The 86,149-nt window shown below is 44.3% G+C and carries 73 protein-coding genes, 2 pseudogenes and 1 riboswitch (1 of these 76 only partly in view); of the genes and pseudogenes, 17 read left to right on the top strand and 58 right to left on the bottom strand.

Going from position 1 to position 86,149, the window contains the following annotated elements:
• Positions 1 to 149 precede the first annotated feature (149 nt).
• Positions 150 to 761 carry a LysE family translocator gene (locus ADU24_RS01720; protein ID WP_053365016.1) on the top strand — a complete coding sequence of 204 codons (612 nt, stop codon included), beginning with the start codon at positions 150 to 152 and terminating at the stop codon, positions 759 to 761.
• 43 nt (positions 762 to 804) lie between these two features.
• Here ADU24_RS01720 and buk (ADU24_RS01715) read toward each other — a convergent pair whose 3' ends face one another.
• The 4 genes from buk (ADU24_RS01715) to ADU24_RS01700 form a co-directional block, all read right to left on the bottom strand.
• Complete coding sequence (gene buk, locus ADU24_RS01715) at positions 805 to 1,887, bottom strand: butyrate kinase (RefSeq protein ID WP_053365015.1); 1,083 nt, start codon at positions 1,885 to 1,887, stop codon at positions 805 to 807.
• 12 nt (positions 1,888 to 1,899) lie between these two features.
• The gene (locus ADU24_RS01710) at positions 1,900 to 2,820 is read right to left on the bottom strand and encodes a phosphate acyltransferase (RefSeq protein WP_053365014.1); all 921 of its coding nucleotides are present in this window, start codon (positions 2,818 to 2,820) and stop codon (positions 1,900 to 1,902) included.
• Between the two features lie 195 nt (positions 2,821 to 3,015).
• A complete protein-coding gene (locus ADU24_RS01705; RefSeq protein WP_053365013.1) occupies positions 3,016 to 4,377 on the bottom strand; it encodes an amino acid permease in 1,362 nt (453 codons plus the stop codon).
• A 241-nt stretch (positions 4,378 to 4,618) separates the two neighbouring features.
• Positions 4,619 to 5,953, bottom strand: a complete 1,335-nt coding sequence (locus ADU24_RS01700) for a hemolysin family protein (protein WP_082307012.1) — start codon at positions 5,951 to 5,953, stop codon at positions 4,619 to 4,621.
• A 449-nt stretch (positions 5,954 to 6,402) separates the two neighbouring features.
• On the opposite strand from ADU24_RS01700, the gene ADU24_RS01695 reads away from it, so the two are divergent.
• The 7 genes from ADU24_RS01695 (at position 6,403) to wecB (ending at position 12,386) form a co-directional block, all read left to right on the top strand.
• The gene (locus tag ADU24_RS01695; RefSeq protein ID WP_053365012.1) at positions 6,403 to 7,344 is read left to right on the top strand and encodes a CgeB family protein; all 942 of its coding nucleotides are present in this window, start codon (positions 6,403 to 6,405) and stop codon (positions 7,342 to 7,344) included.
• Between the two features lie 27 nt (positions 7,345 to 7,371).
• The gene (locus ADU24_RS01690) at positions 7,372 to 8,376 is read left to right on the top strand and encodes a glycosyltransferase (protein ID WP_053365011.1); all 1,005 of its coding nucleotides are present in this window, start codon (positions 7,372 to 7,374) and stop codon (positions 8,374 to 8,376) included.
• Positions 8,377 to 8,418: 42 nt separating this feature from the next.
• Positions 8,419 to 9,111 (top strand): serine/threonine protein kinase, encoded by a 693-nt coding sequence (locus ADU24_RS01685; protein WP_053365010.1) that lies wholly within the window; start codon positions 8,419 to 8,421, stop codon positions 9,109 to 9,111.
• 20 nt (positions 9,112 to 9,131) lie between these two features.
• A complete protein-coding gene (locus tag ADU24_RS01680) occupies positions 9,132 to 9,641 on the top strand; it encodes a PIG-L family deacetylase (RefSeq protein ID WP_053365009.1) in 510 nt (169 codons plus the stop codon).
• Between the two features lie 62 nt (positions 9,642 to 9,703).
• Positions 9,704 to 10,726, top strand: coding sequence for a glycosyltransferase family 4 protein (locus ADU24_RS01675; RefSeq protein WP_197277457.1), 1,023 nt, complete (start codon positions 9,704 to 9,706; stop codon positions 10,724 to 10,726).
• A 118-nt stretch (positions 10,727 to 10,844) separates the two neighbouring features.
• Positions 10,845 to 11,210: a hypothetical protein gene (locus ADU24_RS01670; protein WP_053365007.1), complete on the top strand. Its 366-nt coding sequence runs from the start codon at positions 10,845 to 10,847 to the stop codon at positions 11,208 to 11,210.
• A gap of 45 nt (positions 11,211 to 11,255) precedes the next feature.
• On the top strand, positions 11,256 to 12,386 hold the full coding sequence (gene wecB / locus ADU24_RS01665; RefSeq protein ID WP_156324488.1) for a non-hydrolyzing UDP-N-acetylglucosamine 2-epimerase: 1,131 nt from the start codon (positions 11,256 to 11,258) through the stop codon (positions 12,384 to 12,386).
• Between the two features lie 55 nt (positions 12,387 to 12,441).
• Here the strand turns inward: wecB and ADU24_RS01660 are convergent, their stop codons facing one another.
• Complete coding sequence (locus ADU24_RS01660; protein ID WP_053365006.1) at positions 12,442 to 13,677, bottom strand: glycosyltransferase; 1,236 nt, start codon at positions 13,675 to 13,677, stop codon at positions 12,442 to 12,444.
• A gap of 60 nt (positions 13,678 to 13,737) precedes the next feature.
• The gene (locus ADU24_RS01655) at positions 13,738 to 14,418 is read right to left on the bottom strand and encodes a glycosyltransferase (protein ID WP_053365005.1); all 681 of its coding nucleotides are present in this window, start codon (positions 14,416 to 14,418) and stop codon (positions 13,738 to 13,740) included.
• Positions 14,419 to 14,591: 173 nt separating this feature from the next.
• A riboswitch (PreQ1 riboswitch) is annotated at positions 14,592 to 14,636 on the top strand.
• Positions 14,637 to 14,642: 6 nt separating this feature from the next.
• Between ADU24_RS01655 and ADU24_RS01650 the strand changes: the two genes are divergently transcribed.
• Positions 14,643 to 15,131: a QueT transporter family protein gene (locus ADU24_RS01650; RefSeq protein ID WP_053365004.1), complete on the top strand. Its 489-nt coding sequence runs from the start codon at positions 14,643 to 14,645 to the stop codon at positions 15,129 to 15,131.
• Positions 15,132 to 15,222: 91 nt separating this feature from the next.
• On the opposite strand, the gene ADU24_RS01645 is transcribed toward ADU24_RS01650, so the two are convergent.
• The 25 genes and pseudogenes from ADU24_RS01645 to ADU24_RS01535 form a co-directional block, all read right to left on the bottom strand.
• The gene (locus ADU24_RS01645; protein ID WP_269432246.1) at positions 15,223 to 15,564 is read right to left on the bottom strand and encodes a YbaN family protein; all 342 of its coding nucleotides are present in this window, start codon (positions 15,562 to 15,564) and stop codon (positions 15,223 to 15,225) included.
• A 62-nt stretch (positions 15,565 to 15,626) separates the two neighbouring features.
• Positions 15,627 to 16,124 carry an NUDIX hydrolase gene (locus ADU24_RS01640; protein WP_053365002.1) on the bottom strand — a complete coding sequence of 166 codons (498 nt, stop codon included), beginning with the start codon at positions 16,122 to 16,124 and terminating at the stop codon, positions 15,627 to 15,629.
• 49 nt (positions 16,125 to 16,173) lie between these two features.
• Entirely contained in the window at positions 16,174 to 17,166 is a 993-nt protein-coding gene (locus tag ADU24_RS01635) for a LacI family DNA-binding transcriptional regulator (protein WP_053365001.1), read from the bottom strand.
• Between the two features lie 14 nt (positions 17,167 to 17,180).
• Entirely contained in the window at positions 17,181 to 18,230 is a 1,050-nt protein-coding gene (locus ADU24_RS01630) for an aldose epimerase family protein (protein ID WP_053365000.1), read from the bottom strand.
• A 298-nt stretch (positions 18,231 to 18,528) separates the two neighbouring features.
• The gene (locus ADU24_RS01625) at positions 18,529 to 20,742 is read right to left on the bottom strand and encodes a putative bifunctional diguanylate cyclase/phosphodiesterase (RefSeq protein WP_053364999.1); all 2,214 of its coding nucleotides are present in this window, start codon (positions 20,740 to 20,742) and stop codon (positions 18,529 to 18,531) included.
• Between the two features lie 155 nt (positions 20,743 to 20,897).
• Positions 20,898 to 21,215 (bottom strand): annotated as a pseudogene (locus ADU24_RS01620) (redoxin domain-containing protein); the annotation flags it as partial.
• Positions 21,216 to 21,230: 15 nt separating this feature from the next.
• A complete protein-coding gene (locus tag ADU24_RS22865; RefSeq protein ID WP_156324487.1) occupies positions 21,231 to 21,398 on the bottom strand; it encodes a hypothetical protein in 168 nt (55 codons plus the stop codon).
• A gap of 61 nt (positions 21,399 to 21,459) precedes the next feature.
• Entirely contained in the window at positions 21,460 to 21,945 is a 486-nt protein-coding gene (locus ADU24_RS01615) for a hypothetical protein (RefSeq protein WP_156324486.1), read from the bottom strand.
• Between the two features lie 51 nt (positions 21,946 to 21,996).
• The gene (locus tag ADU24_RS01610; RefSeq protein ID WP_053368723.1) at positions 21,997 to 22,602 is read right to left on the bottom strand and encodes an SAM-dependent methyltransferase; all 606 of its coding nucleotides are present in this window, start codon (positions 22,600 to 22,602) and stop codon (positions 21,997 to 21,999) included.
• A gap of 63 nt (positions 22,603 to 22,665) precedes the next feature.
• Complete coding sequence (locus ADU24_RS01605) at positions 22,666 to 23,412, bottom strand: amino acid ABC transporter ATP-binding protein (RefSeq protein ID WP_053364996.1); 747 nt, start codon at positions 23,410 to 23,412, stop codon at positions 22,666 to 22,668.
• Positions 23,413 to 23,427: 15 nt separating this feature from the next.
• Positions 23,428 to 24,087, bottom strand: coding sequence for an amino acid ABC transporter permease (locus tag ADU24_RS01600; protein ID WP_053364995.1), 660 nt, complete (start codon positions 24,085 to 24,087; stop codon positions 23,428 to 23,430).
• 78 nt (positions 24,088 to 24,165) lie between these two features.
• Positions 24,166 to 24,948 (bottom strand): amino acid ABC transporter substrate-binding protein, encoded by a 783-nt coding sequence (locus ADU24_RS01595; RefSeq protein ID WP_053364994.1) that lies wholly within the window; start codon positions 24,946 to 24,948, stop codon positions 24,166 to 24,168.
• A 365-nt stretch (positions 24,949 to 25,313) separates the two neighbouring features.
• Positions 25,314 to 27,190 (bottom strand): annotated as a pseudogene (locus ADU24_RS01590) (ABC transporter ATP-binding protein).
• Entirely contained in the window at positions 27,190 to 28,917 is a 1,728-nt protein-coding gene (locus ADU24_RS01585; protein ID WP_053364993.1) for an ABC transporter ATP-binding protein, read from the bottom strand. Before ADU24_RS01585 ends, ADU24_RS01590 begins: the two are co-directional and overlap by 1 nt.
• A gap of 18 nt (positions 28,918 to 28,935) precedes the next feature.
• Complete coding sequence (locus tag ADU24_RS01580) at positions 28,936 to 29,379, bottom strand: MarR family winged helix-turn-helix transcriptional regulator (protein ID WP_053368722.1); 444 nt, start codon at positions 29,377 to 29,379, stop codon at positions 28,936 to 28,938.
• 198 nt (positions 29,380 to 29,577) lie between these two features.
• Complete coding sequence (locus ADU24_RS01575; protein WP_053364992.1) at positions 29,578 to 30,651, bottom strand: ABC transporter substrate-binding protein; 1,074 nt, start codon at positions 30,649 to 30,651, stop codon at positions 29,578 to 29,580.
• On the bottom strand, positions 30,648 to 31,451 hold the full coding sequence (locus tag ADU24_RS01570) for an ABC transporter permease (RefSeq protein WP_053364991.1): 804 nt from the start codon (positions 31,449 to 31,451) through the stop codon (positions 30,648 to 30,650). Before ADU24_RS01570 ends, ADU24_RS01575 begins: the two co-directional genes overlap by 4 nt.
• Positions 31,444 to 32,256, bottom strand: coding sequence for an ABC transporter permease (locus ADU24_RS01565; protein WP_053364990.1), 813 nt, complete (start codon positions 32,254 to 32,256; stop codon positions 31,444 to 31,446). Before ADU24_RS01565 ends, ADU24_RS01570 begins: the two co-directional genes overlap by 8 nt.
• The gene (locus ADU24_RS01560) at positions 32,253 to 33,356 is read right to left on the bottom strand and encodes an ABC transporter ATP-binding protein (RefSeq protein WP_053364989.1); all 1,104 of its coding nucleotides are present in this window, start codon (positions 33,354 to 33,356) and stop codon (positions 32,253 to 32,255) included. The genes ADU24_RS01565 and ADU24_RS01560 overlap by 4 nt, the downstream gene beginning before the upstream one ends.
• Before the next feature lie 259 nt (positions 33,357 to 33,615).
• Complete coding sequence (locus ADU24_RS01555) at positions 33,616 to 34,233, bottom strand: LysE/ArgO family amino acid transporter (RefSeq protein ID WP_053364988.1); 618 nt, start codon at positions 34,231 to 34,233, stop codon at positions 33,616 to 33,618.
• Between the two features lie 483 nt (positions 34,234 to 34,716).
• Complete coding sequence (locus ADU24_RS01550; RefSeq protein WP_231689543.1) at positions 34,717 to 36,177, bottom strand: protein adenylyltransferase SelO; 1,461 nt, start codon at positions 36,175 to 36,177, stop codon at positions 34,717 to 34,719.
• 115 nt (positions 36,178 to 36,292) lie between these two features.
• Positions 36,293 to 36,445, bottom strand: a complete 153-nt coding sequence (locus ADU24_RS22860; protein WP_156324485.1) for a hypothetical protein — start codon at positions 36,443 to 36,445, stop codon at positions 36,293 to 36,295.
• A gap of 173 nt (positions 36,446 to 36,618) precedes the next feature.
• On the bottom strand, positions 36,619 to 37,884 hold the full coding sequence (locus tag ADU24_RS01545; RefSeq protein ID WP_053364986.1) for an exo-beta-N-acetylmuramidase NamZ family protein: 1,266 nt from the start codon (positions 37,882 to 37,884) through the stop codon (positions 36,619 to 36,621).
• Between the two features lie 41 nt (positions 37,885 to 37,925).
• Entirely contained in the window at positions 37,926 to 39,617 is a 1,692-nt protein-coding gene (locus tag ADU24_RS01540) for a serine hydrolase domain-containing protein (RefSeq protein ID WP_053364985.1), read from the bottom strand.
• A 389-nt stretch (positions 39,618 to 40,006) separates the two neighbouring features.
• The gene (locus tag ADU24_RS01535; protein ID WP_053364984.1) at positions 40,007 to 40,984 is read right to left on the bottom strand and encodes an aromatic ring-hydroxylating oxygenase subunit alpha; all 978 of its coding nucleotides are present in this window, start codon (positions 40,982 to 40,984) and stop codon (positions 40,007 to 40,009) included.
• Between the two features lie 326 nt (positions 40,985 to 41,310).
• Here ADU24_RS01535 and ADU24_RS01530 point away from each other — a divergent pair, with 326 nt between their 5' ends.
• Positions 41,311 to 42,654, top strand: coding sequence for a uracil-xanthine permease family protein (locus ADU24_RS01530; protein WP_053364983.1), 1,344 nt, complete (start codon positions 41,311 to 41,313; stop codon positions 42,652 to 42,654).
• A 357-nt stretch (positions 42,655 to 43,011) separates the two neighbouring features.
• On the opposite strand, the gene ADU24_RS01525 is transcribed toward ADU24_RS01530, so the two are convergent.
• Both ADU24_RS01525 and ADU24_RS01520 read right to left on the bottom strand, forming a co-directional pair.
• Positions 43,012 to 44,061: an LLM class flavin-dependent oxidoreductase gene (locus tag ADU24_RS01525; protein ID WP_053364982.1), complete on the bottom strand. Its 1,050-nt coding sequence runs from the start codon at positions 44,059 to 44,061 to the stop codon at positions 43,012 to 43,014.
• A gap of 89 nt (positions 44,062 to 44,150) precedes the next feature.
• Complete coding sequence (locus tag ADU24_RS01520) at positions 44,151 to 44,747, bottom strand: DedA family protein (RefSeq protein ID WP_053364981.1); 597 nt, start codon at positions 44,745 to 44,747, stop codon at positions 44,151 to 44,153.
• A gap of 207 nt (positions 44,748 to 44,954) precedes the next feature.
• On the opposite strand from ADU24_RS01520, the gene ADU24_RS01515 reads away from it, so the two are divergent.
• Both ADU24_RS01515 and ADU24_RS01510 read left to right on the top strand, forming a co-directional pair.
• Positions 44,955 to 45,533: a uracil-DNA glycosylase gene (locus tag ADU24_RS01515; RefSeq protein WP_053364980.1), complete on the top strand. Its 579-nt coding sequence runs from the start codon at positions 44,955 to 44,957 to the stop codon at positions 45,531 to 45,533.
• Positions 45,534 to 45,783: 250 nt separating this feature from the next.
• Positions 45,784 to 47,598: a dihydroorotate dehydrogenase gene (locus tag ADU24_RS01510; RefSeq protein ID WP_053364979.1), complete on the top strand. Its 1,815-nt coding sequence runs from the start codon at positions 45,784 to 45,786 to the stop codon at positions 47,596 to 47,598.
• Positions 47,599 to 47,646: 48 nt separating this feature from the next.
• Here ADU24_RS01510 and pruA read toward each other — a convergent pair whose 3' ends face one another.
• Both pruA and ADU24_RS01500 read right to left on the bottom strand, forming a co-directional pair.
• A complete protein-coding gene (gene pruA, locus ADU24_RS01505; RefSeq protein WP_053364978.1) occupies positions 47,647 to 49,278 on the bottom strand; it encodes an L-glutamate gamma-semialdehyde dehydrogenase in 1,632 nt (543 codons plus the stop codon).
• A gap of 382 nt (positions 49,279 to 49,660) precedes the next feature.
• A complete protein-coding gene (locus ADU24_RS01500; protein WP_053364977.1) occupies positions 49,661 to 50,659 on the bottom strand; it encodes a DMT family transporter in 999 nt (332 codons plus the stop codon).
• A 966-nt stretch (positions 50,660 to 51,625) separates the two neighbouring features.
• Here ADU24_RS01500 and ADU24_RS01495 point away from each other — a divergent pair.
• Positions 51,626 to 52,129: a hypothetical protein gene (locus ADU24_RS01495; RefSeq protein WP_053364976.1), complete on the top strand. Its 504-nt coding sequence runs from the start codon at positions 51,626 to 51,628 to the stop codon at positions 52,127 to 52,129.
• A 26-nt stretch (positions 52,130 to 52,155) separates the two neighbouring features.
• Positions 52,156 to 52,665: a hypothetical protein gene (locus ADU24_RS01490; protein ID WP_053364975.1), complete on the top strand. Its 510-nt coding sequence runs from the start codon at positions 52,156 to 52,158 to the stop codon at positions 52,663 to 52,665.
• A 165-nt stretch (positions 52,666 to 52,830) separates the two neighbouring features.
• On the opposite strand, the gene ADU24_RS01485 is transcribed toward ADU24_RS01490, so the two are convergent.
• The 18 genes from ADU24_RS01485 to ADU24_RS01400 all read right to left on the bottom strand — a co-directional run bounded on the left by ADU24_RS01485 (position 52,831) and on the right by ADU24_RS01400 (position 74,107).
• Positions 52,831 to 54,897: a DUF4179 domain-containing protein gene (locus ADU24_RS01485; RefSeq protein ID WP_231689542.1), complete on the bottom strand. Its 2,067-nt coding sequence runs from the start codon at positions 54,895 to 54,897 to the stop codon at positions 52,831 to 52,833.
• Positions 54,898 to 55,193: 296 nt separating this feature from the next.
• Entirely contained in the window at positions 55,194 to 56,528 is a 1,335-nt protein-coding gene (locus ADU24_RS01480; RefSeq protein ID WP_053364974.1) for an APC family permease, read from the bottom strand.
• Positions 56,529 to 56,645: 117 nt separating this feature from the next.
• Positions 56,646 to 56,933, bottom strand: a complete 288-nt coding sequence (locus ADU24_RS01475) for an SAV0927 family protein (RefSeq protein WP_053364973.1) — start codon at positions 56,931 to 56,933, stop codon at positions 56,646 to 56,648.
• Positions 56,934 to 56,947: 14 nt separating this feature from the next.
• Entirely contained in the window at positions 56,948 to 58,246 is a 1,299-nt protein-coding gene (locus ADU24_RS01470; protein ID WP_053364972.1) for a Glu/Leu/Phe/Val family dehydrogenase, read from the bottom strand.
• Positions 58,247 to 58,316: 70 nt separating this feature from the next.
• The gene (locus ADU24_RS01465; RefSeq protein WP_053364971.1) at positions 58,317 to 59,537 is read right to left on the bottom strand and encodes an aminotransferase-like domain-containing protein; all 1,221 of its coding nucleotides are present in this window, start codon (positions 59,535 to 59,537) and stop codon (positions 58,317 to 58,319) included.
• Between the two features lie 92 nt (positions 59,538 to 59,629).
• Complete coding sequence (locus ADU24_RS01460; RefSeq protein WP_053364970.1) at positions 59,630 to 60,193, bottom strand: 2-oxoacid:acceptor oxidoreductase family protein; 564 nt, start codon at positions 60,191 to 60,193, stop codon at positions 59,630 to 59,632.
• Positions 60,194 to 60,934 carry a thiamine pyrophosphate-dependent enzyme gene (locus ADU24_RS01455; RefSeq protein WP_053364969.1) on the bottom strand — a complete coding sequence of 247 codons (741 nt, stop codon included), beginning with the start codon at positions 60,932 to 60,934 and terminating at the stop codon, positions 60,194 to 60,196. It abuts the gene before it with no gap.
• Positions 60,935 to 61,984 (bottom strand): 3-methyl-2-oxobutanoate dehydrogenase subunit beta, encoded by a 1,050-nt coding sequence (locus ADU24_RS01450; RefSeq protein WP_231689664.1) that lies wholly within the window; start codon positions 61,982 to 61,984, stop codon positions 60,935 to 60,937.
• Between the two features lie 30 nt (positions 61,985 to 62,014).
• Complete coding sequence (locus ADU24_RS01445) at positions 62,015 to 62,239, bottom strand: DUF362 domain-containing protein (protein WP_053364967.1); 225 nt, start codon at positions 62,237 to 62,239, stop codon at positions 62,015 to 62,017.
• A 119-nt stretch (positions 62,240 to 62,358) separates the two neighbouring features.
• Entirely contained in the window at positions 62,359 to 63,618 is a 1,260-nt protein-coding gene (locus ADU24_RS01440; protein ID WP_053364966.1) for an MFS transporter, read from the bottom strand.
• A 34-nt stretch (positions 63,619 to 63,652) separates the two neighbouring features.
• Positions 63,653 to 64,549, bottom strand: coding sequence for a phosphate acyltransferase (locus ADU24_RS01435; RefSeq protein WP_053364965.1), 897 nt, complete (start codon positions 64,547 to 64,549; stop codon positions 63,653 to 63,655).
• A gap of 11 nt (positions 64,550 to 64,560) precedes the next feature.
• Positions 64,561 to 65,622, bottom strand: coding sequence for a butyrate kinase (buk, locus tag ADU24_RS01430; protein WP_053364964.1), 1,062 nt, complete (start codon positions 65,620 to 65,622; stop codon positions 64,561 to 64,563).
• A 401-nt stretch (positions 65,623 to 66,023) separates the two neighbouring features.
• Positions 66,024 to 66,791, bottom strand: a complete 768-nt coding sequence (locus tag ADU24_RS01425; RefSeq protein WP_053364963.1) for an IclR family transcriptional regulator — start codon at positions 66,789 to 66,791, stop codon at positions 66,024 to 66,026.
• 259 nt (positions 66,792 to 67,050) lie between these two features.
• The gene (locus ADU24_RS01420; protein ID WP_053364962.1) at positions 67,051 to 68,463 is read right to left on the bottom strand and encodes a DUF4179 domain-containing protein; all 1,413 of its coding nucleotides are present in this window, start codon (positions 68,461 to 68,463) and stop codon (positions 67,051 to 67,053) included.
• Positions 68,456 to 68,995, bottom strand: coding sequence for a sigma-70 family RNA polymerase sigma factor (locus ADU24_RS01415; RefSeq protein ID WP_053364961.1), 540 nt, complete (start codon positions 68,993 to 68,995; stop codon positions 68,456 to 68,458). Before ADU24_RS01415 ends, ADU24_RS01420 begins: the two co-directional genes overlap by 8 nt.
• 184 nt (positions 68,996 to 69,179) lie before the next feature.
• Positions 69,180 to 70,163: a tRNA dihydrouridine synthase gene (locus ADU24_RS01410; RefSeq protein ID WP_053364960.1), complete on the bottom strand. Its 984-nt coding sequence runs from the start codon at positions 70,161 to 70,163 to the stop codon at positions 69,180 to 69,182.
• Between the two features lie 220 nt (positions 70,164 to 70,383).
• Positions 70,384 to 72,663 (bottom strand): ATP-binding cassette domain-containing protein, encoded by a 2,280-nt coding sequence (locus ADU24_RS01405; RefSeq protein ID WP_053364959.1) that lies wholly within the window; start codon positions 72,661 to 72,663, stop codon positions 70,384 to 70,386.
• 241 nt (positions 72,664 to 72,904) lie between these two features.
• Positions 72,905 to 74,107 (bottom strand): macrolide family glycosyltransferase, encoded by a 1,203-nt coding sequence (locus tag ADU24_RS01400; RefSeq protein ID WP_053368720.1) that lies wholly within the window; start codon positions 74,105 to 74,107, stop codon positions 72,905 to 72,907.
• A gap of 309 nt (positions 74,108 to 74,416) precedes the next feature.
• Here ADU24_RS01400 and ADU24_RS01395 point away from each other — a divergent pair, with 309 nt between their 5' ends.
• Positions 74,417 to 75,085, top strand: a complete 669-nt coding sequence (locus ADU24_RS01395) for a Type 1 glutamine amidotransferase-like domain-containing protein (RefSeq protein ID WP_053364958.1) — start codon at positions 74,417 to 74,419, stop codon at positions 75,083 to 75,085.
• A gap of 278 nt (positions 75,086 to 75,363) precedes the next feature.
• Positions 75,364 to 77,061, top strand: coding sequence for a M3 family oligoendopeptidase (locus tag ADU24_RS01390; protein WP_053364957.1), 1,698 nt, complete (start codon positions 75,364 to 75,366; stop codon positions 77,059 to 77,061).
• Positions 77,062 to 77,202: 141 nt separating this feature from the next.
• Here the strand turns inward: ADU24_RS01390 and ADU24_RS01385 are convergent, their stop codons facing one another.
• The 3 genes from ADU24_RS01385 to ADU24_RS01375 form a co-directional block, all read right to left on the bottom strand.
• The gene (locus ADU24_RS01385) at positions 77,203 to 79,563 is read right to left on the bottom strand and encodes an FdhF/YdeP family oxidoreductase (RefSeq protein WP_053364956.1); all 2,361 of its coding nucleotides are present in this window, start codon (positions 79,561 to 79,563) and stop codon (positions 77,203 to 77,205) included.
• Positions 79,564 to 79,702: 139 nt separating this feature from the next.
• Entirely contained in the window at positions 79,703 to 80,062 is a 360-nt protein-coding gene (locus ADU24_RS01380; protein ID WP_053364955.1) for a DUF2294 domain-containing protein, read from the bottom strand.
• 69 nt (positions 80,063 to 80,131) lie between these two features.
• Positions 80,132 to 81,388, bottom strand: coding sequence for an L-lactate MFS transporter (locus tag ADU24_RS01375; protein WP_053364954.1), 1,257 nt, complete (start codon positions 81,386 to 81,388; stop codon positions 80,132 to 80,134).
• A 386-nt stretch (positions 81,389 to 81,774) separates the two neighbouring features.
• Between ADU24_RS01375 and fdhD the strand changes: the two genes are divergently transcribed.
• Positions 81,775 to 82,563 carry a formate dehydrogenase accessory sulfurtransferase FdhD gene (fdhD, locus tag ADU24_RS01370; RefSeq protein WP_053364953.1) on the top strand — a complete coding sequence of 263 codons (789 nt, stop codon included), beginning with the start codon at positions 81,775 to 81,777 and terminating at the stop codon, positions 82,561 to 82,563.
• Between the two features lie 306 nt (positions 82,564 to 82,869).
• On the opposite strand, the gene ADU24_RS01365 is transcribed toward fdhD, so the two are convergent.
• Positions 82,870 to 83,856, bottom strand: a complete 987-nt coding sequence (locus ADU24_RS01365) for a diaminopimelate dehydrogenase (RefSeq protein WP_053364952.1) — start codon at positions 83,854 to 83,856, stop codon at positions 82,870 to 82,872.
• Positions 83,857 to 84,001: 145 nt separating this feature from the next.
• Positions 84,002 to 86,149, bottom strand: partial view of an AAA family ATPase gene (locus tag ADU24_RS01360; RefSeq protein WP_053364951.1) — the 3' portion only. Its footprint extends 168 nt past the window's final position; 2,148 of the gene's 2,316 nt are visible here — the last part of the coding sequence; its start codon lies beyond the right edge, outside the window — the gene reads right to left on this strand; the stop codon is at positions 84,002 to 84,004.

Genomic DNA, 86,149 nt, shown 5'->3' with positions numbered 1-86,149 from the left:
GCTTCCCGTGATAGGGAAACCAAGACTCAAAACTTTTTTGCCTAATGATACATAAAACAGCGTGAGGCTCAGGCCCGCGCTGTTTTTCTTTTTACACCTTCTGCCTGTCGTGTTAAACTAAGGAAAAATTACCGGGAGGCGCTGAGACAATGAGTGACTTTTTAACGTTTTTGCTGCTATCGCTTTTTGTGGTCATGAGCCCGGGAATCGACACTGCGCTAATTACAAAAGGGACTATTTCCGGAGGGCGGAAGGATGGATATAGGATTGCACTGGGGATTACAACCGGTTCATTGGTCCATACCGTGGCCGCGGCGTTCGGGCTATCCGCTATCCTAATGCAGTCCGCAGTGGCATTTGAAATCGTAAAATATGCCGGCGCACTCTATTTAATTTATCTCGGCGTCTCCTCGCTTTTCMCCCGCCGAAAGTCGGCTGAAGGCAAAACTGCCAGTGAAAAACCAGGCTCCGCCTATAAACAGGGGCTTCTCTCGAATGTCCTCAACCCAAAGGTCGCAATGTTTTTCCTGACTTTTTTGCCGCAATTTGTACAACCTGGCGGTGAAACAACCAGGCAGCTCGTCCTAATGGGCGTTATGTATACCCTCCTCTCCATCAGCTGGTTTTTCCTCTATGTCTATTTTATTAATTTCCTGCGCGATTGGCTGATGTCGCCAAACGTACAGAAAGTGATGGACAGGGCCACAGGCATTGTCTTGATTGGATTTGGCTTGAAACTTGCACTGGATAGGCATCAATAATACATTTAATAAGGAAAGCGGCTTCTGCACCGAAGCCGCTTTTTTAAACGAATAGTCCTGTATAGGCGCGTTTCGCTTCCTCCCCACTCAACACCCTCAGCGCACCCTCCGCCAAAGCCTCCAATTCTTCTTCGCCGGGAATGACAAATACTTCGCCCAAAAACCCGATTTTTTCATGGATTTTTCCCACCATATAATCCGAATGCGCAAGGCCGCCTGTTAAAATAATGCCGTCCAATTGGCCATCGAGAACCGCGGCCATTCCGCCAATTTCCTTTGCAATTTGATGTACCATTGCCCTCAGGACAAGCTCCGCCTGGGCATCCCCATCCAATGCCCGTTCCTCTGCTTCCAACGTGCTTTTTGTCCCAAGATAGGAGAAAAGGCCACCCTTCCTCGAAACGAGTTCAACCATTTCTTCCTCCGAATATTTTCCCGAATAGCAAAGCCCGATTAGCTGCTTTACCGGAAGTGTTCCGGATCGTTCAGGAGAAAATGGGCCCTCATTGTCCGCATTGTTGACATCAATGAGTTGGCCCCGCCGCGCGGCCGCCACCGAAATGCCGGCGCCCAAATGGGCAACGACAAAATTCAGTTCTTCAAGTGGCCGGCCCATCTTATTGGCTATTTTCCGCGAAACAGCCTTGATGTTCAGCGCATGGAGCTGGCTAATCCGCTCGATTCCCGCAAACCCGGACAGCCTCGATTCAGGGATAAACTCATCCACGGTAACCGGATCGACGATAAAGGCTCGTATCCCAAGTTTCGAAGCAATTTCAAAAGCAAGGATCGGCCCGAGGTTTGAAGCGTGTTCCCCGAATGCACAGGACCTTGCGTCGGCGAGCATGTCTTCGCAAACCTCGTACGTCCCACCTTTTACTGGCTTAAGCAATCCTCCCCGGCCGGCAACCGCAGTGAGCCGATTGGCATCAAGGCCATGCTTCTTAAGAAATTCCAAAACAGCTTGCAAGCGGAACGGAAGTTGGTCCGCAATTTTCAAAAAAACGGAAAGAGTTTCGTCCCGGTGGCGCACTGTTTCCGAAAAGAGAAGCTTTCGGCCTTCATAGATTGCCAGCTTTGTGGACGTTGAACCAGGATTGATTGCAAGTATATAATTATCCATCATGCCTATCTCCCTTTAGACCGGAATCGCCGCATTCGACGCCGCCACAACGGCGAGCGCGATGGACGCGAGCTTTGCCTTCGCGGAATCCGACCGGGAATTTAGGACAAGCGGCACCCTTGCCCCGAGCACGATACCGGCCATCGTTCCATGGGCGTAGTACGTAATTGCTTTTCCAAAAATATTCCCGGCTTCAATCGTTGGAACGATCAGCAAATCGGCTTTCCCATCCAGCTCGCTCTTGATGCCCTTATGAAGGAGCGATTCCTTGCTGATGGCAAGGTCAAGCGGCAGCGGGCCTTCTATTAAGAGAGGTTTCTTGTAATCCGCTTTTAGTTCCGCTACAAGCCTGCCCGCTTCGCACGTTACGGGCATTGTTTCCATCACAAGCTCATTGGCGGCAAGGATGGCTGTGCGCGGGCCTTCAATCCCGATTTGTTCGAGGAACGCAAGGGCGTTCAGCACAATTTGCTTTTTTTGCACATAGTCGGGGGCAATATTAATTCCCCCATCCGTCATAAAAAGGAGCTGGTTTGTGCCAGGAATTTCGAATGCCGATAAATGGCTGAAAATGCGCCCTGTCCGCAATGAAAGCTCCCTGTTCAGGACTCCTTTCAGGAAAGGGGTTGTGTTCACGAGCCCCTTCATAATTGCCTGGGCTGTTCCTTCGCTCGCAATCTTTGCGGCGGTATAGGAGGCTTCTTCATCCGTATCTGCTTGAATGATTTCATAATCTTCCGTTCTGAAATCCATTAGGCTGGCCAACTGGTTAATCTGCCTTGCATCCCCGACGAGGATAGGTTCTATCATGCCTAAGCTGACTGCGTCTTTTACCGCCTCGAGCACAGCCAGATCATGAGCAGCAGCAACACCCATCCGAATCGGCTTTCTTTTTCGGGCTTCCTCCACTACATCCGAAAAGCTTCTATATCTCATCCTATTCACCCCGTTAAAGGCCTACTTTTTAAAAAAATCGTCTTACTATAATTGTAAACGCTCCCATTTAGGCAGGGCCGCACGTTTCATGCCAACTTTGTTACAACTTTATGAAAATGCCGATAGTGGAAGGCATGCAAATTTGGATGAGTGAAAAAAAGCGCCAATCCCCAAAGGACTGGCGCTCATATAAACTTAAGCTTTTTTCTTCATCCGGTACCCGATATACAGGATGGCATACCAAATCGGGCCAACGAACAAGGCAACCCGCATACCTTCGATGAACGCCATCAAGACGATGACCAAAGCAAGGAATGCGAGCGCGAACCAGGAAGAATACGGATAGAAAGGGAGTTTGAATTTAAGCTCCGCTACTTCCGCCGCTGACCGCGCCTTCCTGAATTTTAGCTGGGTCAACAGGATAATTGTCCAGCTCGTGATGACCGCAACGGTCGCGACCGCGGAAATGTACATGAATACTTTTTCCGGGACGATATAATTAAGGAAAACGGCAATCAACAAAAATAATGACGAGAACAGAATACCCCTGCTCGGAGAACTTGAACTGTTCAGTTTCCCAAAATAAGCCGGTCCGTTCTTTTGCAGCGAAAGGTTGTACAGCATCCGGCCAGTGCTGAACAATCCGCTATTGAATGAGGACAGGGCGGCTGTCAGGACGACAAAGTTGATGATATGGGCCGCACCCGGGATGCCGATGCTGTCAAATATCTGGACAAACGGGCTTCCCTCTGAACCAACCTTGTTCCACGGGAAAAGAATCATCATAATCCCAAGGGCGCCAATATAGAAAATAAGGATTCGCCATATTACACTGTTGATTGCTTTCGGTATTGATTTCTTCGGATTCTCAGCCTCCCCGGCCGTAATCCCGACGAGTTCCACGCCGCCAAACGAAAACATGACCATTACAAGGGAAAGCAGGATGCCATTGATTCCGTTTGGCATAAATCCTCCGTGTGCCCAAAGGTTGTCAAAGCCAAGCGGCTGTCCGCCATTGCCAATGCCGAACAGGATAATGGCCAGTCCGGCGAGCAGCATTCCAATGATGGCGACAATTTTAATCATCGCAAACCAGAATTCGAATTCGCCAAACGCCTTTACGTTAATCAGGTTGATCGCGGTAATGACGACGAGGGCGGCAAGTGCGCTTGCCCACTGCGGAATATCCGGGAACCAGTAGTTCACATACACTCCGACAACAGTGATTTCCGCCATGCCGACAACGACCCACATAAACCAGTAGGTCCAACCGGTCAAATAGCCGGCGAATGGCCCCAGATACCGGTTTGCGTACGAACTGAATGAACCTGAAACAGGTTCCGCCACAGCCATCTCGCCAAGCGCGCGCATAATGGCGAAAATAACAATGCCGCCGACCAGATATGACAGGACGACAGCCGGCCCGGCCAGCTTGATCGTGGCGCTCGAACCATAAAACAGGCCGACCCCAATCGCGCCGCCAAGGGCGATCAATTGAATATGCCTGCTGCTTAATCCTCTCTTCAAGTCCTCTTTTTCATGAGTTGGACTCCCCATTGATGTAACACCCCACTGCTGTTTATTACGATACGATTTATACATAATACCATAGAAGCAGTTATTATTTTAAGAAAATTTTTGCTTTTATCCTGGCAAGTTATGGCTCCCTCCAGAAAGCATCCATTCAACAAGGAGCTGCATCACTTCCCGGACAATATAAACAAGTGGGATATGGGTTTTTCGTTATAACAAAAAAAACAGCCGGCAATACGTTGGACCGCAATACCGGCTGCCGGGATTATTCAGTGACGTCCTCCACTTTTTCACCATCAAGGATGTCGGCGCGCACCTTTGTAATCCTCCGGTCATTCATTTCTTCCACGGTAAACAAAACGTTGCCGTGCTGGACGGTATGCTGCTCAAGCTCGCTCGGGATATAGCCAAGCTGGCCGATGACAAACCCGCTGAGTGTATCGTATTCATGGATTGGCAGGTCTACCTTCAACAGCCTTTCGACTTCGTAAAGATTCGTGGTTCCCGGGATGAGATACGTTTTCTCATCCATCACAATAATTTCTTCCTCATCAATTCCGGGGTCATCGTATTCATCGAAAATATTGCCGACGATTTCCTCAATGACATCCTCGATTGTCACAATCCCGTCCGTCCCGCCATACTCATCGATGGCAATCGCCATATGGACATTATTCGCCTGCATGTCCCTGAATAAATGGTCAATGCGCTGGGACTCAAGTACATAATGGGGCTCCCTGATAAGATTTTTAAGGCTGAACGCATCCTCGGAACAGTTTTCAATGAACTGGAGCAAATCCTTCGCATGGAGGATCCCAACGATATTATCAATATTTTCCTCATATACGGGAAAGCGTGTATATTTCTCTACATTCACTACCCGGACCGTTTCCAAAAGGGAGTAATCAATTGGCAGGGCGACGATATTCGTACGGTGTGTCATGATATCCGAGACGGTCTTGTTATCAAACTCAAAAATATTGTTGATCATGACCTTTTCGGCTTCCTGGATGGTCCCTTTTTCTTTTCCGACATCAACCATCATCCGGATTTCCTCTTCGGTGACGTTTTCCTCTTCCGCATTCGGGTCAACCCCGAAAAGCCGGACAATCGCATTCATGGATAAAGTGAGGAGTTTTCCGAATGGCGAAGTGATCCTGGACAAAACCGCAAGCGGCTTGACCGCGAAAAACGCAATCGGTTCCGCTTTTTGCAGGGCGAGCCGTTTCGGTACCAGTTCCCCGAGAACAAGCGTGAAGTAGGAAAGGACCAGGGTGATAATAATAAGCGAGACCGACTCAAGCAAATTCTTGCTTAAAGGAACCCCAACCTCCACAAGCCAATCCGCAAGCCTTCCCGCAAAGCTTTTTCCCGCGAAGGCACTCGCCAGGAAACCTGCAAGCGTAATCCCGATCTGGATAGTCGCAAGGAAACGGCTCGGCTCGGACAGGAAATTTTCCAGCGCGATCGCCTTCTTATTCCCATTTTCCGCCATAATCCTAATCTTGTTATCGTTCAATGAGATAAAGGCAATTTCCGACGCCGCAAAAAAAGCATTGATAAGGATAAGGATAAGTAGAACCACTATTTCAATAAACAAAAGAACCAGCTCCCAATATGGATAGTGAAAAGCCGCCGCTATCAGCAGGGGATTTCGAACCCCCGCCTTCAATGAAGATTATCCTCCACCGCCCTCTGCTTGCCTTGTGAAAAAGACGTGCGCGAAAACGTCCGGCTTCAAGCAATCCAGTTAGTTTTATGTTTCCGATTTATTCAATTCACATACTGCCGATTTCTTTTGGCAGAGCCCTTTCCTTACTTTTATACAAACCTCCGTTTTTTTAAACAAATCCGGCTTTTAAACTCGCCTTTTTTTTCGGACTTCCAAACAACATGAGTCCTTCAGGCAATACAGACGTGCTGTTGGGGATTTTTTTGTAATCTATGCCAATACCCTTACCTTTTTCCAAAACATTCATACAATGCCAAGAAAGGAAGTAAGGCCATTGATGAGTTTCATACAAGAGTAAGGTTAGGGAGTGCTAATTTATGAAAATTCTTTTTACAAATCCCCCACCAATCATTAAATACGGAATGCAGCCCGGCTTTGAAAAAATGGGCTGGGAAACAGACAGATTGGAGGTTCCCGAACAGTCAGAGAAGGGCCTGATAGAAAAAATCAACCGTTTTAAGCCCGACTATATTTTCACGGAAGGCGGGGTAGACACTAAAAGATTCGTTTTCCCGGTCCTTGAAAAGTTCTCAATCCCCCATATTTATTGGGCTATCGAGGATCCCGTCGCCAATGATTCACTAGCAATGGAATGGGCTGAGAAATCGGTCCTGACGCTTACCCCCTGTGTAGAAATGCTGAAAAATTACAAAAAAAAGAACCATAAGGCGATTTGCATTCCCTTTGCCATGGACCCCGATTACTATAATCGGAAAAAGCCGAAAAAGCCGTATATTGGCCTCGATGCCGTCCACATAGGGAATAATTATGACGTTTTTGATGAGCGGTACGAAGCGTACACGTATATCTTTCAGCCTTTTATAGATAAAGGAAAAGAGATTGCCATCTATGGGATGGACTGGCAAAATCGGAATCACCGTTTTTATGTCCCCGATCCGTATGCAAAGGGTTATCTTTCGCATGAAGAATCCGTTTACGCCTATTCTTCAGCAAAGATTACTCTTGGGGTCCATTCAATAACCGACTCGGCTACGATGCAATCCATGAGGACATTTGAGGTTCTGGGATGCGCGGGCTTCTTTTTAACCCAGCGGACAAAAGCAATTGAATCGATGTTTGAAAATCACAAGCATCTTGTATATTCCAGCAGCTACGATGAAACAGTCGATTTAATGAATTTCTATCTTGCCAACGATTCCGCAAGGGAAAAGATCGCCCAAAACGGGCAAAAACATGTGTATAAGTACCACACCTACAAGCAAAGGGCGGCAGAAATAATAAATGAGCTTACTAGTTGAATCCAAATGTGAAACCGGGGTGTTTTTATGAAAGAAATTACCGTTATTTATCCTCCTGCCATTGACTATAAGTTCATGCACCAAAGGCCCCAGCAAATGATGAAAGTCCTGGCTGTCCTGGGTGCCAATGTCCTGTTCATTAATCCGGAAACGTTTTTCGAACAAGAAAAACCGATTGAACAGCCTTTTCCATTCCTTCCGAATTTTAAGGTTGTTAAAAAGGATGTCAATTTAACTCCTTTAATAACCGGAAGGGTCGTTCTTTGGTGCGCGGTGAACCAGGGAAGAGAAATAGACCGGTTCAAACCCGACCTGGCAATATTCGACTCCTGCGATCTTCCTTCCGATGAATTCGCGGTGTGGAAAGACCTCATTCCGGAAATGGAGCGTAAATGTGACATTATTTTTGCTACGTCGATGCCCATTTATAAAGAACATAAACAAAACGGAAGAAATGTCTTTCTCCTCCCAAATGGAGCCGATTTTGAACATTTTAAACAAGCTTCAACCCCTATCGGTGAGCGGCCAAAGGACTTGCCTGAAACAAAGGGCAGTCCCCTGGTGGGGTATTACGGGGCAATCTATTCCTGGCTCGATGTAAAAATGATTGAAAAGATTGCAACGCACTATCCTGTCGTTTTAATAGGCTCAAAAACACTGGAAATAAAGCATCCAAATATCACCGTGCTTGACATGAAATTTTATGAGGACTTGCCACAATACCTTAGCTGGTTTGATGTTGCGATTATCCCATTTAAAATGACGGATATGATTAAAGCAACCAATCCAATTAAATTTTTTGAATACCTCTCTGCCGGGAAACCGGTTGTAAGCGCGCCGTTGCCTGAATTGTCGGTTTACGGAAATGTATGTTACTTTGCGGACGAAGAAAATGTACTAGGCCAAATTGAATCAGCACTAACGTCAAATACAAAAGAAAAAATACTGAAGAGACAAAAAACCGCAAAAGATAACTCCTGGCTCCGCCGGGGAGAAGACGCAATGAGAATTATACAAAACCATCTCTCATAACTAAAAAACGCTCAATAATGGAACAAAAAGGCGGGGTGAAGTGTGGAAACTGAAATGTGGGGCAGATATGAAGTGAACTTACTACAGGAGGGATATGGAGGAACAGGCTCTGTCTACTTTGGATTCGACCCCTTAACAAAAAGGAAAATAGCAGTAAAAAAGATGAAGGATATCGCTGCGGGTTTAAAAGAAGCATGGGTTATGAAGCTATATGGAAAAAACAAATGGCTTGTTGAATTTTATGATTTCTTCATCCATGAAAATCACGCATGTATCGTTATGGAACAGCTTAATGGCAGCATCCTTACTTCGCTTGGCACAAAAAAAGCCATCCAGGTTACAATAAACATCCTAAAAGGGTTAAAGCATTTGCACTCAAAAGGCATCCTTCATACAGATATTAGCCCCAGGAATATTATTCTGGACAATGAAAGTACGCTAGACCTAAAGATTATTGACTTTGAATCCGCAAAATTAAAAGATTCAGCAGGCGTTTACAGAGGAAAAGTCGATGGATGGATTTTTTCCCCTCCTCCCTCCAAAGAAATCGATAACAGCTATGATCTTTACGGTGCCGCTGCTGTGTGCACGTATTTAGTAACCGGACAAGTCAATCCAAAGTATGTAAAGGAGGAAAAACTTAGAAAAATCCTTTTGAGGGGAATGGATGACCATCCGGGGAAGCGGTATAGGGATGCGGCCGAGATGATAAAGGATTTAACATCGTTACTTTAATTAGGGCAGGTGAAACTAACATGATCGATAAGCTGATGATTGTGGCTCATCCTGATGACGAACTACTTTTTGGCGGAGGGGAATTGCTAAAGGAAACAGGCTGGAAAGTAATCTGTGTCACGAATAAAAGCAACCCTGAAAGGGCGGCAGAATTTACAAAAGTTATGAACCTGGTAAATGCCGAGCATGAAATGTGGGATTACCCTGATGTGTGGAACGGAGATTTTGATAGGAAGAAGCTAAGCAATGATTTAAAAAAAATGCTTGGCGAGCGAAAATACAAAAAAATTGTTACCCATAACCGGCAGGGGGAGTATGGCCATACACAGCATATTGCCCTGTCAGAGGCTGTTCACGATTTAGTAAGCAAAAATCTATATGTTTTTGGTTACCATGACAAAAAGTTGCCGGAAGACATTCTCCGAAAAAAACTGGAGCTCTTGCATGAGTACTCTTTATTCATTTTTCAAAAAGACTATTTCCTTACATTAAGAGAAGTGGAATACGAAAAATTGCACAAAGTGTTTTGACTTTTAAAGGGGGAATTTTTATCAAAATAGCAATGCTGGCTGATCACTTGGTCCAGGGAGGATTGGAAACGCATATCGCCACAATAATAAATGATTTAACAAGACTTGGCCACGAAGTCCTTCTTTATACCGCATCCATCTCCCCTTCAGTCCTTTCGCAAATTAACCCTAAACGGTTTAAATCATTAAAATGGTCAGATACAGCTGTAGATGCCATCAAGAACTTTCATCCTGACATCATTCACGCTCATCCGTTTACGGCAATTATTAAAGGAAAAGAAATTGCTGTGGAACTTGATAAACCGCTAATCGTTACAATGCACGGGATTTATGATTTTGGATTTGATGATTCACCCCTTGGCAATGAAATTAGCGAACATGTAAAAAGGATTATCGCGGTGGACTTTAGAGTCGCACTCTATCTTCTGAATAATGTAGTCGAACCTGAAAAGATTTCCATCATTAGAAATGGGATTAATTTCGACCTGTTCCATCCAAGGAAGAAGAACAGGCAAAAGGCCGTATCACTTGGCCTCGATCCCGACTTGTTCACCATTTCAGTTGTAAGCCGTTTTGATGACGATAAAGAAAAACCAATTATCCAATTATTAAATTGCCTTCCCGACCTGGCAAGCAGCACAGGCGGGCTTAATGTCCTAATTATCGGTGATGGCGGGAAAATGAAGGACGTAAAATCAGCCATTCCCCGATCAATCCCGAATGGAGGGAAAGTCAAATTATTGGGCTGGCAGGAAGATGTCTCGGAATACTACAATTTGTCTGATCTCGTTCTTGGGAGCGGAAGGGTTGCATTGGAAGCTCTAGCTTGTAAAGTGCCTGTATATGCGATGTGGGATGGGTTTGGAGAGCTTCTTACAAAGGATAACCATGATGCAGTGATGTCGGGGGTTACCTTTAAACAACTTTCGAATTCTGCTCTCGTCCACAATTTATCTGCCATTCTAAAAAATAGAAACTTACTCAGCCAAAGTGCCCACGAAAGTTATGAATTGGTTAAAAGAAACTATGATAGCAGGAAGATAGTAAACCAGTTAATACGTATTTACGAACAATACCGAAAGTGAAAAAAGGGCGGTTTTCGGATTCGCCCTGAACTGATTAAACCGCCCAACACTGTTTTCCTTCCCATCGAATAACATGGTGGTATAATAACCCACCTACGCACAAGGAAGGAGTATTTAAATGGATAATGGTCATAAGAAAGGCACGATGGGACACGGGGATTTCCTGGAGGAGGTATTCAATACCATTTCCTGCAACCATACCGACCATCATGAAGAGCATGAATGCAAGGATGACTGCCATTGCAAAGGAAACAAACATTGCATTTGCTTCGTAATATGTGAGCTGGAAAACAAGAAGAAACCATTTCGGTTCAGGACAAAGACGGGCGACGAAATCATTGGCACCATAAAATGTTTTGATAAGTGCACAGGATGCGTCGTCATTGTCCAGCCAGGGATGAAATCACCAAAGCTTCCCCCGGTTGCAGTCATCATTTCATGCCGCGACATTGAAAGCATTTCCTTTGAGGTCGATCACTGGTAATCATCTCTTCCTCGATACTCATTAAAAGGGAAAGGATCAATAGATGTGAAAAGAAAACTAAAAGTCATGGTCATCTTTGGCACAAGGCCTGAAGCAATCAAAATGGCTCCATTGGTAAACGAACTTGCCAAGTACCCTGACTTGATTGAAACATCCGTAACTGTTACAGCCCAGCACAGGGAGATGCTTGACCAGGTTTTAACAACCTTTTCCATCCATCCGGATTTTGACCTTAACTTAATGCAGTCGGGGCAAAGCCTAGGAGAATTTGCTTCCAGATCATTGAGCGGCCTGGACACGATCATTAAACAGAGTAAGCCTGATCTGGTTCTTGTTCACGGGGATACGACAACTACCTTCGCAGCCGCCCTGGCTGCTTTTTATAACAATGTAAAGGTTGGCCATGTTGAAGCCGGGCTTCGGACCTTTAATAAGCACTCCCCTTTTCCGGAGGAATTGAACCGACAATTAACAGGGACCATCGCAGATCTTCATTTTGCCCCTACAATGACGGCACTTAGCAACTTGCACAAAGAAAACAAAGATCCCCGGACACTTTTTTTAACAGGAAATACTGTAATCGATGCTTTAAAAACGACCGTAACCAACAGCTATAAACATGGCTTACTCCAATCAACCGATGGAAAAAGGCTTATTCTTCTAACTGCGCACAGAAGGGAAAACCTCGGGAAGCCAATGGCCAATATATTTCATGCTGTCAGAAGGATTGCAAGGGAATTCGACGATATTGCAGTCGTTTATCCAGTCCACTTGAACCCCGCAATTCAAAAATTGGCTTCAGAAATGCTCGGAGGCGAGCCAAACATTCACTTATCAGAACCGCTTGATGTAATTGATTTCCATAATATTTGCGCGCGGTCGTATTTGATTCTAACCGATTCAGGGGGAATTCAGGAGGAAGCCCCGTTCCTTGGCGTGCCTGTCCTTGTTTTAAGGGATACGACCGAACGCCCCGAGGGGATTGAAGCTGGTTCACTAAAGCTTGCTGGTATTGAAGAGGAAGGCATTTATCATTTAACAAAAGAATTATTGACAAATGATTCTTTGCATAAACAAATGTCGGTCCCTTCCAATGTATATGGGGATGGCTTTGCATCGAAACGAATCGTGGACGCCATCCTCCATTATTTTGGCCTTCAAGCGGAGGCAAACTGACTATCGGAAAACGAATGAATCATTCCTTACTCCGTCCTCGGCAGGAAAGGAATGATTATTCGGTGTTAAGCAGGTGTAAAATGGATCTGGCTTTTTCTCTCCATGTATGTTTCCGGGCCTCATCCTTTAGCCGGCGCGCAAGTTCCTCATCTTTTCCTATCTCAAGTGCCGCTTCCACTTTTTCCAGGAACTGCTTATGGCCTTCAGCAACCATAACGCAGTCATATTTCCTGCATTCCGGAAGGTTTGTTGAAACAATTGGCTTGCCTGCAGCCATATATTCAAAGAGCTTAATAGGGGATGTTGATATTGTTACTTCATTAACAAGGAACGGGATGATGGAAACGTTAAATTGATGGGCATAGGCGGGCAGTTCCTCATAACGGACCGGACCAAGATAATGGACATTCGGCATGGAGAGCAGCCTGCTTTCCTTTATACTGCCGTCATAGTCCAAGCCTATGAGAACAATTTGCCAGGCACTCCTTGAGAGGGCGAGCCTTTCAAGAAGGGCATAATCAACCCAATTCGCCAGCGCCCCGAAATACCCAATAACCGGCTGTTCGCCCAATTGGAGGCCATCCAGCATTGGGAGTGCAGGACTTCCCGAGACTGCATGGAAGTGTTCATAGTCCACCCCATTGGAAACAAGCGCGCAGCGAACAGGAGGCCTTTTTTCCAAAATATCATTGTACAGTTTATCCGCTGTCGCAACCACATAGCACGATTGGTTTTCCAGTATCGCCGAGTGCCTTTCAATGACTCGCCTCGGAATGGGAATACCGGATATACTCGGGGATAATTCATCGATGTATTCGTATAAGATGTCAAATCCCATCCTAAGACACCTTTGGACAAACCCGGAATCCCTCACCATGTCCCCTGAGTACAGATGCACAATTACCCTGTTTTCCTGTTTGGCCAAAAATGAAAGGATTTCCGCTTCAATCTCCGGTTCTCTCATATTTACTAAAAAACAGCCTGGCACGGCTTCCTCTATCGTGTCGACCCTATCATATTGATTCGCCGTTCCAAATAGATAAACTACGCCTTCGCGGGCAAAATTGAGCGCGATATGCTGAGGGCGCTGGAATAGAGGGATGTTCCAGTCAAGCAAAGCCGGAAATAGTACAATCGGCTTGCCCGGATTATTTTCTGCGATAGACTCAAGCTTCTTAAGGATCAACTGCTGAAAAGGGGAATTCAGGCTGATCCTCCTCTCGTTAAAATGCTTCTTTCTTATCGAAAGATTTCTCCTTATTCGCTCTGCTTTAAAGTAATCGTTATCCATCCATCTAACGCCCCTTTTTTCCGATTCAGTGCATTTAACTCACACAAACAAGGCTTGCTTTTAGGGGATAAATTTCGTGAAATCGTTTGTTATCACAAGCGGCAAACAATGTTTTTTTAACCGCCTATTGCCGGAATCCGATGTGTGGTGGGAATCAGAATACCGGATATATACATAATTAAGTGGCGATGATGCATATATACAGAGCCCAAGGTTCTTGCACTCCTCCAAAAAAACCGCATCCTCCCCCACCGATATGGGAGGAAACTGGACTCTTTCAGCGACAGTTTTTTTAAAAACAAGAGTGGAGCCGGCCAGTGTATCACCTGCATCCCTTATAAATGCGTTTCCTTTGCCTTTAAAAAGCAAGCCGAGAAGGCCTTCGCCTTTAAAATAAATTAATATGGATTGCTTACCGACAACATCGGATTTGCGTCTGGCCATTTCCTCCAATGCTTCGGCAAGATAATGGGCACCATAATAATCATCGTCATCAAACCGCGCAATGATATTGTATTTAGCCTGGCGGATACCTGCGTTTAAACAAGAGCCGAGCGATTCTTCGGCGGGATATTCAAGGACCTGGATAAGCGGGTGATCGGACAAGCCCTCAATCTGGCTTTTTCTTGCGCCATGAAGAATGAGCACGAGTTCCTTTTCTTCAATTGTTTGATTCGCAAAATTGCGGATGATCGTTTGAAAGAAATCAGGCCTTTTCGTACACGTTATAACAGAGACCACGATACTCCTCCCTTCCCAAGCTTGTAGTATTACTTTTATGACTCTTGGAGGAATATAATGCTTTAGCCACTGCAGAACGTCACCACGGTTAGTCTTCAATTTCACTTTGGTAGATAACCCCATCCCATTGACGAGGAATAAAGCCAACATTATAATGGTACTTTCGGGTAAAAAACGACGTGGTTCGAGAACCTCCCACGCTAAAAAACTAAGGAGAGAGAAAGATGAAAATTAAATCATTGGCAGTGAACGGTATTATTGCCGCGCTGTATATTGTGGTCACGTTTCTGATCCAGCCGCTAAGCTTCTCAAATATACAATTTCGTTTATCAGAGATGTTCAACCATCTCGTCGTTTTTAACAAGAAGTATTTTTTCGGCATTATCCTTGGCGTTTTCCTGGCGAATCTTTTCTTTTCGCCTAACCCCGGCCTGGACCTTATTTTTGGCTTTGGGCAATCGGTGCTGGCCCTTTTGATCACGATTTTTTCGTCTCGGTATGTGAAAGGGATTTGGGCGCGGATGGCGATTAATACTGTCGTCTTTACGGTAACGATGTTCCTGATTGCATGGGAATTGAACATTGCCTTGGGATTCCCATTCCTTGCAACCTGGCTGGCTGTCGCTTTCGGCGAATTCGCCGTGCTCGCAATTGGCGCGCCATTGATGTATGCCATTCATAAACGCATCAATTTTGAAAAGCTTATTGATTAATAGATAAAGGCCAAACCTGTTTTGTGGTTTGGCCTTTTTTATCTTTTATCCATTGGCGCCCTCCCCTATTCCCAGGGGCGGAGCGCTTCTTTTAAACCGTCTTGATCTTGGTAAAGAAATAATAGTATTTATACAGAACAATGGCTGCCAGCCCGGCCCTAAGCGCCCAGCTGTCGCTCATGATGAACGGGATGGCGATCATGCAGTCGGCAAATAGGAGAATAGACAGCTTTTGTTTTAATGTCATTTCCCGTTTCCGGACAAACCCTTCGAGATGTTTTTTATACAGCCGGCTATCCTTAAACCATACTTCGAACCTCTTTGAGCCTCGCATAAAACAGTACGATGCCAACAGGAGAAGCGGGGTGGTCGGAATAATCGGAAGGACAATGCCAATTATGCCAAGCCCGAGAGACAGGAAGCCCGCCAGGATAAAAAGCAGGCGGAACGGCTTTTTGACGATATCGACCGCCTCCTTTCGGGAAAAAATAGCTACTACGCCGACAATACAGCAGCGAATAATTCATGTAAGTACCGGTAAGGGACGAATTCGCCGCGGTTGGCCATGGAGAGGATTTCTTCTGCTGTAGCCCATTTCACATCGCTTACTTCTTCTGTCTGGAGCACACATTCCGCAATACCGACATTTTGCCTAATGAGCCAAACGTCCGAAATGCTCACTTCCCTCAAAACTGTAAAAACAACTTCCGCTTTTTCCATATTAGGAATAATACCGAGCTCTTCCTTCGTTTCCCGGACACATGCTGCTGCGCTGTCATCACCCATGACCGCGGCTCCTCCCGTGGTCGCCCACATATTAGGAAAGCCTTTCACATGGGGAGCGCGTTTCTGGATCAAGTATTCCCCTCTGCTGTTCAAAATCCAAACATGGACGACAAGATGAAATTCTCCCGTTGCAAGCTTTTCCCCGCGGATTGCTGTTCTTCCGGTTTTATTCCTGTTCCGGTCATATACATCCCAATACTCCGGCATAGGTTTCCCTCCAAATTGGCAGAATGAACCTATATAATACCATTTTTTACTACCCGTTGCTGCTTTTTCTAACAACAAGTTTTGTGGCGATATACACCTTTTTGGCTACCGTTCGGCCGTCCAGCCTCTCAACAAGCGTATCAACCGCGGTTTCCCCCATCAATTCGGTGTAGATTCTGACCGTTGACAGAGGGGGATGGATGTATTTCGATATGCTTATATCATTTMCCCCTATGACGGAAACCTGCCCGGGGACATCGATTCCCGCCTCATGCAGGGCTCTCAGCGCACCGATGGCAATCGAGTCGTTCCCTGTAAAAAATGCGGTTGGCAGCCCGTTCCCATGCTCCTTTATTGCCTTTGCCATCAACTCATGGCCGGATTCCACGTTAAATGTTCCGATATAAAAGGCGTCCTCCTTGAACAGGCCAAGCTCCTTCATGTAACTTCGAAAGGTGGTCTCCCTTTCATCGGCAATTTCCGCCGTTTGGTCTTTAAAGGTTTCCCTGCCGCCGATATACCCGATTTCCGTATGTCCTTTTCCGACTATGTAATCGAGGACACGCTTCGTAGCGGCTTTAAAGTCAATGACGATGGAATCAAATTTTTCATCGGAAGGGGAGGAATCCACGAACACGATATTGCTGGTGATTGACTCGAGTTCTACCACCTGTTTTTCGCTGAATTTTCCAATAGCAATAATACCCAAAACTTCCTGCTTCTTCAGTTCATCCATGTCATCCAGGAAGTATTTCTCAATTAAAATTCCGTGCTGCTTGCAGCGTTTCTCAATGCCAAGGCGGATTGACATATAATACAAGTCATTCAGTTCCTCTATTTCCGTATACCAGTGAATGATGGCTATTTTTGTTGCAGAAAACTTTTTCGCTCCCCGCTTTTTATAGGAGAGCTCTTCCGCGGCCTCGAATATCCGCTTTTTTGTATCATCACTTACGGATAATGTGGGATCATAATTCAATACCCGGGAAACAGTGGCTATGGAAACCCCGGCTTTTTTGGCAATATCCTTAATCGTGGCCATATTTCCTTCCCCTTCTAAACCGTTTTGAATGTAAACTTTGTATACGAATAATACTCCTCACCTTTATCAAGGACGGTGGAAGGGAAGCCAGGATTATTAATGGCATCCGGATAATTCTGGGTCTCTAGGCAGATTGCCAAATACGGTTCCGGCTTTATATCCCCGCTAATCAGAAAGTTTCCTTCCAGCTGATTGGACGTATAAACAACGACCGCAGGCTGGTTCGTTTCGACTTCCAGTTTCCTTCCGTTATCATCACAGCGCAACTCAATGACTGCGCCCTTCTTTTTATCAAGTACAAATGGATGGTCATAACCCTTTCCGGCTAGAAGGTTTTGTTCATGGCTTGAAGCAGGCCCGTCCGAAAGTTTTCTCCCTTTCCGGAAATCGAATGCTGTCCCTTCCACATCCAGCAAATTTCCCGTTGGAATGAGGTTGTCATCCAATTCAAGGAACTTTTCGCTCTCCATCCTGAGCGTGTGGTTAAGAATTGTAGACTGGGCGTTTCCACTCAAGTTAAAGTAAGTATGGTTCGTCAGGTTAAGAATCGTCTTTTTATCCGTTGTTCCAAAAAACTCGACAATTAATTCGTTATCATCTGTAAGAGTATAGACTGTTCTTAAGGAAACATTCCCCGGATAACCTTCCTCGCCATCCGCGCTCTCATATGTAAACTCAATTTTGGCAACCGGGCCCTCAGCATCGATTTTGGCATCCCATAGGGCCTTGTCGAGCCCCTTCAGCCCACCATGAAGATGGTTGCCGTTATTATTTTTCGCGAGCTCGTATTCTTTGCCATCAAGGCTGAAGCGGCCTTCCTTTATTCTCCCCGCCACCCGGCCGACGACAGCTCCGAAATAAGGGGAATGCTGTAGATAATCTTCAAGATTGTCGAAGCCGAGCACTACGTTTTCGATTTCACACTTTGAATCCGGTACGCGGATTTCGGTAATAATGCATCCATAGTCAAGGCAAGTGAGCCCCATGCCGTTATGGTTCGTTACGGATATCTTGTTGACAGGTTTGCCATCCAGCTCCCCAAATCTCTTCTTTGTTACTTCCATTTTCCGATTCCTCCCGCAGCTTTTTCTTCATTCTATAACTGGCACCGCCTAAGGATGCCGACTAAACACATTCCGGAAGCCTCATTATGGTTTCCATAGTAGAGGATGAACCAGAGAAGTATCTATCAAAATAATGAATGTCCAAGACAGCACCTCTCAATGCCATATTCATACAAACCCTCTTCTTTTGCAACCTCTAACACTTTGAGAAAACATTTTTGTCTTGGTTGATTTCCTTGCTTTGCAAAAAGGCAAATCCTCGCCATTCGGAAGGATTTGCCTCTGTTTGTCCCTTAACTCAAACGGGAATTGGTTTGTTCAATAGTTTTTCAACTTGCGAAGCTGGAAGCGGACGGCTGAAGTGATAACCCTGGCCGACGGTGCATCCGTTTGAAACGAGGTAGCCGACTTGTTCCTGTTTTTCAATTCCTTCCGCGATAACATGGAATCTCATATTCAGCCCCATATCGAGGATTGTCTTGACCATCGCCCCTTCCAGCGCCTCGGCTTCAATATCATCAAGGAACGATTTATCAATTTTTATTGTATCGATTGGCAGGTGTTTGAGATAGCTTAAGGATGAATAGCCTGTCCCAAAATCGTCAAGGGCGATTTTCACCCCTAACTCGTTTAATTGCCCAAGGATGGTGATGGACCGCTCGATATTTTGCATAATGCTTTCCGTTATCTCGAGTTCAAGTGAACTTGGGTCCATATCCGTTTCCAACAGAATTCTTTTGACTGTTTCGACAAAGTTATCGTCCTGGAATTGCCTGACTGAAATATTTACGGAAACCGTCAATGGGGGATACCCTTTTTCCTGCCAAATTCGATGCTGTTCGCATGCCTTTTTCAGCACCCATTTCCCGATTGGGACGATGAGGCCGGTTTCCTCGGCAAGCGGGATGAATTCGGCTGGCGGGATAAGCCCCTTTTCGGGATGCATCCAGCGAATCAGTGACTCCACACCAATTATGTTACCGGTTTCAAGCTCAACCTGCGGCTGGTAATAAAGCGTGAGCTGCTCCTGTTTGATTGCCTTTCTCAATCCAGTTTCAAGCTCCATCTTCCTGGAAGATAGCCCGTGCAGGTGCGATGAAAAGAACTGATAGTTATTTTTTCCGAGGTCCTTTGCAAGGTACATTGCCGTATCGGCATTTTTGATAAGGGTTTCCCCATCAAGTCCGTCGGCTGGCGATACGCTGATTCCTATGCTTGGCGTCACATAGAATTCCTCGCCATTGATTCCAAATGGCCTTGAAAAATCATTCAAGATTCTTTTTGCGACCCTAACAATCTTTTCGCGATCGGCATCGTGCAATAGAATAATGAACTCATCGCCGCCCTGGCGCGAAACGATTCCATCCTTTTTGACAGCCTGGGCGAGCCTGGATGCGACCGATTGTAATAGCAGATCGCCAACAGTGTGCCCTTTCGTATCATTGATGATTTTAAAACGGTCGAGGTCAAGGAACAGGACCGCGAGCTTTTGCTTTTTATTATTCTGAAGCGCTTCGTTCAGTTTTTCCCTAAACCGGTTCCGGTTCGGCAATCCGGTCAGTGCGTCATAATAAGCCATATGCTGAATCGTCTGTTCTGCCTTTTTCCGTTCGGTGATATCCCGGCCAACGATTTGCCGCGCCGCCCTTCCTTCAAAAAAAATCGGCATCGAAACCATTTCCAGGTCAATCTTTATCCCATCAAGCCTTGCTGTCTGGAACTCCAGATTGATTTTGTCCCCACCTTCATCCCCAATGGCCAGCTCCCGGTATCGCATCTCGCTAATAACCTGCTTCGGAACAAGGCTTGAAAGCGGTATACCGATCATTTCCTGTGGGGAATTCGCCCCGAAAACCCTGGCACCGGTTTCATTTATATAATCAATTTTCCCCCTGCTGTAAACAGCGATAATGTCAGGTGACATCTCAACGAGGCTTTTATAACGGTTTTCACTCTCTTTTCGGTCCGTTACGTCAAAAAGCACCGAGCTGAAATCAATCAATTCCCCATTCTTGACAGTCGGAATCCCCCGGTCCTGGATCCAGCGGATTTCCCCATCTGGACGGATAATCCGATAGACACTCGTTATTGCTTCCCCTTTTGCAAAAGCCTTCTCCCTAATCGGCAAAACAGCTAGGTCATCAGGGTGGATTACCTTTCTCCAAAGCTCATGGTCCTTGTAAAATTCCTGGAGTGTGTGGCCATAGAGCTTTTCTATTCCGGGAGTAATCATCAGGTAATCTGACTTCATATCATGGGACCAGATGGCAACATCCAGCGTATCAAAAATGTCTCTCAGCCGCTGCCTGTTTTTCTGGAGTTCCTCCGCTGTCAAATCGACCCCTTTTAGGACAGCGAAAATTAAAAGGGCCGAAACAATCAGGGCGGTGAAATGAAATAACTGTTTATTAACAGGAAGAAACATGGAACCGATTTCAGAAATCAGAACCAAACCGATGAAGAATAGCAAAATTAGTTTTCCTTTATTCTTGCTGAAAGGCCTTGTTTTCATATTTTCCCCTTAATGCCCGCAAATGTTGTACTGGCTTTTTTCCTAATACTTTAAAAATAGCAAATTTTCATAAATAGCTCAATGTGGTTTTTATGCCCCATTTTTTWAAAAAGAACMCCCGCCTGCTCCAAAAGGAACAGGCGGGTGTGAATGTGCTATTGTCCGGCAACCTTTTGGGCCGCATACGGAATGATTTCCCCAACCTGCTCCCCAAACGGATCGAGCTGTTGGGATTCAAGGACCTTTCCATCCTTGTCAAGAACCGCAAAGCCCCTCACTGATTTGGGGCCGCTTGGATCCTTCATTTTTGCCTTTTCAATCAGCGTCAAATATTTATCTGATAAAAGTGTATAGTCTAGGCCAAGTTCTTTCTTCATTTCCTTATGGTCTTCCGGAGAAGCGGCGCTTAACGCATAAATATCCCCTGGAAAATCGGCAAATAAATCTTTATGGTTCTGCAGCTCGACCAGCTGCGATTTACAATAGTCTCAGGTATTGCCGGTGAAGAAAAAGACCAGGGTCGGCTTGTCCTTGTTTTCAAGTGATACTTCCTTGCCCTGCTCATCGAGGAGGACCTTTTTCCCTGAACAGCCTGCCAAAACGAGCGCAAAAGCCGCCAGGAATAAAATGGTCCGCAAAAACCTCCGCTTGTGCATGTGTGATCCCCTTTCAACCTATTTGTTTTAAGTATACCCTACCGTTTTTAGAAGGAAAGAATCAAGTTTGTGAACAATTTAACAAATCAGCTTGAAAAAAAGGTCCATCCGTGGATCGGTCAATATTCCGCTCGGTGATCTGCGTGAACATGCGGACATGCTGCCAAAGGATAAAACCGTCTGTGTTTCCTGCCAGGTTGGCCTGCGCGGGTACTTGGGGGGCGAATCCTTTTAAAGTGATGGCGGCTATAAAACGTATTCCAGCGTGTTCAAAGCTTCTTGAGGCAAGTCCATCTAAAATTATGAAGCGAAGCCTCCTCTTATGGGGGCTTGTTTTTTTAGGAAAATTTACCCCTTCGTTCCGGTTATCTGAATATTTAGATAGGTGCGAATGGAGTAAATTACGGGGTGAATAATTGAAAAAATGGGGTGAATGGATAAAAAGTTGGGGCGAATAATTTACTTCAGCCAAAGTCATGCGGATATAAATGTGTTGGGTTTCATAAAAAGCATATTTTTTCATCAGGATAGCTGTTAAAAAGAACAATCCCCCGCAAAGTCAGCAAAAAGCATCCCGTTTTTTGCCCGGGATGCTCCTTTAAACGTTCTTCCGGTATACGAGGAACCGCTCATTCGCATTTTTTTCGTACAATACCGGCAAAAGGACCTCTTTTGCCAGTTCGAAGCCTGTGTGGTATTCGAGGAACTGGACATAGTCGCCGGACGGATAATAAAGAATCAAGTCAATGTCCCGAGGATTGGCCTCGGCGGATTGGAGAATCCGGTTGATAACTTTTATAAAAATCGACAGAGTGAAAGGATTGAAGAAGTAGAACTTATTATCCCCCGGCTGTACCTGATAGTCTTCGGCGAGACAGTAATGGAAATGCACCTTGTCGGCGCGCTTTTTCATTTTCGACAAATAGCCGTTCCTATTCTCGATTGCCTCGTGGTAAAAAACTTCACTCATCTCCACGCCGGCAACCTCCGCGTTAAATAGGTAATTGGCATAGAACGCCATCCTGCCCTTGCCGCAGCCGAAGTCGACAAGGCTGTCCCGTCTTTCAAGCTCGTATTCGGCAAACAGGGCATCGAGCGCCTCATACGGGGTCGGTTCATAAGGATGGTAATGAATCGACTTTAAAAACCCTTTTTGGCCGCCTGCGGTCTTGATATTCAATAAGGCATCCTTGTAGCGTTCCATGTCCACTTGCATCTCTTCCTTTTAATGCTGTTTTGCCTGTTCAGATAGAATGAATCCTGCCTTTTATTTAAAACTCCTCGTTAAAAACGCCTTCGTTCGTTCGTTGCGGGGGTTGGTAAAAATCTCGGAAGGCGGGCCCGATTCAATGATTTCCCCGTTGTCCATGAAAATAACACGGTCCGCCACCTCGCGGGCAAATCCCATTTCGTGCGTGACGACAATCATGGTCATATGCTCTTCGGCAAGCTTCTTCATAACCTGGAGGACCTCGCCGGTCAATTCAGGGTCAAGGGCAGAAGTCGGCTCATCAAAGAGAAGGATGTCAGGATCCATCATGAGGGCCCGGGCAATCGCAACCCTTTGTTTCTGTCCGCCCGACAGCTTGGCCGGGTAGGCGTTCACATGGCCCGATAGGCCGATTTTTCCCAAAAGCTCTTCAGTCCGATTCTTTAACCCTGCAAGTGCTTCTTTCTTGACGACTTTTGGGGCAAGCTCGAGGTTCTCTTTCACGGTCAGGTGAGGAAACAGGTTGAAATGCTGAAAAACCATTCCCATCTTCGCGGTGATCCTCTTTATTTCCTGCTGGCTTGGATAGACGCCGTCCTTTACAAGGTATTCTCCGTCAACGGCTATGCTGCCCCCGTCAATTTTTTCGAGCTGGACAAGGCTGCGCAGCATCGTGCTTTTTCCCGAACCGGAAGGCCCAATAATGGCGATTACTTCATTCTTCTCTACGTTAAAAGAAATATCCTTCAGTACTTCGACTGGACCGAAGGACTTTTTAAGATTGCTTACTTCAATGATAGCCATTTTCCCCACCCCTTTCTATTCAAATTTAAAGTTTCGTTCAATCCATTTAAAAAATACAGTCAAGACGAGTGTCATGGCTAGGTAAATCACCCCGGCTACGAAGAATGGGACAATGGTAAAGTCCCTGTTAACCGCGGTCTGGGCAAAATGGAGCAGCTCCGGTACCGCTACCGCGTAAAGCAGTGCCGTATCTTTCACGAGTGTGACAGATTCGTTCGCAACAGCCGGAAGGGCAATCCTGAACATCTGCGGGAGGATAACCCGGATAGTCGTCTGCCATTTGCTCAAGCCAAGCACTTGTGACGCTTCATACTGGCCTTTATCAATAGCAAGCAGGCCGCCGCGGAAGATTTCGGCAAAATAAGCCGCATAGTTCAGCACAAATCCGAGCGAAGCGGCAACGAACCGGTCGAGCACAAGATACTCCCCGATTACGGGAATCATCGGCAAACCGAAGCAAATGAAAAGGAGCTGAAGCAACAGCGGTGTGCCGCGCATGATATAAATATATCCCTGGGCAAACCAGGATAGCGGCTTGAAGCTGCTTTTCACTGCAAGTGTAAGCAAAAATCCGAGCGGGATGGATGCGATGATGGCGATGAAAAACAGCAGGATTGTCATTTTCGCGCCTTCTAGCATCGGCCCGCTGATGGAAATAATATAATCAAGAGACATAGGAATTCCTCCGTAATTAAAAGCGAAAACAAAACAGGGTTCCACTTGGAAATCCTGTTCTGTCCTTTATTCAGCTAATTATTTTAACACCTTATCTTCCCCAAACCATTTTTTCGAAACTTCAGCGGCGGTGCCGTCTTCATTCATCTTATCAAGGGCTTTCTGAAGCTTGTCGCGAAGCTCTTCATTCCCTTTTTTCACGCCAATTCCGTATTGTTCCGGCGCAAGGCTTTCATCAAGAATCTTGAATGTACCTTCCTGTTTCGTCATGTAGTAATTGATGACGACTTCATCAATAACGACTGCATCGAGCCGGCCGCTCTTCAGGTCGTTAAGCGCCATGACATTATCGGCGAACTCGGTCACTTTTTTAATCTTTGATTTCACGGGATTGGCATCAAGTGCATCGGATGCAGAAGACAGGGATTGCAGTCCGACGACTTTTCCTTCCAGGTCAGCAAGTGTTTTGATGTTTGAATTGGCAAGAGTAACGACTACCTGGGCATTTTCAAGATATGGCTTTGTGAAAAGAACCTTTTTCTTTCGATCATCCGTAATAGTGTAACCGTTCCAAATCAAGTCAATCCGTCCGCTGCTTAGCTCGGACTCCTTTGTTTTCCAGTCGATTGGCTGGAATTTCGCCTTCATGCCCATTTCCTTTGCAGCTGCTTTCGCATAATCAATATCAAAACCGACAAGTTTGTTGTTTTCATCACGGAAGCCCATCGGCGCAAATTTATCATCAATTCCGATTACGAGCGTATCGCCGTTCCCTTTTCCTGAAGTGGAGCTGCCGGAACATGCTGTAAGAACCATAAACAACGCTGAGACAAGAAATGCAATCATCGCTAGACGTTTCATAAGTTGACCATCCTTTTTGTTAAATTTATTTTAGTTAAAAACGCTTTAGTACGTTACCATGTTATCACACTATCAGATTATAACACTAAAAATCCGCTTGGACAATAGCACAAATCAAGTTCACAAAATTACCAATTAGAGGGACATAAAAAAGGGGGAGAGCGTTCATTCGGTTTAAAATAACCCTCTGTGGAACACTGTGGAACAAGATTTTTAGGGTGGTGCCTGTTCGTATTCTGCCATTCCGTTTAATAGTAAAAGGCAGCTGCCTGGGATTGGTCAGCTGCCATTTAGTGTGGGACTGCTACTATAATTAAAGTATTGAAAGTATTTTCGTTATGAAAAAACAAATGTCGCCTTTAATACTAGCCGGCATTTTTCGCTTTTCCCGTAAACTGGCTGTTGTACAGGTCCGCATAAAACCCGCCTTTTTCAAGCAGGTCCTCATGGGACCCCTGCTCTATGACTTTCCCGTGGTTCATGACGAGGATCCTATCCGCATCACGGATTGTTGAAAGCCTGTGGGCAATGACAAAGCTGGTGCGTCCCTCCATCAGCCGGTCCATCGCATTCTGGATTTGCACCTCAGTCCGGGTATCGACACTGCTTGTCGCTTCATCAAGAATGAGGATGGCCGGATCAGCGAGAACTGCCCGGGCAATAGTCAGAAGCTGCTTTTGCCCTTGTGAAATATTCGATGCTTCTTCGTTCAGGATTGTGTCATATCCATCAGGAAGGGTCCTGATAAAATGGTCGGCATTGGCCGCCTTCGCAGCCGCGACGATTTCCGTTTCCGAAGCACCTTCTTTGCCGTAAGCAATATTTTCACGGATTGTGCTATTGAACAGCCATGTATCCTGAAGGACCATTCCGAACAAACTACGAAGATCGCTTCGTTTCATGCTGGCAATGTTAACCCCATCGATAAGGATTTCTCCGGAATTCACCTCATAGAAGCGCATCAGCAAATTAATTAGTGTCGTTTTACCTGCACCAGTCGGACCGACAATGGCCACCTTTTGGCCCGGCCTGACATGGATATTCATATCACTATTAAAATTTCGTTCTCTTTATAGCCGAATGAAACATGATTGAAGGAGACATCCCCCTTCACTTCGGATATTTTCCTTGCCATCTCTGCTTCAGGAACTTCCTCGGTTTCATCGAGAATCTCGAAGACCCGCTCCGCACTGGCAATTGTGGATTGAATGATATTCGCGATTTGCGCTGTTTGGGCGACTGGTTGGGAAAACTGCCGCGCATACTGGATGAACGCCTGGATATCGCCGATTTCAATCGCCTTTTTCATGACCAGGATGCCTCCGACCGCGGAGACCAGGACATAACCAATATTGTTGATGAACATCATGATTGGCATGATCATCCCGGAAATGAACTGCGCTTTCCAGGCGGATTGGTAAAGTTCTTCATTCATTTCCTCGAACTTCTCCAGTGATTTTTGTTCATGGCCAAATACCTTGCTGATTTTGTGGCCAGTATACATTTCTTCAACGTGGCCATTCAGTGTCCCCAAAGATTTCTGCTGGCCCATGAAATGCTTTTGCGACTTCTTCGCGATTTTTGCTATCGCAACAACGCTTAACGGTAGCGTCACAATAACAATCAGCGTCATAAGCGGGCTGATTGACAGCATCATGATAATAACTCCAATGATTGTCACGACCGAAGTAATCAGCTGGGTCAAGCTTTGCTGAAGCGTGTTGCTGATATTATCGACATCGTTGACAGCCCTGCTGAGGATTTCACCGTGCGCCCTTGAGTCGAAATATTTTAACGGCAGCCGGTTAAGCTTTTCCTCGACTTCCTTCCTCAAGTTATAAACCGTTTTCTGCGCTACACCCGCCATCATATACTGCATTAAATAAGAGAAGGCAGCGCTTAAGACGTAAAGGCCGATAAGGATTAGGATAATTTGCCCGATATAATCAAAATCGATTTCCGCTCCAGGGACACGATTCATCTTCATCATCAGGCCCTCGAATAGCTTTGTCGTTGCCTTCCCCATGATTTTCGGGCTGACGATTGCGAAAATTGTACTGATAATCGCTGTGGCCAACACAGCGAGAAGCTTCAATTTATAAGGCTTTAAATAGCCGATAAGCCTTTTCAACGTACCTTTAAAGTCTTTTGCTTTCTGGACGGGCATGCCCATTCCAGGCGGACCAAATCCGCCTCCGCGGGGACCCTGCCTGCGGCTGTTGTTTTCAGTATCCTTACTCATCAGGCAATCTCCTCCTCGGAAAGCTGGGACATGACGATTTCCCGGTAAACTTTATTATTTTCCAACAATTCTTTATGTGTGCCTATTCCTGATATTGTCCCTTCATCAAGGACAATAATCTGATCGGCATCCATAATCGTGCTGACACGCTGGGCGACAATCAGTATCGTTGCATCGGCAGTTTCATCTTTCAGTGCTTCACGGAGCTTCGCATCTGTTTTAAAATCAAGGGCGGAAAAGCTGTCGTCAAAAATATATATATCCGGCTTCCTGACAAGCGCCCTGGCAATCGACAACCGCTGCTTCTGGCCTCCGGAAACATTTGTCCCTCCCTGGGAGATGACAGATTCATACCCCTCAGGCATAGCTTCAATGAATTCCTTCGCCTGGGCAACTTCTGCGGCATGGCGAATCTCCCCTGGTGTGGCGCCTTCTTTTCCAAAACGGATATTGTCCGCAATCGTTCCGGAAAATAATACTGCCTGCTGCGGCACGAAACCAATTTTTCCACGCAAATCTTCCTGCTTCATTTCCCTTATATCAACCCCATCGACAAGGATGCTGCCGCTCTCTATGTCGTAGAATCTTGGGATCAAATTAACGAGTGTCGATTTCCCGGACCCTGTACCGCCGATAACCGCGGTAGTTTCCCCAGGCTTCATCGTAAAACTGATATCGGACAGGGCTGGGATTTCCGCGCCCGGATAACGGAAGCTCACTTCCCTGAACTCAACAATCCCTTTCTCCACCGCCGGCTTCCTTGCGTTGACCGGGTCGCTGATATCCGCTGTCAGCTCGAGTACCTCGTTAATCCTACCCGCAGAAACAGAAGCACGCGGAATCATCACAAACATCATCGATACCATAATCAGGGAAAACATAATTTGCATCGCGTACTGGATGAACGCCATCAAATCACCTACCTGCATGTGCCCGTTGCTGATCCGGATGCTTCCGAACCAAATGATCGCCACGGTCGTCAGGTTTAGGAAAATCATCATTAACGGCATAAGCAAGGCCATAATCTTATTTACCTTTATGGCTGTTTCCGTCAAGTCCAGATTGGCGATGTCGAAGCGTTTTTTCTCGTGTTCAATCCTGTTAAAAGAGCGGATGACGCGGATTCCCGTCAGGTTTTCCCTCAAGACACGGTTCAGGCTGTCGAGCTTGACCTGCATCGCCTTGAAAAGTGGCATTCCTTTTTTTGCAAGAATGGCAATTGCCAAAACAAGGATTGGCAATGAAACCGCCAAAACAAGAGTCAGCTTCGCATCCTTGGAAACCGCCATGATGATTCCGCCAATGCACATCATCGGTGCCATGATCATCATTCTTAGCATCATGACCAGCACTTGCTGGACCTGGGTAATATCGTTTGTCGTCCTCGTAATCAGCGACGACGTGCCGATTTGGTCAAATTCATGGAGCGAAAACCCGGACACATGTGAAAACACCCTGCTTCTGAGCGACTTTCCGAATCCGGAGGCAATTTTTGCGGAAAAATAACTTGCCCCCACAGAACAAACCATTCCACCAGCGGCAACAAGCAGCATGAATCCGCCAATTTTCCAAATATACGCCGAATCACCTTTTACAACACCATGGTCGACGATATCCGCCATTAATGTAGGAAGATAAAGGTCCGATAAGGATTGGAGAAACACAAGGATGAGTACGATTCCCACAGAAAAGGCGAATGGTTTTAAGAACCTGCTTAGTTTTTTCATATATTTGTTCCTTCTTTCTCACTTGCGGTTTAGGTTTAGGTAATACTCATTCACCTTGGAGAGCAGCTCGGCAAGCTTATCGCTGTCTTCTTCGCCAAGATAATCAATCAGGCCCAAAAAGGTTTCCCTGAACGCTTTCCTGGCTTTCCCGGTGACCTCAACGCCCTTGGCTGTCAGCTTAACAATCACGGAACGTCGGTCATTCGGGTCGATTGTCCGCTCTACCAGACCATCCTTTTCAAGAGCATTGATAAGCTGCGTTACGGTTGGCGGAGTCACATGCAGCCTTTGGCTTATCTCGGAAACCTTCATTCCCCCGCCGGTTTCCTTCATTCCCTGCTTAATCACCGCCATTATTTTAAACTCGCTTGGATTGAACCCGGCTATCTTTTTCTCATGCCAGCCGCTCCTGCGAAACTGCATAAATGTATTAATCAGCTTCTGGGCAATCTCGCTATCCATTTCAGCCAACTTCATCACCCCGCAATTAGTTAGGTCACTTAAATATTAGCGTACTTAAGTATAAATCCTGTTACATTTTCTGTCTAGTAAAAATGGAACCGTATTTTTGAATTTACTCCCGTGGAACACTGTGAAGCAAGATTTAAATTGTTCGTATTTCCTAAACAGGAAAAGGCACCGGATTAGGGTGCCTTCAATCTATTTCCTGTGCATTTTGAATTCAAGGAACAGCTGGTTGTAATAAGCAAGGTTACGCTGCCCGAGGTTTTCATATACCTCAAGCTTTTTCGTCAGTTCTTCAGGTGGATAGAAGCGTTCGTCGGATGTCATTTCCTCCGGCATAAACTGAAGGGCTTCCTTGTTAGGGGTCGAATAGCAGACCCACTCTGTATTTTGGGCGGCGATTTTCGGATCAAGCATAAAGTTAATAAACTTATGGGCCGCTTCCGTGTTTTTCGCTGTTTTGGGAATGACCATATTATCGAACCAGAGGTTTGAACCTTCACTCGGTACGACATAATCAAGGTCCTCGTTTTCACCCATAATGTCCGCGGCGTCTCCCGACCAAACAAGTCCGATTGACGCTTCTTCATTCGCGAGCAGCATCTTGATTTCGTCGCCGACAATAGCCTTAATATTTGGCGTCAATTCATCCAGCTTTGCCTTTGCCTGGCGGAGGTGCTTTTTATTTGTATCATTCAGCGAGTAGCCAAGGCTGTTCAATCCCATGCCAATCACTTCACGTGCGCCATCAACAAGGAGAATTTCATTTTTCAAATCCGGGTCCCAAAGGTCGTTCCAGCTCGTAATTTCTTTGCCTCCGAGCAATTGTGGATTATAGACAATCCCAACCGTCCCCCAAAAATAAGGAACGGAATACTTGTTTTCTGGATCGAATGCCAAATCCATGAAGCGCTGGTCGATATTTTTCAAATTCGGCAGTTTCGAATGATCGAGAGGAATCAGCAAATCCTCCTCGCGCATCTTATCAATCATGTATTCAGATGGAACGGCTATATCATAGGCTGTGCCGCCCTGCTTGATCTTTGTCATCATCGCTTCATTTGAATCGAATGTTTCGTAAACAACGCTGATGCCCGTTTCTTTTTCAAAACGTTTAATTAAATCAGGGTCAATGTAATCTCCCCAGTTGTAAATCGTCAATGTGTTGCCGCCTGAATACCCTTTTGTTGCATTCAGTTTTGAAATAATCCCGAGCAAAAGGGCCGAAGCGAGTACGATGGAAATAAATAAACGCATTAGCTGCTTCATTTACGCACCCCCATTCCAGCCGGCTTTTGGCGTTGTGTAATAAAGTAGTAGACCACGACAAGAATGACCGTAAACAGGAACAGAAGCGTCGACAAGGCGTTTATATTCAAGGAAACACCCCGGCGCGCCAATGAGTAAATTTCAACCGAGAGCGTACTGAACCCATTCCCTGTTACAAAGAACGTAACCGCGAAATCATCAAGCGAATAGGTGAGGGCCATGAAGAACCCGGCCAAGATTCCAGGCGACAAATACGGCAAAATTACCTTTGTCAACACATCCCAGCTGTTTGCGCCAAGGTCCCTCGCGACATCGACCAAAGTCGGGCTCATCTCTGTCAATTTCGGGAGCACCATCAGGACGACAATCGGCACGCTGAACGCAATATGGGATAGCAATACCGAGTAAAATCCAAGTTTATACCCGGAGACGGTAAATAAAATCAGGAACGATGCCCCGATGATGACGTCCGGACTCACTATCAGCACATTATTGAGCGACAATATTGCGTTTTTCGTCGACCGCTTCCTCATCGAGTGGATTCCGAGCGCACCTACAACACCGATAATCGTGGCAATAAGAGCCGAAAGCAGGGCCACAACAAGTGTATTCAGGACAATGATCAACAGGCGGGTATCACTGAATAATTCCTTATACCAATCCAGGGTAAAGCTTTCAAAGCCAAACATCTTCCCCCCGCTGTTAAAAGAATAAAAGATCAGGAAGAAGATAGGTGAATACAAAATAAAGAAAATCAGGACCAAAAACAGCCTGGAGAGTGGGGATAATCTTTTATCCACGTGAAACACCCCGCTTTCTGATGCCCGTCATGGCCATAATGGCAAACATCGCAATAATTAAAAACACCGCAATTGTCGAACCCATGCCCCAGTCCTGGGTGACAAGGAAGTTCTGTTCAATTGCTGTCCCAAGCGTAATCACCCTGTTGCCGGCAATCAATCTCGTCAGCATGAACAGTGACAAGGCTGGAATGAAGACAACCTGGCAGCCCGATTTTACCCCTTCAATCGTAAGCGGGAAAATAACACGGCTGAAGGTTGTCCACCTGGATGCGCCAAGGTCGTTGGCGGCATCTATGAGCGCCGGGTTCAATTCATTGAGCGAGTTGAAAATTGGCAAAATCATAAACGGGATAAAAATATAGACCGAAACAAAAATAAAGCTGAAATCGGTAAACAGGATTTGCTTCGTCCCAATCCCAATCGCCTCAAGGAATTGGTTCGCCGCCCCGTACGTCCCGAATATTCCCAGGAACGCGTAAGCCTTAAGCAGCAAATTAATCCATGACGGAACAATGATAAGCAAAAGCCACAGCTGCTTGTGCCTTGTTCTTGTCAGCAGCATCGCCGTTGGATAGGCGACAAGCAAGGAAAACAGCGTAATTAGGAACGCATACCAAAAAGAGCTGAGTACCATCTTCAAATAAACAGGCGTAAAGAATTTTTGATAATTCTCCAGCGAAAAATGGCCGTCAATATTCAAGAAAGAATAATAGACTACCAATAAAATAGGCACAATAACAAAGAAAACCATCCAGAGCGTATAGGGAATCATGTATAACTGGCGGGTAAGGTTCCGGTTCATTCGCCGTCTCCGTCCTTATAGGCCTCTAACCGCCGGTCAAACTCTTCTTCCGTTTCACCCAGACGCATAACATGTATTGCTTCCGGCTCAAAATACAGGCCGATCTGGTCACCCACGGCCGCTTTTTTCGTTGAATGGACAAGCCATTCGTTCCCCGCCTTGTCATAGCAGCTCAGTTCGTAATGGACCCCGCGGAAAAGCTGGGAATCGACCTGCACCTGCAGTTTCCCCTTTTCCAATGAAGTGATTTCCAAATCCTCCGGGCGGATGACAATTTCAACCGGCTCATTCGGATTCAACCCCTGGTCGACGCACTCGAACTGCTTGCCCGTAAACTGAACAAGATAATCGCGGACCATTGTCCCATCAACAATATTCGATTCCCCAATGAAGTCGGCTACGAACCGGTTGATCGGCTCGTCATAAATATCGGTTGGGCTGCCGCTTTGCTGAATCTTTCCTTCATTGATGACAAAAATCTCGTCAGACATCGCAAGCGCTTCTTCCTGGTCATGCGTGACGAAAATGAACGTGATACCAAGCCTTCGCTGAAGCTCGCGCAATTCATATTGCATCTCTGTACGCAGCTTTAGGTCCAGCGCGGATAGCGGCTCATCAAGCAGGATGACCTCCGGCTCGTTTACGATTGCCCTGGCGATTGCGACACGCTGGCGCTGGCCGCCCGACATTTCTGTAATTTCCCTATTTTCATAGCCAACAAGGTTTACAAACTGAAGTGCTTCTTTTACCTTCGCTTTAATTTCGGCTTCCTTCATTTTCTTGATCCGGAGTCCAAACGCGACATTTTCAAACACATTCAAATGAGGGAACAGCGCATAATCCTGAAAAACGGTGTTCACCTGGCGTTTATTCGCAGGGAGGCTGTTAATTCTCCTCCCGGTAAAATAAATATCACCAGAGGTTGCCTCCGTAAAGCCGGCAATCAGCCTCAAAATGGTCGTCTTTCCGCAACCCGATGGCCCCAGCAGGGTATAAAACTTTCCACGTTCGATTTCAAAGCTTACATTATCCAGTACGGGACGGTCCTGGTCATATTGCTTTGTTACATTGTTAAATTGAATAATGACAGAGCTATTCATTTGTAGCCTCCTTTTCCGGGCATTTTATTGTTTATAAAACAGGATGGATTCTTTATTTCCAACAAATCATGTCGATTTTCGACAAATCTCTACGATACATTCGCAACAATTATACATGAGGGGGGCAAAAATTCAATATTCTTTCTATTTTTTACAAAAATTAGCGAGTTAGCATAAACAGGGAATCGGAAAATTAACGTAAAAAGCCTTCTCCAGAAGGAAAAGGCGAATTGATAAATACTAATGTTAGTCTACTGTTTTAAAAGAAAGAGAGAATTTGATACCCCATATAAAGTGCCATCCCCCAGACAATGAGCGCGGAAACCTGGTTAAGGCGTTTGAGGAAGGTTCCTTTCCGGTCAAACTGCCCAATCCTCCTGCCAGCAACAGCCAACGAAAAAAACCAAATCCAGGATACAGTTATACAAGCAAGAGTGAACAGCCACTTGTCCGATCCAGCATAAACGAGGGAGGCTGTTCCTATGACCCCAATCGTGTCCATAATCGCATGCGGATTAAGCAACGATACAGATGCGGCAAACATGACCTGCCGCTTGGCGGAAAAGGATGCCTGCTGATCGTTCCTGACTCCCTCGCCAGTGGATTTCCAAATTGACCAGCCCATGTAGGCGAGGAACAAAAACCCTACTATAAAAAGCAAGTTTCGAATCCACTCGAAATTGAAGACAATTACCGATACACCCGCAACCGCCAAGGAAATTAATAATGTGTCACATATTCCTGCCGTTAAAATTACCGGAACGGCCCCCGAGAACTTTTTATGGGTTGCCCCCTGATTAAAGACAAATACGTTCTGTACCCCCAACGGCAAAATCAACCCAAAGGCCAATACAATCCCATGAACCAGCGCTTCCATCCAATCCCCCCAGCCCTTACATTCAAAAAAAGCATTTCTTTGACTATATATTCTGTAAATCTATCCTACCATGTGAAAAAAGGCAACTAGCTATCTGCCATGTTCAAAATCCATTTAATTGGAAGGCTGGTTTTTCATCCATATAATAAGAAAAAAACAAAAGAGGGGAACGGCATGGGGAAACGGAAGAAATGGTGGGCGCTGGGCTTGTACATGTTTAGCTGGCGTGTCCGCTTTTATTATTTTTTGTCACTGTTTTTCATGATTATTGGAATGAATGCTGGTTTTAGAGCCTTTACATCCCATACTGAAAAAAGTACTTATTTGTATTGGACACTTGCTGTTCTGGCGCGTTCATATATACGACGACCCAATATACCAAAAAGGCAAAGAAGGAATATAAAGATAAAAAGCTCGGTTTTGAAAATCGCTGGAGCTCAACAAAAAGGACGAACAGCCGTTGAARCCGTTCGCCTTTTCCTATTATGTCCCGCAAAAAGTCCTGTAAGGCTGGCCGGTTGGTTCAGGCGGTTTGCAGTACTCTTCCTGCCCTGGGGAGTGGGCGTATGGTTCCGACAACGCTGCCAGCAGCTTTTCCATAACGCTGTAATCCCCTTTCTTTACCGCCGCATCGAGCGCCTCTTCCACCCGATGGTTCCGCGGGATGACGGCTGGATTGCTTCTCCTCATCAACTCACGGGAATCTTCCTTTAAATCCTTTTGCCTGCCAAGGCGCTCCTGCCAGCGCGAATGCCATTTTGCAAACTCATCTTTTCCATAAAAGACGAGGTCCTCCAGTCTATCAAACGTTAAAGCGCGGAACGTATTTGTATAATCAGCACGGTATTTTTCCATTAAATTGAGAAGATCGCCTACGAGTGTTTCATCCCCCGTCTCCTCATTCGTCAACCCGAGCTTTTCCCTCATTCCGTCCAGCCAATACTTTTGAAACTGCTTCGGAAAACCAGAGATGGCCTCATTGGCAATTTTAAGAGCCTCCTCCTCGTCATCATGTAGAAGCGGCAATAGCGTTTCGGCAAAACGGGCGAGGTTCCATGCCCCGATATACGGCTGGTTGCCATAAGCGTAACGGCCCTCCCTGTCGATAGAGCTGAATACGGTCGCCGGGTCGTACGTATCCATGAAGGCGCATGGCCCATAATCAATCGTTTCGCCGCTAATCGTCATATTGTCGGTATTCATGACTCCGTGGATAAAGCCAACCAGCTGCCACTTGGAAATCAGCCGGGCCTGGCGCTTTATGACTTCCTTAAGGAGCGACAAATACTTATTCTCTCCTGACTCAATCTCCGGATAATGCCGCTCAATCGTATAGTCGGCAAGAGCCCGAAGATCATCAATTTCGCCCCTCCCGGCTGCAAATTGGAATGTCCCGACTCGGATATGGCTTGCAGCCACACGGGTGAGGATTGCGCCGGGCAGCTCAGTTTCGCGGTAAACAGGTTCACCCGTTTCTACAACCGCCAGGCTCCGGGTAGTCGGGATCCCAAGCGCATGCATCGCTTCACTGATGATGTATTCCCTGAGCATCGGGCCAAGTGCCGCGCGTCCGTCGCCCCCACGCGAATAAGGCGTCCTGCCTGGCCCCTTCAGTTGAATATCAACCCTTCTTCCATCTGGGCTGATGTGTTCTCCAAGTAGGATAGCCCTCCCGTCCCCGAGCATTGCAAAGTGGCCGAACTGATGGCCGGCGTAGGCCTGGGCCAATGGCGCAGCGCCTTCGGGTACCCTGTTGCCAGCCAAAGCCGCAACGCCATCCTCCGCAGACAACGCCTCCGCATCAAGCCCAAGCTCTTTCGCGAACGGCCTATTCAGCACTGCCAATTTTGGAGCCCTGACCGGATCCGGATCCAGCATCGTATAAAATGGCTTCGGAAGCCTACTATAACTGTTGATAAAATTCCAGCCTATTTTGTTAGCCATGAAATCCCCTTTCCTCATTGCCTTATTTCATTGGTCAGTTGATTCATTATACCCTTTCTTTTATGAATAGACGCCTATTTGCGTTCCATGTTGGCAGCCTATTTCTCCGACCAGGTTAATTTAAATCGGACGAGTCGTCATAATCATAGCGAAAGCCGTCCTGCTGGGCATTTTCGTCCTTTTCATTTGTAAAACGATACCCGACGTGGATCATGCCAGCCTTCGATTTATCCGGCTTCCTGTTCTCCTGCTTAATGTCCTTTTCCATTTCTGCGCCTCCTTCATGTTTTCTTTTTACTATCCCAAGAAACGGCTTTTGCTATGCGGAAGTTACTTAGCTCCGGAATCAATCCGGAAACGATTGTCAACGATGCGGCAAACACAGCTTATAATGGGCGAAAAAAACCGCCGCCCCAGCCGGAACGGCGATTCTACCAAAAATCAATACATCAAATACTTCTCCCTAACCTGCTTGAATTCCTCTAGCCCGCCTTCCCACTGAGCCTTCATTTCTTCAACAGATTTCCCGTTTTCAATCGCTTCCCTTACCCAGCCGTTTCCGATCAACAAATCGAAGAATGAGATGCCTTTGCTGTCCGGAGCCCGGAACTGGAAGTCATTTGGATACGAATCATGGATTGTTTTCACAATATGGAGTCCTGTTTCGACCGGTTTGAACGAGTTCCGGTCCGTGATATGGATTTGGATCCCGTGGGAGAGAATCCCGGAATGTTTCGAGAATGTCGGAATGAACGATGCGGCCCTGAATTTTACCCCCGGCAGCTTCAATGTGTTCAATTGTGCAGCCAGGTCATCCGCGTTAATAAACGGCGCTCCAATCAGCTCGAACGGTTTTGTCGTCCCCCGCCCTTCCGATACATTTGTCCCTTCAATCAAGGCCGCTCCCGGGTAAACCAATGCCGTTTCCAATGTCGGCATGTTCGGGGATGGCATCACAAATTCAAGCGGCGTATCATCGAAGTACATGTTGCGCTTCCAGCCGTTCATTTCAACGACCGTCAAATCCGCCCCGATATTGAATTCCTTATTAAAAAGCATCGCAAGCTCGCCAACCGTCATCCCATGCCTAAGCGGAATCGGATAGTTCCCGACAAAGGAAGTATACTTCGATGCATCAAGGACTGGCCCCTCAACCTTTATTCCTCCGAGCGGGTTCGGGCGATCAAGGACGATGAACGGAATGTTATTTTCCTTAGCTGCTTCCATTGCATAAGCCATTGTATAGATATACGTATAGAATCTCGTTCCCACATCCTGGATATCAAACAGGAGGACATCGACATCATCGAGCATTTCCGGAATCGGCTTCCTCGTTTTTCCGTACAGGCTGTAAACTGGAAGGTTCGTTTTTTCATCGATATAGTATTCCACATACTGACCGGCCTGGGCGCTTCCCCTGACGCCATGCTCCGGTCCGTACAATGCCGTCAGCTTCACATCCGGGTCATTAAACAGTAAATCAACAATACTGTCCAGGTTTTGGTCGACCCCTGTCGGATTGGTGATCAGGCCGACCCTCTTGCCTTTTATTAAATCCTTATGCTCCTTCAGCAGCACCTCGGCACCAACCATGAATTTCTTATGGTCCTGGCTTTTCCCCTTTCCTTTGTCGTGGTTTGCCAACGCCACGGTTAAGGTAGACAGGATCAGGATTACAGTTGCAACTGCTGTTAGCCATCTTTTCAAAACAATCACCTCTGTTTAAAAATTTCATTCATTACTGCATGCTAGTAGCTTCGTTGTTCCCAGCCTTCACTTTTAAAGCTTGGATCAACTGTATGTCCGCCAGCGTCTTCCAGTTTAATGTTATCGACATACCATCCCCGGCCGTTCACTGTGCTGTCGGTTGCATATCTAAAGCGGACGAATTTTGCGACCTCCGGAAGGCTTGCTTCAACAGCCACCCAGCCATCGCTTTTGCCTGTAAATTTCTTTAGCTTCGTCCAGTTCAATCCGTCCATGGACCATTCAAGATAGCCATAATCCGAATCCTTTTCAATCCTGTGCCAAGTTGAAAAAGAAATACTCGCTGGCTGTTCCACATCAACCGACGCTGTTAACGTACGCTCGCTTCTGTCCCCGTACCCTGCAAACCACGCCTGTCCATCCGGGATTGAAACTGGAATGGCATCCGCAACCTGCCTGGCAAAGGCCCGCCTTGCCGTATTGGTCGTTACGGTATTCCGGGTTGGATGGACCCTATTTGTTAGCAAAATCGCAATGGTGTTATTTTCCCTATTAACAACGATTGAGGTCCCCGTGTAGCCTGTATGGCCAAGCGCGGACTCATCCGCCAGGGCATCCATGAACCAGCCCTGGGCAATCTCCCAGCCGAGGCCATGGTCATTCCCTGGAAATTCGGGAATCTGGTTTTCAACAAGCATCCTGACTGTTTCCGGCCTCAGGATTTGCTTGTCCCCGTAGCGTCCGTCATTCAAATACATATGGGCCAATTTCGCCAGGTCTTCAGCGGTGGAAAATACGCCTGCATGCCCCGCAACACCATCCAAAGACCACGCGTTTTCATCATGCACTTCGCCCCACACTATCCCCCTGTTCGTCCACGGCTGATACTCGGTTGCCGCAATCCTTTCCTTCAGGCTGCCGGGCGGGTTGTACATTGTATCCTTCATTTTCAAAGGGTCTGTAAGATACTCTTTGACAAATTCATCCTGGCGCTTACCTGAAAGCCGTTCAATCAAAACCCCGAGTGTAATCATGTTCAAATCACTGTATGTATACGTGCTGCCGGGTGAATTGCTTAACGGCTGGTTCAACACAAGATTGATTCTTTCTTCACGGCTGTCGCCTGTTGTGTACAGGGGAATCCACGCTGCAAGCCCGGACGTATGGGTCATCAGCTGCCGGATGGTCACATTTCCTTTTTCATTCGCCGCAAATTCAGGGATATAATCCGCAACCCTGTCATCGAGCCCGAAGCGCCCACGGTCATAAAGAACCATTGCCGCTGTTGTCGTAAAAATTTTGCTGATCGAAGCAAGATCGAAAATCGTATCTTCCCGCGTTTTAATTGGGTTTTCATCCTCGGTAAATTGATCATCCTCAAATCTAAAGGCATATCCATAGGCATCATGCTTAACAATATGGCCGCTCCGTGCGACAAGCGTAACCGCACCAGGCATAGCCTGTTCAGATATGAATTGGTTCATAAGTCCATCAATGTTGTCCAATGGCTCTTGGACCATTCCCGCACCTCTAATCGAACCTTTGTGCAGGACAGGTGACAGTGGTCCAGGCTTGTCCCAGGTAAAAATGGGGTGTGCCTTATAGGAACCGGCATTTTCTTCCCCTTGTTCAGTGGATTTGCCTGGGGACTGGTTTCCTAGGGCAGATAAAGGAAGGAGCGCCCCTGTACAGAGAAATGCTGACAGGGCAATTGCCACTGGTTTTTTCCTCATGATTCCTCCTATTCCGAGCTCCTGCTCAAAAAGACGTATGTAAGGGCTTACAACTTACTTATAGCCTATCCAAACATGTTTTGATCTGTCCATCCAGCCTAAGGCCTACAAGAATTGGAAGCCCTTCATTTACGCGACCATTTTACCAGGCAAAAAGAGATGTTTATTTATGAAAAAACAAAAAAACACGGAATCACCGGTAAAGAAAAATGCCCCACTGGATTTCCTATGGGACATTTGCTTTATTTTTTGTTTTTCGCACAAAACCTGTTGGGAAATATTTTTCAGAACCTTTGGACCTCGTTATGATTAATGAGCAAAAGATCCAAGTACCCAATTAGATTGTTTTTTTGTTCCTTATGAGTACCTGGCACCTATTATGATTATAATTAATCCGTCCCCAGTTTGACTCCCATTTTCTTTAAATACTGCCTGTAGGCGATGCTCATCCGGTCGGATTTCAATGATAGCTCTACCTGCAGATCAAGCGGGAGGTCTTCCGGTTTCTGATTCTCGACAATCGGCTTGTCCTGGGCAAAAATCATGTCCTGGAATTCTATGATTTCCTGATCGGTTGTTCCTGTTTCATAGTTGAACGACATGATTCCATAAGCTATGGACCGGCTTTCATCAACTGGGAGGATGGTCAGCAAAATCGTCATCTTGTTGTCAGTTTCCGGATCCCTTTTAGTGAACAGGACCGTCAGCGGGCGGAGGACTTCATACGTATAAAAAACATCCTTTGCCACTCCGGACCCATCCGGATCAGGTTGGAAGATCGCAATCTCATCAGTGTAAATACGGTCCCCTTCTGTGTGCACTTCATAATCGCCAATAACAGGATGCTCCTGTACCCCCAGGTATCCCCCATGTATGAACGCAAGATGGCCGACATCAAGAAAATTCTCCACTACCCTTGGAGGTTTTGCCTGAACCATCTGAGGGCCCCAAAGGATATTTCGATAGCTTTGATCGCCATATTGAGGATAGGAAAACAGTTCAGGATCGTTGTTGTTAAAATTGATCCATACAAATCCATAGGCTTCCCTGCATCCATATTTAATGGCTTTGGCCTTTAATGGAATTGACCTGCCCTCAGGGAGCTGCGGGATTTTTGTACAATCACCATCGGAGTTAAATTCCCAGCCGTGGTAAGGGCAAACGAGATTCCCGTCCTTGACGCAGCCAAGCGACAAAGCGGCGCCTCGGTGAATACAAAGATCCTTAAAGGCATGGATTCCTTCATCATTCCGGAAAAGAACCACTCTCTCCCCCATAATCATGACCTGAAGCGGCTTCTCTTTTACATCCTCTATTTTACACGCAACAATCCAGTCGCTGCGTAAAACGTTATCCTCCACAATCATATGTCCCATCCCTTCATTGGTTCATTTCTGAATAGGTTTATTGTATGGAGGATTTTTTCTTTCGTCAATACAAAATACGAACATTTATATTTTAAAAAACAAAAATATACGTTTTTAAGGGTTTACATCTCTTTAATCCTTATTTATAATTCAACTATATTTCCAATATACCCATAGTAAAAATTTTAAGAAACATAAAAAAATTATGATGACAGCCTTGTATTAGTAAATGACTTACTAAAATTCCAACAAATTGAAACACATGGAATCAATCCTCTATCGTTCTAACAAATTAAAATAAATGAAAAGCAAAGGAGTTTTGTAAAGTGAACCAAAATGGGCAAAACACGAACATTGCAGTAGGGATTGATGAAAAAATCAGTTGGAAGAAGGCTTTCTTGCTTGGTATGCAGCATGTCCTCGCAATGGACCTGTATATCGCGCCAATTATTATCGCAGGATTGCTTTCACTCGATTCAATGAACACAACCTTTTTTATTCAAATGTGTTTTCTTGCCGCCGGACTGGCGACATTGATTCAGACAATCGGGGGATTGCGCCTTCCGGTCGTCCAAGGCCCATCCTATGTGCCAATCGGCGCTTTGGCAGCAATTGGCGGGAAGCTTGGAATGGGTGCCGTTTTCGGCAGTCTGCTGCCAGGTGCATTAATCATTGCAGTACTCGGGTATCCATTAAAGTGGTTTGCGAAAGCCGTGCAAAAAATAATTCCTCCTCTTGTCGGCGGAACGGTCATTGTAATCGTAGGCATTTCCTTAATGCCGGCCGCTTTTAACAGCATCTATACTTCGCCCGGCAATGTCGGCCACAATGTTTTGATTGCATTTGTATCCGCCGCGGTTCTCGTCACCTGCATTCTTCTTGGGCGAAAAGCGAAAGGGTATGGGACGTTTTTCCGCCTCGTGTCCGTCATCCTGGCGATTATAGCCGGAACCATCACAGCATCGTTTTTTGGCAATATCGATTTCTCTTCCGTTAAAAATGCAGCCTGGATTTCGTTCCCAAGCTTTTTCCCATTCGGTAAACCAATTTTTGATTTGCAGGCAATCCTGACGATGGTTTTTATTTATATGATTATCCTTATTGAGACAACCGGCACCTGGTTTGTTGTTTCAACGGTTACAGGCAGTGAATTGAATGAAAAGCGATTGAACAGGGCTTCCCTTGGCGAAGGCCTTGGCTGCTTCGTCGGCTCCCTTTTCGGAGGCACGCCAATGACAGGGTATTCCTCCAACGCCGGCATAATTGCCATTACCGGAGTTGCGAGCAGAATGGCGATTATCGCCGCTGGAATTACTCTAGTGGCATTAGGGCTCGTCCCAAAACTATCGGCGGTCATCACATGTGTTCCCCAGCCTGTTATCCAGGGAATATTCGGGGTCGTGTGTGTAGCCATTGTCATGAATGGGCTCAAAGTCATCCAGCATGTCGAAATTGATGACCGGAATATGATTGTCATCGGGGTACCAATCCTTCTAACGGTCGGCACCATGGTCCTTCCAAAAGAAATCCTGTACAGTGTGCCGGACTTTGCAAATTACATCCTGTCCTCCGGTACAGCCGTTGGCGCCATCGCGGTGCTCATTCTTAATCTCGTTGTCCCGCATGAGCGAAAAACAGCCGCTCCAGCCGAGGCAAAAATAGTATCCTAGGTATTTGAACATGAAAAATCACCCCTGCTCCGCCGCTTTTAGCTGGAGCAGGGGTGATTTTTTTATAATGACAGATTTAAGAGTGATTTATCATTGAACACTTCCTTAGAGCCTTTCTATCGACCGATTTAGCCGTTCATTTTAAGTGGATCGGTCTTTAGAGCCTTTCTATTGACAGGTTTACCCGTTCATCCTTTTCGAATCGGTCTTTAGGACACTTCTATTGACCGATTGACCCATTCATTTTCATCGAATCGGTCTTTAGGACACTCCTATTGACCGGTTTACCCGTTCATTTTCAGCGAATTGGTCTTTAGATTCCAAAAAGGGAACCTGTCACTTTTACCCATTGAAAAATTAGTGCGAAGCTTCCCAGCGGGCGACTTCTTCCCTGACCCGCGGCGCCACTTCAGTACCAAACAGTTCAATCGCTCTCATGACATCTTCATGCGGCATTGACCCAAGCGGGCAATGAAGCATGAACCGGGTTATCCCGACATTTTTTCGTAAAAAGATAATCTTTTCCGCGACTGTAGCCGGGTCCCCGACATAAAGAGCTCCTTCCAGAGTCCGCGCAGAGTCGAATGCCCTCCGGGAGTATGGCCCCCAGCCGCGCTCCCGCCCCAGCTTGTTCATAACCCGCTCGGTTGACGGGAAAAACTTATCCGCCGCCGAATCGGTATCCTCCGCCACAAAGCCGTGGGAATGGGACGCCACTTTTAGCGTTGAAAGGTCATGTCCCGCATGCTCGGCAGCTTTCCAGTATAGCTGTACTAAAGGAGCAAAGTGAAGCGGGCTTCCCCCGATAATGGCAAGGACAAGTGGCAATCCGAGCAAACCGGCGCGGACGACGGATTCCTGATTGCCTCCGCTTCCAATCCAGATCGGCAATGGATCCTGGACCGGACGGGGATAAATCCCGATATTTTGAATCGCTGGCCTGTGCTTCCCGCTCCAGGTCACTTTCTCGGACTTTTGCAGCGCCAACAGCAAGTCCAGCTTCTCCTCAAACAACTCATCATAATCCTTCAAATCATAGCCAAAGAGCGGAAACGACTCGATGAACGACCCTCTTCCCGCCATGATTTCCGCCCGGCCGTTCGAGAGGCCATCGAGCGTTGCAAAGTCCTGGAAAACCCGCACTGGGTCATCCGATGAAAGCACAGTAACCGCGCTTGTGAGCCGTATTCTCTTTGTCTGAGTCGCTGCAGCCGCCAGCAAAACTGCCGGTGATGAAGCGGCGAAATCCTCCCGGTGATGCTCTCCCACCCCGAAAACATCAAGCCCCACCTGATCGGCAAGGATAATTTCCTCAACCACTTCGCTCAGCCGTTCGGCATGGCTGATCACTTTGCCAGTTTGCGGATCCGGTGTTGTTTCTACAAACGTACTTATGCCCAATTCCAATTCCATTTCCTCCTTCACCAACCGCCCAAATGCATAGCAGATATCTTTCATTGTACCTTTTTTTAAAAGTCAGTCGTAAATATCTGCTCTCAATTCTGCCTATTGCGCTTTTTATTCCATAAGATATAGAAAACAACCGCCAAGAGCAGCAAGCCAATCAAATAGAAACTGTACTTAGTGCCATACAGCTTTACTTTATCCCAATCCTTCCCCAGCACTTTTCCAAGGGTGATAAAGGCAAAAATCCAAATAAAAGCCCCGCTGTATGCAAAAATAACAAATCTTTTGAAAGGATATTTATTGATGGCTGCAATATACGCGGAGAGATGGCGGATACCTGGTATAAAAAAACCTACAACCAGGATGGCAGGGCCAATTTTTTCAAATAACTTCTTTGTATTATTAATTTTTTGCTCGGTAATATGGACTTTGGGGCCAAACTTGTGTAAAAGCGGCAGCCCCAATTTATACCCAATGAAGTAGCTTAAGCTAATTCCGCCTGCAGCACCAACAAAGGCGCTGGCCAATGAGGGAAAATAGGAAAGCTTCTCCCGGAAAATCGAAAAACCTACATATGTCAAAAGGACCTCATCGGGAATGGGCAGGCCCACAATCCCACCTACCAGCACGATGATGATCCCGATATAGCCAAAATGACCAATAATATAATTCAAGTGCTGTTCCATTGCGCATCCCACCAAAAAGAGTGTACAACCATTCATTTACCCGTTTTCCATGTTTGTAAAAGGAAAGCAATATTATTCTTTGGCCGATTAGTTTATTTATTCAAATGGCTTGTTCAAGGGCATCAGTGTCTTGGGGATTTTTATGGGTTAGGACTTTCACAATAAAGTGGGCATAATGTAAAAAATTGAGTTAGAGGAGGCTATCGTTTGAGTGATTTTTGCCCTTCATTATGGCCGGAAGAACCAACCCCAGAAAGTTTGAAGAACTGCAGTGAATGTGGCCTCAATGAGCATGGGTCGAGAATGGTTTGGGGTGAAGGGAATCCGAATTCGCCAATTCTCGTCTTGCTGGACAATCCCGGTGCACGGGAGGATAGAGAAGAAAAGCCTTTTATTTGCGGGACAAGGCAAACGCTTCAGCAAGCTGCCTATCAAGCGGGCTTAACATCCGACGACTTGTACGTCACCTATGTTTTAAAAAGAAAGCCTGTCCGAGCCTATAATAAGGAGCGTACCCGGCAAATCTGCCTTGGCCACCTTAAGCAGCAACTCGAGACAAAGCGGCCACAACTCATCATCTGCCTCGGCAATATTGCGGTTCAATCCTTCTTTCAAAAAACAGAAGCAGACGTAAAATCATTGAGGGGACAAATCCATGAAGTCCATGGTTATAAAACAATTGTTGCCTATCATCCACTGGCTGTTAGGCGCCGCCCCAACCTATTACCTCTATTTTTTGAGGATTGGAAGCTGGCCGCGAATCATTTTTTAAAAAAGGACCTGTAAGTTAAACTTCCTTATAAAAAATTTCCCAGAAAGCTGACAGCCTGAATAATCAGTTCTAGCAGCTTCCAGGGATTCACGGCACTACACGAAAAGGCGAATTAAAACATTCGCCTTTAATGGATATCTATTATCCTCTCTTTTCGCAATCAAAAAAATAACCATTCTTAATCCCAAAACAACTGCCAATTGCCCCCCCTGAGATTAATCTAATATGATACGATATTTAAAGAGAAACAGAGGGGGAGTAGCCATGCCGGATTGGTCATATCATACAATATTCAAGCCGATTCTCATGAAGTTGCCGCCTGCCTTTAGCCGCGGGTTTATTCACCGTGGAATGAGCATGATATCATCCACGCCAATCGGGGAAGCATTAATTGAATTCCTTGGCCATATGGCGCCCCCAAAAGAACTTGAGAAGAATCTTTTCAATGTTCATTTCACCGCCCCAGTAGGACTCAGCGGGAGGTTGGATTCCGGGTTATCAGGATTAAAGGCCTTTCAAAACCTTGGATTTGGCTTCATCGAAATCGGCCCCGTTTCACTCAGCGGCTCACCACAGAGGGAAATACTGCGGATTGACCACGAAAGGGAACGAATAGAGGGACTTACTGGCCGGACCCAAAAGCTAGAAACAGTAAAAAAGGAACTCGAATCTTTGAAAAAGAAGAAAGTACCTTTTCTGATACGGGTTGAAGGAACATTAAATGAAATAAATCAAATTTGCGATACCCTACTTCCTTTTGGTGATGCATTCATTCTAACTAGCACTCTTTTCGAATCAGCTGCTCAATTTCGCCATTTTAGGGACAGGACAGGCAAACCCATCATCCTGGATTGCACAGCAGAACTTGGAACAACGATCGAACGGATTCGAACCTTTCATCCAAACGGAATCCTTCTTGAAGGGACTTCTTCTGAAATGCTTCGCCATGGACTGAAAAGTTTAAGAAACTTACTTGGTGAGGACGTGCCGCTAATCACCTCAGGCGGAGTAAAGGAACCAGCTGATGCTGTGGCATTATTGGAGAACGGCGCTTCTCTTATCCTTTTGGGGCAGGAATACGTATTCTCCGGGCCGGGACTGCCAAAACGGATAAATGAAGCATACAGCTCTACTTTTCAAAGGCAGCGGGACGTTTTCGGGGGATGGATTTGGTATTGGCTGTTTGGCTTTGCCATTACTGTTGCTGGGTTTATTGCCTTATTTTTCAGCATGAAGGATGTGATTCTCCCTTACGATGAAGCGTTCCTTGGTATATTCAGGGATGATATTCTAAATTTCAATCAGGCGATTTTATTTTTTATGGCGCATGACCGAATGACGCTTTCAGGGACGATGATATCAGGCGGCATCATCTATATGCAGCTGGCGAGGCACGGTATTAGGCACGGGCTGCATTGGGCGAGAAAAGCCGTAAACACCGCCGGGATTATTGGATTTCTTGGGATTTTTCTATTTATCGGATATGGGTATTTTGACTGGCTGCACGGATTGTTTTGGCTTATATTATTGCCTTTTTTCATTACGGGAATTATGAAAACAAGGTCCGCACAGGAAAGCCCAACAAGCATGAATCTTTACAATAGCCGTGCCTGGAAGCTGAGCCTCGTTGGGCAGCTTGCCTTTATCCTATTAGGAGCTTCTTTAACTATTGGCGGAGCCGTCATCTCTTTCATTGGAGCTTCGAGTGTATTTGTCCCGACGGATATAACTTATCTATGCATGTCTCCGGAAATGCTAAATGCGTTCAACGAAAAGTTAATACCCGTGATTGCCCATGACCGCGCCGGTTTCGGAAGCGCGTTATTGAGTGTGGGGCTGCTTGTATTGATGGTTGCCCTATGGGGGATCCGCGAGGGAGAACGTTGGGTTTGGTGGACTTTCTCTATCGGAGCTTTACCGGCATTTTTAGCAGGAATTGTTACTCATTTTATTATCGGGTATACCGATTTCATTCACTTATTACCCGCGTATTTCGCCTTGCTGCTGTACCTTCTTGGTGTCATTTGCACTGCCCCGTATCTATTAAAAAAACAATGGGATAGGCCAATTTTTAAATAAAAAAGCGGTTGAAACAATTCGTTTCAACCGCTTTTCTGCATTCTATTCTTATTCTTCATCCATGAACGGATACGCGATATCCGTTGTTGGTACAAAGTTTTCTTTAATAACACGAGGGCTGGTCCAGCGAATCATGTTGAAGATAGAGCCTGCCTTGTCGTTCGTGCCGGAGCCGCGGGAACCGCCGAATGGCTGCTGGTTAACCATCGCGCCAGTTGGCTTGTCATTGATGTAGAAGTTTCCGGCTGCCTCGGATAGACGGCGCTCCAGGTAAATAATCGCATTGCGGTCCTGAGCGAATATAGCACCCGTCAACGCATAGATCGATGCTGTATTGACTGCATCCAATGTTTCTTCCAATTTTTCATTGTCATAAACATAGATTGTCAGGACTGGTCCGAAAATTTCTTCGACCATTGTCTTGAAGTTCGGATTGGTTGTCACAATGATTGTCGGTTGAATGAAATAGCCGACAGAATCATCATACGTTCCACCCGCGATAATTTCCGCCTCTTCGGAGTTGGCCGCATAGTCGATATAGCTTGTAATGGAGTCAAAAGCAGGCTTATCGATAACAGCGCCCATGAAGTTCCTGAAGTCGCGGACATCGCCAACTTTAAGCTTCGCAGTTTCTTCAAGCATTTTTCCTTTTACTTCTTCCCACATGCTTGCAGGAATGTAAGCGCGGGAAGCGGCCGAACATTTTTGGCCCTGGTATTCAAATGCTCCGCGGACTAGGGCAGCGGCAACTTTATCCGCTTGTGCTGTTTCGTGGGCAAATACAAAGTCCTTACCGCCAGTTTCTCCAATCAGGCGAGGATAGGATTGGTACTTGGAAATATTTTCACCGACTGTTTTCCAAATTGTGTTGAACGTATCTGTTGAACCAGTGAAATGGAACCCAGCCATGCGAGGGTCCGTCAATACAACCTCGGATACCTGAGTACCGCGTGAAGGCACGAAGTTGATTACGCCTTTTGGCAATCCAGCTTCTTCAAGGATGCGCATGAAATAGTAGTTTGCAAGAATGGAAGTTGTTGCCGGCTTCCAAACAACTACGTTCCCCATCATTGCAGGAGCTGCCGGAAGGTTTCCACCGATCGCCGTGAAGTTAAATGGAGAAATCGCCAATACAAAGCCATCCAATGGACGGTAATCCGTACGGTTCCAAATATTCTTCATGCTCTCAGGCTGGATTTGGTAGATCTGGTTCGCACACTCAACGCCAAAACGCAGGAAGTCGATTAATTCTTGCGCAGCATCAATTTCAGATTGGAAAGCTGTTTTGGATTGTCCGAGCATAGTGGCCGCGTTCATGACATCACGGTATGGGCCGGAAATCAAATCAGCTGCTTTTAGGAAAATGGATGCGCGGTGTTCCCAAGGCATGTTTGCCCATTCTTCTTTGGCAGCCATCGCCGCTTCGACTGCATCGCGAAGTTCCTTTTCGCCAGCTTGCGAATAGTTTGCCAAAACATGCTTGTGGTCATGCGGCATAACAACTTGTTTCACTGTATCTGTCTTTACATCTTTTCCATTAATAATTACAGGAATTTCAACGACCTTTTCGGACTGGCGCTTTAATTCCGCTTTTAATGTTTCCCTTTCCTTCGTGCCCGGAGCATACGTATTGCCAGGCTCGTTTTTAACGGTAGGGATTTTAAAAATTCCGTTGCTCATATTCTCACTTTCCTTCCTATTTAGAATACTCTCGCTATTATACAAATATATTTATTTACACCGTCAAAATTATATCATACTTTCGTAATTCTTGCCCTTCCTTTTCTCATAAAAGAACAGGGATTGGTATCCATGCCTGGCATGTATAGCTAACAATCATTAAATGTAAAAAAGGCAGTTCCCACCACGAGGGGTAACTGCCTTTTATTATTGGTTGAGCCACATAACCGTCGGGACTCGTTTATACAATTTTGTATAGGGTTCAAGGTTCTTTACTAAACACATCAAATTCCCCCATGGTTTGCGGAATGCCCATTTTAACCCATACTGTTAAAATCAAACCAAGCTCCACAAACCCGAAAACTTGTGCTGCATTGCATTTCTAGGCCGGATTAACGCCTTCCCCTTCCTTTAACCGGGGATTTTTATCGGCCTTTGGTTCTTTAAGGTTCGCAGACACCAGGACAGAACCGATAAGAACGATTGCCGTACCAATAACAAATTGCAAGCTAACAGGGGTGCCGATTACCAATATTTCAGTTAGGATTGCCCAAAACACATACGTATTATTGAGTGATTGCCCCCTGGCAGCACCGATCAAATCAATCGAAGCGTAATATAAAGAATAATTCAGGGTACCTAATAAACCTGCTATAACGAGCAGCCACACTACATTGGATGACGCAACTTCAAGGGCTATAGGATAACCTTTAATGAACGGGATAATTAATACCCCAAAACTTAATGCTGAAGTCAGCTGCCTTATATTGATTGCATAGAGTGGAACGACATTTTTCCCTCTCATCCCCCATGCACTGATTACCCCTTCAAGTCCCCAGAACAAAGCAGCACCCAGAGAAAATAATATTCCGATGAAAAAGTTGCTATCAACGTCAAATTTTGAAGGCACATATGCCAGAGTTATAACGCCAATGATGCTTACAACTACGCCAAGCCAGGTTCTTCCGACCATTTTTTCCTTCAAGAAAAAGAAAGCCAAAACAGCACCTATACCAGGGAATATGGAAGCAAGACTTGCCGCATACGTCACCCCGGCATGTTGGATACCAAGAAAATAGAAGGTCATGGCCAAGGGCCCGCCGCACAAACCGCCTAAAATCAATATCAAGCCGCTTTTTGTTCTAAACAGCTTTAATACGTTAATAAATTCACCCTTTATAATCATCAGCAAGGAAATCCATATAGCAGAGAAAAAGTCATGCATGAAGGCCGCTATAATAGGAGCAAGTACAATCGCTTCTTTAAAAGGGGTACTTGCTATGATAGCACCAATAATTACGGTATCTACGCCCCAGGCAATTGCTGATGTAGCTCCCAGACCTATACCTTTTCTAGCTTGTTTTTTATTTTTTGCATTCATCAAATCAACCTCTTCTCTAAATAATCATTTCACCGGAAACCGGCTAAATTAAGAATCAGCTTTTGTTCTGATGAATCATTTCCCTCATCATCAATCGGCCGTATGGAGAATGATGAGGATAAGAAAGAGAATGAGGATATCACTTTGCCACGCGCAAACTAGCGTATTCGTACATTCCACTGACCAGCCCTTCTTCAAGCTGCCGGCTGGCAATGTATAGTTAATTTGTCTATCAAGAATAAAGTTTATACCTCTCAAGGCAAAACAAAACAAAGCTCCAATGCTTTCCCGATAGAGAACAGCCCGGGCCTTACCTACATGTATAGGATGGAAAAAAAGGTGTTTATATAAATAAATTGTTGGAGGGAAAATAGAGGTCAAACACCTGATCTAATTGTTGCGGATGGCCCAGCTGCAAAATAATTGCGCTTATATGGTAGGACGTAATTTTTATAAAACCGAGGAAATGGTTTTGCGGTCACGTTAAAAAAGATGGTAGTGTGTAAATTTATGGGGTGGCAAAGGAGTCCATCATAACTACTTTCCATATTCGATTCATGCAGTATAGTAAGAAAAAAATGAACAAAAGCAAGGGGGAGAAGGTTTGATGCAGAACCCTAAAAACAACTATGTTATTTTACATTTTTCTAACTTTTTTGTCAAGTGCTTCAGAAGTGTGGCGCTCTGGCCATTTAAGCAATACTCGCCAATTCGTTAGAAAAAAGCCAGACAATTGTTGGTTTATTTTAATTGATGTTCTACATCATAGTCATATTTTTTTCTTAATAAGCATATGTTTTTCAATGAAACATAGAAGCGCCGGTATACTGGTACATCTTATATGCCATCTACCAAGTGCCACATACAACAGTCTTGCTCCGTTACTTTTGTAAATTGGAGCATTTTTTATTATTATTTGACACTCTTATTTAGGCAAAATCTAAACTTAAAGTGAGGGATGACTAAGTGACTGTTTCCCATTGGGAAAGGGATTCTCATAGAAATCATTATTTAAATGCCATATATTCTGCTTTGGAAAAAGGAATGGCCGCAAAAGAAGTGGCATGCTCCATTACCACGGGATTTCGATCGATTCCCTCAATACGTACTGCACCTGGCCTTAATCCATATCATGCTTCCGTGGCCGATATCGGATATGGGTTCGACGCTGCACAAGGAACTATTCTCCGTCTTCTTGAAGGCGAACGAATTCCTCTTGCAAAAGAGATGCTGGTATTTGACCTTGACACATTAAGGATTAGTGAAAAGCAATTAAGTCCCAATTATGAACTAGCTGTTAGAGAGGCATCTTCAAATGTGTTATACCTGGTCGAGCAAAGCCGATATTTAAATAATCAAATTTCCAATAGAATTAATGAAGCCATCAGACTAGGCCAAGAACTCCTTAGCCCTGACTGGGAAATCATTCGCCAACGGATCCAGAACGTTCAGGCGATCCCGCGGCTTTAAGGGGATTTTACAATGGAGGGAGAAAAATGCCTTATACACAAACATTAGATATGAGCGCAAATGATCAGCATCTATTGCTGGAGTGGTGGAACGCAACAGAATCCGCGAAAGCGGTTGTACGACATTTAGTCTCATTCGTTAGTGAGCTCCGCTTACATCCGGAGTCAAGCCATACAGATGGAATGGTTCTTTTCTATCGGGCAGTCTCTGAAATCTCATACGGCCATGCTGGAATCCGCGGTTGCATCCGTCGGGCTTTTTCCGGAGAATACTCTGATGGCCTACGGAAGAATATGGTCATGTGCCATAGCTTTGCCCACAAATATTCCGTTGATTCAAAAGTGCTGCTTGAACGCGTAACCAGGCAAATTACTGGAGAGAATGCTCTCCAATTAATAAGTCGTATACGTGGGGCGTTAATGAAAAATGATGAAATGTTACTTAAAATATCCCAAAAAGCTCAAGCCTTTTTCGGAAAAGAAGCTCTACAATCTATACAAAATGACGTAAAGCACTCGTCTACTTTACCAATGTAAAAGATTCTAATAGCCGACAACTTTTTCGAGTGAAAAGTTGCGCCAGTAGATTAAGAAACAAGGAAAACCATTTTTACTCTCTGCAGGAGTTGATCGAAACAGAAGCAAACCGTCTCCCATATCTGGAGAGACGGTTTGTATTTAGCCCTGTCCATTTATTAAATATTATTGTACTGATATCTTCACAACATCGTCCAAATACTTTGTTGTATTATAACTATGAATCTTAAGACTTTCAGGAATCTCATTCTCTGTGGCGTTGAGACTGTCAATCATTATGCTTTGAACAGTAAAGAAATATCGGGGCAGTTCGATTTCCTCATATGCGACAGGAGTATTGATATCGTATTTAACCCCGTTTTTATCAACAAGCACTCCTTCAGAATCCGTCATCATTGAATTAATTCTATTCCCATCTGAATCAACAAGATCTAAGTGAAGCGATTCAAATTCCCTATTATCGATCTCATGATTGCTTAGTACAAACTTGGTTTCCTGTCCAACTTGTAGCTTGTCGATAGAGATTGTAGTGCCTGCATATTCAAAGGTTTGTGGGTATTCCTGTGAAGCATTCAGTTTGATGATTTTAGGGTCTTCAATCGTAAAATAAACAGACTTGAATCGAACGTTAACCTCATTTGGCTTTCCTTCAAAAAGCGGCTCAAAGTGCGTTTGATAAACAGACCAATTCATGTCAGAGTTTAAAAAAGTACTCCCATACATCTCTGGATTTATTTTTTTATTGTTCACTTCCAGATTGTCAAAATTCAGAAACTCTATGCGCTTCTCAGGATGTTCTAGATTAATCGCATATTGCAGAATCGTCATTGTCGGAGCAATGGTTAGTTTATCAAATCGAACCGGGATTCCCTCAATCTCTGTTTCTCCATCCAGTGCAACTTCAACAGATRGCTTTTTTGTAATAGGGATCTCAAAGTTCCACTCCCCACTCTCATGTACCATGTTCCCGGAAAAACTATATCCATACGGACCAGCAGAGTCAGGAATTAACTTCTGAAGCTTCGTAATCCTTAGCTTAATTATCGCTTTATCCGTTTTCAGCGGCCGCAGACTCATCTTTCCTTGATACACGTTCTTTTCTTTCGCATTAACATCAGATTTAAGGTCTGGTGGATAGAATCTTGGCTGTGTTACTTGGTTCATGATTTCACGTTCGTTCTTTACAAAGGCCCCTTCAAAATTATCGATTGCATATTGATGATTTCCAGTTGTATCTTCTACTTCATAAAAAACGAGCGTCTGAACATCATCCGCAATCGCACTCTTAATTCTAATTTTCAATCCTTTGCTTTCTGCCTCCAGGTTCAGCATTTCCCCCAGGCCCTGTTGCAGAAAAGGGCGTAACTGCTCATCCTTTTCTGTATATGCATAGTAGAGGTTGGCAACAGTACCTGTAATAACTTCTAAAGCTATTAATAATGCGATAACACTGGCAGCAACAGCTCCCACTCTTATCCGCTTCTTTTTCTTCAGTTTCCTTTGCTTTTCCCTTTCTGTCAGCCTGGCTTTGACGTTCTCCATAAATGTGTGGGGCACATGAAATTCTCCAATTACTTTAGTAAAATCCCTTATGGTTAACATGACGTCCTGAAAGGCAGCCAAATCCTCCTGACAGTTTTGGCAATGGTAAACATGTATCTCGAAATCAACCTTTTTAGGCCGGTCCATCTTTCTTTCGAAGTAATCGATGTAGTTCTTATGATACTCTTTACAGCCATTCCCGCTCAGCCCAAGCCCCAGACCACTTTTGAGTGCCTGTATTCCGGAAAACAAATCCTCTTTCAGCTTTTCCTCTGAAACGTTAAGAAGATATGCTGCGTCCTCCCGGGAGACACCTTTTATATATGTAAGGACCAGCGCTTCCTTCTCATCCCTTTTTAACTGGTCAAGCGCTTTAAATAAATCCTGGCGCGGCTCACCTTCCTCTAAAACTTGTGTCCTTCCATCGGTAGAAAGTTCCCGATAGGTTTTTATAAAAATGGACGTAACCCACGTTTCGAATGATATTTCCTTTTTGAATTTGGACCACTGCTTGTGTATTTTTAGAATGGCTTGGTAAAAAAGTTCTTCCATTTGCTGCTGATCCCTAAGATAGGAGCTACCAAGAATATAAAACGATTGTTTATGCTGATCGAACCAATCAAAGATTGATTCCACGCTTTTTTCTCTTACCGGAGTAATAGAAATCGGCTCTATTTTTGCTGGGATCATTATATGTACTTCCCCCTTAAGCATTCTCTTTTATACTTAATGATATAAGCAGAGGAAGTTATTGGCAACACACTTAAGCAGAGGTTTTATGAACTGCATGAATTAGCGATTGTAATTTCCTTTTTCCACGGAAACCCCTGGCGGCCTCATAGGACTGTGCTCCATTGTGGTATACATTATCGCCCACTTTTACATTCACTTAGGAATAAAAATTATAAAGAATTCAAAAAAACTGTCATTGTATAAACGACAGTTTTTCTACTGATGGATAGGAACCCCTGGATTCAATCGCTCATTTATATGGATTCATAGCTGGTTTCTATCTTAATAGCATCCCTCTTTACCATTTTAGTAAGTGGGTAGAGGAAGGCAACTGCCAAATATATGACCGTTCCAATGATTTCGCCCCTTGTTAATTCAATAGCCAAATAATAGCAGAATATGGCGGTCATTAATGCCCCGCTTATCGAAAAACCAACATATAGCCTGTCATTGATGCGGAATTTTGATTTTGCCCATATGTCCGGTATGACTTTAGGCATTCTGGTCAATGCGATTACGACTACAGTCATGACGGCATTGGAAAGGAAATTGCCCACATTTGCAACACTGCCAATATCCCAGCCCAATAGGATAATCATTGATGCCAGGACATAGATTATCAATAAAATCCAATGGGGTGTCCCAAATCTTTTATTCCGTTCGCCAAGGAATTTCGGGAACCATCCATCATTGCATGCTTGGACAATAGGAGGAGTAATCCAGCCGAGCAAAGCGTTTAATGAGGTAACCAATGCAATCATGGCTCCACATATTATAAAGAATAAATATATCGGGTATGGCAATACCTCATATGCGGTGATTGCCAAAGATTTTCCCTTTATTTCCGAAAGAGGCAAAACGCCTGCCGCAACAATTGCAACCAGAACATACAACAAAGTCACAACGATTGTGCTAACGATTATGGCAAACGGAATATCCTTGGTGGGGTTTTTACACTGCCCACTAAAATTGACGATAAAAGTAGAACCAACTAGGGCAAAGCTCATCAGGGCTGCTGCGGACATAATCCCAGAAAACCCATTGAGGAGAAAATCAGGGGCTTGCGTGAATCCTGGTTTTACATGGACCAGACCGAAGCCAGCAAAGGCAAGCAAAGCGATTGTTAGAAGAATGACCATGATGTATTGTGCTTTTGCTGCAACTTGGATACCAATTAAGTTAACAATGACAAGAACGGTTAATATCAACATTGCGACAAATTGAATATTCACTCCTGGTACAAGCGCCAAAACGTAATGCGCGAATGACAGGGCGTAAAGGGAAGCACTAAAAAAATAGGAAATAAATATGACGGAATATACACCGCCGAACCACTTTCCTCCAAATAAGGAGGCCTGAGTATAAAATCCGCCATTCATTTTAATGGTTGATGAAGCAAAGATCTGGGGTATTGAGGATAGGAAAATCATGATCGAACAAATTACAATAGCAATTACAATGGAGCGGCCTGTAAGACCTATAGCAATTCCAAGCAAAGACATTATTCCCCCGCCGATTATATTGCCAATGGCCATTGCTACTAAATCACCACGTCCGAGTGTTCCTTTAGTACCGTTACTGTTTGACATCTAATCACCCCTTTTCATTTCGGAAAAATCCCCCATCCAATTGAAACGCCGGGCTAAAAAGTGGTTCTTATAGCTATAAGAACCACTTTCAAATCATTAACATATTTTAGCAATTTATTAGTATTGATCCACAAAGTCAATCTTACTCAAGACTTGATGAAAGAATTGCTGGCATTCTTCGACATCCTCGTTCCTAATTCCTAATTGTTCTTTCCAGGAATCCTCATCAACAATGTCTTCTTGGGATAGTAAAACCATCCTTCCAGTCTGAATTGAGATAACCATTGATTTATTGTAGAATTGGCCCGAATGAATGACAGTAAAGTCATACCTGCTAGTATTTGTTCCCAGGCAAAAATAGTGAACAGGTTGCGTATTTCTTTCTTCAAGTAAAATTTCTACCATTGTATCTACTCCCTTTAAAAAGTGATCCGCCCCCGAAGACGTGATGCCTCAACCAGACCCTCTATCCCAACAATGTAAGCGGCGACTTTCATGCTTACATTATATTTTCGGGATGTTTCGACCACTTTTTCAAAGCTTGAAGTCATTTTTTCTTTCAGCCTTTGGTCAACTTCCTTCTCCGACCAGTAATACCCTTGGTTGTTTTGGCACCATTCGAAATAGGATACAATCACTCCGCCTGAATTTGCCAGAATATCCGGAACAACCAATATACCCTTGTCTTCCAAAACTTTGGCTGCCTCTTTTGTTGTTGGCCCATTGGCTGCCTCGACAACAATCTTGCACTTTAAGCGATCTGCATTTCTTATAGTTATTTGTCCACCAATTGCCGCAGGAACAAGCACATCACATTCTTTTTCAAGTAATTCCTGGTTGGATATTGTGTCTTTAAATAGGTTTGTAACGATCCCAAATGAATCTCTTCTCTCAAGTAGATACGGAATATCCAAGCCATTCTCATCATAAATGGCTCCAATTGCATCCGAGATACCGACAACCTTTGCTCCTGCCTGGTGGAGGAACAGAGCCAAGTACCCACCTACATTTCCAAACCCTTGGATAACGACTTTCATATCTTTGATTAGGAATTTTTTCAACTCGCTCATTAATTCGATGACATAATACAACCCTTTTGAAGTGGCTGTTTCACGCCCAAGGGAACCACCTAAGGTAATTGGTTTTCCCGTAATAAAGCCTGGGGAGTCAAATTCGCGAAGTTGATCGTACTCATCGAGCATCCAAGCCATTATTTGCGCATTCGTATACACATCCGGAGCAGGAATATCCTTAGTCGGGCCAACAATTTGGCTAATTGCCCTTACATACCCTCTACTTAAAGCTTCTAATTCTCTTAAACTCATGTGCCTCGGGTCACAAACAATTCCCCCCTTAGCTCCACCATAAGGCAAACCTGTAATGCTGCATTTCATACTCATCCATCCTGCGAGTGCCTTTACCTCTTCTGGGGTCACATCGGGATGAAAGCGAATGCCGCCTTTTGTCGGCCCTTTTGCATCATTATGCTGCGCCCGGTATCCATAGAAAATTCGAGTGGAATTATCATCCATACGGACCGGAATTGTTACCTCAAGAAACCTCATCGTTCCCTTTAAATGGTCAAATACAACTTCAGGGTAATTCAGCGCGTTAATGGCCTCTTTTAATACCGCCTGAAATTCCAGTAAAGGATTATCATGATTAAGCTTTTCTGTTTCAACCTCAAGTTTGTTTTTTACAGTTACTGAACTTGACATGATTATTGCACCTCTTTTATATAGTTAAGTTTCCTAGATTAATTGCTTTAGTGATATGATAAACTTCACATTAATCGTTAATGGCTACTGGAACAGGGTCAGGATTATTAAGCGCTAAATAATCCTTCAATAACTGGCCTAATATCTTGATTCCTTCTACAATTTTTTCATTTGTCATAGTCGAGAAGTTCAAGCGCATTGAAGATTCACAATCATTTCCCGGATAGAAAGATCCGCCTGGTACAAATGCTACCTTTCTTTCGATTGCTTTTTTAAGTAATTCCCTTGTATTAATATGGGATGGCAATTCCACCCAAACAAACATGCCGCCCTTTGGATAGTAATACTTTGCCTCTTTAGGGAATTCTTCTTCAATCATCTTAACCATTAAGTCCCTGCGCTCTTTATATACTTCATTAATCATCGCTAAATGTGCGTCTAAATCGTTATTCTCAAGGAACTCAGTAACTTGCATTTGAGCTAATTCGGCTGATTGAAGATCCAGCCCATTCTTCACCAATTCGAATTTGGATACAACTTCTTTATCTGCACATGCCCAGCCCACCCGGAGCCCAGGGGATAGGATCTTTGAGAATGAGCCAAGGTGAATGACCCGTCCTTCCGTATCGAAGGATTTTATGGATGGAATTCTTTCCCCATCAAATCTGACTTCACCATAGGCATTATCCTCGAGTATCGGCAAATCATATTTATTGGCTATTTCTACAAGTTTTTTACGTCTTTCCAATGACCATGTCCTGCCGGTAGGGTTCTGGAAATTAGGAATAACATAAATCATCTTTGCGTTTGGCGTATTCTTGATTACTTCCTCAAGCTCATCCATGAACATTCCGTCTTCATCGCCATTTACGCCTTTATAGCTCGTTGCAAATGGTTTAAACGCCGCAAGCGCCCCTAAATACGATGGATTTTCAGTAATAATTACGTCCTCTTCGTCCAACAGCATCATTGCAGCAACAGTAATTGCTTGTTGCGAACCTGTCGTGACAGCAATATTGTCTACTGTTGCTTCAACTCCTTCTCTTGCCATAAGCCCGACTATTTTTCCCCTTAAAGAGACTCTTCCTAAAGTAAGGCCATATTGGAGTGCAATTTCGGAGCTTTCTTTCAGTACCTTATCTGTTGCGACCCTCATTGCTTCCGCTGGAAAAAGATTTGAATCAGGCAATCCTCCGGCAAAAGAAATAGTTCCAGGATTTGCGGCAATCATTTTCATTGCTTCACGAATATCCGAAGGCCTTAATGCTTCCATACGATTAGCGTATTTCATTTTTACGATCCCCCTCATTCTTTATTATTTGAAACGAAGTCTCGCTTTCATGTACTTTTCCACTGCCATGGCAGGAAAAGCAACTGCATCCATTAGACAGAAAGTGTGCCCGCCCCATTCATGGAATAGTTAAATCCTGCCTTTAGCGCTCTTGTATTTAATTGTTCAAATTTGTCTTTTCCTTTTTTTCGGAACATGTCGTTCATTCCATCCAGTGACTCTTCTTCCGTAAAATAACCCGTTTCTTTCACAATGACCCCGACCATGATGATATTTGCGCCCTTTGCGTGTTCAAGCTCTTCTGCCATGGCCATACAGGGAACTTCTATGATTTTAATATCATCTCTTGTATTCAAGGATGCAGGTACCATGTTCGAATTGATGACAATTGTTCCGCCTGGTTTTACAAGGGGAATAAATTGTTTGAACGCTGGAGTATTCATTGCCAGCACGATATCCGGTTCTTCCAGGGATGGATTATAAATCCGGTCTTCGCAAAACTTCACTGTACAGTTGGCGGTACCGCCCCTCATGGCAGAACCATATTGAGGGCTCCATGTAGCATGGTATCCCTTATAAATCGCCATCTGTGACATCAATAGCCCTGCAGTCAGGACCCCTTGTCCGCCAAACCCGGCAAATACGATTTCTTTCATTTACTTCGCCTCCCTTGCCTTCAATTCCCCTAATGGGAAATATGGCACCAGCTCTTCTACGATTCTAGCCATGGATTCCTGTGCTGATTGGCCCCAGTTAGTTGGGCACGGGGATAGGACTTCTACTACTGAATATCCCTCTCCATTCATCTGGGCCTTTAAGGCATTTTTAATATAAGATTTTAATTTATTGATTTGAACAGGAGTATGCACACTGCCACGGGCCACATAAGCCGGATTAAATTGCGAGGCAACTAGTTCCGGGAATTTAATTGGCATTCCTGTAACTGAGCAATCCCTTCCGGCTGGCGTTGTTGCTGTTCTTTGGCCAGGCATTGTCGTATTGCTCATTTGCCCGCCTGTCATCCCGTAGTTTGTGTTATTAATAATAATGGCTGTGAAATTTTCATTTCGATAAGCCGCACTGGTCGTTTCGGCAAGGCCAATGCTATAGGCATCTCCATCGCCTTGATAGGCAATAACCATATTATCCGGGTTTACTCTTTTCATTGCAGTGCATACAGCACTTGCACGTCCATGGGAACAATGTAGCCGATCCGCATCCAATCCCCCGCCGAGCAAACTGGAACAGCCCACGCCCAATCCAAAAATCACATTTTTATCTTGCCCTAGTTCTTCCAGGCATTCTGTAATAAGCCTAATGACAATGCCATGCCCGCACCCGGGACAGAATCCCATGGGCCTATCGACTAATTCCGGAACTTTTCTTGCCACTGCCATTTAGTACACCTCCTTCATTTCGCCTGAAATGACTTTATAGAAATCTTCTTTAATTGTTTTTATAGAAGGAACTCCATATACATGCGGTTTGCAATAAACCGGAACATTCATTTTTTGTGTTCTTTTTGCAATTAGTGCTATATCGTCAACTAATTGTCCGGTGGCATTGGCTTCAACAGAAATGAAACCCCTTACATTTTGATTGACTGCGGCAAAAGCTTTTTCCGGGAATGGCCATGCCGTAATAGGCCGAATGAATCCAACTTTATGCCCTTCAGCTCTCAAGGCGTCGACTGCTCCGATGACTGATCTGCCCGGAAGGCCATACGCTACAAATACATACTCTGCATCATCCAGATAGGCGGATTCCCACCTTTGCTCATTTGCCTTTACTTCGTTATATTTTTCATTAAGTTCCTTCGCTTCTGTCATGCTATTCCGATCAAAGATGCCAATTTTCTTGTTCGTATACTTTCCATCAAACCCCCAAGGATATCTTGTTGGTTCCTGCATTTCGGGCAATTCACACGGTTCCATCATTTGTGCCAGCGCGCCTTCTGTCATGAGCATGGATACCATTCGATATTTTTCTGCTAAATCAAAAGCCAGGACTGTAAGATCCGCTGCTTCCTGGACACTGCTTGGGCATAGGACAATACATCTATAGTCCCCGTTCCCGCCGCCTCTTGTTTCTCTTAAATAGTCGCATTGGGCAGAAAGTAAAGTGCCGATACCATTTCCGTATCTGACAGTATTCACGACTACCGCCGGTAATTGCTCATCAGAGAGAACCGTCATCCCTTCTTGTTTTAAACTCATTCCTGGTCCAGAGGATGCGGTAATTGCCCTGACGCCACAAGCTGCCCCTCCAATAATCATATTTATACCGGCAATTTCGGATTCTGCCTGAATGAATGTTCCTCCTACTTCCTTCATTCTCCATGCCATGTATTCCATAATCTCCGTAGAGGGAGTAATTGGATAACCTGCATAAAGTCTTGCTCCCGCCCTTATAGCGGACTCAGCAATTGCTTCATTCCCCTTCATCATGTCTGCCACTTTCTTTACCTCCCTATCTTTTTATCTGCCAGATAATACTTCATATACTCCATCCGGGCAGGTTACATAGCAAATGCCACAAGCAATGCACTTTTCCTGGTCAATCAACGTATACCTATGCCCTGATGAATTAATCTCATCACTAAAGGAGATAGCGTCTTTTGGACACACTGGAATACAAAGTTCACACTGTTTGCATCTATCAATCTTTGTTAAAACTTTTACTTCGGATATTACTTTTGCCATCATGATTCCCCCCTTATTTAAGTTGATAATAGAACGGCGTTCCGAAAATTGAGAACACCGTTCCCCTATTATTTCTCCTGCAGGCAGTTATTCAACTACTCGTTTTTATTTCTACTAACCTATACTGCCTCCAGTATTTCAGCTTCTTGGCTTTCCACTTTCTTTTTATATTTAATGGAAAGGAAAGAATTCACTACCCCTATGATCAATACCGCAATTGTATAGATGAATATATATTGATAACCTTGGTTACCGTATTTATCGAGCCAGTTTCCAAATAAGGTGAATTGGAAAAGGTCTGGCGAAAATCCTATTGCACATGTGATTCCTGCCGCAGTGGCTGAAAATTTTTCAGGAATCTTCACTTCAGCTTGTACTGCGAACATATTTGCCCTGCCTATATAAGTGAATAACGATACAAGTAAAGTTAGGGTAATTAATATCGTTGTACTTGTACCAACAGGCACATTCATGATAACCAATATTACTGCTATCGCTCCGATTCCCGATATGAGAATTGCTTTGGATACGGATTTCATTTTATCGCCCAGCATCCCGCCAAGCGGTGCTCCCACTATACGGATCAGGTACGTTCTAACAATAGCGACCGCGCCTGCAAAGGTAACAGAAACCCCTAATACGGATGTAAAGTACGGAGTGAAATAGGATAAAGATACATATAGTGAATAAACTGAGAATATTGCTATTCCTGTAAACCAAGTTCCAGGGTGTTTTAATACTGTCAAGAAGTCACCGGCTGTAACTTTGTCTTTTTTAACTTCCGCTGCCTTTGCCTTTCCTGGATTTTCAATCAAGAACCAAAGGATGACGCAAACGATTACGGAAGCGATTCCATAACCCAATACTACGAGCTTAAATCCTCCTACTTCTGAAGCAGCCCTGGCAAATAAGTATAATGCAATGGAGTTAACGATAATGCTGCCTACTCCACCTGCTGCTTCTGCCAATCCAAATACTTTTCCTTGGCCATCTTTCTCCCCTAATAGCCTTACAATCTTTACATGGGCTGGAAAGTAAGCAAATAATGATGTTACAGCTAAGCCAATCCAAACAAATATCGCGACTGTATAGCTCAGATTGTATGCAAAGAAGAAGCATAAAGCGGCGTTTCCAGCTAAAGCTGCTAAATAAATGGTCTTATGATTAAATTTGTCAGCCATCCAGCCACCTATTGGTGCTCCAAATATATTTCCCAAACCGTAAATCATGATAAGGAAACCGAGTTGGGCGTTTGTAGCGCCGATACTTTTGACTAGCGGATCGTAAAACATGTACTGCACAAATGGTAACGCATATATAAGAGCATACGCCGCACCGATAAAAAATACTGTGATAAAAGTTTTAAGCTTTTTATCCACCTGAATCCCCCCATTCATTTGACTCTTTATTTTTTTATTTATTTGAAGCTAAACATGCTAGTGCAATAGAATTAACCTTAATCTCTGCAGTATCCGACCTTGAGCCTAAAATGACCGGGTTTGACGCTCCCAGCACAATGCCTGCCCACTTCGCTTTGTTAAAGTGCAGCCATGATTTCCCCAACGCGTTGCCCGTTTCCATATTAGGAAAGACAAGCAAATCTACTTCTCCCGAAATCCGGCTTTTTATTCCCTTATGTTCCGCGGCATGCCGGTCGAAAGCGACATCAAAAGCCATCGGCCCTTCAATTACGCAGGGTGGAATTTCGCCTTTTTCAACCATTTCCACTAATCCTGCCGCATCAACAGTTGATTGGATTTTAGGATCTGTCATTTCATTGGCAGTCAGTGCTGCTACTTTGGGATTACGTAAGCCAATTCCCTGTAAAGCCAGCAGTGCATTAGTCAAAATATCCTTTTTCTGCATTAAATCCGGCTGGACATTAACCCCGCTATCCGTGCAGTAAAGCAGTTTGTGGTACTCGGGGATTTCATATACGGCCAATAGTGAGAGCAATCTTCCTGTCCTTAGCCCATATTCCCTATGGAGGACAGCCCTCATATACACACTGGTATTTACTAACCCTTTCATCAGGACATCAGCTAGCCCATTCTTCACTATCTTTACTGCTTCCACTACCGCTTCTTCAGGGGATTCACTATGGACTAATTCATAGTGGGTTAACCCTGTGTTTTTAGCGATTGCTTCTATTTTAAATTTGTCGCCCACTAATATCGGATCAAGAAAGCCTAAATCCGAAGCCTTTTTCACTGCTTTCATTACTTCCTCATCATCGGCAGCAGCAATACATACTTTTGACTTGTTTTGAAGCTTAACCTGTTCAATTAACTCGCTGAAATTCCTAATCAATTTTTCACCTCCTATCTGTATATTTTTGCTGCCTCTACCCCACCCAAAACTCTTAAAGCTCCAAGAGCTAAGGCTTCCATTTCCATCTCGCCTGGCATGACTTCTACATCTGCCAAATATGAAACTCTCTTCGCTACTTGAGATGTAACGGAATCCGAATGAGCTATTCCTCCAGTTAAAATGACTTTATCAATCTCTCCGTAAAGAGATGCCCCATACATGGAAATTTCCTTCGCTACCTGATAAATAAAGGCATCCATGATAAGAGCCGCTTTTGTATCCCCATTTTTTATTCTGTCTTCTATCTCAATTATGTCTTTTGTCCCCAAGTAATCGTACATCCCGCCAATAGTGCTAACCTTATTTACCAGCTCTTCTTCGGTATACTTTCCTGAGTAGCATAGTTTAATAAGTTGATAAGCAGGCAGCCCGCCGCTTCTCTCCGGGGAAAATGGTCCGTCGGTTCTGCCGCCGCTTCCATCAATCATCTCTCCCCTATTATGGGCTGCTACCGAAATCCCGGAGCCTAAATGGGCAACAATGAAATTATAATCCTCGTATTTTCCACCCATTTTTTCGGCAGCTTTTCTGCATACCGCCTTTTGGTTCAGAGAATGCAGCCAGCTCGCTTTTTCAAGATCCGATAAACCTGTAATCCGTGAAACTTCCTGGAACTCATCTACTGAAACCGGGTCAACGATAAAGGCTGGAACGCCTATTTCATCCGCTATGTTTTTTGCAAGGACCGCCCCTAAATTGGAAGCATGTTCCCCATTTATCGCATTTTGCAAATCCTCTATCATGCGCTCGTTTATTTCATAAGTCCCGCCGCTTATTGGCTTCAACAACCCTCCCCTGCCAACAGCGCAATCAAAGGAAGCCAATGAAAACAGGTGGTCTTCCAATGTGCGGATAATCAGGTCCTTTCTGTACCCATATTGTTGAAATACGGTTTTATAGCCCTGCAAATCTGTTTGAGTGTGGCTAATGTTTTTCTTAAAAACTTCTGTATGATTGTCAAATACCGAAATTTTCGTCGAAGTTCCGCCAGGATTGATTACCAGGATTCTCATTTTCCAGCCCCCGCTGTCGATTTAATTTGTTAGCTTTTTTTTTATAAAAATTTCGGACACGCGATTGTTGAAAACCCGGTTTTTATATAGTTTTTTATAGATAAGTACATGACTATTTGTAAGGGTTTTCATTTTTGAGGGAAGGTTTATGTGAACAAAACCAACTGCCGCCCATCTAAAAACTTGGTGCCCTAAATATAATTTTTGCTTTTTATTGAACCTATTTAAAAATCGGAACACTGTTCCGAAAAAATGATAAAAAGAAATTACGCACTCAAAAGTAGAGCTCTGTTCAAAAATTTTATTAGATCAATAAGTTCGTTCCCGCTTTTTATATCAATCAGGTGGTTTATAAATACCACCTGATTCAATTTTTGAATTTCCCTGCTGTTTTTATGGGCTTATCTTGCCGCCAAGCTAATTTCATTTGCTATCTCTTTGACTTTTGCAATCTTTTTCTCAATATCCCCTGTTTTCATCCTGATTGTAGGGCCAGACATACTGATAGCGGCGATTGCGTTTCCCTGTTTATCAAGAATCGGCGCTCCAATGCAGAACAAGCCTATTTCTTGCTCTTCATTATCAATGGCAAATCCATCTCGTTTCACCTTTTCTAATTCCTTCAGGAAGTCATCCCCATTGGTAATTGTGTTTTCCGTGTACTTTTTTAATGGTTTTTTTGCGTATGTGGACAAATCAATGTCTTTGGAATTCGCCAGCAAACATTTTCCAACCGATGATACATGAATATCTGAACTCGATCCCACATTTGGGTTTACGGAAAGCACCTTGGTCGTGTCTACTTCCTTCAGGATGATAACGCTCTTGTATCCATTTTTTGAGTCCTTATCCAGGATGGATACATTGACAACTTCCTGAAACTCATCAAATAGCTTCTTGGCAAATGGTTTGATGATATCTACCATTGAAAGTTTTTCCCCAATGAGCAGGCCCATCGTATAAATCTTTGTGCCGAGCCAATACTTTCCGTTTTCCATATTTTGATACACAAACCCTTTGCTTTCTAACGTTGCAAGAGTTCTATGCACTGTACTTTTATAAAGATTCAGCTCTTTGCCAATCTCGGATACGCCCATTTCCTGGCCATTGTTGTATAGTAAAAGTAATATATCCAAGGTACGTTCTACAGAAACGATTGTTTCCGACATTTCCTATCTCCCTCTTTCAACCACTTCTTTTCGGAACATCATTCCGACTTTTGTTTTAATTGTATACCAGATTTTCTTAAAATCTGTTCCCTATTTATTACGAAATTTTGAACATTACCACTAATTGGAAGATAACTCTATATACATCATGCCTATGTTGTTTGGGCCAAAGAAAAAAAGGATGACCAAAGCCCGTGAATCTTCAACAGATTCACGGGCTTTAATTTTTTCACTCAACACACGACATGCCGGTAGTTTTTTATTCAGTCTCCACGGGGAGTTCGACTGTAAACGGCTGTAGGTCCTTAGTCGACCCAAAGCCCGTAAAATCAAAGAGCAGCATTGTATTCTCCAGCTTAAAATCCTCAATCCTTTCTTCCCCGTTTAAATCGAATGTAGATTGGAAGTGTGCCGTTGCCTTATCAATCATTTTTACTTCATTAAATGGAATACCGTGGTTTTTAGGAGGCCACGCATTGTCCGGGTCGATTTCGGTTAAATAATCCTTATCGACCAACCAGATAATATACTCCAAATTGTGGGTTATTATTTCAAGTCTACGTTTACTCAAATCTTTCGGAAGCCCTGTTAGCTGATAGTCTATTACTAATTTCCCGTCTTTTTGAGTAACATCATTTACTTGCAAACCTACATTGAACCGGGTGCTTTTCATTGTAAATGTTTTTTTGTCCAGTAGCTGTTGTACTTTTGGATCTTTCGGAGATAACGTAGGATAGAAGGTAAGTGAAGTGACATCTGAATTTAGCTTACCCATTTCCCTTCTCTCGGTACTATGATATCCATCCTCTTGTTTCGATTTTTCAAGCGTCGTTTCATCCCCCAATCTATATACTTTTCCTTTATTATCAACTGCTTTTAAATAAATATAGTCACCCTTGTATTTCTGTACTGTTTCGTAAGTTAGCACTGATGATGCTTTTGCGGTACTAATTTCCTTAATACGGATTTTGACCTCATCTTCCGGATATTCTTGCTCATGATTCATAACAAGCGTACGAACTTTTTCTTGTTGAATCGGAATATCAAATTTCCATTCACCTTTTATTCCATTGATATTACGAATCGTTATAGGGAGGGTATAATTCTCCTGGATGGTTTTGTATGGATAATTCATTTTCCACTGAAAGTTATATCCCTTTTCCACTTTCTTAATGTTACCTGACTTCCCGCGCAGCCAAGGGTCGTGATCTCCTTTATAGTGTTCGAAGTTCATATCAAAGCTGACTTCCCCTTTTTCGTTCCCCCCCTTTTCAACCTCTTCATCGACAAATCCGGTAATGGATACCACACTGCCATCAAAGTAGGCGCTGGTCAGTTTTACAGTCACCCCGTTTCTTGTAATTGATTGGTTTAATTGTGTAACTGCATTTTGATTGGCCAATTCCTCGCCTGTCGGGTCATTGAATTCCTGAAAAATTCCGCCTATGAAAGGGGTATTTGCCAATACTCTATTCATAGTTGGGTTAACAAATCCTGAGGCAATGGTGATGCCAATAAGAGCAGCGGCAGCCGCCACGCCTGCAAGAACCTTCTTTTTCCTTGCTTTTTCCCGAAATCCGCCCTTTTCTATCCCTTTTGAAATGGCGCTATATACTTTTTCTTTGGGCACAGGTATTTGCTCTATTGCTGTTTTAAATTCCTTGTTATCCATGACATTTGTCCTCCCCATCTTTATAGGATTTTTTCAACTCCGCTTTACCTCTGCTTAAATACGTTTTAACAGTGCCCTCAGAAATTTCCATCAGCCCGCTAATTGTTTTAATGGGGTAATCGTAATAATAAAAAAGAATAATGGCTGTACGGTAATTCTCCCGCAGCTGCTGAATTGCAGTAAGCAGCTGCAGCGATTCGTCAATGTTTTGATTTATCTGATCCGGAAGATTTGACACTATCTCATCACTTAAAGGAACAACCTTATTTCTTCTTTTTAGGACATTTCCCGAGCAGCGTATAACAATCCTGGTGAACCACGTCAAGAAATACTCTGGATTCTTTAACGAATGGATAGAAGTAAATGCTTGATAGGCAGCCTCCTGTACAACATCCAGTGCATCTTCTTCGTTATGTACATAAAGATAGGCAGTTCGGTAAATTCTTTCATAATGCTGTTGAAGCAACTTTTCAAATGCGCTCTTATTGCCTTTGATTGCTTTTTTAACTAGCCGGTGGCTTTCATTTTCCATCCTTTTTGACCCCCTTTACTCATTAGTGGAATCTATCATCCAGAAAAGTTTCAAAAAGAACTTATTTTTTTAAAAGCATACCACGTCAAGAACTCCCAATTTCAAAAAAATAAACAGAAACCATTACGGCTTCTGTTTATTTTAAAACTATTGTCGGTCGTGGACTGGATTTACATGGGGCCTTCTACTTTTCCCCCATGACATCAAGGTTCTTTGACACAAAGTCATCGAGCATCGCCCGCACTTCATCAGTCGACTCTGTGTTCATTAAATTATTTCTTAATTCACTTGCCCCGCGGAATCCTTTGACATATATCTTGAAAAAGCGATGCAGAGCCTTGAACGAACGCAGTGTTAATGGTGAATATTGGTCATGGAGATCGAGATGCAGCCTTAGGAGGTCAAGCAATTCCTTACTGCTATGCTCTTTCGGTTCTTCTTCAAAAGCAAATGGATTTTTAAAAATGCCACGCCCAATCATAACCCCATCCACTCCATATTGATGGGCGAGCTTTAAGCCAGTTTGACGGTCAAGGATATCTCCATTGATTGTCAAAAGTGTATCTGGTGCTATCTCGTCACGAAGTTTCTTGATTTCCGGAATCAGCTCCCAATGGGCATCCACTTGGCTCATTTCTTTTCTTGTACGCAAATGAATGGAAAGATTGACGATGTCCTGCTGCAGGATGTGTGTCAGCCAGCCTTGCCATTCGTCTACCTCCGTATAACCGAGCCTTGTCTTTACACTTACGGGCAATCCTCCTGCTTTTGCTGCCTGGATTATATCTGCCGCAACTTCCGGACGGCGGATAAGGCCGCTTCCTTTTCCGTGATGTGCCACATTCGGTACCGGGCAGCCCATATTGATATCGATACCCTTAAAGCCTAGTTCAGCCATCCCAATACTCATTTGGCGAAAGTATTCAGGCTTGTCCCCCCATATATGGGCGACAATTGGCTGCTCATCCTCTGTAAAAGCCAAGCGTCCGCGCACACTCTTAATGCCCTCTGGGTGGCAATAACTCTCCGTATTTGTAAACTCCGTAAAAAACACATCAGGACGTGCTGCCTCACTCACTACATGGCGAAAAACAACATCCGTCACATCTTCCATTGGTGCAAGTATAAAGAATGGCCGTGGCAATTCACGCCAAAAATTTTCTTTCATAATATATTCATTTCCTTTCAGTATGGGATTTCCGGCATCCGTTATCCCAAAATTAAAGCAAAATGTCCTTTTACACTTATACCACGGTTGACCAGCTTTTATCAAATTGATTGGAAGTTAATTTCCAAATATTTTTGAGTTCAATATTCTTGCGAAGTTCAAAAAATAAACAGAAACCAATTGCGGTTTCTGCTCATTCTAAAACAATCTCGCCACAATCTTAATCGAGATCTTTCCTAACCCCATCCTTTAACCATTTCGCTGTCAACGTCTCAGCGTTTAGCATCTCTTCTGGCGTGCCTTCAAATATAATTTGCCCGCCTTGTTTTCCTCCTCCCGGACCCATTTCTATGATCCAGTCGCCCGCTGCTATAAAGTCAAGATTATGTTCGATGATGATGACAGAGTTGCCTCTGTTTACAAGGTTTTGAAATACATCGAGGAGTTTTTCATCATCTTCAGCATGCAGCCCTAAGGAAGGTTCGTCCAGAATGTAAATTTGTCCTTCCTTTTGCAAATGGCTTGCGAGTTTTAAACGCTGGATTTCCCCTCCGCTTAAAGAACTGGTCGTCTGCCCTAAGGTCAGGTAGCCTAATCCTACGTTCTTTAGCGTATGTACCCTGTTTAAAATCTTTTGCATTGTAAAATAATCAACAGCTTCGTCAATTGTCAAATCTAATATTTCAATGATGTTTTTTCCGTGATATCGATAGGACAGTGCTTCGTCTGAGTATCTCGTACCTCCACATGCTTCACAGGGTATTGTCACTGGATCGGCAAATGCTACTTCCGGCGTTATAACCCCTTTTCCTTTACAGACAGGACATGCCCCTAAGGAATTAAAACTGAACAATCCTGCCGGTTGATCCGTTGCCTTTGAAAAAATCGCCCGAATATCATCCATGATTCCCATATAGGTAGCCATGGTCGACCGGCTTGAAATACCGATTCCACCTTGTCCCACCGTTATTGATTCTGGATATTTTTCACGGAACGCTTCCAATAGCAAGGAGCTTTTGCCGGAACCGGAAACTCCGCATACAGAGACTAGGACATTTTTTGGAATATCGATATTCACATTTTTCAAGTTGTTGTTACTTGCCCTTCTTATTGTAAAATAGCTCTTTATTTCCCTTGGACTTTTGTTTATTTTTAGCTGCTGCTTTAACGCTTTAGCAGTTGGAGAGTTTTTTAATCCTTCTATTTTTCCCTGGTAGACTACTTTTCCTCCATTCACCCCTGCTCCTGGACCCATCTCTATTATTTCATCAGCTACTTTTATTACTGAAAGATTGTGTTCGATTACGATTACGGTATTATGCTGGTCTTTTATCCTTTTTAGCATCTGAATTAACATATTCACTTCTTCCGGATGGAGCCCAGCACTCGGTTCGTCAAAAATGTATGTAATATTGTTTAAACTGCTCCCTAAATGACGGGCTATTTTTACCCTTTGAGCTTCCCCGCCGGAAAGGGTGCCCATTTTTCTTGCCAGACTCAAATACCCCAGTCCCATGTCGACTAATTGTTTTACATAGGGGATTGCTTGTTTCGCTATCGATTCTCCCATAGGGTCTTTTATGCCCCTTAGTTCTTCCAGCAATTCCGGAAGCTCTAATTGATCGTATTCTGCAATATTTAAGCCATTTATTTTACACTCCAGTACCTTTGGGTTAAGGCCTGACCCAAGGCACAGCGGACACAATGAATGTGTGGTCACAGCTAGTACATCATCCTGGGATATTTGCTTTAGTTTTGAAATATCTCTATTTATGTAGACACGCGTAAATCTCGGCAATAACCCATCCCACTCTGCATTGTGGGGCCCATTTTTTGTGTGGAACGGCGCATAGGCTCTTTCACCTTCCCGCGGACCATATAAGAACAGGTGGAGTTTTTCCTCTGAGTAGTCCTTTATTGGTTTATCCGGATCAAATAATCCGCAGGTCATCATCCAATGGCCTTGCCAGCCTGCGGGGGATAATGGTTTAAATTGAACAGCATACTCTCGAAGTGATTTATCGAAATCGACAAGCTTATTTACGTCCGGAGCAATGACCTCCCCAAATCCGCCACATTCAGGGCATCTGCCAAAAGAACTTTGGCTTGAAAAATCTGTGGCAGAACCTATGGGTGGATTTCCTATCCTCGAGAACAAAAGCCTGATTAATGGATCAATATCCATATAGGTGCCCACTGTCGAACGGGAATTGCCGCCTGCTGGCCTTTGCTCTACTACTACAACCGGGCTTAGGTTTTGCATAAGGTCGGCATGGGGCCTTTCGTATCTTGGCATTTGATTTCTCACATAGAGAGGATAGTTCAATGTCATTTGTCTTCTGCTTTCTGTTGCTAATGTATCAAATACCACTGAGCTCTTACCAGAGCCTGAAAGACCAGTAAAGACGATGATTTTTTCTTTTGGAATGTTTAAATCTACATTTTTTAAATTATTTTCTTTAAGCCCTCTTAAAATGATTTCATCTTTAATATCTGACATTTTATTATCCTTTCTGTGGAGTTTTTACAAAATGCTGTATCGTCCACTATCCCGCCAGAACTCTACCTAATTACTTGAAAATAAAAACACCGAAACTGGCTGATCCCTACAGCCCGGCCCACTCTGTCCATGACAGGAATCTTTTTAAAATGGTGTCTGGATATTAACCATATGGCACTCTCTAAATCATCATCAGGCGCCAATGTTGCTCATTTCTTCGCAATATCGGAAAGATAATCTTTTATATATTATATTGTTTTTTAAATTCGAAAATCTCGTCGGCGGCTTGGTAGTACCCACCGGATTTTTGAAGAGTCTCCTGAATATTTTCAGCAGCTTCACGGAAAGATGGGTGGTTCAGTAAATAATCTACGGATTCCTTTAACTGCTTTGCGGTCAAGCCTTGCATATGTAACTTTATACCCGCTCCGATCTTGGCAACTTGACTGGCAATGACTGGCTGATCCGCACTTTGTGGAATGATTATGAGCGGAACCCCGCAATAGAGAGCTTCATGGGTACTGTTCATCCCACCATGGGTAATAAATAATGTAGAGTATTTCAGCACTTCAAGTTGTGGAACATAATTTCTTACAATGAAGTTTTCGGGTATTTCCCCTAAATCATCCAGCCGAATTTGGTTCCCTATCGACATCACCACGGGGTACTTGCTATTTCCAAATGCTTCAAAACAAAGCTTATAAAAACCAACATCCCGATTAAAAACAGTACCGAGTGAAATGTAAATGGGACTTTTTCGTTTTAATGTGGACATGTCAATGTTATCGTGCTCAACTCTTGAACAAATGGATGGGCCAACAAATTCATAGGTTTGATCAAATGTTTCTCCTAATGGCTGAAACTCCCTCGTTGTATACACAATTGTGAGCTTTGCGGGATTACAAAAAACCTCATACGGAGAATGAATCTTTACTCCATATTTTTCTGTTACCCTTCTAACAAGGTTTTTAAATTCATTGTATATAGGATTAAGAACCTCTGCAGGAATTTTATTAGACAACTGTTCCAATGTTTTATCAAAAGAGGCTTTTGTCTGCGCAAAAGATGTACAGGAATTGATTGCGGGAAGATTCAGGATTTGGGCCAGTAAACGTCCACAGCCAAACATGGAGTCATGGATGATATAGTCAAAATGCTCTCCTTTGATTTGATCAAGAACCGTGGGTATGACTACATCCGCCGTATGCAAAAGTCCGTTAATTCTTTCTAGCAAATGAGTTCTGCCACTTGAAATAAAGGCCTTTATAAATTTTTGACCATCAATGGTTCGTACCGTAGCCCCCGCCTTCTCCAATCGCTCCCGGAAATCTTCAACTGTAAAGTACACTACCTCTTCTCCACGCGAAATAAGCTCTTGAACAACACCGATAGTAGGATTGAGATGCCCTTCTGAACCAGTATTAATAAATAACACACGCGCCAAATAATTCACGCCCCATTCATCAAGTATTCTCTCCATTAATAATCGTTAAAAGTATAATAAAAATACTTTACCTTATTTAAGGTACGAAATATTCGGAATTCTTTATTGACTCTTGCTACCCCACGATGTAAACATTTAGTTACAGCATGTAGCTGCATACCAATAAAGATAAAAGATCTAATTAGATCGACAACAATATCGGGTCAGTTTGGCCATACGAGCAAGCTGCCCCAATAGACATCCGCAACCATATTTGAAAAGTGTCTGAAAAATGAAACGCCAACTCACACAAAGAGGAGGAATTGAGTAATGAAATTACTGCTAACATCTGGAGGTGTCACTAACAATAGCATACACGACGCGCTGGTTGACATGCTGGGCAAACCGATTGCCGAATCTAGCGCACTGTGCATCCCCACCGCAATGTACGGGCATCCTTGGGTCGGCCCAGGCGTTAAAACCTGGGAGTTCATCAGCGGGAAAGAACAGAGTCCCATGGTAAATCTGGGTTGGAAGTCCGTCGGCGTGCTGGAGCTCACAGCGCTGCCAAGCATCGACGAAGCCCGCTGGGTGCCGCTGGTCCGGGGGACGGACGTCCTGCTGGTATCAGGCGGTGACGCCCTTTACCTTTGCCACTGGATGTGGCAATCCGGGCTGGCAGACCTCTTGCCGTCGCTGAACGCAGTCTATGTGGGAATGAGTGCTGGGAGCATGGTGATGGCACCTAGCATCGGGGAATTTTTCGTTGGCTGGACTCCACCCAACGGTGGTGATGAAACGCTTGGTCTGGTCGATTTTGCAATGTTCCCGCATCTGGATCACGAGATGCTGCCGTATAACACGATGGCTAATGCAGAGAAATGGGCTGCCGAGATGCAGGGGGCTGCCTATGCAATTGATGATCAAACCGCCATCAAAGTGATCGATGGAGCGGTCGAAGTAGTATCCGAAGGGAAATGGAAACTGTTTACGCCGTGATCTTACTATGCAGCTAGCTTCGTGGGCACAGTCTCGGAGGAACTGCTTATCATCACAGCTTTGTAAATCCATTACAAGAAACGCAATATGGCAACGCCCAACTTACAACCGGGTTGGTTGCCTTTTTTAAAACTTTATCTTTTTTTGAAACACAGCTTCTGTCTTCTTCCTTGAAAACTCCTATGTTGATATTTTTGAAAAAGCTAGTTTTAATTTAACAAATTTCTAATATGAATATTAGGAAAACCTAAACTAATTAAGGGGAAGGAGAGTTAACCATGACACAAGATACAGGTCATAAATATTATAAAGAATTAATTGATTTACAAGATGCAGAAGGGGTCGAAGCTCAATTTCGAAGTTTACTTGAGGTTCCGATTGAATCTATTTCTGACCTCGAAACGTGGTTGAAAGATGAAAAAGATTTAATGATGAAAATCACGGAGGCTATGACAGGCCACCAAGTCGATTTCTACCGAAACACAGAGGATGCGGATATCAAGTCGACTTATCTTCACGATCAGCAAGTCATCCAGCCAATCTTAATGAAATATGAAGCAAAATTGAATGAGAAATGCAGTGAGTCTCCTTACTTATATCAATTAGATGAAGACCGTTACGGCTTAATGCGACGCGTTCGCGAGTCCAAAGCTAAACTGTTCAGAGAAGAAAACATTCCCTTAATGGTAAAAGAACAGGAGCTCTGTACGAAGTATAGTGAAATGATGGGAGGATTAACAGTTGAATGGGAAGGGGAGGAAAAGCCTTATTCGTCCATTCAATCCAAGCTCGATGACCTTGACAGAGAGGTGCGAGAAAAAGCTTATCACGCCATGATGTCAGCCCATCGAGGGATTAAGCTCGATATAGATGCCATTATGGATAAACTTGTTCAACTGCGCCATCAAATCGCTTTAAATGCAGGCTTTGAAAATTATCGTGAGTATATGTTTGTGGTCAAAAATCGCGAGTATACTGTTCAAGATTGTTATGACTTTCATGATAATGTAGAAAAGCATATTGTCCCAGCGTGGAATCGGTTAGCAGACGTCTTTAAGTCCAAACTTAATGTTGATACGTATCGCCCTTGGGATAATACCGCAAAATTATTGAAAAACCCACCATACTCCGAAGTATCTACTCTTTTGGATGGCGTTTCAGAAATGTTAGGAAAGACCGACCCCTATTTTGGAGAGAGTTTCGAGCACATGAGGGAGCATGGATTACTAGATCTTGGAGATCGGAAAGGAAAAGGCCCAGGTGCTTTCTGTACCTACTTACCTGTTTCCGGGGATACCTTTGTTTTCGCGAATTTTAGTCCATCCTTTGATTCACTGAGCGCATTGATTCATGAAATGGGCCATGCGGTGAATGGGTACCTAGGGTTTTCAGAACACGGGCCTTTTGAGGAATACCAACATCGAGCGGAAGTTGCTGAACTGTATTCTTTTGGAATGGAATTGCTCTTATTGGATAAGTTAGATAACTTTTATCCAGAAAAAGAAGAATTTAAGAGCGCCCAGCGTGAAGAGCTAAGATGGGCATTTTCAATGTTATTAAAACCTCTAACCGGGGATATATTCCAGCATTGGATGTATACGAATCCTACGCACACTGCCAAAGAGCGTGATGAAAAGTACTTTGAAATCTCAAAACGTTATGGCTTTAACCCTGTGGATACTTCCGGGTTTGAAGAGGAAATTGGGATGAGCTGGGCAGACACCATTCATTATTTCCATTTTCCTTTCTATACTATTGAATACGCCATTGCAATGCTGGGGGCTCTTCAATTACTTGAAAACTATCAGAAAAATCCAGATCAAGCGGTTGAATCCTATAAAAAAGGGGCAAGTGCAGACTACAATCAATCCATCGCCTCGATTTTTGAAGAAACTGGAGTCAAATTTGATTTTTCAGAGCCCGTTGTTAAGCGTATGGGTGAATTCCTAGAAAAAACTATCCAAGATATTCATTAACAAAGTGAGTGCAAGGAGGCCGTACTTAGCAGAAGGCAATCGGAATTTTTCTACGCAAAAAGGTACAACTAGAAGGTCTTCTAGTTGTACCTCTTGTGTTGCAGCCAGAAGGAACTTTTTGGAAAGCCTCATTTTTAAGCTTTAAGCTGGTGCATCAACTTCATCTTCTTCAATGCGTTTTTCTGCATATTGAACGTCTTTCCTTGCGCTAAAGCGGTCTGCCTTTTCCAGGGTGACAATGATATTGTAATCCGGAATGCCTGCAAATTTTTCATAACGACCACGAGGCAAAAGGAAATTACCTTCCGGGAAGTGAACTTGAACATTTCCGCGCGAGATTTCAACAAACTTTGCCCTTCCCTGGAAAACGCCGAATCCATTGTAAAGAACGACTCCTTCACCTTCAGCTATGCTCAATTCCCGCGCATCATCTTCATTCATTAACACATCATAGCGGCCAGCGCCAGTCAACGGATCCACCTCATTATAAACCATGGAGTTGAACTGTTTGCCGCGGCGGGATGTGACAATGAATTGGCCTTCCTTTTTACCGAGGTCTGGAATATCAACAGCAATGAGATTTCCCCTTCCATCCGGCGTAGGGCAAATGCCATCCTCACACAACCAGGCGCCGCCCCACTGAAATACATCGCCGGCATTTTTTAAGTGCTGGATACCGTCATAGTTGGGGTTGGCTAAAGCAATTTCATTGCGGATTGCCTGTGCATCCTTGAAATCGACTAAATCTGCGGTTTCCGGCTTCACCCGTTTTGCAAGATCGACATAAATTTTCCACTCTTCACGCGCTTCCTCGATGCGATTCTTGTTCCCCGGAATTTCCGGGCTGAAATAAACCATACGTTCAGTTGAAGTGGATGTGCCGCCGCCTTCCTGCTCATAGCGTGTCTTCGCCGGAAGGACTATGACCGCTTCCTTGGCATCGAGCAGAGTAGACGTGTTAAGGATGATATCCTGGTGAACACGAATTTCAAGTCCGGACAGTGCCTTTTCTATAAATTCCGGATCCGGCATCGTCTCCAGGAAATTACCGCCTGACATATAGTAAAGTTTGATTTTCCGTTCATGATCATCCGGGAGGACTATGTTTTCCAGGGTGACCCCGACAATATCTCCCTGCCAATTAGGCAGCTTGAATCCCCATAGTTTTTCAATCCGGCCGATATTTTCACCGTAGAAATCTCCCCCTGGCAAAACAAAGGGGTCTGCACCCATTTCCCCCGAGCCCTGTACAGAAGAATGGCCGCGGAAAGGCATTAAACCAGCATGTTTTCTGCCTAGATGTCCACGCAATAAAGCAAGGTTGGCCACCTGAGAAATATTATCCGTAGCAAAGGAATGCATCGTTAAACCCATAGCCCATGCATAGACAGCGTTTTTGCTATTTGCCAGCAACTCTGCCAATTCAACAATCCGGTCCTTTGCAACTCCCGAAGACTTTTCAATTTCTTCCCATGATTGCTGCTGGACATGTGCCACTAACTCGGAGTAGCAATTTACGTGCTCCTGGACGAATTCATGGTTAATCGCCGAACCTTTCCTGACTTCCTCCTTTTCAAACCAATGCTTCATTATTCCGTGCATAAATGCGATATCCCCGCCGATATTCACTTGATAAAAATCATCGGCAAGCTTTGTTCCGAACAAGGCAGATTCGGGGTTCGAAGGGATCCAGTATTTGTCCATTGCCGGTTCCCGATATGGATTCACAACGATAATTTTTGTTCCTTTTTTCTTTGCTTCAAGCATGTATTTTGAGGAAACTGGCGAACTGTTGGACGCAACGCTTCCCCAGAATAAAAGTACATCCGTACCAATCCAATCTAGGTAGTTGGCCGTCGAGGCCCCAACGCCGATAGAGCGCTTCAGTGCTGTCTTTGAAGGGGAATGGCAAATCCGGCTGGCATTGTCGATATTGTTCGTGCCAAGGAAACGGGATACCTTCGCCGCGACATAGTATGTTTCATTTGTAATGCCACGCGCGGTCAGGTAAAAAGCATATTGTTTCGGATTCAGCTGTTTCATTTTCCCGGCTATCATGTCCATCGCATCATCCCAGGTTATCCTTGAGAACCTGCGCTCACCTTTCCTGCGAATCATCGGATAAGGAATCCTGCCGAGCTTGCGGAGCTCCGAACTGCTGTATTTCCTTAGTTCATCGATATCAGCATGAAGGATTTCCGGTTTAATCGCTCCGATTGTATTTAAGCGGAGAACGTTCAATCTAGTCGTACAAATGTGGGGGCCTGTCAATGTCTGGTCCTGAAGCCCCGACACTCCCAGTGCACAGCCGTCACACACACCCTTTGTCAGGATATTGGCGGCATACCCGAAATTATCGCGGTTCTCCCAAAGTGTTTTAACAGTATCACGTATATGTTTCGGCTTTACCTTGCCGAGCCCAAAAGGAATGGGGCTGACCCAATGTTCCGGTGCCGGCATAGCCGCTGTTTTCTGAGGTCCTGGATGTTTCGTTTTTCCCATATAAAACACTCCTATTAAAATCATAAATAAAGCCGTTTTGAAAAGAAAAAACCACCGCAAACACTGGAATTACAGAGAATTCCAAGGTAAACGGTGGTTAGTCTTTAGCAGGAACGCTGCCAAGTGCCATACCTTAAAGTTAATTACAAAACTTTTTTTCGATGTCTTGATCAAAAACAAAAACTGACATTCCAAAGTCTCGGTCGATATCAATATCTACGAACAACTCAACAAAGTTACAGCCAAGAAATTCTTCCATTTCCACAGGAGGGTTTTTTCGGTACATGTCTTTTACCATTTCGGTTCTGGCAGCCCGCAATGCCTGTTTCCCCTCGTTTGCGGAAGCAATGAATTTCTCTACCGGTGAAAGGTTTCCTTCCATTTCACAAATTGCCCAGTTTTTGCAAAATGTCGTGGTAATTCTGCTTGGCCCTTTTCCCATATGCTTCTTTCGAAAGGATCGAACCAGATTACTAAACTCAGCTTCGTATTTATTCATAATTTCCCCCAACTCCAGAGGCTCATAATGATTGGTATTTTACCATACGGAGCTCGATTAAAAAAGAAATCAAGATGCGAGCTTCTTTTGCTCGATCTGTTTACGCAACTTGCGTATGTCAAAACGGATGACGATCGATACGGCTAGTGCAACGACAAACAACCCTGCGAAATAGGTAAGGCTCGCTGCATAGCTTTGTGTTTTATCAAACATCCATGCTGCAAACATTGGGCCTGCCAACCCTGCCGCCGCCCAAGCTGTAAGAATGTAACCGTGAATCGCACCAAGCTGTTTTGTTCCAAACAAATCGCCGATGTAGGCAGGAATGGATGCGAAACCGCCACCGTACATTGTGTATACAATCGCCAGCATGACTTGGAATAGCAAGGCATTTGTTGTATGCGGCAGCAACGCAAACAAGACAATTTGAGTAGCAAAGAAAATGGTATACGTATTGGGACGGCCGATATAATCAGAAATGGATGCCCAGCCAAGGCGGCCGAAACCGTTGAATAGTCCCATTACCCCGACAAGTGCGGCTGCGCCGGCTGTTGTCAGACCAATACTTTCCTGCGACAGCGGCTTTGCAGCTGATAGAATTGCAATCCCGCACGTTACGTTAATGAATAGCATGAGCCAGAGATAATAGAACCGCTTCGTTTTGACAGCTTCATTAGCCGTTAACTGAGATAGATCCTGCTTAACTTTGGCTTTTCCGGATTGGACCTTTTCCTTGAATCCTTCAGGAAGCCAATTCACTGGGGGCTTTTCCAAATAAAGAGAAGATAATGTCATAATTGCAAAATAGGCAGCTCCCAGGATAAAAAAGGTATTTGCAGTGCCAACAGATTTAATCAATGAATCCATGATTGGGCTGCTGATTGCAGCCGCGAAACCAAATCCCATAATCGCAAGCCCTGTTGCAAGGCCGCGCCTGTCAGGGAACCATTTTACAAGCGTCGAAACCGGAGCAATATATCCGACTCCAAGGCCAATTCCTCCCAATACTCCATAGGTTATGTACAATAACGGCAGGGAACCAAGATTTACTGCGAGACCCGAACCTAAAATGCCGGCGCCGAAGAATGCGGCTGCAAGAAGTCCAGCCTTTCTCGGTCCGTGCTTTTCAACAAAGTGGCCAAGGAAAGCAGCAGACAAGCCAAGGAACAGAATCGCAAGGCTGAAGGTGAACTGGACTTGCTTTGCAGTCCAGCCAAATTGCTCCATTAAGGGGTTTGTAAAATTGCTCCAAGCATAGACAGAGCCAATGGAAATATGGATGCCCACAGCCGATGCAGCAATGAGCCATCGGTTTTTCGTTTTCATTTCGTTCCTCCTCGTGGGTATGTTTCTGCATGGACTGCTTGTCTGTAGGGCAAATTGCAGCAAAAAAACCGCCAATCTGTCATACATGCGAGGGGCCGCATGCAGAAAAAGACTGACGGTTAGGTTCCAGCAGGTTCGCTACTTTCAGACTAACAGTAATCGCTTTCAAATGTTCACACTTTAACCGAGAACAGGGTCGCTATTTCGAATCAAAATGTGACATTTTTGTGAACTTTAGAAAAATTTTACCATTTCACAAAGTTAAGTGCAACACTTAACCTAATAATTTTTCACTATGTGCATGTTAGTTATTTTTCTTGTGAAAATGATCAGAATATGGTTACACTTTAATTATTCAAGATTTCGTCAAATTTGGGGTGAGTATTATGCTGGAAAGTATGAGCCAAAAATATCAAATAACCAAATATTCCAATGGCCGTTTTCTTAATGTTGAAGATGTGATTGTGAACGAATTCCCTTTGACTGTGTTCGTCAATAACGTTGAGTTTGCCACAATGGTTGTTACTCCTACCCATTTTGAAGAAATGGTTATCGGTTTCCTTGCATCCGAAGGGGTCATACGTACTTACAGTGACATACTATCACTCAGCATTGACGAAGATCGTGGCTATGCCTATGTTGAATTAAAGGTGAATTCAACTACAAATCAGCAGTATTATTCAAAGCGGTTCATTGGCTCCTGCTGCGGGAAAAGCCGCCAGTTCTATTTCCACAATGACGCCCGTACAGCTAGGACGTCCATGTCAAAAATAAAAATTAGTGCCTCCCAAAGCATTTATCTCATGAATGAAATGCAAAACAGCTCAGAAGTGTTTCAGGAAACCGGAGGAGTCCATAATGCTGCACTCTGTACACCGGATGAAATCATTGCTGTCCGTACCGATATTGGCAGGCATAATGCGTTGGATAAATTATTCGGATATAGTATTCTAAACAATATTCCTGTAAGGGATAAAATTATTGTATTCAGCGGAAGAATCTCTTCTGAAGTGCTTTTGAAAGCTGCGAAGATTGGCGTGGGAATCGTATTATCAAAGTCAGCACCGACTGATTTGGCAATCAAGCTAGCCCAGGATTTAAACATTACAGCTGTGGGCTTTATTCGGGGAGAGTCATTCAATGTCTATTCCTGTCCGGAAAGAATAGTGGATTAATTTTTACATCGGAATCTTGGTGGATCTCGTCGGAAAGTAGAACATATAGTGCTGTACTATTCCAATAAAATTAAGGTGATACGAAACGTAAAACTAATGAGATTTGTCTATTCTAAAATAGTAATGACTTTTCCTTAATATTAAAGAAGGCAACTCCCTGAGGGGTAGTTGCCTTCTTTCAGTATAATTTTTGCGACCTCTTCTACATGTCCAGAGTGTATGTGACTACACACGGATTGTGAGTTTTTATCATTAAAAACCCCCGAATCATTAAATCATTGACGTACTTGGGGATAGGCACCTCTCTTACAATAGGTCTCTTCTCAAATCCTCCGCGGATTTTGGAGACAGATAACCGGGTGCAACGTCAAAAACAGTTTTTGCACCAGCTTGCCCTTCTTTATTTAAACGATAAGCTGCTCGTGCATATGCCACTAGTACACTAGCTGTAAATTCAGGGTTGCTTTCTAAGTTAAGCGAGAATTCAATAATTTGTTTATTGTCTTTTCCTGTTTTCCCGCTTCGAATGACAAATCCACCGTGTGGCAATTTTGAGTGGTTTTCTTTTAATTCTTCTGCTGTAATAAAGTTTACTTCTGTATCATAGTCAGCAAAGTAGTTCGGCATTGTTTTAATATCATGCTCAATTTTAGCTTTATCATAGCCTTCCTCAGCTACCACATAACAAACACGACGGTGTTTTTCACCGGTTGAAAGCTCAGGGTTAACCCCGCTTTTAACCTTTTCAATCGCTTCATCAATCGGAACCGTATACTGAACACCACCAACTACACCCTCTACTCGACGAACCGCGTCTGAATGCCCTTGGCTAAGCCCTTTCCCCCAGAAAGTATACGTTGCACCATTTGGGATAATCGCTTCCGACATCAAACGATTCAAAGAGAACAAACCTGGATCCCAACCGACTGAGATAATGCTCGTCTTGCCGCTTTCTTTCGCCGCTTCATCAACCGCGCTGAAGTATTCTGGAATCTTTGCGTGTGTATCAAAACTATCGATCGTGTTAAACATTTTAGCAAAATAAGGACCTTGTTCCGGGAGGTCTGTTGCTGAACCTCCACATAAAATCATCACATCAATTTTGTCCTTATATTCCTCTGCACTTGAAATATGCAATACCTCTACATTTGGCTCCTTTATTAAAAGGTTTTCAGGTGCTCTTCTTGTAAAAACAGCCACAAGCTCCATATCAGAACATTGCTTGATTGCTTCAATCGTTCCTCTGCCCAGGTTACCATAGCCTACAATTCCTACTTTAATATGATTAGTCAATGCTCTTTCTCCATTTCTATACTTTTTTATTTTTCATTATAAATTATAGAAAAGTGCCTGTCACTTCCCGCACAGACTAGAGGGACGGTTCTCGTGGCTTTTTTATGTACCAAAAGGACCGTCCCGGTGGTGTACTCTGATTTGCTTACCTTCTGTCGTTGCTTTCTTTTTCCCCATCAAGTATTTTCTGCATTGCTGTCTTTATATCGGCCAGTTCAAGCTTTGATAGCGAATCGGCATCGATTGAAGCAATATCTTCCATCAACGAGAGCCTCAATGACTGGGCCTGGATCGCCTCTTCGATAAGATTCGCCGCAAATCGGCCATTCCCGGAAACCTGCCTGTCCTTGAGAGACTCCAGGATATAGTCCTCACCGTCCCCGGAAAGCTTGTATTGATAGGTTTCTGCATAGTTAATCATGATTTCGAGGAGCTCCTCTGGATTGTAATCAGGAAAATGGAAGAATTTTTTAAAGCGGGACCTTAATCCAGGGTTAAATTCCAGAAGCGCATCCATCTGTTCCGGGTATCCCGCAAGGACAATAACGAGATTTTCATTATGCCTCGTCATTTCATCTACCAGTGTATCAATCGCTTCCCTGCCAAAATCCCCTCCCGATGGGCTAAACAATGAATAGGCTTCATCAATGAAAAGGACTCCTCCGAGTGCATCGCGGACTTTCTTTCTCGTTTTCTCGGCTGTTTGGCCAACATAGCCGGCGACAAGGTCCGCCCTGCTGGCAATCACCAAATGGCCGCGCTTTAGAAAGCCGTTTTCTTTTAAAATTTCAGCATATATTTTTGCTACCGTTGTCTTTCCTGTACCGGGGTTTCCGGTAAACACTGAATGCAGCTGTACGGGGACCGTGGGCAGGCCGCTGTCCCTCCTCATTTGCTGAAGTTTGACGAAAGCTGCCAGGGTTTTCATTTCACCCTTTATCGAATGCAACCCGATAAGGCGGTCCAGTTTTTCAAGTGGCCTATTGCGGTTTTCCTGGACTGGCAGCTTGAAATCGTTTCCGTCCAGAATAGAAAAACGAAGAATGTCTAACACATTGTCATCTTTCGCTGCTCCCTTTCGAAAAATGGCCTCAAGGACAAGGTTATGAACCGTTCTTGCGTTACCAAACGTTTCGTCTACCCTTTCACGTTCAAGCCGTTCCTCTAATGCGTTCTTTGCCTGTTTTGTTAATAGATAGTCATTGTCCTCAGCAATTTTCTCAGCAATTGTCACCAGTTCCTTATTTGTATAGTCACGAAGGAAAATATGGTTGGATTGAGGGAATCGACTTCGAAGGCCGGGGTTCGCATTAAGGAAAATCCTCATTTCTTCAGGATAACCGGCCAGGACAACTGCGAACTTCCCACCAAATTCCTCTCCGGTCATCAATGAAACGAGTGTATCAATTGCGGCCTGGCCATAATCATTGCCTGTTTGGCCCTCCCGTTTCAGGCTATAGGCTTCATCGATGAACAATACCCCTCCAACAGCCTTACTGACAATTGCCCGAACATTTTCCTCCGTTTGGCCAACATAGGATCCTACCAGTTGAGATCTATTTGTTTCGATGACCTCTTCCCTTGGCAAAAAGCCAAGCTCATGAAAAATTCTTGCCAAAAGCCTGGATAGGGTTGTTTTTCCCGTACCCGGGTTCCCGGTAAGGACAAAATTTAGGCTAAGCTCATCTTTCATCTGGAAGCCCATGTCCTTACGCTTCTTTTGAAACTTAAGGTACTGATAATAATCCTTGACGCGACTTTTGACAGCTTCAAGGCCTATCATATTATTAAGTTCATCAATTGCATCCACAGCCGTTTCTTTTTCCTGCCCTGACGATTCAGCGAATATGCTTTCCCATTCTTTTTTAATTGCTCTAATCTGTTCAAGTTTATTCGTTAATTCCTCAAAATGTGAAGCGGTATGAAAAACCCCTGTAATCGATTGGTCGTATTCCTCGGCAGCTTTTAAAAGCTCGCTCGTTGATTTGATTGCATCAAGCATCAGGTTATAGAGCTTTGTCTGTATGGGGTCCACTGCACCCTGAAGCGAGTTGTCCAGCTGATCAAGCTGATCATCAGCCTGTTCAAGGAAATTACGGCAAATCATTAAATATTCCTCGGCAAGCTTCTTCTTTGTCGTCCGATTATCCGTCTCCCTGATAAGTGGAAATTCCAATGAGTCCAAAAATGGTGCTGCAGTCCGCCAGGCAGATTTGTTCAAAAATTCCTGCGCAACACGATTAGCTGGGTCAAGCTCTGCGGCCCGTTTCATCCAAACGATTCCAAGTCTGTC

Origin of the sequence: Bacillus sp. FJAT-27245 (assembly GCF_001273955.1) — a bacterium.
In the GTDB taxonomy this organism is placed as follows: Bacteria; Bacillota; Bacilli; order Bacillales; family Cytobacillaceae; genus Bacillus_D.
Note: the sequence above shows the minus strand (reverse complement) of the source record. Positions and strands in the feature narration are given on the sequence as shown.

Coding starts and splice junctions, on each gene's coding strand:
- buk (WP_053365015.1), bottom strand. CDS start 1,887: ATGATGGATAATTATATACTTGCAATCAATCCTGGTTCAACGTCCACA.
- ADU24_RS01710 (WP_053365014.1), bottom strand. CDS start 2,820: ATGAGATATAGAAGCTTTTCGGATGTAGTGGAGGAAGCCCGAAAAAGA.
- ADU24_RS01705 (WP_053365013.1), bottom strand. CDS start 4,377: ATGGGGAGTCCAACTCATGAAAAAGAGGACTTGAAGAGAGGATTAAGC.
- ADU24_RS01695 (WP_053365012.1), top strand. CDS start 6,403: ATGAAAATTCTTTTTACAAATCCCCCACCAATCATTAAATACGGAATG.
- ADU24_RS01690 (WP_053365011.1), top strand. CDS start 7,372: ATGAAAGAAATTACCGTTATTTATCCTCCTGCCATTGACTATAAGTTC.
- ADU24_RS01680 (WP_053365009.1), top strand. CDS start 9,132: ATGATCGATAAGCTGATGATTGTGGCTCATCCTGATGACGAACTACTT.
- ADU24_RS01670 (WP_053365007.1), top strand. CDS start 10,845: ATGGATAATGGTCATAAGAAAGGCACGATGGGACACGGGGATTTCCTG.
- ADU24_RS01660 (WP_053365006.1), bottom strand. CDS start 13,677: ATGGATAACGATTACTTTAAAGCAGAGCGAATAAGGAGAAATCTTTCG.
- ADU24_RS01650 (WP_053365004.1), top strand. CDS start 14,643: ATGAAAATTAAATCATTGGCAGTGAACGGTATTATTGCCGCGCTGTAT.
- ADU24_RS01640 (WP_053365002.1), bottom strand. CDS start 16,124: ATGCCGGAGTATTGGGATGTATATGACCGGAACAGGAATAAAACCGGA.
- ADU24_RS01630 (WP_053365000.1), bottom strand. CDS start 18,230: ATGGAAGTAACAAAGAAGAGATTTGGGGAGCTGGATGGCAAACCTGTC.
- ADU24_RS01625 (WP_053364999.1), bottom strand. CDS start 20,742: ATGAAAACAAGGCCTTTCAGCAAGAATAAAGGAAAACTAATTTTGCTA.
- ADU24_RS22865 (WP_156324487.1), bottom strand. CDS start 21,398: ATGCACAAGCGGAGGTTTTTGCGGACCATTTTATTCCTGGCGGCTTTT.
- ADU24_RS01610 (WP_053368723.1), bottom strand. CDS start 22,602: ATGGAACGCTACAAGGATGCCTTATTGAATATCAAGACCGCAGGCGGC.
- ADU24_RS01605 (WP_053364996.1), bottom strand. CDS start 23,412: ATGGCTATCATTGAAGTAAGCAATCTTAAAAAGTCCTTCGGTCCAGTC.
- ADU24_RS01600 (WP_053364995.1), bottom strand. CDS start 24,087: ATGTCTCTTGATTATATTATTTCCATCAGCGGGCCGATGCTAGAAGGC.
- ADU24_RS01595 (WP_053364994.1), bottom strand. CDS start 24,948: ATGAAACGTCTAGCGATGATTGCATTTCTTGTCTCAGCGTTGTTTATG.
- ADU24_RS01585 (WP_053364993.1), bottom strand. CDS start 28,917: ATGAAAAAACTAAGCAGGTTCTTAAAACCATTCGCCTTTTCTGTGGGA.
- ADU24_RS01580 (WP_053368722.1), bottom strand. CDS start 29,379: ATGGATAGCGAGATTGCCCAGAAGCTGATTAATACATTTATGCAGTTT.
- ADU24_RS01575 (WP_053364992.1), bottom strand. CDS start 30,651: ATGAAGCAGCTAATGCGTTTATTTATTTCCATCGTACTCGCTTCGGCC.
- ADU24_RS01565 (WP_053364990.1), bottom strand. CDS start 32,256: ATGAACCGGAACCTTACCCGCCAGTTATACATGATTCCCTATACGCTC.
- ADU24_RS01560 (WP_053364989.1), bottom strand. CDS start 33,356: ATGAATAGCTCTGTCATTATTCAATTTAACAATGTAACAAAGCAATAT.
- ADU24_RS01555 (WP_053364988.1), bottom strand. CDS start 34,233: ATGGAAGCGCTGGTTCATGGGATTGTATTGGCCTTTGGGTTGATTTTG.
- ADU24_RS01550 (WP_231689543.1), bottom strand. CDS start 36,177: ATGGCTAACAAAATAGGCTGGAATTTTATCAACAGTTATAGTAGGCTT.
- ADU24_RS22860 (WP_156324485.1), bottom strand. CDS start 36,445: ATGGAAAAGGACATTAAGCAGGAGAACAGGAAGCCGGATAAATCGAAG.
- ADU24_RS01540 (WP_053364985.1), bottom strand. CDS start 39,617: ATGAGGAAAAAACCAGTGGCAATTGCCCTGTCAGCATTTCTCTGTACA.
- ADU24_RS01535 (WP_053364984.1), bottom strand. CDS start 40,984: ATGATTGTGGAGGATAACGTTTTACGCAGCGACTGGATTGTTGCGTGT.
- ADU24_RS01520 (WP_053364981.1), bottom strand. CDS start 44,747: ATGGAACAGCACTTGAATTATATTATTGGTCATTTTGGCTATATCGGG.
- ADU24_RS01510 (WP_053364979.1), top strand. CDS start 45,784: ATGCCGGATTGGTCATATCATACAATATTCAAGCCGATTCTCATGAAG.
- pruA (WP_053364978.1), bottom strand. CDS start 49,278: ATGAGCAACGGAATTTTTAAAATCCCTACCGTTAAAAACGAGCCTGGC.
- ADU24_RS01500 (WP_053364977.1), bottom strand. CDS start 50,659: ATGAATGCAAAAAATAAAAAACAAGCTAGAAAAGGTATAGGTCTGGGA.
- ADU24_RS01490 (WP_053364975.1), top strand. CDS start 52,156: ATGCCTTATACACAAACATTAGATATGAGCGCAAATGATCAGCATCTA.
- ADU24_RS01480 (WP_053364974.1), bottom strand. CDS start 56,528: ATGTCAAACAGTAACGGTACTAAAGGAACACTCGGACGTGGTGATTTA.
- ADU24_RS01475 (WP_053364973.1), bottom strand. CDS start 56,933: ATGGTAGAAATTTTACTTGAAGAAAGAAATACGCAACCTGTTCACTAT.
- ADU24_RS01470 (WP_053364972.1), bottom strand. CDS start 58,246: ATGTCAAGTTCAGTAACTGTAAAAAACAAACTTGAGGTTGAAACAGAA.
- ADU24_RS01465 (WP_053364971.1), bottom strand. CDS start 59,537: ATGAAATACGCTAATCGTATGGAAGCATTAAGGCCTTCGGATATTCGT.
- ADU24_RS01460 (WP_053364970.1), bottom strand. CDS start 60,193: ATGAAAGAAATCGTATTTGCCGGGTTTGGCGGACAAGGGGTCCTGACT.
- ADU24_RS01455 (WP_053364969.1), bottom strand. CDS start 60,934: ATGGCAGTGGCAAGAAAAGTTCCGGAATTAGTCGATAGGCCCATGGGA.
- ADU24_RS01450 (WP_231689664.1), bottom strand. CDS start 61,984: ATGATGAAGGGGAATGAAGCAATTGCTGAGTCCGCTATAAGGGCGGGA.
- ADU24_RS01445 (WP_053364967.1), bottom strand. CDS start 62,239: ATGGCAAAAGTAATATCCGAAGTAAAAGTTTTAACAAAGATTGATAGA.
- buk (WP_053364964.1), bottom strand. CDS start 65,622: ATGAGAATCCTGGTAATCAATCCTGGCGGAACTTCGACGAAAATTTCG.
- ADU24_RS01425 (WP_053364963.1), bottom strand. CDS start 66,791: ATGTCGGAAACAATCGTTTCTGTAGAACGTACCTTGGATATATTACTT.
- ADU24_RS01420 (WP_053364962.1), bottom strand. CDS start 68,463: ATGGATAACAAGGAATTTAAAACAGCAATAGAGCAAATACCTGTGCCC.
- ADU24_RS01415 (WP_053364961.1), bottom strand. CDS start 68,995: ATGGAAAATGAAAGCCACCGGCTAGTTAAAAAAGCAATCAAAGGCAAT.
- ADU24_RS01410 (WP_053364960.1), bottom strand. CDS start 70,163: ATGAAAGAAAATTTTTGGCGTGAATTGCCACGGCCATTCTTTATACTT.
- ADU24_RS01405 (WP_053364959.1), bottom strand. CDS start 72,663: ATGTCAGATATTAAAGATGAAATCATTTTAAGAGGGCTTAAAGAAAAT.
- ADU24_RS01395 (WP_053364958.1), top strand. CDS start 74,417: ATGAAATTACTGCTAACATCTGGAGGTGTCACTAACAATAGCATACAC.
- ADU24_RS01390 (WP_053364957.1), top strand. CDS start 75,364: ATGACACAAGATACAGGTCATAAATATTATAAAGAATTAATTGATTTA.
- ADU24_RS01385 (WP_053364956.1), bottom strand. CDS start 79,563: ATGGGAAAAACGAAACATCCAGGACCTCAGAAAACAGCGGCTATGCCG.
- ADU24_RS01380 (WP_053364955.1), bottom strand. CDS start 80,062: ATGAATAAATACGAAGCTGAGTTTAGTAATCTGGTTCGATCCTTTCGA.
- ADU24_RS01375 (WP_053364954.1), bottom strand. CDS start 81,388: ATGAAAACGAAAAACCGATGGCTCATTGCTGCATCGGCTGTGGGCATC.
- fdhD (WP_053364953.1), top strand. CDS start 81,775: ATGCTGGAAAGTATGAGCCAAAAATATCAAATAACCAAATATTCCAAT.